Origin of the sequence: Streptomyces sp. SID8374 (genome assembly GCF_009865135.1) — a bacterium.
Lineage (GTDB): Bacteria > Actinomycetota > Actinomycetes > Streptomycetales > Streptomycetaceae > Streptomyces.
Map to the genome: position 1 here is coordinate 1,606,768 of NZ_WWGH01000002.1, position 115,343 is coordinate 1,722,110.

The 115,343-nt window shown below is 72.1% G+C and carries 99 protein-coding genes, 1 tRNA gene and 2 pseudogenes (2 of these 102 only partly in view); 68 read left to right on the top strand and 34 right to left on the bottom strand.

What is annotated here, in order from left to right:
- The 4 genes in view from GTY67_RS30465 to GTY67_RS30480 are tightly spaced (at most 56 nt apart) and all read left to right on the top strand, a layout consistent with a single transcriptional unit that may run on beyond the window.
- A protein-coding gene (locus GTY67_RS30465) for a TatD family hydrolase (protein WP_161281158.1) crosses the window boundary here: on the top strand, positions 1–93 show its 3' end. The gene continues 756 nt to the left of window position 1, outside the view; the window shows 93 of its 849 coding nt (coding positions 757–849); its start codon lies off the left edge, out of view; the stop codon is at positions 91–93.
- 4 nt (positions 94–97) lie between these two features.
- The gene (gene eboE / locus GTY67_RS30470) at positions 98–1,273 is read left to right on the top strand and encodes a metabolite traffic protein EboE (RefSeq protein WP_161281159.1); all 1,176 of its coding nucleotides are present in this window, start codon (positions 98–100) and stop codon (positions 1,271–1,273) included.
- Positions 1,270–2,691, top strand: a complete 1,422-nt coding sequence (locus GTY67_RS30475; protein WP_161281160.1) for a nucleotide pyrophosphatase/phosphodiesterase family protein — start codon at positions 1,270–1,272, stop codon at positions 2,689–2,691. The genes eboE and GTY67_RS30475 overlap by 4 nt, the downstream gene beginning before the upstream one ends.
- 56 nt (positions 2,692–2,747) lie before the next feature.
- Positions 2,748–3,824 carry a sugar phosphate isomerase/epimerase gene (locus GTY67_RS30480; RefSeq protein WP_093693759.1) on the top strand — a complete coding sequence of 359 codons (1,077 nt, stop codon included), beginning with the start codon at positions 2,748–2,750 and terminating at the stop codon, positions 3,822–3,824.
- Positions 3,825–3,889: 65 nt separating this feature from the next.
- Here GTY67_RS30480 and GTY67_RS30485 read toward each other — a convergent pair whose 3' ends face one another.
- On the bottom strand, positions 3,890–5,194 hold the full coding sequence (locus GTY67_RS30485) for a DUF2254 domain-containing protein (RefSeq protein WP_161281161.1): 1,305 nt from the start codon (positions 5,192–5,194) through the stop codon (positions 3,890–3,892).
- 110 nt (positions 5,195–5,304) lie between these two features.
- Between GTY67_RS30485 and GTY67_RS30490 the strand changes: the two genes are divergently transcribed.
- Positions 5,305–5,389: transfer RNA gene (locus GTY67_RS30490), tRNA-Leu, on the top strand.
- 126 nt (positions 5,390–5,515) lie between these two features.
- Here GTY67_RS30490 and GTY67_RS35600 read toward each other — a convergent pair.
- Positions 5,516–9,469 (bottom strand): AAA domain-containing protein, encoded by a 3,954-nt coding sequence (locus tag GTY67_RS35600; RefSeq protein ID WP_161281162.1) that lies wholly within the window; start codon positions 9,467–9,469, stop codon positions 5,516–5,518.
- 311 nt (positions 9,470–9,780) lie between these two features.
- On the opposite strand from GTY67_RS35600, the gene GTY67_RS30500 reads away from it, so the two are divergent.
- From GTY67_RS30500 to GTY67_RS30530, 7 genes are all read left to right on the top strand, one after another.
- A complete protein-coding gene (locus GTY67_RS30500) occupies positions 9,781–10,797 on the top strand; it encodes a LacI family DNA-binding transcriptional regulator (protein ID WP_093693762.1) in 1,017 nt (338 codons plus the stop codon).
- The gene (locus tag GTY67_RS30505) at positions 10,794–12,362 is read left to right on the top strand and encodes a sugar ABC transporter ATP-binding protein (RefSeq protein WP_161281163.1); all 1,569 of its coding nucleotides are present in this window, start codon (positions 10,794–10,796) and stop codon (positions 12,360–12,362) included. The genes GTY67_RS30500 and GTY67_RS30505 overlap by 4 nt, the downstream gene beginning before the upstream one ends.
- Positions 12,352–14,307 carry a substrate-binding domain-containing protein gene (locus GTY67_RS30510; protein WP_161281164.1) on the top strand — a complete coding sequence of 652 codons (1,956 nt, stop codon included), beginning with the start codon at positions 12,352–12,354 and terminating at the stop codon, positions 14,305–14,307. Before GTY67_RS30505 ends, GTY67_RS30510 begins: the two co-directional genes overlap by 11 nt.
- A gap of 46 nt (positions 14,308–14,353) precedes the next feature.
- Positions 14,354–15,283, top strand: a complete 930-nt coding sequence (locus GTY67_RS30515; protein WP_161281165.1) for a ribokinase — start codon at positions 14,354–14,356, stop codon at positions 15,281–15,283.
- On the top strand, positions 15,280–15,669 hold the full coding sequence (gene rbsD / locus GTY67_RS30520; RefSeq protein ID WP_161281166.1) for a D-ribose pyranase: 390 nt from the start codon (positions 15,280–15,282) through the stop codon (positions 15,667–15,669). Before GTY67_RS30515 ends, rbsD begins: the two co-directional genes overlap by 4 nt.
- Before the next feature lie 152 nt (positions 15,670–15,821).
- Complete coding sequence (locus GTY67_RS30525) at positions 15,822–16,808, top strand: hypothetical protein (protein WP_237502958.1); 987 nt, start codon at positions 15,822–15,824, stop codon at positions 16,806–16,808.
- Positions 16,805–18,052, top strand: a complete 1,248-nt coding sequence (locus tag GTY67_RS30530; RefSeq protein ID WP_161281167.1) for a VWA-like domain-containing protein — start codon at positions 16,805–16,807, stop codon at positions 18,050–18,052. The genes GTY67_RS30525 and GTY67_RS30530 overlap by 4 nt, the downstream gene beginning before the upstream one ends.
- Before the next feature lie 25 nt (positions 18,053–18,077).
- Here the strand turns inward: GTY67_RS30530 and GTY67_RS30535 are convergent, their stop codons facing one another.
- From GTY67_RS30535 to GTY67_RS30560, 6 genes are all read right to left on the bottom strand, one after another.
- Positions 18,078–18,872 carry an N-formylglutamate amidohydrolase gene (locus GTY67_RS30535; protein WP_161281168.1) on the bottom strand — a complete coding sequence of 265 codons (795 nt, stop codon included), beginning with the start codon at positions 18,870–18,872 and terminating at the stop codon, positions 18,078–18,080.
- Between the two features lie 56 nt (positions 18,873–18,928).
- On the bottom strand, positions 18,929–19,918 hold the full coding sequence (gene sph / locus GTY67_RS30540; RefSeq protein WP_161281169.1) for a sphingomyelin phosphodiesterase: 990 nt from the start codon (positions 19,916–19,918) through the stop codon (positions 18,929–18,931).
- A 152-nt stretch (positions 19,919–20,070) separates the two neighbouring features.
- Positions 20,071–20,700 carry a class F sortase gene (locus GTY67_RS30545; protein ID WP_161281170.1) on the bottom strand — a complete coding sequence of 210 codons (630 nt, stop codon included), beginning with the start codon at positions 20,698–20,700 and terminating at the stop codon, positions 20,071–20,073.
- 89 nt (positions 20,701–20,789) lie between these two features.
- The gene (locus GTY67_RS30550) at positions 20,790–21,215 is read right to left on the bottom strand and encodes a hypothetical protein (RefSeq protein WP_343238815.1); all 426 of its coding nucleotides are present in this window, start codon (positions 21,213–21,215) and stop codon (positions 20,790–20,792) included.
- A gap of 182 nt (positions 21,216–21,397) precedes the next feature.
- Positions 21,398–23,371, bottom strand: a complete 1,974-nt coding sequence (locus GTY67_RS30555) for a HAMP domain-containing sensor histidine kinase (protein ID WP_161281172.1) — start codon at positions 23,369–23,371, stop codon at positions 21,398–21,400.
- Positions 23,364–24,077 carry a response regulator transcription factor gene (locus GTY67_RS30560; RefSeq protein ID WP_343238792.1) on the bottom strand — a complete coding sequence of 238 codons (714 nt, stop codon included), beginning with the start codon at positions 24,075–24,077 and terminating at the stop codon, positions 23,364–23,366. The genes GTY67_RS30555 and GTY67_RS30560 overlap by 8 nt, the downstream gene beginning before the upstream one ends.
- Positions 24,078–24,198: 121 nt before the next feature.
- Between GTY67_RS30560 and GTY67_RS30565 the strand changes: the two genes are divergently transcribed.
- The 9 genes from GTY67_RS30565 to GTY67_RS30605 all read left to right on the top strand — a co-directional run bounded on the left by GTY67_RS30565 (position 24,199) and on the right by GTY67_RS30605 (position 38,618).
- Positions 24,199–26,391, top strand: a complete 2,193-nt coding sequence (locus GTY67_RS30565; RefSeq protein ID WP_202462400.1) for a regulator — start codon at positions 24,199–24,201, stop codon at positions 26,389–26,391.
- Positions 26,392–26,442: 51 nt separating this feature from the next.
- Positions 26,443–28,239: a hypothetical protein gene (locus GTY67_RS30570; RefSeq protein ID WP_161281174.1), complete on the top strand. Its 1,797-nt coding sequence runs from the start codon at positions 26,443–26,445 to the stop codon at positions 28,237–28,239.
- A 206-nt stretch (positions 28,240–28,445) separates the two neighbouring features.
- A complete protein-coding gene (locus GTY67_RS30575; protein WP_093691695.1) occupies positions 28,446–29,747 on the top strand; it encodes a cytochrome P450 in 1,302 nt (433 codons plus the stop codon).
- Positions 29,744–30,997: a cytochrome P450 gene (locus tag GTY67_RS30580; RefSeq protein WP_161281175.1), complete on the top strand. Its 1,254-nt coding sequence runs from the start codon at positions 29,744–29,746 to the stop codon at positions 30,995–30,997. The genes GTY67_RS30575 and GTY67_RS30580 overlap by 4 nt, the downstream gene beginning before the upstream one ends.
- A gap of 326 nt (positions 30,998–31,323) precedes the next feature.
- Positions 31,324–32,826, top strand: a complete 1,503-nt coding sequence (locus tag GTY67_RS30585) for an aldehyde dehydrogenase family protein (protein WP_161281176.1) — start codon at positions 31,324–31,326, stop codon at positions 32,824–32,826.
- A gap of 96 nt (positions 32,827–32,922) precedes the next feature.
- Entirely contained in the window at positions 32,923–34,536 is a 1,614-nt protein-coding gene (locus GTY67_RS30590; protein WP_161281177.1) for a GMC oxidoreductase, read from the top strand.
- The gene (locus tag GTY67_RS30595) at positions 34,533–35,657 is read left to right on the top strand and encodes a glycine betaine/L-proline ABC transporter ATP-binding protein (protein WP_161281178.1); all 1,125 of its coding nucleotides are present in this window, start codon (positions 34,533–34,535) and stop codon (positions 35,655–35,657) included. Before GTY67_RS30590 ends, GTY67_RS30595 begins: the two co-directional genes overlap by 4 nt.
- Entirely contained in the window at positions 35,657–37,642 is a 1,986-nt protein-coding gene (locus tag GTY67_RS30600; protein WP_161281179.1) for an ABC transporter permease subunit, read from the top strand. The genes GTY67_RS30595 and GTY67_RS30600 overlap by 1 nt, the downstream gene beginning before the upstream one ends.
- Before the next feature lies 1 nt (position 37,643).
- A complete protein-coding gene (locus GTY67_RS30605; RefSeq protein ID WP_161281180.1) occupies positions 37,644–38,618 on the top strand; it encodes an ABC transporter substrate-binding protein in 975 nt (324 codons plus the stop codon).
- A gap of 46 nt (positions 38,619–38,664) precedes the next feature.
- Here the strand turns inward: GTY67_RS30605 and GTY67_RS30610 are convergent, their stop codons facing one another.
- Complete coding sequence (locus tag GTY67_RS30610) at positions 38,665–40,032, bottom strand: cytochrome P450 (RefSeq protein WP_161281181.1); 1,368 nt, start codon at positions 40,030–40,032, stop codon at positions 38,665–38,667.
- A 472-nt stretch (positions 40,033–40,504) separates the two neighbouring features.
- Here GTY67_RS30610 and GTY67_RS30615 point away from each other — a divergent pair, with 472 nt between their 5' ends.
- Positions 40,505–40,720 carry a DUF6243 family protein gene (locus tag GTY67_RS30615; RefSeq protein ID WP_093691711.1) on the top strand — a complete coding sequence of 72 codons (216 nt, stop codon included), beginning with the start codon at positions 40,505–40,507 and terminating at the stop codon, positions 40,718–40,720.
- An 81-nt stretch (positions 40,721–40,801) separates the two neighbouring features.
- Here GTY67_RS30615 and GTY67_RS35230 read toward each other — a convergent pair whose 3' ends face one another.
- The 4 genes from GTY67_RS35230 to xylB all read right to left on the bottom strand — a co-directional run bounded on the left by GTY67_RS35230 (position 40,802) and on the right by xylB (position 46,128).
- Entirely contained in the window at positions 40,802–42,382 is a 1,581-nt protein-coding gene (locus GTY67_RS35230) for a TrkA C-terminal domain-containing protein (RefSeq protein WP_161281182.1), read from the bottom strand.
- Positions 42,383–42,462: 80 nt separating this feature from the next.
- On the bottom strand, positions 42,463–43,296 hold the full coding sequence (locus tag GTY67_RS30625) for a hypothetical protein (RefSeq protein WP_161281183.1): 834 nt from the start codon (positions 43,294–43,296) through the stop codon (positions 42,463–42,465).
- Entirely contained in the window at positions 43,296–44,576 is a 1,281-nt protein-coding gene (locus GTY67_RS30630; RefSeq protein WP_093691717.1) for a VWA domain-containing protein, read from the bottom strand. The genes GTY67_RS30625 and GTY67_RS30630 overlap by 1 nt, the downstream gene beginning before the upstream one ends.
- A gap of 70 nt (positions 44,577–44,646) precedes the next feature.
- Positions 44,647–46,128 (bottom strand): xylulokinase, encoded by a 1,482-nt coding sequence (gene xylB / locus GTY67_RS30635; protein WP_161281184.1) that lies wholly within the window; start codon positions 46,126–46,128, stop codon positions 44,647–44,649.
- A 241-nt stretch (positions 46,129–46,369) separates the two neighbouring features.
- On the opposite strand from xylB, the gene xylA reads away from it, so the two are divergent.
- Positions 46,370–47,536 (top strand): xylose isomerase, encoded by a 1,167-nt coding sequence (gene xylA / locus GTY67_RS30640; protein WP_161281185.1) that lies wholly within the window; start codon positions 46,370–46,372, stop codon positions 47,534–47,536.
- Between the two features lie 157 nt (positions 47,537–47,693).
- Here xylA and GTY67_RS30645 read toward each other — a convergent pair whose 3' ends face one another.
- The 4 genes from GTY67_RS30645 to GTY67_RS30660 all read right to left on the bottom strand — a co-directional run bounded on the left by GTY67_RS30645 (position 47,694) and on the right by GTY67_RS30660 (position 50,901).
- Positions 47,694–48,941 carry an ROK family protein gene (locus GTY67_RS30645; protein WP_161281186.1) on the bottom strand — a complete coding sequence of 416 codons (1,248 nt, stop codon included), beginning with the start codon at positions 48,939–48,941 and terminating at the stop codon, positions 47,694–47,696.
- A 91-nt stretch (positions 48,942–49,032) separates the two neighbouring features.
- Entirely contained in the window at positions 49,033–49,689 is a 657-nt protein-coding gene (locus GTY67_RS30650) for a DUF305 domain-containing protein (protein WP_343238793.1), read from the bottom strand.
- Positions 49,686–50,336, bottom strand: coding sequence for a DUF3105 domain-containing protein (locus GTY67_RS30655; protein WP_161281187.1), 651 nt, complete (start codon positions 50,334–50,336; stop codon positions 49,686–49,688). Before GTY67_RS30655 ends, GTY67_RS30650 begins: the two co-directional genes overlap by 4 nt.
- 130 nt (positions 50,337–50,466) lie before the next feature.
- Positions 50,467–50,901, bottom strand: coding sequence for a hypothetical protein (locus tag GTY67_RS30660; protein ID WP_161281188.1), 435 nt, complete (start codon positions 50,899–50,901; stop codon positions 50,467–50,469).
- 73 nt (positions 50,902–50,974) lie between these two features.
- On the opposite strand from GTY67_RS30660, the gene GTY67_RS30665 reads away from it, so the two are divergent.
- The 3 genes from GTY67_RS30665 to GTY67_RS30675 all read left to right on the top strand — a co-directional run bounded on the left by GTY67_RS30665 (position 50,975) and on the right by GTY67_RS30675 (position 54,158).
- The gene (locus GTY67_RS30665) at positions 50,975–51,811 is read left to right on the top strand and encodes a phospholipid scramblase-related protein (protein WP_161281189.1); all 837 of its coding nucleotides are present in this window, start codon (positions 50,975–50,977) and stop codon (positions 51,809–51,811) included.
- 116 nt (positions 51,812–51,927) lie between these two features.
- On the top strand, positions 51,928–53,655 hold the full coding sequence (locus GTY67_RS30670; RefSeq protein ID WP_161281190.1) for an FUSC family protein: 1,728 nt from the start codon (positions 51,928–51,930) through the stop codon (positions 53,653–53,655).
- Positions 53,652–54,158: a MarR family transcriptional regulator gene (locus GTY67_RS30675; protein WP_093691731.1), complete on the top strand. Its 507-nt coding sequence runs from the start codon at positions 53,652–53,654 to the stop codon at positions 54,156–54,158. Before GTY67_RS30670 ends, GTY67_RS30675 begins: the two co-directional genes overlap by 4 nt.
- A gap of 124 nt (positions 54,159–54,282) precedes the next feature.
- Here GTY67_RS30675 and GTY67_RS30680 read toward each other — a convergent pair whose 3' ends face one another.
- Positions 54,283–55,047: an IclR family transcriptional regulator gene (locus GTY67_RS30680; RefSeq protein WP_161281191.1), complete on the bottom strand. Its 765-nt coding sequence runs from the start codon at positions 55,045–55,047 to the stop codon at positions 54,283–54,285.
- A gap of 566 nt (positions 55,048–55,613) precedes the next feature.
- On the opposite strand from GTY67_RS30680, the gene GTY67_RS30685 reads away from it, so the two are divergent.
- The 6 genes from GTY67_RS30685 to GTY67_RS30710 all read left to right on the top strand — a co-directional run bounded on the left by GTY67_RS30685 (position 55,614) and on the right by GTY67_RS30710 (position 61,861).
- Positions 55,614–57,284, top strand: a complete 1,671-nt coding sequence (locus GTY67_RS30685; RefSeq protein ID WP_161281192.1) for a sensor histidine kinase — start codon at positions 55,614–55,616, stop codon at positions 57,282–57,284.
- Positions 57,281–57,688 (top strand): roadblock/LC7 domain-containing protein, encoded by a 408-nt coding sequence (locus tag GTY67_RS30690; protein ID WP_006128841.1) that lies wholly within the window; start codon positions 57,281–57,283, stop codon positions 57,686–57,688. Before GTY67_RS30685 ends, GTY67_RS30690 begins: the two co-directional genes overlap by 4 nt.
- A complete protein-coding gene (locus GTY67_RS30695) occupies positions 57,685–58,056 on the top strand; it encodes a DUF742 domain-containing protein (RefSeq protein WP_026241710.1) in 372 nt (123 codons plus the stop codon). The genes GTY67_RS30690 and GTY67_RS30695 overlap by 4 nt, the downstream gene beginning before the upstream one ends.
- A complete protein-coding gene (locus GTY67_RS30700) occupies positions 58,037–58,651 on the top strand; it encodes an ATP/GTP-binding protein (RefSeq protein ID WP_093691737.1) in 615 nt (204 codons plus the stop codon). Before GTY67_RS30695 ends, GTY67_RS30700 begins: the two co-directional genes overlap by 20 nt.
- A gap of 210 nt (positions 58,652–58,861) precedes the next feature.
- Positions 58,862–60,427 carry a cytochrome P450 gene (locus tag GTY67_RS30705; protein WP_161281193.1) on the top strand — a complete coding sequence of 522 codons (1,566 nt, stop codon included), beginning with the start codon at positions 58,862–58,864 and terminating at the stop codon, positions 60,425–60,427.
- 87 nt (positions 60,428–60,514) lie between these two features.
- Entirely contained in the window at positions 60,515–61,861 is a 1,347-nt protein-coding gene (locus GTY67_RS30710; RefSeq protein WP_161281194.1) for a 6-phospho-beta-glucosidase, read from the top strand.
- Between the two features lie 15 nt (positions 61,862–61,876).
- Here the strand turns inward: GTY67_RS30710 and GTY67_RS30715 are convergent, their stop codons facing one another.
- On the bottom strand, positions 61,877–62,302 hold the full coding sequence (locus tag GTY67_RS30715; protein WP_161281195.1) for a hypothetical protein: 426 nt from the start codon (positions 62,300–62,302) through the stop codon (positions 61,877–61,879).
- Positions 62,296–62,754 carry an ATP-binding protein gene (locus GTY67_RS30720; RefSeq protein ID WP_161281196.1) on the bottom strand — a complete coding sequence of 153 codons (459 nt, stop codon included), beginning with the start codon at positions 62,752–62,754 and terminating at the stop codon, positions 62,296–62,298. Before GTY67_RS30720 ends, GTY67_RS30715 begins: the two co-directional genes overlap by 7 nt.
- Positions 62,755–62,961: 207 nt before the next feature.
- Between GTY67_RS30720 and GTY67_RS30725 the strand changes: the two genes are divergently transcribed.
- The 3 genes from GTY67_RS30725 to GTY67_RS30735 all read left to right on the top strand — a co-directional run bounded on the left by GTY67_RS30725 (position 62,962) and on the right by GTY67_RS30735 (position 64,995).
- The gene (locus GTY67_RS30725) at positions 62,962–63,822 is read left to right on the top strand and encodes a helix-turn-helix transcriptional regulator (RefSeq protein ID WP_093689804.1); all 861 of its coding nucleotides are present in this window, start codon (positions 62,962–62,964) and stop codon (positions 63,820–63,822) included.
- Positions 63,822–64,058, top strand: coding sequence for a DUF397 domain-containing protein (locus GTY67_RS30730; RefSeq protein ID WP_093689802.1), 237 nt, complete (start codon positions 63,822–63,824; stop codon positions 64,056–64,058). Before GTY67_RS30725 ends, GTY67_RS30730 begins: the two co-directional genes overlap by 1 nt.
- A gap of 127 nt (positions 64,059–64,185) precedes the next feature.
- Positions 64,186–64,995 (top strand): SAM-dependent methyltransferase, encoded by an 810-nt coding sequence (locus GTY67_RS30735; protein ID WP_093689800.1) that lies wholly within the window; start codon positions 64,186–64,188, stop codon positions 64,993–64,995.
- Between the two features lie 14 nt (positions 64,996–65,009).
- Here GTY67_RS30735 and GTY67_RS30740 read toward each other — a convergent pair whose 3' ends face one another.
- On the bottom strand, positions 65,010–65,438 hold the full coding sequence (locus GTY67_RS30740; RefSeq protein ID WP_161281197.1) for a cupin domain-containing protein: 429 nt from the start codon (positions 65,436–65,438) through the stop codon (positions 65,010–65,012).
- Positions 65,439–65,490: 52 nt separating this feature from the next.
- On the opposite strand from GTY67_RS30740, the gene GTY67_RS30745 reads away from it, so the two are divergent.
- The gene (locus GTY67_RS30745) at positions 65,491–66,456 is read left to right on the top strand and encodes a helix-turn-helix domain-containing protein (RefSeq protein WP_161281198.1); all 966 of its coding nucleotides are present in this window, start codon (positions 65,491–65,493) and stop codon (positions 66,454–66,456) included.
- Between the two features lie 74 nt (positions 66,457–66,530).
- A complete protein-coding gene (locus GTY67_RS30750) occupies positions 66,531–66,974 on the top strand; it encodes a YchJ family metal-binding protein (RefSeq protein WP_093689794.1) in 444 nt (147 codons plus the stop codon).
- 126 nt (positions 66,975–67,100) lie between these two features.
- Here GTY67_RS30750 and GTY67_RS30755 read toward each other — a convergent pair whose 3' ends face one another.
- Positions 67,101–69,194, bottom strand: a complete 2,094-nt coding sequence (locus GTY67_RS30755; protein ID WP_093689792.1) for an MDR family MFS transporter — start codon at positions 69,192–69,194, stop codon at positions 67,101–67,103.
- A gap of 57 nt (positions 69,195–69,251) precedes the next feature.
- Positions 69,252–70,100 carry a hypothetical protein gene (locus tag GTY67_RS30760; protein WP_161281199.1) on the bottom strand — a complete coding sequence of 283 codons (849 nt, stop codon included), beginning with the start codon at positions 70,098–70,100 and terminating at the stop codon, positions 69,252–69,254.
- Positions 70,101–70,361: 261 nt separating this feature from the next.
- On the opposite strand from GTY67_RS30760, the gene GTY67_RS30765 reads away from it, so the two are divergent.
- A complete protein-coding gene (locus tag GTY67_RS30765; protein WP_237502959.1) occupies positions 70,362–70,667 on the top strand; it encodes a hypothetical protein in 306 nt (101 codons plus the stop codon).
- Here GTY67_RS30765 and GTY67_RS30770 read toward each other — a convergent pair.
- The 4 genes from GTY67_RS30770 to GTY67_RS30785 all read right to left on the bottom strand — a co-directional run bounded on the left by GTY67_RS30770 (position 70,589) and on the right by GTY67_RS30785 (position 74,084).
- Positions 70,589–71,803: an acyl-CoA dehydrogenase family protein gene (locus GTY67_RS30770; RefSeq protein WP_161281200.1), complete on the bottom strand. Its 1,215-nt coding sequence runs from the start codon at positions 71,801–71,803 to the stop codon at positions 70,589–70,591. The genes GTY67_RS30765 and GTY67_RS30770 overlap by 79 nt on opposite strands.
- A gap of 4 nt (positions 71,804–71,807) precedes the next feature.
- Positions 71,808–72,272, bottom strand: a complete 465-nt coding sequence (locus GTY67_RS30775; protein ID WP_093689822.1) for an SCP2 sterol-binding domain-containing protein — start codon at positions 72,270–72,272, stop codon at positions 71,808–71,810.
- 132 nt (positions 72,273–72,404) lie between these two features.
- Entirely contained in the window at positions 72,405–72,668 is a 264-nt protein-coding gene (locus GTY67_RS30780) for a hypothetical protein (protein ID WP_093689786.1), read from the bottom strand.
- A gap of 201 nt (positions 72,669–72,869) precedes the next feature.
- Positions 72,870–74,084, bottom strand: a complete 1,215-nt coding sequence (locus GTY67_RS30785; protein WP_093689784.1) for a helix-turn-helix domain-containing protein — start codon at positions 74,082–74,084, stop codon at positions 72,870–72,872.
- Positions 74,085–74,798: 714 nt separating this feature from the next.
- Here GTY67_RS30785 and GTY67_RS30790 point away from each other — a divergent pair.
- The 20 genes and pseudogenes from GTY67_RS30790 to GTY67_RS30885 all read left to right on the top strand — a co-directional run bounded on the left by GTY67_RS30790 (position 74,799) and on the right by GTY67_RS30885 (position 95,323).
- Entirely contained in the window at positions 74,799–75,731 is a 933-nt protein-coding gene (locus GTY67_RS30790) for a hypothetical protein (RefSeq protein WP_093689782.1), read from the top strand.
- Positions 75,732–75,933: 202 nt separating this feature from the next.
- The gene (locus GTY67_RS30795) at positions 75,934–76,590 is read left to right on the top strand and encodes a hypothetical protein (RefSeq protein WP_093689780.1); all 657 of its coding nucleotides are present in this window, start codon (positions 75,934–75,936) and stop codon (positions 76,588–76,590) included.
- Between the two features lie 313 nt (positions 76,591–76,903).
- Positions 76,904–78,415 carry a DUF6801 domain-containing protein gene (locus GTY67_RS30800; protein WP_161281201.1) on the top strand — a complete coding sequence of 504 codons (1,512 nt, stop codon included), beginning with the start codon at positions 76,904–76,906 and terminating at the stop codon, positions 78,413–78,415.
- Between the two features lie 111 nt (positions 78,416–78,526).
- Positions 78,527–79,522: an ATP-binding cassette domain-containing protein gene (locus GTY67_RS30805; RefSeq protein WP_093689776.1), complete on the top strand. Its 996-nt coding sequence runs from the start codon at positions 78,527–78,529 to the stop codon at positions 79,520–79,522.
- Positions 79,519–80,373 (top strand): ABC transporter permease, encoded by an 855-nt coding sequence (locus tag GTY67_RS30810; RefSeq protein WP_093689774.1) that lies wholly within the window; start codon positions 79,519–79,521, stop codon positions 80,371–80,373. Before GTY67_RS30805 ends, GTY67_RS30810 begins: the two co-directional genes overlap by 4 nt.
- 5 nt (positions 80,374–80,378) lie before the next feature.
- Positions 80,379–81,182, top strand: a complete 804-nt coding sequence (locus tag GTY67_RS30815; RefSeq protein ID WP_093689772.1) for an ABC transporter permease — start codon at positions 80,379–80,381, stop codon at positions 81,180–81,182.
- Entirely contained in the window at positions 81,182–82,465 is a 1,284-nt protein-coding gene (locus tag GTY67_RS30820) for an MCE family protein (protein ID WP_161281202.1), read from the top strand. The genes GTY67_RS30815 and GTY67_RS30820 overlap by 1 nt, the downstream gene beginning before the upstream one ends.
- Positions 82,462–83,493, top strand: a complete 1,032-nt coding sequence (locus tag GTY67_RS30825) for an MCE family protein (protein ID WP_161281203.1) — start codon at positions 82,462–82,464, stop codon at positions 83,491–83,493. Before GTY67_RS30820 ends, GTY67_RS30825 begins: the two co-directional genes overlap by 4 nt.
- Entirely contained in the window at positions 83,490–84,506 is a 1,017-nt protein-coding gene (locus GTY67_RS30830; protein WP_161281204.1) for an MCE family protein, read from the top strand. Before GTY67_RS30825 ends, GTY67_RS30830 begins: the two co-directional genes overlap by 4 nt.
- Before the next feature lies 1 nt (position 84,507).
- Complete coding sequence (locus GTY67_RS30835; RefSeq protein WP_161281205.1) at positions 84,508–85,650, top strand: MCE family protein; 1,143 nt, start codon at positions 84,508–84,510, stop codon at positions 85,648–85,650.
- Positions 85,647–86,906 carry an MCE family protein gene (locus GTY67_RS30840; protein WP_237502960.1) on the top strand — a complete coding sequence of 420 codons (1,260 nt, stop codon included), beginning with the start codon at positions 85,647–85,649 and terminating at the stop codon, positions 86,904–86,906. The genes GTY67_RS30835 and GTY67_RS30840 overlap by 4 nt, the downstream gene beginning before the upstream one ends.
- Positions 86,903–88,174 carry an MlaD family protein gene (locus GTY67_RS30845; RefSeq protein WP_161281206.1) on the top strand — a complete coding sequence of 424 codons (1,272 nt, stop codon included), beginning with the start codon at positions 86,903–86,905 and terminating at the stop codon, positions 88,172–88,174. Before GTY67_RS30840 ends, GTY67_RS30845 begins: the two co-directional genes overlap by 4 nt.
- Entirely contained in the window at positions 88,171–88,692 is a 522-nt protein-coding gene (locus tag GTY67_RS30850; protein WP_093689760.1) for a hypothetical protein, read from the top strand. Before GTY67_RS30845 ends, GTY67_RS30850 begins: the two co-directional genes overlap by 4 nt.
- Positions 88,689–89,282: a hypothetical protein gene (locus tag GTY67_RS30855; RefSeq protein WP_176727457.1), complete on the top strand. Its 594-nt coding sequence runs from the start codon at positions 88,689–88,691 to the stop codon at positions 89,280–89,282. Before GTY67_RS30850 ends, GTY67_RS30855 begins: the two co-directional genes overlap by 4 nt.
- A 20-nt stretch (positions 89,283–89,302) precedes the next feature.
- A complete protein-coding gene (locus tag GTY67_RS30860) occupies positions 89,303–89,830 on the top strand; it encodes a hypothetical protein (protein ID WP_093689757.1) in 528 nt (175 codons plus the stop codon).
- Positions 89,831–89,894: 64 nt separating this feature from the next.
- A complete protein-coding gene (locus GTY67_RS30865; RefSeq protein WP_161281207.1) occupies positions 89,895–90,617 on the top strand; it encodes a hypothetical protein in 723 nt (240 codons plus the stop codon).
- A 37-nt stretch (positions 90,618–90,654) separates the two neighbouring features.
- A complete protein-coding gene (locus GTY67_RS30870; protein ID WP_161281208.1) occupies positions 90,655–91,995 on the top strand; it encodes a lytic transglycosylase domain-containing protein in 1,341 nt (446 codons plus the stop codon).
- Positions 91,996–92,173: 178 nt separating this feature from the next.
- Positions 92,174–93,835, top strand: coding sequence for a PP2C family protein-serine/threonine phosphatase (locus tag GTY67_RS30875; RefSeq protein WP_161281209.1), 1,662 nt, complete (start codon positions 92,174–92,176; stop codon positions 93,833–93,835).
- A pseudogene (locus GTY67_RS30880) lies at positions 93,832–94,922 on the top strand (cobalamin B12-binding domain-containing protein). Before GTY67_RS30875 ends, GTY67_RS30880 begins: the two are co-directional and overlap by 4 nt.
- Positions 94,919–95,323 carry an STAS domain-containing protein gene (locus GTY67_RS30885; RefSeq protein WP_161281210.1) on the top strand — a complete coding sequence of 135 codons (405 nt, stop codon included), beginning with the start codon at positions 94,919–94,921 and terminating at the stop codon, positions 95,321–95,323. Before GTY67_RS30880 ends, GTY67_RS30885 begins: the two are co-directional and overlap by 4 nt.
- Positions 95,324–95,358: 35 nt before the next feature.
- Here GTY67_RS30885 and GTY67_RS30890 read toward each other — a convergent pair whose 3' ends face one another.
- The 3 genes and pseudogenes from GTY67_RS30890 to GTY67_RS30900 form a co-directional block, all read right to left on the bottom strand.
- Entirely contained in the window at positions 95,359–95,778 is a 420-nt protein-coding gene (locus GTY67_RS30890; protein ID WP_161281211.1) for an ATP-binding protein, read from the bottom strand.
- Positions 95,779–95,894: 116 nt separating this feature from the next.
- Positions 95,895–96,861, bottom strand: a pseudogene (gene ppk2, locus GTY67_RS30895) (polyphosphate kinase 2).
- Between the two features lie 91 nt (positions 96,862–96,952).
- A complete protein-coding gene (locus GTY67_RS30900; protein WP_093689818.1) occupies positions 96,953–98,014 on the bottom strand; it encodes an ATP-dependent DNA ligase in 1,062 nt (353 codons plus the stop codon).
- 76 nt (positions 98,015–98,090) lie between these two features.
- Here GTY67_RS30900 and ligD point away from each other — a divergent pair, with 76 nt between their 5' ends.
- Both ligD and GTY67_RS30910 read left to right on the top strand, forming a co-directional pair.
- The gene (gene ligD / locus GTY67_RS30905) at positions 98,091–99,116 is read left to right on the top strand and encodes a non-homologous end-joining DNA ligase (protein WP_202462403.1); all 1,026 of its coding nucleotides are present in this window, start codon (positions 98,091–98,093) and stop codon (positions 99,114–99,116) included.
- Positions 99,113–100,231: an ABC transporter permease gene (locus tag GTY67_RS30910; RefSeq protein WP_161281212.1), complete on the top strand. Its 1,119-nt coding sequence runs from the start codon at positions 99,113–99,115 to the stop codon at positions 100,229–100,231. The genes ligD and GTY67_RS30910 overlap by 4 nt, the downstream gene beginning before the upstream one ends.
- 17 nt (positions 100,232–100,248) lie before the next feature.
- Here the strand turns inward: GTY67_RS30910 and GTY67_RS30915 are convergent, their stop codons facing one another.
- Positions 100,249–102,492, bottom strand: coding sequence for a family 16 glycoside hydrolase (locus GTY67_RS30915; RefSeq protein ID WP_161281213.1), 2,244 nt, complete (start codon positions 102,490–102,492; stop codon positions 100,249–100,251).
- Positions 102,489–104,939: a ThuA domain-containing protein gene (locus GTY67_RS30920; RefSeq protein ID WP_161281654.1), complete on the bottom strand. Its 2,451-nt coding sequence runs from the start codon at positions 104,937–104,939 to the stop codon at positions 102,489–102,491. Before GTY67_RS30920 ends, GTY67_RS30915 begins: the two co-directional genes overlap by 4 nt.
- Positions 104,940–105,256: 317 nt before the next feature.
- On the opposite strand from GTY67_RS30920, the gene GTY67_RS30925 reads away from it, so the two are divergent.
- Positions 105,257–106,258 carry a multicopper oxidase domain-containing protein gene (locus GTY67_RS30925; protein WP_093689735.1) on the top strand — a complete coding sequence of 334 codons (1,002 nt, stop codon included), beginning with the start codon at positions 105,257–105,259 and terminating at the stop codon, positions 106,256–106,258.
- A gap of 7 nt (positions 106,259–106,265) precedes the next feature.
- Here GTY67_RS30925 and GTY67_RS30930 read toward each other — a convergent pair whose 3' ends face one another.
- Entirely contained in the window at positions 106,266–108,443 is a 2,178-nt protein-coding gene (locus tag GTY67_RS30930) for a DEAD/DEAH box helicase (protein WP_161281214.1), read from the bottom strand.
- 151 nt (positions 108,444–108,594) lie between these two features.
- Positions 108,595–109,377: an IclR family transcriptional regulator gene (locus GTY67_RS30935; RefSeq protein ID WP_161281215.1), complete on the bottom strand. Its 783-nt coding sequence runs from the start codon at positions 109,375–109,377 to the stop codon at positions 108,595–108,597.
- 200 nt (positions 109,378–109,577) lie between these two features.
- On the opposite strand from GTY67_RS30935, the gene GTY67_RS35605 reads away from it, so the two are divergent.
- From GTY67_RS35605 to GTY67_RS30965, 7 genes are all read left to right on the top strand, one after another.
- The gene (locus GTY67_RS35605) at positions 109,578–109,694 is read left to right on the top strand and encodes a putative leader peptide (protein ID WP_342636777.1); all 117 of its coding nucleotides are present in this window, start codon (positions 109,578–109,580) and stop codon (positions 109,692–109,694) included.
- A gap of 212 nt (positions 109,695–109,906) precedes the next feature.
- Entirely contained in the window at positions 109,907–110,932 is a 1,026-nt protein-coding gene (locus GTY67_RS30940; RefSeq protein ID WP_161281216.1) for an ABC transporter substrate-binding protein, read from the top strand.
- Between the two features lie 17 nt (positions 110,933–110,949).
- Positions 110,950–111,978 carry an NrtA/SsuA/CpmA family ABC transporter substrate-binding protein gene (locus GTY67_RS30945; protein WP_161281217.1) on the top strand — a complete coding sequence of 343 codons (1,029 nt, stop codon included), beginning with the start codon at positions 110,950–110,952 and terminating at the stop codon, positions 111,976–111,978.
- Positions 111,975–112,832, top strand: coding sequence for an ABC transporter permease (locus tag GTY67_RS30950; RefSeq protein ID WP_161281218.1), 858 nt, complete (start codon positions 111,975–111,977; stop codon positions 112,830–112,832). Before GTY67_RS30945 ends, GTY67_RS30950 begins: the two co-directional genes overlap by 4 nt.
- A complete protein-coding gene (locus GTY67_RS30955; RefSeq protein ID WP_161281219.1) occupies positions 112,829–113,587 on the top strand; it encodes an ABC transporter ATP-binding protein in 759 nt (252 codons plus the stop codon). The genes GTY67_RS30950 and GTY67_RS30955 overlap by 4 nt, the downstream gene beginning before the upstream one ends.
- Positions 113,588–114,493 (top strand): ABC transporter substrate-binding protein, encoded by a 906-nt coding sequence (locus GTY67_RS30960; protein ID WP_161281220.1) that lies wholly within the window; start codon positions 113,588–113,590, stop codon positions 114,491–114,493. It abuts the gene before it with no gap.
- A gap of 6 nt (positions 114,494–114,499) precedes the next feature.
- A protein-coding gene (locus GTY67_RS30965) for an LLM class flavin-dependent oxidoreductase (RefSeq protein ID WP_161281221.1) crosses the window boundary here: on the top strand, positions 114,500–115,343 show its 5' portion. 230 nt of this gene lie beyond the right edge of the window; only the first 844 of its 1,074 coding nucleotides appear in the window; it begins with the start codon at positions 114,500–114,502; its stop codon lies off the right edge, out of view.

A 115,343-nucleotide genomic window follows, 5' to 3' on the forward strand; every position in this document is an offset into this window, starting at 1 on the left:
GCCTTCTACGGCCAGAGCGGCCGCCTCCAACTGGACACCCCCGCCCCCGACACGCTCCACGAGGGCAACTCCATCCTGCGCGGCGGGGAGTGAGGCCATGCGCTTCCGCCACCCGGACGGAACCGTCGTCCACCTCGCGTACTGCACCAACGTCCACCCCGCCGAGACCCTGGACGGCGTCCGCGCCCAGCTCCGCGACCACTGCGAACCCGTACGCCGCCGCCTCGGCCGGGACCGGCTCGGCATCGGCCTCTGGCTCGCCCGGGAAGCCGCCCGCACCCTGATCAACGACCCCGCCGAACTCCGCGCGCTCCGCGCCGAACTCGACAGCCGGGGCCTCGAAGTGGTCACCCTCAACGGCTTCCCGTACGAGGGGTTCGGCGCCGACGAGGTCAAGTACCGGGTCTACCGGCCGGACTGGACCGAACCCGACCGCCTCGCCCACACCACCGACCTCGCCCGCCTCCTGGCCGCCCTCCTCCCCGACGACGTCACCGAGGGCACCATCTCCACGCTCCCGCTGGCCTGGCGCACCCCCTACGACGCCGACCCCGGGGCCGCCCGCACCGCGCGCGCCGCCCTCACCACGCTCGCCCAGCGCCTGGACGCCCTCGCCGAACTCACCGGCAAGTCGATCCGGATCGGCCTCGAACCGGAGCCGGGCTGCACCGTGGAGACCACCGCCGACGCCATCGCCCCGCTCACCGACGTCGGCCACGAACGCATCGGCATCTGCGTCGACACCTGCCACCTGGCGACCTCCTTCGAGGAGCCGGACACCGCACTCGACGCCCTGGCCGCAGCGGGCATCCCGGTCGTCAAGTCCCAGCTCTCCGCCGCCCTGCACGCCGAACACCCCCACCTGCCCGAGGTCCGCACCGCGCTCACCGCCTTCGCCGAACCGCGCTTCCTGCACCAGACCCGCACCCGGACGGCAGCCGGCCTGCGCGGCACCGACGACCTGGACGAGGCCGTCACCGGCCGGGCGCTCCCGGACTCCACCCCCTGGCGCGCCCACTTCCACGTACCGCTGCACGCCCCGCCCGCGCCCCCGCTCACCTCCACGCTGCCCGTGCTCCGCACCACGCTGGCCCGGCTCGTCGGGGGACCGGTGCCGCTGACCCGGCACCTGGAGGTGGAGACGTACACCTGGCAGGCCCTGCCCACCGAACTGCGGCCCCGCACCCGTACCCAACTCGCCGACGGCATCGCCGCCGAACTGACCCTCGCCCGCGACCTCCTGGTCGACCTCGGCCTCAAGGAGCTGCCATGAGCAACGACGCCCCCGGAACGACCACGGGCACGGCAGACCGCAAGGGCCCCACCCCCCTCCTCGTCCTCGACGTCGTAGGCCTCACCCCGCAACTCCTCTCCCACATGCCGAACCTCACGGCGCTCGGGAAGCAGGGCGCGCGAGCCCCCCTCTCCACCGTGCTGCCCGCCGTCACCTGCGCCGCCCAGTCCACCTTCCTCACCGGCACGATGCCCGCCGAACACGGCATCGTCGCCAACGGCTGGTACTTCCGAGAGCTCGGCGACGTCCTGCTCTGGCGCCAGCACAACGGGCTCGTCGAGGGCGACAAGCTCTGGGACGCGGCCCGCCGCGCCCACCCCGGCTACACCGTCGCCAACATCTGCTGGTGGTACGCGATGGGCGCCGACACCGACTGGACCGTCACCCCGCGCCCCGTCTACTACGCCGACGGCCGCAAGGAACCCGACTGCTACACCCGGCCCCCCGCCCTGCACGACGAACTGACCGGGAAACTCGGCACGTTCCCCCTCTTCCACTTCTGGGGCCCCGGCGCCGACCTGGTCTCCTCGCAGTGGATCATCGACGCCACCCGCCACATCATCACCACCCGCACCCCCGATCTCGCGCTCTGCTATCTGCCGCACCTGGACTACGACCTCCAGCGGTACGGCCCCGACGACCCCCGCTCTCACCGGGCCGCCGCCGACCTCGACCGGGCCATCGCCCCGCTGCTGGACGACGCCCGCGCCGAAGGCCGTACGGTCGTCGCGCTCTCCGAGTACGGCATCACCCGCGTCAGCCGTCCCGTCGACATCAACCGGGCGCTGCGCCGGGCGGGGCTGCTGGAGGTGCACACGCAGGACGGCATGGAGTACCTCGACCCGATGGCCTCCCGTGCCTTCGCCGTCGCCGACCACCAGCTCGCCCACATCTACGTACGCCGCCCCGAGGACCTGGAGGCGGTCCGGGAGGCGCTCGCGGACCTGCCCGGCATCGACCAGCTCCTGGACGACGAGGGCAAGAAGGCGCACCACCTGGACCACCCCCGCTCCGGAGAGCTGGTCGCCGTGGCGGAGAAGGACGCCTGGTTCACGTACTACTACTGGCTGGACGACGCCCGCGCCCCCGACTTCGCCCAGCTCGTCGAGATCCACCGGAAGCCCGGCTACGACCCCGTCGAGCTGTTCATGGACCCCGAGGACCCCTACGTACGGCTCAAGGCCGTCTCGGCGGTCGCCCGCAAGAAGCTGGGCCTGCGCTACCGCATGGCGGTCGTCCCCCTGGACCCCTCACCTATTCGCGGCAGCCACGGCCGCCTCCCCGAGAGCGACGACGAAGGTCCGCTCATCCTCTGCTCCACCCCCCACGCGTTCACCGACCGGGTCAGGGCCACCGAGGTGAAGTCCCTGCTCCTCCAGCTTGCCGGACTGCACTGACAACGCCCCCGGCACCGCACTGCTCACCCCACGTCACCCAAGGGAGTCACGCGAACATGAGCCGCACCTCCAAGGACACCGAACTCGCCCGCAGACTGAGCCGCCGCAACATCCTCGGTGTCGCCGCCGGAGCCACCGCCGCCACGATCATCGGCACGGCGAGCGCCCAGGCCGCCGGCCGGGACCACGCCCAGGGCCCCGGCAAGGGCCACGGACACGACCACGGCCACGGCAAGGGCAAGCCCGTCCTGCCCCCAGGCCGCCTCGGCATCCAGCTCTACAGCCTCCGCGACCAGGTCTCCACGCTCGGCTTCGGCCCCGTCTTCAGCGAGCTGGAGAAGTACGGCTACGACGAGATCGAGTTCGCGGGCTACACCCAGGGCTCGGCCGGACCCATCACCCTCGCCCAGCTGAAGCGGCTGGCCAAGGACCACGGCCTCAACCCGATCGGCAGCCACGTCGGCTACTACGACGACAACAACCCCGGCGCCTACACCTTCGCCCAGAACCTGGAGAAGGTCCTGGACGACGCCCAGGCCCTCGGCCTCAAGCACATCGGCACGGCCTCCGGACCGTTCCGCTACGGCTCCACGGTGGACGGCTGGAAGCGGGCGGCCGACGACTTCAACAAGTACGGGGCCGCCGCCCGCAAGCGCGGGATGAAGTTCTACCAGCACAACCACGCCGAGGAGTTCTCCTTCGCCACCGACCAGCCGAAGGTGCGCCTCTACGACGTCCTGCTCGCCGAGACCGACCCGGACCTGGTCTATCTGGAGCTGGACATCTACTGGGCGTACTGCGCCCAGTTCCGCTTCTCGAAGCGGGTGGACGGCACGAAGGCCCCCTTGGACCCGCTGAAGTACGTCCTGAAGCACCCCGACCGCTACCCCCTCTTCCACGTCAAGGACGGCGTCCGCGACGACACGACGCGCGACGGCTACCGCATGTCGGACGTGGGCGACGGGGACATCGACTACAAGACGTTCCTGTCGAAGGTGACCAAGCGAACCCACCACGGCCGGACCTACCACCACTGGCAGGCCGAGCACGACAACCCGGTGGACTCGCTCGCCTTCGCCCGGAAGTCCAGTGAGCACCTGCACTCCCTGCGCGAGGGCCGCTGCGGCGACTGACGCACACGAGGCAGCCCGGCCCGCCGGAACCTCTCCGGCGGGCCGGACACGGCGTCGCCGCGCGCCTACCCGATGCCCTGCCGGTCCGGAAGCAGCGCGAACTCCCGGTCGGCGGCCACCGGAACGGTGCGCTCCACGGTCTGGACGAGCAGCTCCCGGTGCCGTACCAACGGCTGCTTCCGCTCCTCCGGCGCGAGCAGCAGCAGATCGTCCAGCCCCGCCAGCAGCCGCCGCGACACCTGAGGGCTTCCCGCCACGCACCACCGGATCTCCTCGAAGGCGAGATCCACCAGGTCGTCCCAGGTCGGCCCCTCCTGCACCAGCCGCACCTCTCCCGACCGGTCCCGGTGGTGGACGGTCCCGAGCGGCAGACGGACCAGGGTGGCGAGGAACTGCACGATCCGGTCCAGGCACTGGACGGCGGTGGTCGGATCGTTCACGGAGGTCGACAGGGCCCGCAGCGCGATGTCCGAAAGCTGACGCAACCCGAAGGCCAGATCCTGGTGCAGGGTGCGCTCCACCCCGACGGAGACGGTGTACCGCAGCTGATGACGCGGCGGTACGGCGCCGCCGTGGACCGCGAGCACCGGCGTCCCCGGCACCACGAAGTCCCCGATCCGGGGGATCAGCCGCAGCGCCACACCCTGCCGCCGCGCGGCCCGGACCAGCCGCGCGGTGTTCACGTCCCGCAGCACCCCGGCCCGCCCCTCGTGCACCACCCGCCCGGTCTCCGGCCCCAGCCCTTCGGGTCCGCCCGGCCCGCGGGGCATCCGGCCGAGCACCCGGAACGAGTCGCGCGCGATCCTGTCGACGACCGGCCCGACCTGCATGAGCCGCAGCGTCGCGCTGACGTAGACGACGAACAGCAGCAGGCTCAGCCCGACGAGCACCAGGGTGAGCATGCTTTGCAGCAGTGGAACCGAGACCACCAGGCGCGGGTCCGCCTCGCTCTCGTACGAGGTCAGGACCAGCAGCGAGAACAGGAACGTCGCGAGGAACACCGTCAGCGTGAGCTTGCTGATCCGGCTCCGGACGAAGATCCGCACCACCCGGGGCGTGAGCTGCCCACTGGCCATCTGCACCGCGACCAGCGAGATGCTGAACACCACACCGATGAAGGTCATCATCGCCGAGCTGATCGTGGTGACGATCGTCTTCGCGTCCTGGGCGAAGGAGATCAGGCTCCCGAGCTCGTCGTAGGCCTCCTCCCGCTGGAGAAGCCCGACGATCTGCTCGTCGGCCTCGGAAGCGACCAGCCACAGCACGAACACACAGACGAACCCCATGGTCGGGGCGAACCAGAACGTGTCACGCAGATGCTCGCGCAGGGGAGACAGCGGACGGGGCCGGCGGTAGCCGCGATCACTCATGGACGCGAAGGTAGCCCTGACCACCGGATATGCAGGTGAAAGGCGCGTCGAACCCCTGGTATTGTTTTCCATGTCGCAGCGGGGAACACACCGCGAACGACAGACACCTTGTCCGGGTGGCGGAATGGCAGACGCGCTAGCTTGAGGTGCTAGTGCCCTTTATCGGGCGTGGGGGTTCAAGTCCCCCCTCGGACACCGAGGTCGAACGACCGAACAGAGCCGGTCAGAGCGCGAGAATGCTGCTCTGACCGGCTCTGTTGTCCGTGGTGAACATGGTCCGGCCCCCTGCGAACCGCAGGGGGCCGGATGTGTCCGTGCCGGTCATGCGCCGTCCGGCGGCCAGGTCGTACGGTCGCCGACGTGGTCGAATTCCGCCAGCTCGTCGGCGAGGACGTCGAAGTGGGGGAGCGGGGCCCACAGGCCGCGCTCACCGATGACGTAGATGCGGCGCTTGGCGCGGCTCGCGGCGACATTGAGCAGATGCGGGGTGCGGGCCGCCCACTCGCGGGCTCCGGGACGGCCGCCGCCGAGCACGAGGATGACGACGTCGGCCTCCTTGCCCTGCGCCCGGTGGACGGTGGCGCAGCGTTCCTCCAGGAGCTCGGCGGTCCAGCCGTCGCGGCCGCGGCAGACCTTCTTGCACTCGGCGACCAGGGCCCGGAACGGAGCGATGACGCGGATGCGCTCGACGCCCACGCCGTGCCGGTCCAGAAGGTCGAGGACGAACTCGAAGGCACGGCGGTCGCGCTCGCCCCACGGGGCGTCGGCCGGGCGGGCGGGGTCGTCCGTGTTGAGCCAGCGGCTGGGCAGCAGCCCGTCCCGCTCCTCGTCGGGGAATGCCTTGGGGGCGGTGCCGTAGACCATGAGGCCGTCGTAGGCGACCTCGTTGCTGACGGTGAACATCGGTTCCTCGCAGCGGCGGTGCACACGCAGCGGTGAACCCACCCAGACATGCTCGTCGTCCCCGCCCGGGGCCGGCAGGTAGGTGCCGTAGCGGTTGGTCCGGTCGGCCACGGCCTGCGCCGAGGTGGCCGAGGGCAGCCACCGCTCGTCGACGCCGTAGGCGCGCAGCAGCCTGCGTTGCAGAGCGGCGGGCATGGTGACGACGGGTTCGAGCTGGAGAGGATCGCCGACCAGCACGGCACGGCGGGCGCGCCACAGCGCCCCCACGGCGGCCTGCGGGGTGGCCTGCCCGGCCTCGTCGACGAGCAGCCAGCCGATCGACTCCCGGCCCAGGCGCGCGAACATGCTGCCGACCGAGGAGAACGTGGTGGAGACGACGGGCACCACGAGGAAGAGGGTCTGCCAGGCGTGCTCGACCTCTTCGTCGGGCAGCGGCCCGCCGGTTCCCGCCATCAGCTCCATGAGCACCTGGAGATTGCCCCGGACCTTTTTCGCGGCCCCGGCCATGAAGGCGCGGTGCAGGTCGAGAGCGCGCAGGAACAGGTCGCTACGCGCGGTGGACCACGCCTCGTCGGACCAGGGGGCGCCGAGTTCCTGGGCGGCTTCGTCGAGAGCCGGCCAGCCGAGCGGCAGCGAGGGCAGTGTCCGGGCCGCCTGCCGCAGCTTCTGGTGGCGGCGGTCGAGTGCTGCGATGGCGGCCCGCAGATCGTGGCGGGCCGTGTCGGCGGCCTCCCGAGCCCTCCGCAGGGCGGTCTCCGCTTCGGCCTGCCGGGCGCGCGTGCTCTGTTCGTGGGCGCGGGCGGCGGTGAGGGCGGCGGCGGCCTCACCGACGGCGGTGGCGGACCGGGAGTTCCGGCCCGCGGCCAGGGCCTCGGCGCGAACGGCTGCGGCGACCTGCGCCATGGAGTCGTCGAGGGCGGCGCGCTGCTGGACGAGCAACTGCGCGATCTCGGCCTGGGTACGCTCCTGCTGCCACTGGGCGGCCTGCCGGTCGGCGGAGCTCTGCAACAGGCGCCGCAGCCCGCCGCGCAGACCCCGCTCGACGACAGGCGGTGCGTCCTGGCGGGCCGTGAGCGCGGTGACGTGGTCGCGGTGGTGCGCGGCCATCTCCCGAGCGGCCGAGAGGTCCGCACGGGCGGTGTCCAGCTCCTGCCGGGCCCGCGGCACGTGCTCGGCGGCCGCCCGGTGCCGGCCCTCGGCCGCCGCGGTGGCGTTCCGGGCTTCGTCGGTGGCGGCGGTGGCCCGTTCCAGGGCGGCCGTCGCGGCGGTGACGCGCCGGTCCGCGAGGGGCACGGCGGCTTCCAGGTCCGCGATCCGCTCCCCGGCCGACGGGGATTCGACGGCCGCCAGTGCCGAGGCCAGCCGGGCGCGTTCGGCACGCAGGCGCTCGACCTCCGCCCGGGCGGTGCGGAACGCGGCGACGGCGTCGGTCCACGACGGCACGGGCTCGGCGGGCCCGGCCGCCGGTTCACGGTCCGCCGGGGCGGCGGCGCGGCGGCCACCGGGCGGAGTCCTCGGCGGGATCCAGTCGCTCAGGACGGCCTGCATGCCGCGCAGCGGCGGCAGTTCCTTCGCCGCCCGGGCATCGGCCTCCTTCTCGGGCAGCCTGCCCCACCAGAACCGGTCGCCGAACTCCTTGCGGTTGGTCTTGTTCCCGAGCACCGCCGCGACCAGCCCCCACGCGGGGCTGCCGAGGAGGGCCGAGGCGAGGTCGGAGAAGTGGTCGGCGCTGTCACGCCAGTGCTCACCGAGCGCGCCGACGCCGGGCAGTTCGGCGGTGATGTTCTCGACCGCACCGTTGTTGGAGGAGGCGACGACGATCTCGAACCCGGTCAGCCGGGGGTCGAGACGCGACACGAACCGCGGATGCTTGCCCTGCCGGTCCTTGCCCCGCCACGCCGGGCCGGTGAAGGCCTGTCCGGGCCGGTCGAACGTCGCCAGCACCTCCGCCCGCTCGACCACCAGCGCGGCGACGAGGTCGCGCAGCATCGTCGTCTTCCCCGTGCCGGGCGGGCCGTTCACGGAGAACATTCCGCCCTCGGTGCCCGCGCGGTCGGCGAGCATCCGGTCGACCGCGAACTGCTGGCTCAGCGCGAGCGGGAACCGCGCCGGTGCGGGCCACCGCCCCGACGGGACCAGCCCCGGATCCACCCCGGCCAGGACGACTTCGCGCTCCCGGCGCACATCCGTCCGCCTCCTCGCGGAAACGGCATCGTGCTCGGTCAGATACGCGTCCAGAGCCGGGCCGATCCCCTTTCCGGCCGTTCCGGCCACCCGGGCCAGATCGGGAGGGAGCAGGCTGTTGAGGAAAGGGGCCGCGGCGGCGACCTTCGTCTTCGGGTCCCGGGGCCGGTGGACCAGCCTGCTGCGCACCCGGATCACCTGGGGCCGCAGGTGGTCCTGCACCCCGCACAGGTCGGCGATCTGCGCTGTCAGGGCGACCAGGTCGGCGAGGGCGAGCGCGCGGGGACCGGAGCCTGCCTGGTACGCCTCCGACGAGTCGCCCGGTGCCCGCTCGGGGGCACCCCTTCCGCCCTCCGGATTCCCGGGTTCCTCTTCGTCCCCGGCGGCCCGGCGGGCCGCCGCCCAGCCGGCGGCGCGACGCACCAGGGGTTCGGCCGCGCCCTGCACGGCGGCGCCGGCGACCTCGCCGAACAGGGCCTGCACCGCGCCGACGGCGGCGCCGCCCAGGATCTCGCCGAGCAGTCCCTGCCAGTTCGCGCGGTCGGCCCGGGCCCCGGCTCCCGGTCCACGGCCGGGCCGCTGCCCGTACGTCGGGTCAGGGGACGGGGCGGCGGAGCCGTAGGGAATCGTGGTGGCCGTCAGTTCGTCGACGGCCGTGGCGAACGCCTCGTCGAGGTCCTCGAAGCCGTCCAGCCAGTCCGGTGCGGAGGGGCCCGGGTCGAAGAGGCGGCCGGTCGCCCAGGCACAGGCGGAGATCACGGATGTGTCCTCGACCGGTCGTCCCTCATCGTCCAGGACCAGGGCGAACATCGCGCTCTGGCCCGCCAGCCTCAGCTCGGACTGCGGCACACCGGGGTCCGGATCGGTCCCCGGGGGCAGCACCGAGATCATCGCCTGACGGAGCAGCTCCAGATCGAAGATCCCGCAGTAGATCTCGTGCCGCCACATCCGGCCGTACGGCGCCCGGCGCGCGCCCGTCTCCGGATGGCCGGTGTCCCACGGCAAGCGCGGCGGTTCCTGTCCCGGTTGCGGCGTCAGGTCGACGACGTACTCGTCCCTCGGCCCGGACCGTGCGGCGGAGCGTCGTCGGGGCAGCGCCGGGATGCCCGGCGGACCGAACAGCTCGATGGCGCGCCAGCACTCCAGCAGCGCTTTCCGGCGGCGGTCCTGCCCCTGCCCCCTCCGCACCCCCTGCCCCCCCGTCACACCTGCGGCGCGCGGCCGCTCCTCTTCGCCGATCAACTGCCAGCCGAATCTACCGGACCCCGACCGGCCGGGTCCCGGCAAGCCGGATGTGCGGTGTGGGACGCCCGGGCACCCCGCGCCTCTCCCGCACCCTCACCCCCTCCTGTCACGATCCGGTCTCGGACGCGGAGAGGGGTCTTGTTTTCAGCCATGTAATCGATTCCAATCATCCCTGTAATCGATTCCACGGCGTCGCGCGAGCGGTCCGCTCCTGGTTTCGAGGTGTACGGAAACCACAAGGAGGTGGTCCGGACATGGCGAGCATCAAAGATGTCGCGGCCCAGGCGGGGGTCTCCGTCGCCACGGTCTCGCGGGTGCTGAACAGCCATCCGTCCGTCAGTGCGGAGGCGCGCGCACGCGTTCTCGCCGCCGTCGACGGCCTCGGCTACCGGCCCAATGCCGTGGCCCGCTCGCTGCGCACCGCGCAGACCCGCACCCTCGGCCTGGTCATCAGTGACGTACTCAATCCGTACTTCACCGAGCTGGCCCGCTTCGTCGAGGAGGAGGCCCGCGCGCTCGGCTACAGCGTCATCATCGGCAACGCCGACGAGCGGCCCGAGCTCCAGGACCACCACATCCGCACGCTCATCGACCGCAGGATCGACGGGCTGCTCGTCTCGCCGGCCGACGGAGGCTCCCCGCTGATGCGGGAGGTCGCCGTGAGCGGTACGCCGATGGTCTTCGTGGACCGCTGGATTCCGGGTATCGACGTGCCCGTCGTCCGGGCCGACGGTACGGGGGCGGTCAAGGACCTCGTCGCGCACCTGCACGGGCTCGGCCACCGCAGGCTCGCGATCATCGCCGGGCCCGCGGCCACCACCACCGGCAACGAGCGCGTCGAGGCCTTCCGGGACGCGATGGGTGAGCTCGGGCTCGCCCTGCCCGACGCCTACATCGGGCAGGGCGACTTCCAGGCCGCCAGCGGACGGCGGGCCACCGAGGGGTTCCTCGCGCTGGCCGAGCCGCCCGAGGTCGTGTTCGCCGCCGACAACCTGATGGCGCTCGGCGCGCTGGACGCGATCCGGGCCCGGGGGCTGCGGGTCCCCGACGACATCGCGCTCGCCGCCTTCGACGACATCCCGTGGTTCGTCCACACGGATCCGCCGATCACCGCCATCGCCCAGCCGACCGCGGACCTGGCCCGCGCCGCCGTACGGGCGCTGGCCGACCTGATCGAAGGGCGGACCCCGCAGTCCGTCACCCTGCCCGCCCGTCTCGTCGTACGCCGCTCGTGCGGACAGGACGCGACCGACCAGAGGAGCGACCGGTGACCGCACCGGAGAAGCAACTGGTGGAACATGCCGATGAGTTGCTGCGTATCGAAGGCCTGCGCAAGACCTTTCCCGGCGTGGTGGCACTCGACAACGTCGACTTCGACCTGCGCAGAGGCGAGGTCCATGTCCTGCTCGGCGAGAACGGCGCCGGGAAGAGCACCCTCATCAAGATGCTCTCCGGTGCCTACCGCCCCGACCGCGGCCGGATCCTCGCGGAGGGCCGCGAGGTCCGCATCAACAACGCGCAGGACGCCGAAGGGCTCGGCATCGCCACCATCTACCAGGAGTTCAACCTGGTGCCCGACCTGACGGTGGCCGAGAACATCTTCCTCGGCCGCCAGCCGCGCCGCTTCGGCCTCATCGACCACCGGCGCATGCGGGCGGACGCGGAGAAGCTGCTCCGCCGCGTCGGTGTGGATGTGCGTCCCGATGCCAAGGTCCGTGAACTGGGCATCGCCCGGCTCCAGATGGTCGAGATCGCCAAGGCGCTCAGCCTGGAAGCACGCGTTCTCATCATGGACGAACCGACCGCCGTGCTCACCTCGGAAGAGGTCGACAAACTCTTCGCGATCGTCCGGCAGTTGCGTGCGGACGGCGTCGGGATCGTCTTCATCACCCACCACTTGGAGGAGATCGCCGCACTCGGTGACCGCGTCACCGTTCTACGCGACGGCCGCAGCATCGACCAGGTGCCCGCCTCCACACCCGAGGACGAGCTCGTCCAGCTCATGGTCGGCCGCAGCATCGACCAGCAGTATCCTCGCGAACGCCCGGACACGGGCGAGGTGTTGCTGTCCGTCCAGGGGCTCACCCGGGACGGGGTCTTCCACGACATCAGCTTCGACGTGCACGCCGGTGAGGTCGTCGGCCTCGCCGGACTCGTCGGCGCCGGCCGTACGGAGGTGGCGCGCGCGGTGTTCGGCGCGGACCCGTACGACGCGGGCACCGTCGACGTACGCGGAGAGCGCCTCGCCCGCCACGACGTGCCCGCCGCGATGGGCGCGGGGATAGGCCTCGTACCGGAGGACCGCAAGGGCCAGGGGCTGGTCCTCGACGCCTCCGTGCAGGAGAACCTCGGCCTGGTCACCCTGCGTTCCGCGACCCGCTCCGGACTCGTGGACCTGAAGGGGCAGCGTACGGCGGCCGCCCGCATCGCCAAGCAGCTCGGCGTCCGCATGTCCGGCCTCGGCCAGCACGTCCGCACCCTCTCCGGCGGCAACCAGCAGAAGGTCGTCATCGGCAAGTGGCTGCTGGCCGACACCCGGGTGCTGATCCTCGACGAACCCACCCGGGGCATCGACGTCGGCGCCAAGGTCGAGATCTACCAGCTCATCAACGAGCTCACCGCCTCCGGCCACGCCGTCCTGATGATCTCCAGCGACCTGCCCGAGGTCCTCGGCATGAGCGACCGGGTGCTGGTCATGGCCCAGGGCCGGATCGCCGGTGAACTCCACGCCGACGAGGCCACCCAGGACGCCGTCATGGCCCTCGCGGTCTCCACCGCCGGCACCCACGAACACCCCGCACCGAAGAACGTAGAGGAGGGCCCCCGTGGCCACTGAGACACTCAAGAGTGACACGGGCGCAGGTGGCACTTCCGTGATACGCCGCGTCCTGCTCGACAACGGCGCGCTCAGCGCCCTGGTCGTCCTGGTGGTGGCGATGTCGCTGCTCTCCGGCGACTTCCTGACCACCCAGAACCTGCTGAACGTCGGCGTGCAGGCGGCCGTCACCGCGATCCTCGCGTTCGGCGTCACCTTCGTCATCGTCTCGGCGGGCATCGACCTGTCCGTCGGTTCGGTCGCCGCTCTGTCCGCGACCGTCCTGGCGTGGTCGGCGACGTCCGCCGGGGTCCCGGTCGTCCTCGCCGTCGTGCTCGCGATCGTCACCGGTATCGCCTGCGGCTTCGTGAACGGCGCCCTCATCTCGTACGGCAAACTCCCGCCGTTCATCGCGACGTTGGCCATGCTCTCGATCGCCCGCGGCCTCTCGCTCGTCATCTCGCAGGGCAGCCCGATCGCGTTCCCCGACTCCGTCTCGCGGCTCGGCGACACACTCGGCGGCTGGCTCCCCGTACCGGTCCTCGTGATGATCGCGATGGGTCTGATCACCGCGCTGATCCTCGGGCGCACCTTCATCGGCCGCTCCATGTACGCGATCGGCGGCAACGAGGAAGCGGCCCGGCTCTCCGGTCTCCGCGTCAAGCGCCAGAAGATCGTCATCTACGCGCTCTCCGGCCTCTTCGCCGCCGTCGCGGGCATCGTCCTGGCCTCGCGCCTCGTCTCCGCCCAGCCGCAGGCCGCCCAGGGGTACGAACTCGACGCCATCGCCGCCGTCGTCATCGGCGGCGCCAGCCTGGCCGGCGGCGTCGGCAAGGCATCCGGCACCCTGATCGGCGCGCTCATCCTCGCCGTACTCCGCAACGGCCTCAACCTCCTCTCGGTCTCCGCGTTCTGGCAGCAGGTCGTCATCGGCGTCGTCATCGCGCTCGCCGTCCTCCTCGACACGCTGCGCCGCAAGGCCGGTTCGGGTGCGGCCTCCTCGGCCGGGGCCGCCCCCGGCGCACCGGGGTCCGGGCGCAGGGGAGCGCTCAAGTTCGCCGGAGCGGCCCTCGCCGTGGCGGTCGTCGTCGGCGGGGTGTCCTACTTCAACTCCGGTTCTTCCGGGGGAACGACGAAGGTCGGCATGTCCCTCTCGACGCTCAACAACCCCTTCTTCGTGCAGATGAAGGACGGCGCACAGGCCGAGGCCAAGAAGGCGGGCATCGACCTCACCGTCACCGACGCCCAGAACGACGCCTCGCAGCAGGCCAACCAGCTCCAGAACTTCACCAGTTCGGGAGTCTCGTCCATCATCGTCAACCCGGTGGACTCGGACGCCGTCGGGCCGGGCGTCCGCAGCGCCAACAAGGCCGACATCCCCGTGATCGCCGCCGACCGCGGGGTGAACAAGGCCGACACCGCGACCCTCGTCGCCTCCGACAACGTGGCGGGCGGCAAGCTCGCCGCCGACGCGCTCGCCGACAAGCTGGGCGGCAAGGGCAGCATCGTCATCCTCCAGGGCACGGCGGGCACCTCCGCCAGCCGCGAGCGCGGCGCGGGCTTCGCCGAAGGGCTCAAGGCATACCCGGACATCAAGGTGGTCGCCAAGCAGCCCGCGGACTTCGACCGCACCAAGGGCCTGGACGTCATGACCAATCTGATCCAGTCCCACCCGGGCATCACCGGTGTCTTCGCCGAGAACGACGAGATGGCGCTCGGTGCGGTCAAGGCGCTCGGCAGCAAGGCGGGCAAGTCCGTGTCGGTCGTCGGCTTCGACGGCACCCCGGACGGCCTGAAGGCGGTCGAGGCCGGGACGCTGTACGCCTCGGTGGCCCAGCAGCCCAGCGAACTCGGCCGGATCGCGGTGCAGAACGCCGTCAAGGCGGCCGAGGGCGACAAGGTGGAGAAGACGGTGAAGGTGCCGGTCAAGGTGGTCACCCGCGAGAACGTCGCCGACTTCTCCTGACGCCGAGCACCGCCCCGGCCCCACCGAAGAAAGCAGGAAGCAGAAAATGCACGACAACGCCGCAGCCGACGACGGCCGTTACGACCTTTTGGTCGTCGGCTCGGCCAACGCCGACCTGGTGATCGGCGTCGAACGCCGCCCCGCCCCCGGCGAGACGGTGCTCGGCTCCGACCTGGCCGTCCACCCGGGCGGCAAGGGCGCCAACCAGGCAGTGGCCGCAGCCCGGTTGGGAGCCCGTACGGCGCTGCTCGCCCGGGTCGGCGACGACGACCACGGACGGCTGCTGCTGGAGAGCCAGCGCGCGGCGGGCGTGGACACCGAAGGCGTCCTGGTCGGCGGGGCCCCGACCGGCGTCGCGCTGATCACCGTGGACCCCTCGGGCGACAACAGCATCGTGGTGTCCCCGGGCGCCAACGGCCGCCTCACCCCCGAGGACGTACGAGCGGCGGAACCGCTGCTGGCCGCCGCGCGGGTGGTCTCCGTACAGCTGGAGATCCCCCTGGACACGGTCGCGGAGACAGCGCGCCACCTGGGCCCCGGGGCCCGCCTCGTCCTCAACCCGTCCCCGCCCGCCCCGCTGCCCGACGAGGTGCTGGCCGCCTGCGACCCGCTGGTGGTCAACGAGCACGAGGCGCGCTACATCCTCGGCGGGACGGCGGGGGAGACCCCGCACGACTGGGCCCCGGCCCTCCTCGCGCTCGGCCCGCGCTCGGTCGTCATCACCCTGGGCGCGGCGGGCGCACTGGTGGCCGACAGCCGCACGGGCTCCCTGGACCACCTGGTCAGCCCGAAGGTGGAGGCCGTCGACACGACGGGGGCCGGGGACGCGTTCACCGCCGCCCTGGCCTGGCGCCTGGGCCGGGGCGACGACCTGCGCGAGGCGGCGGCCTTCGCGGTACGGGTGGGGGCGGCGGCCGTCACGTCGAGGGGCGCGCAGGCGTCCTTCCCGACGCTGGAGGAGGTCGACGCGCTGTGAAGAAGTCGGGCATCCTCAACCGCCACCTGGCCGGTGCCATCGCCGAACTCGGCCACGGCGACACCGTGTTGGTCTGCGACGCGGGCATGCCGATCCCACCCGGCCCCCGCGTGGTCGACCTCGCCTTCCGCGCCGGAACCCCGCCGTTCGCCGAGGTGCTGGACGGCCTGCTGGACGAGCTGGAGGTGGAAGGGGCGACGGCGGCCCTGGAGGTACGCGAAGCCAACCCGGAGGCCACGGCGCTCCTGGCCGGTCACTTCCCCCGGCTGGAGCTGATCCCGCACGACGAGCTCAAGGCGCGTACCGCGTCGGCGCGCCTGGTCGTACGGACGGGGGAGGCCCGGCCGTACGCGAACGTGCTGCTGCGGTGCGGGGTGTTCTTCTGAGCGAGTGGGACGGTGGCGGGCCGCACCCCGACAAGGGGTGCGGCCCGCCCCGGCGAAAAGATCTGGCCGATCGCGGTGATCGCAGCTACGCTTCCCGCGATGAATCACTCCGAGAACAGATCGGGGGACCCGTCCGCGCAAGGTGAGTGCTGATGCTCACCCACGCCGCACATCGGGATTCCCACCCTTCCTTCTGGCCGCGCGTGCGCGAGTTCGCCGTGCCGGCCTCCATGATCGAGAACGCGACCGCCCGCCGCGAGGCCGGGGACTGGGCAGGTGCCTGCGCCGCAGTGGGCATCGACCAGGCCGCGCTGCTCCGACTCGTACTCGAACGGCGGATCGGCGCACTGCAACTCCCGCCCGGCGTACGGATCGTGGCCGCCGCCAACCCGCGCTCCTCGGCGGCCGACGGGTGGGAGCTGAGCCCGCCGCTCGCGAACCGGTTCGTCCATCTCCAGTGGGCCCACGACCACGAGGTCGTCGTCCGGGGCCTCGCCGGGACCTGGCCGCGTGCGACGCTGCCCCGGCTGGACCCCGAAAGGCTGCCCGAGGCCGTCGACTTCGCCCGGCGCGCGGTCTGCGGGCTGCTCTCCGCCCGTCCCACGCTCGTCCACCGGCTGCCCACCACGGAGACGCGCCGGGGCGGACCCTGGCCCTCGCCGCGCAGCTGGGACATGGCGCTGACGCTCGTCGCCTTCGCCACCGCCGCCGGGTCCTCCCGGGACGTGCTGTCCCTGCTGGTCCGGGGCACGGCGGGGGACGGGCCGGGGCTGGAGCTGCTGGCGAGCCTGGACCGGATGGACCTTCCGGACCCCGAGGATCTGCTCGCCGACCCGGCGGGCGCCGTCCTGCCCGAGCGCGGCGATCTCCGCCAGGCCGCACTGGACGGTGTGGTCGCGGCGGTCCGTACCCGCCCGGAACGGGGCCGTTGGGACGCCGCGTGGGCGCTGCTCGTCCGGGCGCTGGAGACCGGGGCCCCGGACCTGGTGGTCGTCCCCGCGACCACCCTCGCCACACTGCGGCAGGAGGACTGGGATGTCCCGGCGGCCGTCGAAGACCTTGCCGGGGTCATCTCCCTGTCCCGGCGGGCCGACCGGGCGGCGGAACGTGTCGCTGCGACGGGGAAGTCGGGCCGATGACGGCGACGGACGCGCCCAGCGCACTCGACCCGGACAAGCTCTTCGCCGCCCGGCTGCAAGCCGCCCGGGCCCGCCCCTATCTGGCCACGGCCCTCTTCGCCCTGCACACCGTGGAGTCGTGGCGGGTGCCGACCATGGGCGTCGACCGGTACTGGCGGTGCTATGTCTCCCCGGCCTATGTGGCACGTACTCCGGTGGAGGAGCTGGCCGGGGTCTGGGTACACGAGGTGTCGCACCTGCTCCGCGACCACCACGGCCGCAGCGACCGGGTCGCCCGGCAGCGCGGGCTGACCGGGCCGGGGGAGCGGCTGCGGATGAACATCGCCGCCGACTGCGAGATCAACGACGACGTGTACGGCGACGGCCTGGCCCGCCCGAAGGGCATCGTGTACCCGTCGACCCTCCAACTGCCGTCCGGCGAACTCATGGAGGACTACCTGCGCCGGTTCCGGCTCGGCCCGCGCACCCAGAACCTCGCCTGGCTGGACTGCGGCAGCGGCGCCGACGGTCTGGACAGGGACTGGGAGTTGGGGCCCGAAGGCGCGCACGGGCTGAGCGACCAGGAGCAGGACGCGGTCCGCTTCCGGGTGGCGCAGGGCATCACCGGCCGGCCGGGCAACGCCTCGAAGGGGTGGAAGCGGTGGGCGGAGGAGGCGTTCCATCCACCGCAGCCCTGGCGGGAGTTGCTGGGCGCGGCGGTCCGCTCGGCCGCCTCGGGATCGGGTGCGGGCGAGGACTACACGTACGGCCGGCCGTCCCGGCGCTCCGCCGGACTCCCCGGCGTCGTCCTGCCGAGCCTGCGCCGCAGACCGCCCCGGGTCTCCGTCGTCATCGACACCTCCGGCTCGGTCAGCGACGCCGAACTGGGCAGCGCCCTCCTGGAAGTCGCCGCCATCGTCCGGGCCGTCGGCGGCCGCCGCGACCTGGTCACCGTCCTCGCCTGCGACGCGGCCACCCGGGTCGTGCACCCGCTGTGCCGCGCCGAGGGCATCCCGCTGCTGGGCGGTGGCGGCACCGATCTGCGTACGGGCTTTGCCAAGGCGCTCCGGGCCCAGCCGCGCCCCGACGCCGTCGTGGTCCTGACCGACGGGCAGACGCCGTGGCCCACCGCCCGACCGGCCTGCCGGACGGTCGTCGGCCTCTTCCCGAGGGAGCGCGGGCGCCGCTCCTGGAACGAGGACGATCCCGAGTACGTCCCGCCCGGGCCGCCGGATTGGGCGCGGGTGGTGGAGATCGGTCAGTAGCCCCGGCCGGGCGTTGCGTACCGCGTCAGCATGCCCCCACCAGCTCTGCCAGCGCCTCCGCCAGCGCGTCCAGTCCCGGCCCCGCCGGGCCGCCCGGCTCGGTCATGTACGTGTCGCGGCGGATCTCGATCATCAGGGCCGTGACCCGGCGGTCGGTGCCGTAGTGCTTCAGCGGGACGTACGTACCGGCGAACGGGCTGTCGACCCCCGTCCCGCCGAACCCCGCGAACGCCTCCTCCGTCAGGGAGCGCAGCTCGGGCGGGGTGTGGAACGGGTCGGTGCCCAGGCAGATCGGCGGCCGGGGGCCCGTGCCGTGGAGTTCGTACGGGAGGGGCTCGCTCGGGTACGAGTGGACGTCGACGATCACCGCGCGGCCCGTGGCGGCGATCCGGGCGTCGACCGCCTCCGTCATCGCCTGCGCGTACGGGTGGAAGTAGCTGTCCAGCAGGGGGCGTTGGTCGAGGTCCGGCGCGCGCAGGCGTTCACGGTGGGTGGTGTGCGTGTAGACCGCGCCCATGCCCACGGCGCGCATCTCCTCGCGGTCGTCCGGGAAGCGTTCGGGGTCGACGACCAGGCGGGAGAGGGCGTTGACGTGGCGCCAGGGCCGGGTGGGGCAGGCCTCGGCCGCCCGGGCCGCCAGTTCGGCGGTGTGGGAGTCGGTGATGTGGTCGAGTTCCCGCTCCAGAGCCCCGTCGCCCAGCAGGATTCCGCCGCGTACCTCCTCCGGAATCGTCCGCGACCCGTGCGGTACGTGCAGCAGCACCGGGGAATCGGCGCTTCCGGGGAGGAGGTGGAACGACGGCTGGGCGGCGGGGCTCATGGAGCGGGTCCTTCACGGGTGGGGCAAGGAGGGCCCCGATTGTCCCACCCGTGCCGTCAGTTGGCCGAGCCGATCACCGGGTAGTGGTCGGAGAGGTTCGTGTACGTGTAGTTCTTGCCCCAGCTGGAGACCGTCCAGGGCGCGCTCTGCTCCTTGATCACATCGTTCTTCCAGTCGGCGGGCTTCACGTGGCCGGCGCGGTGGAGGACGTGGTCCAGGTCCTCGCGGGGGTCGTTCGGGTAGCGCTCGGAGGCGATCGAGTTGTCGCGGGTGTCGAAGGAGTACGTGTGGCCGGTCTTGGTGTCGGCCGGGACCAGGTCCGCGTCCTTGAGGAAGGAGGCGTACTCGGCGGAGTGCCCGTCCACGTTGAAGTCGCCCGCCACGATGACCTGTTCGGAGGCCGGGATCTTCTTGGCGTCCAGGAAGGCGTCCATCGCCTTGAACTGGAGACTGCGCATCCGGGCGGCCTCGCCCGCCGAACAGCCGGGGTCGGTCGACTGGGCGTGCGTGCCGACGACATGGACGCGGGTGCCGTTGACGTTCAACACCGTATAGGCGAAGCCCTTGTTGGACCACCAGTCGCCGCCGCAGGCGTCCTTGAAGACGTACTGCTCCTTGCGGATGATCGGCCACTTGCTCAGGATCGTGACACCGCCGTCCTCCGGAGTCGTCGCCGAGTACGAGCCGCTGGTGGCGTCCCAGCCGCTCTTGCTCCGGCCGACCACCGGCGTCTGGTACGGGTACTGGGCGGCGGAGTTCCGCAGCAGCGCGTCGGAGGCCCCGTTGTCGAAGGCCTCCTGGATCACGACCACGTCGTTGCCCCGGAAGAACGACGTCTTCGGGATCTCCGCCGCCCGGTGGTCCTGGCCCCAGTTGGGGTACAGGGTCTTGCTGAAGATGAACGTGTTGTACGAGAGCACCCGCAGCGACGGGGTGTCGGCGGTGGTGGCCGCCGTGGCCTGGGGTGCGTTCATGGCCAGCGGGACGGCGGCGAGCGCGGCGGAGAGGGCCACGCCGGAAAGGCGGCGGAACGTGGAGTGCGGCACGAGGTCTCCTGCTGAATGAGTGGGGGCGTACCGGGTGGCACCCATCAAAGCAGCGGGAGTTACCCACGGGTAGACATCGGATGCCGTGAGTCTGTCCTGGCGAATGCCATCAGGATTCGGCCAAAGATCAACTCGGTACGACGCGGGTCCGGTCAGCCCGGCTCGGCGTAGACGATGAGGTTGTCGACCGGATGCCCCTCCGCGTCGAACGCGCCGTCGCAGGTGACCAGCCGCAACGTACTGCCCTTGGTGGCACCGTAGACCCGCTCGGTGGGGAACGCCTGCTTGCTGACCGTCTCCTTGCCCGTCACGGTGAAGCGCAGCGACTTTCCGTCGCCGCCACGGACGAGCACCTCGGCACCCTTGCGGATGTCCTTGAGATCGTGGAAGACGGCCCGGCCGAAGCGGGTGTCGTTGTGGCCGATCAGGACGGCCGGCCCCGGTGCGCCGGGCGCGGACCCGCCGCTGTACCAGCCTGCCGTCATGGCCTTCTCCGCGGGCGGGACCTCGACCGTGCCGTCCGCGTTGAGCCCCAGGCGCATGAGGGAGCTGCGGATCTTGAGGGAGGGAATGGTGACCTCGGTGGGGGCCGAGGCGGGCGGCTCGTCCGTCGCGGTGGGGGCCGGTGCCGAGGAGGCCGGAGCGGACGCGGCCGGCGGGGAGGTGGCCGATGACGGTTCCGGTCCCGCGCAGGCCGTCAGGGCCGCGCAGGTCACCAGTGCGGCCAGGAGGGCGGCCGGGCGGGAGCGGTGGGGGCGATGGGAGAACGTGCGGACGTGCATGGGGGCTCCAGGAGTGACCACCGGGCGTGGCGCCGCCCCGGTGCGGGACGGCGCCACGATCGGTCTCAGTGGTGAAGGATGATGAGAGGTCAGCCGTTGCGGCGGCGGAGCACGAGGGTGCCCGCGCCCGCCAGCAGGGCGGCCCCGGCCACCGAACCGGCGAGGGCCGTGGTGCCGGGTCCTTCGGTGCCGGCCGGGCGCTCACCGGCCGCCACACCGCCGCGCGGTGCGACCGCCGGGGCGGGGGTGGCCTCGCGGGGCGCCACGGGTGCCGGACGGTCGCCCGCCGCGACGCCGCCACGGGGGGCGGCGGAGGGGCGGGCCTCCTTCGGCGCGGCCTGCTGCGGCGCGGCCTCGGCGGCCTTCGCCCGCTCCGGCGACACCTCCGGGGCGCTCTCGGCGGGTGCCGACGGCCTCGGGGTCGCGTCGGCGAAGGCGGCGGTGGTCGGGAGCAGCACCGCGCCGGCCGCGACGGCGGCGAACACGGCGGTGCGCAGGGAGAGGCGAGCGGTCAAAGCGGTCATACGGATGGCTCCATTCGTACGTCGCCCCGTGACGGGCCCGGCGCCGTTGTGCACCGGGTACGGGGCAGGGAGCCAGGCTGACCGGAAGTTATGAGGAAGCTGTCAGGACGCTGTGGTCATCCCATCAGCGCACTCATCGGCGCACTCATCAGCGCACCCGGCAGATGCGCCTGTCAGGGCGCCGGGTCCGCCGTCGGCAGCCGGAGCGTGAAGACCGAGCCCTCGCCCTCCGTGCTGGTCGCGCTCGCCGTCCCGCCGTGGGCCTCGGCCAGTTTCCGGACGATGGCGAGGCCGAGGCCGCTGCCTCCCGTACGGCGGCTGCGGGACTTCTCCGCACGCCAGAAGCGGTCGAAGACGTACGGGAGGTCCCCGGCCGGAATGCCGGTCCCGGTGTCCGCCACCTCGATCACCACCTCCCCGGAACCGGAACCGGAACCGGAACCGGCGTCGGGCTCGCCCCCACCCCCGTACGCGCTCAGCGTCACCCTCCCGCCCGCCGGAGTGTGGCGTACGGCGTTGGAGACCAGGTTCCCCACCGCCTGCCGCAGCCTGACCGGGTCCGCATGCAGAACCGGGTCCGCCCCCGCCACCACCGTCAGCGTCACCCCCGCCGTCTCCGCGCGGGCCTGATGGGCGGCGGCGACCTGGCTCAACAGCTCCCCGATCCGGACCGGTTCGGGGTGCAGCCGCAGCACCCCGGCGTCGGCGGCGGCCAGGTCCTGGAGGTCGTCGATGATGTGCTGGAGCTGCACCGCCTCCTCAAGGAGCGAGGAGACGAACGCCGGATCGGGGTCGGCCAGACCGTCCTGGGCCGCCTCCAGCCAGCCCCGGATGTTGCTCAGCGGGGTCCGCAGCTCATGGGCCACATCGCTGACCATCGCCTTGCGCTGCTCCTCCAGCCGCGCCCGGTGCGCGGACATGTCGTTGAACGCGGCGGCCAGCCGGCCGATCTCGTCGTCCCCCGACACCGGCACGGAAGCGTGCTCCTCCCCGTCCCGCATCCGCTGTGCGGCCCCCGTCAGCGCGTGCAGCGGGCGGACCAGCCGGGCGCCCGCGAGCACCGAGGCGCCCACGGTCAGCGCCAGGACGAGGGCCGCCGCCCCGGCGATCTTCGCGGTGTTGGCGGGGGAGAGGTCGAAGCCCGGCACCGTCGCGCCGCCCTCGTCGCCGATGAACAGGAGCGCGGGCGAGGCCACGTACGAGCTGAGCTGTTCGCTGCGCGCCGTCCCCACGCACGAGGCGATGGCCCGGTCGCCCTCCCCGGTCAGCTCCCGGGGCGGCACCACCTCCGGGGCCGGGGCCGCCTGACGCGCGTCGCTCGGCCGGGGATCAGGGAGGGGGGCCGGCACGGGTACGGCGACCTCGTCGCCCCACGACAGGTCCCGGTTCAGCCGCACACCGGCGCGGTCCTGGCGCTTCAGGCAGGCGTCGGCCAGCTCGTTGAGCGCGGTGAGCGCCTTCTTCTCCGTACGGGTCGGCGCGTCCAGGTCCGCCGGATCGCACCGGGTCCCCAGCGCCCGTTCGGGGTCGTTGCCCACCATCTGCACCCGGGGCCGGCCGCTCGGCCCGACGACCACGTCCGCGGCGATCCCCACCCGGTTGAGGCACTCCGCGTTCCGGTCGGCGGTCCGCCGCAGCGCCGCCCGTTCGGCCGCCGGCAGCAGGAACGGCCCGACCGCCCGCGGGTCGATCCGGTCCGCCGCTCTGCCCTGCCCCTCGGTGGACCGGGCGGCCAGGACGGTGTCCACGGACAACGGGTCGACCACCGCCGAGGCCTCCGGCGGCAGCGCGGGCGGGGTCGCGGCGGTGGCGGAGTCGGCGAGCAGCTGCCTGTTCTGCGTGGTGAGCGCGAGGCGGCGGCCCGACTGCTCGGCCAGCTCCCGTACGGTCGCGTCCACGCCGTCCCAGGCCGAATGGCGGGCGGCGTAGCCGAGGAGGGTGTCGTAGATCCGGGCGTCGGCGGTGAGGTTCTGGCCCTGCTCCTGCTTGATCGCACCCGAGGTGGTCTGCACGGCGAGCCAGGCGGTGGCCGCCACCGAACACGCGGCGACCAGCGCCGACACGCCCAGCAGCCGCCCCAGCAGACTCCGCCGCAGCGGGACCCGGGAGCGGGCCCGGCCCCCTTCGCCACCCCGGTCCCTACGCACGCCGCGCGGCCTTCGCCGGGTCGGTCAGCTTGTAGCCGACGCCGAAGACGGTGAGCAGGCGCACCGGCCGCCGCGGAGCGGGTTCGATCTTCTTGCGGAGGTTCATGACGTGCACGTCGACCGTCCGGTCGCTGATGTAGCGGTCGAAGCCGTGCAGCTCCTCCAGCAGCCGCTGACGGCTGAACACCCGGTCGGGACCGGCCGCCAGCGCGGCCAGGATGCGGAACTCGCCCCGCGTGCACTCCACCGGCTCGCCGTCCACCGTCACCTCGTGGCGCTCCGGATCGACCACGAGGCCGCCCACCCGCAGGACGTGGTCCTCCGCCGCCCCGGCCGGCCGCCGGGTGCGGCGCAGCAGCGTACGGACGCGGGCCATCAGCTCGCGCGGACTGTACGGCTTGGCCATGTAGTCGTCCGCGCCGAGGTCGAGACCGAGCAGCAGATCGTCCTCGGTGGTGCGGGCGGTCAGCATCAGCACGGGCAGCTCCCGGGCCTCGGCCCGCAGCACGCGCACCACGTCCAGCCCGTCCGCCCGAGGCATCATCACATCGAGAACGAGCAGGTCGGGTTCCTTGTGCCGGACGGCGTCGAGTGCGGCGAGCCCGTCGCCCACGATCCGTACGGCGTGTCCTTCCCGTTCCAGATAGCGGCGTACGAGCTCGGCCTGCTTCTCGTCGTCCTCGGCAACTATGACGTCTGCGCACACGCCCCCGATCGTAGAGCGCGGCTACAGTGCGAGGCCGGGGCGGGTTCCGGAACACGGAAGCCGGGAAGGGAACCGGCGCGTTCACCTCGGCGAGGTGGGCGCACCGGCGGAAGGAGACGGGTTGAACAGCCTCGGTACGGGCGGCGGCGGGAGCACGCACAACACGGTGTCGGGGGACGCCGTCGTCGTCGGGCCCCTGTTGATGGCGCAGCACATCGAGGGCATCCAGCTGCCGCCCGCTCCGCCTGCCGTCCCGCCGTGTCAAGGGCCCCCGCCCACGCGGGTGTTCGTCAACCGGACGCGGGAGCTGGCCGGTCTGCGCGATGCCGCCCTGGCCCTGGCCGCCGATCCGGAGCCGGGTGTCGTGATGGTGGTCGGGGTCGGCGGGGTCGGCAAGACCCAGCTCGTCGCCCAGGCCGTCCACCGCGAACTGACGGGGCTCTTCCCGGACGGCCAGCTCTACGTCGACCTGGAGGACCACCGCCGGGACGGGGCGGCCGATCTCGCCGCGGTCCTCGGCGGGTTCCTGCGGGCCCTCGGGGTCCACAAGGACTACGTCCCGGGCACATTCGCCGAACGCACGGCCCTCTTCCGCAGCGTCGCCGCCCGGCTCCGGCTTCTGGTGAAGGTGGACAACGTCCAGCACGCCCCGGAGGCGCGGGCACTGGTACCGCCGCAGGGGCTGCTCGTGGTGACCGCCCGCCGGGCCCTGCCGTCGCTGCTGATGGACGGGGCGGTGCTGATCGACGTCGCCCCGCTGGACGACAGGGCGGGGACCGAGCTCGTACGCCGCTGGTACGCCGACGCGGACGAGGACACGGCCACCGATGTCGTACGGCTCTGCGCGGGGCACCCCTTGGCGCTGCGGGCCGCCGTGGAGTGGCTGGCGGCCCGGCCCCGGCTGACCCTCGACGATGTGGTGCGGGAGCTGACGGTGGGACGGTACGGAACGGGCGACGGCGGAGCACACGAGGCGATGGGAGCGGCCATGGGTACGGGCGGGGAAGCCGGGGAGGGCGGCGTGGGCGAGGCCGTCGACGCGGTGCTGGACTCGGTCGTGGCCGGGGTCTCCGAGCACACGCGGTACGTCTACGACCTCCTAGGGGTCCTGCCCGGCACGACGGCGACGGCCGACCTGCTGACGGCGGCCGGTGCCGCCCGGGTCGACGAGAGCCTCGGCGAGCTGCTCTCCTCCCGGCTCGCGGTCCTGGTGGAGTCCCCGGACGGCCCCCGCCACTACCGGCTGCACGATGTGGTGCGGGCCCATGCCCGGCTGCACGCACGGGCGTTGCCCGAGGAGCGGCGGCGCTCCCTCCTGCGGCTCGTCGTGGACTTCTACGCCGACGCGGCGGCCCACGGGGACGCGCTGGTGCTGGGCGACCGGTTCAGGATCCAGCCGCCGCCCGTCCGCCCGCTCACCGAACTCGGCTCGTACGGAGGTCCGTTCACGGGCCGGCCCGACGCGCTGGAGTGGCTGGACGCGGAGCGCGACAACTTCCAGGCCACCATCCGGGCCGCCGCCGACGAGGGGTGGCACCAGGAGGTGTGGCGGCTCTGCGAGTCGCTGTGGGCGCTATACCACAGCCGTAAACACCTCGCCGACTGCGTCGAGTCGGGCCTCCTGGGCATCGAGGCGGCCCAGCACGAGGCGCGCCCCGACGTCGAGATCCGGATGCGGAACCAGGTGGCCCGGGCCGCCTACGAGCTGGGTGACCTGGACCGTGCGGAGTCCCAACTCGACGCCGCGAGCGGCCTTCTGGAGCTGGCGGGCGACCCGCGGCTGAGCGGCGTCGTCTGGGAGAGCCGCGGGCTGATCGCGCTGGCGCGCGGCCGGTCGGAGGAGTCGTCCCGCGCCGTGGGTGAACGGGCCGAGGAGGCGCGGCAGTTGTTCGAGCGCGCGCTGGCGGCCAACCGCGCCGTACCCGACCCGCACGGTGTCGTCGTACAGAGCTACAACGTCGCCCAGGCGCTGGTGGCGGGGGAGCGGTGGACCGACGCACTCGGCGTACTGGACGAGGCGGCCGAGGTCGCCAGAGTCTCCGGTGACGCGCCCATGCTGCTCCGGATCGACCTCGTACGGGCCCGGGCCTTCGTCGGGCTCGGCTCCCTGGACCGTGCGGTCGCCGCGACGGTGGCGGCGGCCGACCGGGCGGCGGAGCTCAAGCAGTTCACGAAGCTGGAACAGGCGCTCGAACTGCTCGCCGCACTCGCCGACCGGGCCGAGGACCGGCCCCTGAGGGACGCCTGCCAGGAGAAGCTCGGCACGCTGCGGCGGACCATGGGACTGAGGCCACCGGCCGCACCCCCGGCCTGATCCTCCGCCTACCCTTTGGCCTGTCCCCTCACCTCTCCCCGGAGCCACGCGTTGTCCTCGGTGCCGTCGCTGCTCAGCCGTCCGTACGCCCGGTTCCGCCGTGGAGCCCGGCCCGGCCTCGACCGGTGGAACACCTGGAACGCACCGAAGGCGGCCGTGCTCGGGGTGGCGCGGACGCTCACCTCGGCCACCCGGCTGGTGGACGTCATGCACCTGCTGCGTCCCGAGGACGGGATCGACAAGTTCTTCACCGTCAACCCCGGATCGGCGTTCGCCGACGGGCTGGACTCCTATCTCGCCGGACTCGACGTCCAGGTGCTGAGCTGGAAGGAGGCCACCCGGCGCCGCTTCGACCTGGCGGTCAGCTGCTCGGTGCACCCGACGATGCGCCGACTGGACGCCCCGCTGATGGTGCTGCCGCACGGCGCCGGGTACAACCGGCTCGTCACCGAGTCGACGGGTGACGCGCAGTCCCCGGCGGGGCTGTCCCGGCAGGAGCTGATGTGGCGGGGGAAGGTCGTCCCCGAGGCGATCGGCGTCTCGCACCAGGCCCAGATCGACCGGCTCGCCGAGACCTGCCCCGAGGCCGCCCCGCACGCCCTGGTCGTCGGAGACTGGTGCTTCCAGCGGATCACCGTGAGCATGTCCCACCGGGACCGCTACCGCTCGTGCCTCGGCGCGGTCGACGGGCGGCGGCTGGTGGTCATCCACTCCACCTGGAGCAGCTACTCGTTGCTCGGCCGCCATCCGGAGCTGCCCCTGCGGCTGGTGACCTCGCTCCCGGCGGACGAGTTCGCCGTGGCGGCCGTCTTCCACCCCAACGTGTGGGCCCGGCACACCCGCCCCGGCGTCCTGGAGCGGTTCGGTGCCGCGATGGACGCGGGACTCATGATCATTCCGCCGGAGGAGGGGTGGCGGGCCGCCGTGGTGGCCAGCGACTGGGTGGTCGGCGACCACGGCAGTACGACCTTCTACTCGGCCGCCGCCGACCGCGTCACCCTGCTCGCCGCCACCGGCCTGGACGAGCTGGACCCGGCCTCGCCCGCCGCCGCGTTCGGGCGCGGCGCCCCGCGGCTGGATCCCGACGGTGATGTGTACGCGCAGTTGCTGGCGGCCGCCCGCATCCACGACCCGGCGGGGCTGCGGCCCGTCGTGGACCGCCAGCTCGCCTCGGTCGACACCTCCGGCGAGGTGACCCGGGCCCGGATGTACGGGTTCCTCGCGAAGCGCGGGGTCGGGGTGCCGGACGTGGCCCCGAGGCCGCTGCCCGTACCGGACCCCGAGCCCGTACGCCGTACGGCCGCGACGGCGTACGACGTGACCGGTGTCCATGGCGCCGGAGGAACCGTCGACCTCCAGCGCCGGCCCCTGGTGGCCGGGCACCACACCGAGGCCCTCGGCTTCTACGCCGTCACGGCGGAGGAGAACCATCCCCACTGGCCGCACGCGGCCGAGGTGCTGGCCCGGACGGTCGCGGACGCGGAGGTGGCGGCCCTGGACTGGGTGGCCGACGCGGCGGTGCGGTACGAGAACCTCAACGTCCTGGTGGCGCGGCTGGACGAGAGCCGCTGCCTCGTCCAGCTGCGTGGCGGGCGCCAGTTGGAGGCCCGCACGGAACGCTCCTGGGGCGAGCGGCGGCCCGTCCTCGATCCGGTCCTGCTCGGGTCGGCCGTCAACCTCTGGATGACCGGCGCGCAACGGGCGAAGGACCTCACGGACGGCCTGACCCTGCGCACGGGCCGGTGGCAGGTCCGGGTGGCGTTCACCGAGCCTTCGGACGGCCCGGGCGGCGGAGTCCGAAACGGCTCCGCCAGCGGACGCCGAAGCGGCTCCGCCAGGCGGCCCTGAAGCGGAGCCGGCGCGTCCGTGTCGATCTTGTGATCAAACCTGCGCAGATGTCGTACGAGAACGGTCGCCACGGAGAGTCGATGCGGCCAGGAGCGAGCAGAAAAGGGCGCGATTCAACCCCGTCGGTTCACTGAACCTCCTTATAGTGGTGCCGCGTTGATCGTATGGTCGCAACGCGCGAAGCCGTCGCCACTGGAGTCCGTACGATGACGAACCCCTCGTCCGCCACGCCCGCGCCCCCGGCCGGTGGAGGCGGCGGTTGCCCCATGGGCCACGGCACGGGAGCCGTTCCCCTCAGCGGGCCCGGCTTCCACACCGAACCCCAGGTGCTCTACCGCTCCATGCGGCGCGACCACGGCCCCGTCGTCCCGGTCGAACTGCCCGGCGGCTTCCCCGCCTGGCTCGTGATCGGCTACCGGGAACTCCACCAGGTCACCAGCGACGGGGAGTTGTACCCCCGCGACGTCTCCCTGTGGAACCAGTGGGAGAACATCCCCGCCGACTGGCCGCTGCTGCCCATGGTGGGCACGCCCATGCCGTCCATCTACTTCACCGCGGGGGCCGAGCACCGCCGCCACGCCGAGATGGTCGTGCCCGCCCTCGAAGCGGCCGACCCCTTCGAAATCCGGCAGCACTGCGAGCAGTTGGCGGACCGGCTCATCGACGCCGTGTGCAGCAGGGGCACCGCCGACCTCGTCGCCGAATTCGCCGACCCGCTCCCCGTCCTCGTCCTCGCCCGGCTCGTCGGCTTCCCCGACGAGGAGGGCGCCGACATCGCCCAGGTGCTCAAGGACCTGGCCGACGGCGGACCCGGCGCCCAGAAGGCCCACCTGCGCTTCGGCGAGCACATGCACCGGCTCGTCGCGGCCAAGCGGGCGAACCCCGGCGACGACGTGACCTCGCGGATGCTCGCCCACCCCGAGCCGTTCACCGACGAGGAGTACGCCCTCGACCTCATGGCCGTCACGGCCGCCGGGCACCTGCCCACCGCCGACTGGATCAGCAACTCGACCCGGCTGATGCTCACCGAGGACCAGTTCGCCGACGCCCTCTCCGGCGGCCGGCACAGCGTCGCCGAGGCCATGAACGAGGTGCTCTGGGAGGACGCCCCGACCCAGATCCTGGCCGGCCGGTGGGCCTCGCGGGACGCCCGGCTCGGCGGGCAGAACATCGCCCGCGGCGACATGCTGCTCCTGGGCCTCGGCGCCGCCAACGGCGACCCCCACATCCGCCAGCAGGTCACGGACCTGGTCGTCCGCTCCGGGCAGGGCGGCAACAACGCCCACATGGCGTTCAGCCACGGCGAGTACCGCTGCCCCTTCCCCGCCCAGGAGATCGCCGAGATCATCGCCCGTACCGGCATCGAAGTCCTCCTCGACCGGCTCCCCGACCTCGAACTGGCCGTCCCCGCGACGGAGTTGGTGCGCAGGCCCTCCGCCTTCCTGCGCGGGACGACCGCGCTGCCCGTCCGCTTCACCCCCGTACGCACGACAGGAGACGCGTTGTGACATGCCCGCACGCTGGAGCCGCCCAGGCCGACCGGGGCGCCGGGGCCATCACCATCGACCCCATGGTCCAGGACCTCGACGGGGAGACCGCGCGGCTGCGCGACGCCGGTGTGCTCGCCCGCATCGAACTGCTCGGCGTCCCCGCCTGGACGGTCACCCGGCACGCCGAGGCCCGCCAATTCCTCGTCGATCCCCGGCTGGTGAAGGACATCGACGCCTGGGGCCTGTGGCAGAGCGGAGTGGTGACACGTGACTGGCCGCTGATCGGCATGATCGACGCAGGACGCTCCATGTTCACCGTGGACGGCGCCGAGCACCGGCGGCTGCGCACCAAGACCTCCCAGGCGCTCACCCCGCGCCGGCTCGAAGCGGTCCGCCCGGCCATCGAGAAGTTCACCGATGAGCTGCTGGACAACCTCGACGCGGCGCGCGGTGAGGACGGCGTCGTCGACCTGAAGGCGGTCTTCGCCCAGCCGCTGCCGATGAAGGTGGTCGGCATGCTGATGGGCGTCGACGAGTCCCAGCACGCGATGCTGACCCGGCAGTACAAGGCGTTCTTCTCCATGCTCACCCCGCAGGACGAACGCCTCGCGCTCCTCGCCGACCTGGACGTCTTCTACACCGACCTCGTACGGGAGAAGACCGCCCATCCGACCGACGACCTCACCAGTGCCCTGATCCTGGCCGAGGAGGGCGGTGAGCCGCTCACCGAGGAGGAGGTGGTGGGCAACCTGAAGGCGATGGTCGCCGCCGGGCACGAGACGACGATCGGGCTCATCCTCAACGCCGTACGCGCACTGCTCTCGCACCCCGACCAGCTGGCGAAGGTGCTCTCCGGCGAGGTCGGCTGGGACGCGGTGATCGAGGAGACGCTGCGCTGGGACACCCCCACCACCCACCTCCTGATGCGGTTCGCCACCGAGGACATCACCGTCGGCGACACCGTGATCAAGGAAGGCGAGGGGGTCGTCATCTCCTACCGCGCCATCGGCCGCGACATCGAACAGCACGGCGGCGACGCCGACGCCTTCGACATCACCCGCGCCACCCGCAACCGCCACATGACCTTCGGCCACGGCCCGCACATCTGCCCCGGCGCCGCGCTCTCCCGCGTGGAGGCGGGCGTCGCCCTGCCGGCGCTCTTCGCCCGCTTCCCCGGACTGCGGCTCGCGGTCCCCGACGCGGAGATCACCAAGCTGCCGGTGATGACGCAGAACGACATGGCCGCCTTCCCGGTGCTCCTGGGCTGAGACCCGGCCACCCGAGGCGTATGGAGGTCCCGAGCGGGCCTCCGCCGTGCTCACGTGCACCACCAGCGGGCGGCCCGCGCTTCGGCGCGGGCCGCCCGTTCGGCGTGGCGTTCCTGGCGGTCCGCCGCGCCCCCTGAAGGGGCCCGGCGCCCCCCATACACGCCCCCCGAGTGAGGTGCATCACGCAGAGTGAAATTCTTGGCATACATTCCGCCAAACCGGGGAGGGGCCCCGACCGCTGGTGCGGCCGTACCCCGGTCCACCGCGCAGGACGCCCCCGGCCGAACCGAACGGGGGCATTTCGGGTACGGAAGGCGAAAAACGACATGTCGGCGCTCAGCACCATCCACATCGACGGCACCTGGCGGGCCGCCGGATCAGGCGCGACGCGCGAGATCCTCGACCCCGCCGACGCCACTGTCCTGGCCGTCGTCGCCGAGGGCGGCGTCGAGGACACCGATGCGGCGATCGCGGCGGCGCGGCGCGCCTTCGACGACGGCCCCTGGCCGCACAAGCCCGTCGCCGAGCGGGCCGGACTGCTGCGCCGGGTCGCCGACCTGCTCCAGCGGGACCGCGAGGAGATCGCGATCACCGAGAGCCGCGACACCGGCAAGACCCTCGAAGAGGGCCGGGTCGACGTCGACGACGTCACCAACGCCTTCCGCTACTTCGCCGACCTCGTGATGAACGAGAGCGGCGGCCGGGTCGTCGACGCGGGCGACCCCGACGTCCACAGCATCGTCGTGCACGAGCCCGTCGGCGTCTGCGCCCTGATCGCCCCCTGGAACTACCCCCTCCTCCAGGCCAGCTGGAAAATCGCCCCCGCCCTCGCCGCAGGCAACACCTTCGTGCTCAAGCCCAGCGAGGTCACCCCGCTCTCCACCGTCCACCTGATCAAGCTCCTCGCCGAGGCCGGACTGCCCGACGGCGCCGCCAACCTCGTCACCGGCGCGGGCGACCCGGTGGGCGCCCGGCTCTCCGAGCACCCGGACGTCGACCTGGTCTCCTTCACCGGCGGCCTCGCCAGCGGTACGAAGGTGGCCCAGGCCGCCGCGCCCACCGTGAAGAAGGTCGCCCTGGAGCTGGGCGGCAAGAACCCCAACGTGGTCTTCGCCGACGCCTGCGCCACCGAGGAGGGCTTCGACACCGCCGTCGACCAGGCCCTGAACGCCGCCTTCTTCCACAGCGGCCAGGTCTGCTCCGCCGGGGCCCGCCTGATCATCCAGGAGAGCATCAGCGAGCAGTTCATCACCGAGCTGGCCCGCCGCGCCGACGCCATCCGCCTCGGCCGGGGCACCCTGGACGGCGTGGAGTGCGGCCCGCTCGTCTCCGCCCAGCAGCTCGCCAAGGTCGAGGCGTACGTCGCCTCCGCCCGTGAGGAGGGCGCGGTCGTCCGGGCCGGCGGCGCGCGCCCCGAGCCCAGCGACGTACGCCCCGAAGGCGGCTACTTCTACCGGCCGACCGTCCTGGACGGCTGCCACCGGGAGATGAAGGTGGTCCGCGAGGAGACCTTCGGCCCGATCCTCACCGTCGAGACCTTCCGTACCGAGGAAGAAGCCATCACGCTGGCCAACGACACCGACTACGGCCTCGCCGGCGCCGTCTGGACCACGGACGCGGGCCGGGCCCGCCGGGTCGCCGGACGGCTGCGCCACGGCACCGTCTGGATCAACGACTACCACCCCTACCTCCCGCAGGCCGAGTGGGGCGGCTTCGGGAAGTCCGGTACGGGGCGCGAGCTCGGCCCGACGGGGCTCGCCGAGTACCGCGAGTCCAAGCACATCTACCAGAACCTCAACCCGCGCCCCCAGCGCTGGTTCGCCGGCTGACATCTGCGGGGGCCCGGGCCGATCAACGCCCGGGTCCCGCCCGGCTGTTCGCAGCACCACGCACACGCACGAACCTTGCAGAAGGAGCAGTGACCGATGCCTCCCACCCCCCGCAGCACCGCAGTCCCCGACCCCGACGGCCCCGTGGCCGACTACGTGATCGTCGGCGGCGGCACCGCCGGATCGGTCATCGCCTCCCGGCTCACCGAGGACCCCGGCACCACCGTCACGGTCATCGAGGGCGGCCCCACCGACATCGACCGCGACGACGTGCTCACGCTGCGCCGCTGGCTCGGCCTGCTCGGCGGCGACCTCGACTACGACTACCCCACCACCGAGCAGCCGCGCGGCAACTCCCACATCCGGCACAGCCGGGCCCGGGTCCTCGGCGGCTGCTCCTCGCACAACACCCTCATCAGCTTCAAGCCGCTGCCCGGCGACTGGGACGAGTGGGCCGAGGCGGGCGCCGAGGGCTGGGACGCGGCCGCGATGGACCCGTACTTCGCCAAGCTGCGCAACAAGATCGTCCCGGTCGACGAGAAGGACCGCAACGCCATCGCCCGCGACTTCGTCGACGCCGCCCAGGCGGCGGCCGGGGTCCCGCGCGTGGACAGCTTCAACAGCAAGCCGTTCCACGAGGGCGTCGGCTTCTTCGACCTGGCCTACCACCCGGAGAACAACAAGCGCTCCTCCGCCTCGGTCGCCTACCTCCACCCGCACATCGAGGCCGGTGACCGCCCCAACCTCACGATCCTGCTGGAGACCTGGGCGTACCGCCTGGAGTTCGACGGCACCCGCGCCACCGGCGTACACGTCCGTACGAAGGACGGCGAGGAGATCCTCCTGCGCGCCGCCCGCGAGGTCATCGTCTGCGCGGGCGCGGTGGACACCCCCCGCCTGCTGCTGCACTCCGGGATCGGTCCGCGCGAGGACCTGGAGGCGCTGGGCATCGAGGTGCGCCACGACCTTCCGGGCGTCGGCGAGAACCTGCTGGACCACCCCGAGTCCGTCATCGTCTGGGAGACCGACGGGCCCATCCCGGAGAACTCCGCGATGGACTCCGACGCGGGACTCTTCGTCCGCCGCGACCCCGGATCCCGGGGCCCGGACCTGATGTTCCACTTCTACCAGATCCCGTTCACCGACAACCCGGAGCGGCTCGGCTACCAGAAGCCCGAGCACGGGGTGTCGATGACGCCGAACATCCCCAAGCCGCGCAGCCGGGGCCGCCTCTACCTCACGAGCGCCGACCCCGAGACCAAGCCGGCCCTGGACTTCCGCTACTTCACCGACGAGGACGACCACGACGGCCGCACCCTGGTCGACGGCATCAAGCTCGCCCGCGAGATCGCCGCCACCGAACCGCTGGCCCACTGGCTGAAGCGCGAGGTCTGCCCCGGCCCCGAGATCACCTCGGACGAGGAGATCAGCGAGTACGCCCGCAAGGTCGCCCACACCGTCTACCACCCGGCCGGCACCTGCAAGATGGGCGCCGCCGACGACCAGGAGGCCGTCGTGGACCCGCAGTTGCGCATCCGCGGCCTCCAGTCCATCCGGATCGCCGACGCGTCCGTCTTCCCGACCATGCCCGCGGTCAACCCGATGATCGGAGTCCTCATGGTCGGCGAGAAGTGCGCCGAACTCCTCGGCGACCAGGCGCGTGACGCCGTGCCGGTCACCGGTACCAGCACCGGAGGTGATGTCCGATGACCGCGACCAAGGCCGCCGAGGCCGCAGTTGAGGCCACCGACAAGAACGCCGTGTTCTCCGTACGCAACCTCTGGAAGGTCTTCGGACCCAAGGCCGACCGCATCCCCGGCAGCGAGCACGCCTCCCTCCCGCCCGCCGAACTGCGCGAGGCCACCGGCTGCACCGCCGCCGTACGCGATGTCTCCTTCGACGTCCGCAAGGGCGAGGTCTTCGTCGTCATGGGCCTCTCCGGCTCCGGCAAGTCGACCCTCGTACGCTGTCTGACCCGGCTGATCGAGCCCACCAGCGGCACCCTCGCCATCGACGGCGAGGACGTCCTCGCGATGGACCGCGCCCGGCTGCGCGAACTGCGCCGCCACCGTGCCGCGATGGTCTTCCAGCACTTCGGGCTGCTGCCGCACCGCACGGTGCTGGACAACGTCGCCTACGGCCTGGAGATCCAGGGCCTCAGCAAGGCCGAACGCCGCGCCAAGGCGGCCGAGCTGGTCGAGAAGGTCGGCCTCGCCGGTCTGGAGGACCGCCGCCCCTCCCAGCTCTCCGGCGGCCAGCAGCAGCGCGTCGGCCTCGCCCGCGCCCTCGCCGTCGACCCCTCCGTCCTCCTCTTCGACGAGCCGTTCAGCGCGCTGGACCCGCTGATCCGCCGCGAGATGCAGGACGAGGTGGTCCGGCTGCACCGCGAGGAGGGCCGCACCATGGTCTTCATCACCCACGACCTCAGCGAGGCCCTGCGGCTGGGCACCCGGATCGCGCTCATGCGCGACGGCGGCATCGTCCAGCTCGGCACGCCCGAGGAGATCGTGGGCTCGCCCGCCGACGACTACGTACGCGAGTTCGTCCGTGACGTGCCGCGCGAGCAGGTCCTCACCGTCGCCACCGCGATGCGCCCCGCGCTCGCCGGGGAGAGCGAGAGCGGCCCGGCCGTGCGCCCCGACGCCACCGTGTACGAGGCCATCGAGGCGGTCTCCCGCTCCGGCGACCCCGCCGCCCGGGTCATGGACGGCGGCCGGCTCGTCGGCGTCGTCGACCACGCGTGCCTGCTGGACGTCGTCGCCGGGACGGCCGGGCCCGACGAGGCGAGCGCCCCCGACGCACCGGACGGCCCCCGCGAGGTGACCGTCTGATGGCCACCGCCCAGGCCACCCCGGTCCGCCCCGCGCGAGCGGGCGCACGCCGGGGACCACTGGCCGCCCTCCGCGAACGCCCGGCGGCCGGGAAGCTGCTGCTCCTCGCGCTCGCCGCCGTGATCCTCGTCCCCCTCGTGCACAGCCGCTGGGGCGGCGGCATCTGGCCGGACGCGCTGACCGCCGACCTCTCGGCGCCGCTCGGCGAGGTCACCGACTGGATCGTCTCCAACCGGGACAACCACCCGCTCTTCCTCTACTTCTTCGGCCACATCAGCAACGCCGTCGTGCTCTCCGTCCGCGGTGTCTACCTGGTCCTCCTGGCCGTCGGCTGGGCCGGTGTCACCGTGCTCGCCGCCGCCGTCGCCTGGCGGGTCGCGGGCATCCGGCTCGCGCTCACCGCCGCCGTGTCGTTCCTGGTCTGCGGGCTGCTCGGCATGTGGGTGCCGACCATGCAGACGCTCGCCCTGATGGTCGTGGCCGTCCTCGCCTCCGTCGTACTCGGACTGCTCCTCGGCCTCGCCGCCGGGCTCTCCGACCGCACGTTCCGGGTGCTGCGCCCGGTGCTGGACACCATGCAGGTGCTGCCCGCCTTCGCGTATCTGCTCCCCGTGGTGCTGATCTTCGGCATCGGCGTGCCCGGAGCCGTCCTCGCCACCGTCGTCTACGCGGCTCCGCCGATGGCGCGGCTCACCGCGCTCGGGCTGCGCGGCGCGGACGGCGGCGTCATGGAGGCCGTCGCCTCGCTCGGCGCGACCGGACGGCAGCGGCTGCTCACGGCCCGGCTGCCGCTGGCCCGCAAGGAGCTGCTCCTCGGCCTCAACCAGACCATCATGATGGCGCTCTCCATGGCCGTCATCGCCTCGGTGATCGGCGCCGGAGGCCTCGGTGACCGGGTCTACCAGGCGCTGTCCTCCGTCGACGTGGGCGCCGCCCTCGCCGCCGGCATCCCGATCGTCCTGCTGGCCGTCGTCCTGGACCGTACGACGGAGGCCGCGGGCCGCCGCATCGGCGCCGAGCCCACCGGCCCGGCCCTCCTGCGCGGCTGGCGCGGCTGGACCCTGGCCGCCGTGGTCACGGCCGCCGTCGCCTTCGTCGGACGGCTCACCGACGGCCGGGTCTGGCCCGAGGACGTCACCGTGGCGATCGCCGGACCGGTGAACACCGCCAAGGACTGGATGGTCGACCACCTCTACACCGGGGTCCCCGTCGTCGGCGGCACCGCCGACCTGGCCTCCCACTTCACCAGCGGCGTCCTGAACCCGCTGCGCAGCGGACTCACCGGGCTGCCCTGGTGGTCGGTGCTGCTCATCGTCGCCGCCCTCGCCTGGACCATCGGCACCTGGCGCACCGCCGCCACCGCCGTCCTCGCCATGGCCGCGATCGGCGTCCTCGGCGTGTGGGAGCCGTCGATGGACACCCTCAGCCAGGTCCTCGCCGCCGTGGCGGTCACCCTGGTCCTGGGCTTCGGCATCGCGATCGGCGCGGCGCGCAGCGAACGCCTGGAACGGCTGCTGCGACCGGTCCTGGACGTCTTCCAGACCATGCCGCAGTTCGTCTACCTGATCCCCGTCGTCGCCCTCTTCGGCGTCGGCCGCGCCCCCGCCGCGGCGGCTGCCGTCGTCTACGCGCTGCCCGCCGTCGTCCGCATCACCACCCAGGGCCTGCGGGGCGTCGACCCGGCCGCGATGGAGTGCGCCCGCTCGCTCGGCGCCACCCCCGGCCAGCAGCTGCGCCAGGTCCAGATCCCGCTGGCCCGGCCCTCCCTGCTGCTCGCGGTCAACCAGGCGGTCGTGCTGGTCCTCGCCGTCGTCATCATCGGCGGACTCGTCGGCTCCGGCGCGCTGGGTTACGACGTCGTCTTCGGCCTCGCCCAGGGAGACCTGGCCACCGGGCTGGTCGCCGGAGCCGCGATCGTCTGCCTCGGCCTGATGCTCGACCGGGTCACCCAGCCCACCACCCGCCGCCAGCGACAGGAGAGCTGAGATGAACCGCTCCCGAACCCGCCTGCTCGTGGCGCTCGCCTCGGCCACCGCCCTGCTCACCACGGCGGGCTGCGGCGCCGCCGACATGACCAAGCAGGCCTCCCCGTTCGCGGCCCCCGCCGGGGTCAAGACGGTCACGCTCTCCGTCCAGTCCTGGGTCGGCGCCCAGGCGAACGTCGCCGTGGCCGAACAGCTCCTCAAGGACGAGCTGGGCTACCGCGTCGACCTCGTGCAGACGGACGAGGTCCCCGCCTGGGACGCCCTCAGCCAGGGCCGCGTCGACGCGATCCTGGAGGACTGGGGCCACCCGGACCAGGAGAAGCTGTACGTCGACGAGAAGAAGACCATCGTCCGCGGCGGCGACCTCGGGGTCACCGGCCACATCGGCTGGTACGTCCCGAAATACTGGGCCGACAAGCACCCCGACGTCACCGACTGGAAGAACCTCAACAAGTACGCCGACGAGCTGAAGACCGCCGAGAGCGGCGGCAAGGGCCAGCTCATGGACGGCTCGCCCTCCTACGTCACCAACGACGTGGCCCTGGTGAAGAACCTGGACCTGGACTACAAGGTGGTCTTCGCCGGCTCCGAGGCGGCCCAGATCACCCAGATCCAGCAGTTCGCCAAGGAGAAGAAGCCCTTCCTGAGCTACTGGTACCAGCCGCAGTGGCTGTTCAACGAGGTGCCGATGGTCGAGGTGAAGCTCCCGGAGTACACCGACGAGTGCGCGGCCAAGGACCCCGAGGACATCGACTGCGCCTACCCGACCACGCCGTTGCAGAAGTTCCTCAACGCCGACTTCGTGGAGCGCGGCGGCGACGCGGCCTCGTTCCTGAAGAAGTTCCAGTGGTCGGAGAAGGACCAGAACGAGGTCTCCGAGATGATCGCCCAGCAGCGGCTCACCCCCGAGGAGGCGGCCAAGCGCTGGATCGACCGCCACCCGGGCGTCTGGAAGAAGTGGCTGGACGAGGAGTGACGGGCCGGACGCCGCCCCGCGTGCGGGGCGGCGTCCGCTCTTCCGGCTACCGCGCCCGCACGGTGGCCAGCACATCCCGGTCCGGCTGAAGGGTCAGACTCGGTACGGGGTCGATGACGCCGGGCTCCACGTCCAGCTCGAAGCGCCGGGCCAGCACGGCCAGGATGAGCACCGACTCGACCATCGCGAACCGGGTCCCCAGGCAGACCCGGGGCCCGCCGCCGAACGGGAACCACGCGTACTCGGCGATCTCGTCACCGCTCTCCGCGTCCCAGCGCTCCGGGCGGAACTCCTCCGGCTCGGGGAACCATCGCGCGTCACGGTGCGTGGACCACTGGCTGGACCACACCCGGGTCCCCTCCTCGATCGGCAGACCGCCGATCCGCGCCCCTTCCTTCGCCACCCCCGTGATCAGCCAGATCGTCGGATACAGCCGCAGGGTCTCCTTCACCACGGCCTGGGTGTAGGAGAGTTGGGCGTAGTCGTCGAAGCCCGGCTCCCGGTCGCCGAGCACCCGGTCCAGCTCCTCGGAGAGTGCGGCCCGCACCCGCGGGTTGCGGGAGAGCAGGTACCACGCCCACACCAGGGTCGAACTCGTCGTCTCATGGCCCCCGATGTAGAGGGTGACCGTCTCGTCGCGGATCTCCTCGTCGCTGAGCCGCTCACCGCTCTCGTCGACCGCCGTGAGCAACCGGCTGAGCAGATCCGGGCGTTCGGTCTCACCGTCGCGGTGCCGGGCCACCACCCGACCCACCTCGGAGTCGATCACGGCGGCGGCCTTCCGGATCCGCGCCCGGCCGGGCGTCGGCACCCAGTCGGGCAGCAGCGCCCCGATCCCCGCGAACTCCTTGCCGATCTCCAGCTGGGCGACATCCATCGCCCGGCCCATTGCCTCCGAGTCGGCCGGGGTGTCCACGCCGAAGATGGTGCGCACCGCGATCTTCTGCGTCAGGGCCGCCATCTCCCGCTTGACGTCGACGCGTTCACCGTCCGCCCAGGCGTCGGCCAGCTCCACCGCGGAGGACGCCATGGTGGCCGCGTACGACTTGACCTGCTTGGGCCGCACCGAGGGCTGCACCAGCGAGCGTTTACGCCGCCAGTCCCGGCCCCGCGCCACGATGATCCCGTTGCCCATCACCGCCCGGAAGGCGACGCCGAGCTGGGGCTGGTCGAAGGTGCGCTCCGTCTCGGTGAGCAGCTCACCTATGCACTCCGGGTCGGAGATGAACACACACCGGTTGCGCCCGAACCGCCAGCGCACCATGTCCCCGTGCCCCCGTAGGAGTTCGAAGAAGGCAAGAGGGTTCTTCCCGAACTGCGGCAGGTTCCCGAGCAGCGGCAGCCCCTTGGGGCCCGGTACGAACTCATGGCCGCGGGACGGGGTGTCGACTGCCGGGCCGGTCTGCGTGGACATCGAAAGGACTCCGCTCCCTGGGGTGCGCCACGGCGGCGCGCAACGTTCGAACCTCATCGAACGGGATGAGGGCGGTACTCCGCCAGGGCGTCGGACCGGGGTGGCCGGAATCCGTCAGCAGCCTTGTGGAGTACGCGAGTTGTCGAGGGTAGTCGCACCGGCCGTCGGATTCGAACAGGGTGCGGCCGTGGAATTTCCGCCCTCTGTGACAATCCCGTCATGCCGCCCTCGGTGGGATCAGCCGATGGACGCCTCCGGCGGCGGGCCCGGCCGCCCGCCTCCCCTCGGGTGGCGGCGGCGGAGGGGGTGGTCCGCAGGGCCGACGGGACCGGGTAACGTCTTTGTCATGTTCTTCCAGGAGCCGATTGACGAGTGAGAGCGTGATGGGCCCCTGCTGACGCCCTTCGGCGTCGCCGCCCGTCCTCCACCGATGAATCCGTAGACCGCTCCACCATCACCACCGGGAGAACCCATGACCGTGAGCAAGAACATCAACAACCCCGTCGGCCAGGGCGGCGGCCAGCGCAAGAGGCAGTCCCGCGCCGAACGGCAGAACAACGGCCCGCACCGCAACCTCGACCGTCGGAGCGCGGCCGACAAGAAGGCGGAGCTGGTGCGCAAGATGCGCGAGAAGGCGGGCACGCCCGACGGTCCCGGCCGGACGGGCGACGACACCGCACAGAGCTGAGCTGAGCGCAGGGTCGATCACAGAGCTGAGCACAGAGCCCTGCGCGGGGCTGAGCCTTCTGCGCGGTGACCACCGGCCCGGTCAGAGCCCCACGATCAGCTGGATGCAGACGATCTTGACCAGGATGGCCGGCGCGAACAGCGTCGAGTAGCCGTTGTTGATGCGGCTGTCGCTCGCCCGGCTGTTGGCGTACGCCACGATCGCCGGGTTGCCCACATAGCCCGAGAGCAGCCCCATCGTGCGCTCCCGGCTCTGGCCCAGCCCCTTGGCGACCAGCACCATGAGCGAGTAGCTGACCACCGCGCCGATCGCCAGCACGGCCACCAGCTTCAGCCCGAAGAGCGAGAAGGCGTTCTCGCGGAACGAGTAGCCCGACGTGAGCCCCACCACGGCGAGGAAGAGCAGCAGGCCGATCTGGCGCAGGGTGAGGTTGGCCCGGGTCGGCAGGGTCCAGACGAGGGGGCCCGTGCGGCGGCGCCAGCCCAGGATCATGCCCATCACCAGCGGGCCGGCGCCCGTGCCCAGGGCCAGGGCCGTGGAGCCGAGGGTGAGGGAGGGGATGCCGATCAGGAAGCCCAGGGCGAGGCCGAGACCCAGACTGACCGCGCTCACCTCGCTCACCTTGGCCTCCGTGTCGCCCAGGTACGTGGTGACCTCGCCCGTCCGTTCGCGCGGCATCACCACCCGTACCCGGTCGTCGAGTTGGAGCAGCAGGTCGTCGTGGGCGAGCATGTCGAAGTCGCCGCGCCGGACCCGGCTGACCACGGCCCCGTACTTCTCGCCCAGGCCCAGCTCCGCGACCGTGCGTCCGGCCAGGTCCGGGTTGGTGAGCAGGATCCGCCGGTAGTCCACCGCGGAGCGGTCGTCCAGCAGGTGGCGCGGGGCGAGCGCTCCGAGCGCCTCCGTCGCCGCCCGTACGTCGTCCTCGCCGCCCACCAGGACGACCTGGTCGCCGGGGGAGAGGCGGTCCAGGCCCCGGGCGACCCGGGCGGTGGCTCCGGCGGGGCGGTACTCACTGGCCAGCACCCGGTGTGCCGCCACCCCGGGGACGTCGGCCCAGCGGGTTGCGCGGGCCACCTCGACCGTACGGGTGATGAGCGTGGCGGGGAGGCCCGAGTTCGGGTCCCGGCGTGCGGCCCAGTGGCGGCGGGCCGCGATCGCCGAGACGAACATGATCGTGATCACCACGGCGGTCGGGTAGCCGATGGCGTACCCGACCGCCGGCTGTGCCGGGTCGGCCGAGGCGTCCTGGGCGGCGGCCAGGCCCGGGGTCGTCGTCCCGATGCCCGCGTACCCGCCCGCGAGGAACGGGCCGCTGATCCCGAACCAGGTGTGTCCGACGAGGCCGACCACCCCGGCGGTGACCGCCAGGGCCACGACCGCCCCCGCCATCACCGCCAGCTGGCCGCGCAGTTCACGGAAGAACGCGGGGCCCGACTCCAGGCCGACCGTGTACACGTACAGGGCCAGGCCCAGCGCCGAGACCCCGGCGGGTACGGCGGCGGCGATGTCCTCGTCCAGCGCCCCCACGAGGAGGCCGACGAAGAGGACACCCGCCGCCCCCAGCCGTACCGGGCCGAAGCGCACCATGCCGAGCAGCGCGCCGAGCGTGATCACCGCGAACACGGTCACCCACGGGTTGTCCGCGAAGAACTGCCACACCGGCCGTGCCTCCCCGTCTCGAAGCGGTCCTGCTCAGGATCTTCGAGGGACGGGGAGGCTGCCACCCGGCCGTGGGGCCCTCAGACCCCGTGCGGCACGTGCGCGGGGCGGCCCCGGCCCCGCGTCAGCGAGTAGCCGAACACGGCCGCGAGCGCGGCGAGCACGCCGCCGCCGACCGTCCACAGCCAGCGGGTCGTCCACCAGCCCGAGGCCCAGCCGTCCTCCGGCTCACCGGCCGACGCCTTGGGCGCGTTCGACGCACCGGTCACCGAGATCCCCGGCACCAGCGGCTCCGCGAGCGTGCCGTCCACGTGGTGGGCGCCGCCCTGGTCCACCGAGTCGGCCCGCAGCTCGGCCTCGAACGGCAGCCCGAGGTCGTTGGCCGGGAGGTTCACCACGGTCAGCCGCACGTAGTAGCTGCCGGGCAGCGGGTCGTTCGCCCACGGCTCGGACCAGGACCGCACGGTGCGCAGCACACAGGAGAGCTCCACCGACGACGCGTCGGCCGCCGCCTTCCTGGTCTGGTGCCCGTACTGGCACGCCTGGCGGCGGCGCAGCCCGTCGTACACGTCGATCTGCCAGGTGGAGCCCGACCGCTTCGCCTCGCCCGCCGGGAACTTCACCGTCGCCCTGACCGTGGGGCGCTGTCCGATGTCGGCGGGGAACACCCAGTACAGGTAGTCGCCCGCCGACGCCTGCGCGGTGCCGCTCTGCCCCTGCTGGAGCGCGGTCGCCGTACGGAAGGTGGTGCCGGCCTCGGTGGGGCCCGAGCCCTCGTCGGAGGGGCTCGCGCTCGCCGACGGGTCGTCGGCCGCGGCCGCGCCCGCCGAGGTGAACAGGGTCAGCCCGGCGAGCAGTGCCCCGGCGAACGCGCGCCGCGCGCCACGGGTGCGGCGGGATGTCGTCGTCACCATCAGTTGGTCCTCCATACGGCGATGCGCCAGCGCGTGATCCAGCCGGTCAGCAGGCCCGCCACCAGTCCGGTGAGGACGAGGACGCCGAGCAGCCACCAGCCGCGGCCGAGGCCGAAGGCCGCCACGTCGGACGCCTGGTCGGGTCCGTCCACCAGGTCCACGGTCAGCTCCACCGGCAGGCCGGGCGTCCGCTTCACCGAGGCGGGCGCGGAGAAGGCGTGGGAGAGCTGGAGGCAGACCGCCTCGGCGGCGGGCTTGCCGCTGCCGTTGTCGCCGTCCTCGATCCCGGCCTTCGGGTAGCGCAGGCCGGACGAGATCACATCCGTACGTCCGGTGCCGGACTCCGAGCCCCGGACGATCTCGCGGCCGGCCTCCGTCACCGCGCGCAGCAGCACGCCGTAGTCGTTGTCGACGGCACGGTCCGCCGCCACGCTCACCGAGGCGCGCAGCTCCTGGCCGGGCAGCACATCGACCCGGTACCAGCGGTGTTCGCCGATCTCCTGGCGGTCGGTGTAGAGGCCCGGCTCCAGCTCGGGCGCGGCGGAGCAGCTGTCGGCCCCCTCGGTGGCGACCGGGGTGACGACCGGCTCGGCCGCCCGGTCCACCAGCTGCTTCACCCGGCGGGAGAGGTCGTCCTTGTGCTGGACGGCGGTGTACGTGCCGCCGGTGGCCTCCGCGATGCAGGTGAGCTGCTGGCGGATCTTGGCGTTGGGCACCAGGCCGAGGGTGTCGATGACCAGATGGGTGCCGCGCGCGGCGATCTCGCGGGCCACCTCGCACGGGTCGAGGGGGCCGCAGGTGTCCTCGCCGTCGGTGATGAGGACGATCCTGCGGGTGGCCTCGCCGCCTTCGAGGTCGTCGGCCGCGCCGAGCAGCGCGGGGCCGATCGGGGTCCAGCCGGTGGGGGCGAGGGTGGCGACGGCGGTCTTGGCCTCGGTGCGGTCCAGCGGGCCGACCGGGTAGAGCTGCTTGGTGTCCTTGCAGCCGACCTTGCGGTCGTCGCCCGGATAGTCGGCGCCCAGGGTGCGGATGCCGAGGTGCACCCCTTCGGGCACCGCGTCCAGGACATCGTTGAACGCCTGCTTGGCGGCGGTCATCCGGGACTGGCCGTCGATGTCGCGGGTGCGCATGGAGCCGCTGACGTCGAGGACGAGTTCGACCTTGGGGGCGGGGACGGCGGGTGGTTCGTCGGCGGCTGCGGGGAGCACGGAGCCGAGTCCGGCGGCCAGGGTGGCCAGCGCTATGCACACCCCGGCCGTCAGCCGATTTCTTGTGATCATCGCCGGATCTTATGGAAAATCAGTTCGTATTCCCAACCGGGGTCGTCGGCGACCGTCCCCGGCTCATCCGTCAGCCGCCGAGCAGCGGCCCCGAGGCGCGGTCCAGCACCGAGGTGACCCGCTGCCAGGTCTCCATGTCCCGTTCCTGGGCGTCGAGTTGACTGCCCGTGTCCCCCGCACCCCAGGAGGTCGCCAGCGCCACCGGGTCCCCGCCGCCCGCCGCCGAGGCGGCGAGCGCGGCCGCGCCCAGGGCGACCAGCTCACCGCCCGCCGGGATGACGACCGGGCGGCCCGAGAGCCTGCGCACCGTCTCCACCCAGCTGCGCCCCTGCGCCCCGCCGCCGATCAGCCGCAGCGGGCGGGCGGCGACCTCGGGGGCGTCGGGATCCAGGCCGCAGGCCCGTAGCAGCGTGTCCAGGGCGCGCAGCACGGTGACGGCCGCGCCTTCGTAGGCGGCGCCGAGGAGTTGCTGCGGGGTGGTGTCGTGGCGCAGGCCGGTGAGGAGTCCGGATGCGAAGGGCAGGTCGGGGGTGCGTTCGCCGTCGAGATAGGGGAGGAGTACGGCTTCGCCACCGGGGGCGGTGTCCTCGCGGTGCAGGCCGAGCAGGGAAGCGACCTTGTCCACGGCGAGCGTGCAGTTGAGGGTGCAGGCCAGCGGGAGGTACGTACCGTCGGCGGCGGCGAACCCGGAGAGGGCCGGGTCGGTGGAGCGCGTACGGGAGGCGGCGAAGACCACGCCCGAGGTGCCGAGGGAGAGGACCGGGTGGTCCAGCAGCCCGGCGCCGCCGAGCCCGAGGCCCACGGCCGCGCTCATGTTGTCGCCGGTCCCCGCCGCGACCGCGATCCCGGCGGGCAGCCCCAGCGCTTCGGCCGCCGCGTCGGTGAGCGAGCCGACCCGGGTGGCCCCGGTGGGCGCGACCTCGGGGAGGAGGGCCGGGTCCAGGCCGAGGAGGTCCAGCAGCTCGGGGTCGTAGGCGCCGGTCGCGGTGGCGTACCAGCCGGTGCCGGAGGCGTCCCCGGGGTCGGTCGCCGCCACGCCCGCGAGGCGCTCGGTGAGGAAGTCGTGCGGCAGCCGTACGCCCACGGCGGCCTTCGCCGCGTCCGGGTCGTTCTCGCGCAGCCACTGCCACTTGGAGGCGGTGATCGAGGCGACCGGCACGGAACCGGTCCGCGCGGTCCAGGCGTCGGGCCCGCCGAGCTTCGCGGTGAGAGCCAGGGCCTGCGGGGCGGAGCGGGTGTCGTTCCACAGCAGGGCGGGCCGCAGCGGGCGGCCCGAGCGGTCCAGCACGACGAGCCCGTGCTGCTGTCCGGCGACCGCGATCCCGGTGACCGAGCGGGCGGTCAGGCCCGACTCCTTCAGCCCGGCCGCCACCGCGTCGCCCAGCGCCCGCCACCAGACCTCCGGGTCGCTCTCCCGGGCGCCGCCCTCCCCGGTGACGGTGTGCGGGGCGCGGCCCACGGCGAGCTGTTCGCCGGTCACGGCGTCGATCACGGCGGCCTTGGTGGACTGGGTGGAGCTGTCCACGCCGATGACGACGGTACGTGACGGCATGGGCGGCCTCTTTCGTGTGGCGGGTGGGGCTTGTGCGGTGCGGCGGGTGGGGCTCATTCGGCTGTACCGCGAACAAATTACGTGATCCACGGCCTGGGGAACAGGCCTCCGCCGGACTCGTCGCCGACCAGGGGGTTACGCCGGACGGAGACCGTGTGCATGATTAGTCATGACACTGAACAAATAGGGGTGCCGGGCTCCGGCCCGGCTCCCGACGGCAGGCGAAGGCGGTCGGACGACGATGACGGAACGCTTCACCCCCACCCCCGAGGACAAGTTCAGCTTCGGCCTGTGGACCGTGGGCTGGCAGGGCCGGGACCCCTTCGGCGACGCCACCCGCGCGGCCATCGACCCCGTCGAGTCCGTCCAGCGGCTCGCAGAGCTCGGCGCCTGGGGCGTGACCTTCCACGACGACGACCTGATCCCCTTCGGCTCCACGGACACCGAGCGCGAGGCGGTCGTCAAGCGGTTCCGGCAGGCGGTCGACTCCAGCGGTCTCGTCGTGCCCATGGTGACGACCAACCTCTTCACCCACCCGGTCTTCAAGGACGGCGGGTTCACCGCCAACGACCGCGACGTACGCCGTTACGCGCTCCGCAAGACCCTGCGCAACATCGACCTCGCCGTCGAACTCGGCGCCACCACCTTCGTCGCCTGGGGCGGCCGCGAGGGGGCGGAATCCGGCGGGGCCAAGGACGTCCGGCTCGCCCTGCACCGGATGAAGGAGGCCTTCGACCTGCTGGGCGACTACGTCACCGAGCAGGGGTACGACCTCCGCTTCGCCATCGAGCCCAAGCCGAACGAGCCGCGCGGCGACATCCTGCTGCCCACCATCGGCCACGCCCTCGCCTTCATCGAACGCCTGGAGCGCCCCGAACTGGTCGGCGTCAACCCCGAGACCGGGCACGAGCAGATGGCCGGGCTCAACTTCCCGCACGGCATCGCCCAGGCCATGTGGGCCGGCAAGCTCTTCCACATCGACCTCAACGGCCAGTCCGGCATCAAGTACGACCAGGACCTCCGCTTCGGCGCGGGCGACCTGCGCCAGGCGTTCTGGCTCGTCGACCTGCTGGAGAGCGGCTACGAGGGCCCGCGCCACTTCGACTTCAAGCCCCCGCGCACCGAGGACTACGACGGCGTCTGGGCCTCGGCCGCCGGGTGCATGCGCAACTACCTGATCCTCAAGGAGCGCGCGGCGGCCTTCCGCGCCGACCCCGAGGTGCGGGAAGCGCTCCGGGCCTCCCGCCTGGACGAACTGGCGCGCCCGACGGCGTCGGACGGCCTCGCGGGGCTGCTCGCCGACCGGACGGCGTACGAGGAGTTCGACGTGGACGCCGCCGCCGAGCGCGGCATGGCCTTCGAGGCCCTGGACCAGCTGGCGATGGACCACCTGCTCGCGGTGCGCTGACGGTACGGGGCGCCCGGGAGCCCACGGGCCCGCCGGGCTCGAAGCTCGCCGGGCCCAGCGGTTGATCCGTGGGGCCCGGCAGCCTCGCAGAGCCCCGGGCGCCCAGCGGCCTTCAGGGGCCCGGGCGCCCCTCGTCAGGCTCCCGGGCGCCCTCGTCTCAGACCCCCGCCGCCCCCGCGTACGCCACCGGGTCGTCCAGCACGTCCTGCACCACCAGCGCCGCCGCGCCCCGCGCCGCGTCCCCCGCCACCGACGACGCGCGGAGCCGGCCGCTGCCCGGGGACCAGAGGCCCGAGACCACCCGGGCGGTCAGCTCCTCGTCGGCGGGCGGCGACAGCCACGGCATCAGGCCCCGGTAGATCCCGCCGAGCACCACCGCGTCCGGGTCGACCAGGTTCACCGCGCCCGACACCACCCGGCCCAGCACCCGCCCCGCCTCGGCGACCGCCGCCACCGCCCGCGCGTCCCCGGCCCGCGCGCGCCGCTCCAGCTCCAGCACCCCGGCGCCGCCCCCGGCCCCCTCGACCCCGGCCGCCCGCAGGAGCGCGCTCTGCCCGGCGTACTGCTCCAGACAGCCCCGCGACCCGCACCGGCACTCCGGCCCGTCCGGGTCCACCACCACATGCCCGATCTCCCCGGCGAACCCGTGCGCCCCGCGCAGCAGTTCACCGTTGAGCACCAGCGCGCCGCCGACCCCGATCTCACCGGTCAGATACAGGAAGCTGCGTACGTCTCCGAGCCCGCCGAACCACAGCTCGGCCAGGGCCGCGAGATTGGCCTCGTTCTCCGAGGCGACCGGCAGCACCTGATGCCCGGGGCGCAGCGCGGCGAGCGCGTCGCCGAACAGATCCTGCGCCGGGACCTCGTTCCAGCCGAGGTTGGGGGCCTGCCGTACCGCTCCGCCGGAGACCAGACCGGGCAGCGCCAGCGCTGCACCCACCGGGCGCAGCTCCTGCTCGCGCGCCGAGTCCAGGGTCCGCGCGGCGATCGCTGCCGCCCGGGCGAGGACCTCCTCGGCGGGTGCGCCCCGGTTGTCGAGGTGTTCGGTCTGCCGGACCCGGCCGGTGCCCGCGAGGTCGACGACGCAGACCGAGACGTAATCGATGTTGATCTCCACACCGAGCCCGGCCGGGCCGGTGCGGGCCACCTTGAGCGCGGTGCCGGGGCGCCCGGCCTGCCCGCTGAACGTCTTGCCCGACTCGGTGAGGAACCCGCTGTCCATCAGCTGCTCCACGAGCGAGGAGACCGCGGCCCGGGTCAGCCCGACCCGCGCGGCCACCCCGGCGCGGGTCGCCTCACCGCTCTCGCCCTCGTCCCGCACGGCGCGCAGTACCAGGCTCAGATTGTGCCGTCGCACGGTGTCCTTGTCGGCCTTGGGCCCCAGCGGAGTGAGGATGCTCTTCATATCGTCGCCGAGCCTATGCGATGGCGGGCACGGCGGGCAGCACGACGGAGGCGGCCCCCTCCGCGAACTCCGGAGGGGGCCGCCCGCGGTGTCAGGGCTTCGCGCCCCGGGCCTTCAGCATGTCCGCCATCAGCCCGATCTCGGACTGCTGGCCGCGGACCATGCCCTGCGCCAGATTCCGGATGACGTCCGTCCCCGCCGCTTCCGCCCCGGCCCGCGCCATGTCCACACCGGCGCGGTGGTGCACGGTCATCAGCCGCAGGAACAGCACCTCGGCCGCCTTGCCGTCGGCCGCCTTCAGGGCCGCCAGCTCGGCGTCGGTGGCCATGCCCGGCATCAGCGAACCGTCACCGGTCGGCTTGACGGTGTGCCCCATCCACGCCATCGGCGGCTTCGCCGAACTCTTGGGCAGGCCCCACTGGTCCAGCCAGCCCAGCATCATCCCGCGCTGGTTGGCCTGGGTGTTGATGATGTCGTACGCCAGCCGCCGCACGTCCTCGTCACCGGTGCGGTCACGCACGATGAACGACATCTCCACCGCCTGCTGATGGTGGATCGCCATGTCCCGGGCGAACCCCGCGTCCGCCGACTCCTCCGCCGGAGCGGACAGCGCCGCCTTCGCGGACGGGGACGCCGCGGACGGCCGTCCGACCATCAGCGCCACCAGCCCCACCGCGAGCAGCAGCACGGCGGCGCCCGCGAGCACCATCCGGCGGGTGGAGGAGAACGGGCTCGTCACGGAGGTCACTTGTCGAGCCCACCGGTGCAGGCGGCGCCCGGCTCAGGGGTCTGCGGGCCCTGCACGTACTTGCTGAAGAACTGGCCGACCCGGGAGTCGGAGGCGCTGTCCACCGTGACCTGCTTGCCCCACGCGCTGAGCATCAGCGGGTCCTTCTGGTCCTTGACCGGGCTCATCAGGGAGTACGGGGTGGCCTTGACCTTCTCCGTGAGCGCCTCGACGTCCGCGTCCGAGGCCTTCTCGCTGTAGGTGACCCAGACCGCGCCGTGCTCCAGCGAGTGCACGGCGTTCTCCTTCGGTATCTCCTCGGTGTAGACGTCCGCGTTGCAGTTCATCCAGACCTGGCTGTGGTCGCCGCCGACGGGCGGGTTCATCGGGTAGTCGACCTTCTTCTCCACGTGGTTCTGGGTCAGGTCCTTCCACGTGCGCTCACCGGAGACGGGGGAGTTCTTGGCCTGCTCCTCCTTCTTGTCCTTCTCGTTCGCCTGGTACACGAGGTAGCCGCCTCCGGCGACCAGCGCGAGGACCACGGCGACCGACGCCCCGATGGTGATGAGGCGGCCCCGGCGCTCACGGGCGCGCTCCTTGCGGCGGGCCTCCTCCAGCTTGGCGCGGCGGGCGTTGGCGGGGGAGTTCTGGTTCTTGGCGGAAGCCATGGAAGGTCCTCGTCGTTCAGCGGATGCGGGGAAGGCAGACGGTCGTGCAGGAAAGCAGAGGGATACAGGGCATACGGGCAGCCGCTCCCGGTCCGGCGCGAGGCACGGAGACGGGGGAGCGGACCCGGCTCTAGATCCGTTGAACCTGGAGACGCAGCTGATCGACGGAGTGGGCACCGTCGTGGGAGGGCCCGCGGATCGCGGCCGCCCCGGTCAGCGGGGCGACGGGCACGACGGCCACGGAGGAGGGGAGCGCCACGGGTGCGGACGGCACCGGCAGCACGATGGCCGCCGAGTGGGTCGATCCGCCGTGGCACGAGGTCCCGAGTCCCCGCTCGGCGGGGGTGGCCATGACCACCGGCTCGGCGGACAGCCCGGGCACGGGCGTCAGCGTCCGTACGGGGCCCGGGCCCGGAACCTCCGCCGCCACCGGCACAGGGGCGGCGGCCGAGGGGGCGACCGAGCAGCAGAAGAGCAGCGACAGCAGGGCGAACAGCCAGAGCGGCGAGGCGGGCACGCGTGAGCGGCACCGCTGCCGGTCGGTCCGAGCGCTCACCCTGGTCATGGCCCGTCATCGTAGTAGCTGTATGAAGATTCAAAGAATATGGGTCACCGATTCCGCGGGATAGTGTGCCCCAGTGACCACGCAATCGAACATAGCCGCGGGCTGGTTCCCGGATCCCCGCGGCGCACCCCAGCTGCTGCGCTACTGGGACGGCAGCCGGTGGACCGAGCACACGCATCCGGCCGGCGGGCAGCAGGCCCCGGCCGCCGGGGGGATCCCCGCCCAGCAGCAGCCCGTGGGACAGCAGCAGCCCGTCGGACAACAGCAGCCCGTCGGGCAGCAGCCTGTCGGTCAGCCGGCCGTCTCCGCCGGCTCGCTCTTCGACCAGCCGGTCCTGGTGGTGAACCAGAAGGCCAAGCTGATCGAGGTGACGAACGAGTACCGGGTGTTCGACCAGCATGGTGCGACCGTCGGCTCGGTCGTCCAGGTCGGCCAGAGCCCGCTGCGCAAGGTGCTCCGCTTCCTCACCAGCATCGACCAGTATCTGACGCACCGGCTGGAGATCCGCGACGCGCACGGCAGGCCGCAGCTGCTGCTGACCCGCCCGGCGAAGTTCATCAAGTCCCGCGTCATCGTCCAGCGCCCGGACGGGCAGCCGGTCGGCGAGATCGTCCAGCAGAACGCGATCGGCAAGATCAATTTCGCGATGACGGCCGGGGGTGTGCAGGTCGGCGCGATCAAGGCGGAGAACTGGCGCGCCTGGAACTTCGCCATCGTCGACCAGCACGGCACCGAGATCGCCCGGATCACCAAGACCTGGGAAGGCCTCGCGAAGACCATGTTCACGACGGCCGACAACTATGTGCTCCAGATCCACCAGCGGCTCCCCGAGCCGCTGCTGAGCCTCGTCGTGGCCACGGCCCTGACGGTGGACACCGCGCTCAAGCAGGACGCCCGCGGCCTCGGCTGACGCACGCGGACTGACGGACCGACCCGGCGCCGCCGCCCCTTCGGGGGTGGCGGCGCCGTGCTGTGCCGGACGGCCCGGAAACCGTTTACGGGTGTAATATCTGTTAACGTATATGGGTGAGTGATACATCCACCCGGCCCCGGCAGCCTCCCGGCCGGCCCAGGCCGCCCCTCGTCCGCAGCCTCCCGCTCGCCGCCCCGCTCCGGCTCGGCCGCCCGTCGGACACCTGGTTCAAGCCCGCGCTGAGCGTGGTCGTCGCCTCCGCCGTACCGCATCTGACGCTTCTGGCCATCGGCCGCCTCGACCTCGTCATCTACACGATGGCCGGTTCGCTCTGCGCGTTGTACGGCCACGGCCTGCCGTACGCCCGGCGGGCCCGCACCGTGGCGGGCGTCGTGCTCTCCATGGCCGCCGGGCTCGCCGCCGCACTGGTCACCGCCTCGCTCACGCACTCCACCGCCGTGCTGATCGCGGTCGGCGCGCTCCTCGCCGCCGTCCAGAAGGCGGGGTGCGACGCGACCCGGATCGGCCCGCCCGGCCATGTGATCCTCACCTTCGTCAGCTCCGCCGCCCTGTTCGCCCCGCAGCGCCTCGGCCAGGTCCCGGCCCACCTCGCCCTGACCCTGGCGGCGGGCGCGGTCGCCTGGCTCGTCTGTACGGGGCCCGCGCTGATCCGCCGTGAGGGGCCCGAGCGCCGGGCCGTCGCCCGCGCCCTCGATGCGGCCGCCGACTGCGCCGCCGCACCCGGCCCCCGTACCCGGCACGGAGCGGCCGCCGCCGTGCACGCCGCCTGGCAGTGCCTGCTCGCCTCCGGCCGCCCCACCCCCGTACGCCGCTCCCTGGAACGGCTGGTGGTGCACGCCGAGGCGGCCCTGACCTCCTCGCCCCCCGACCCGGACCGGCTGCGCGGATGGGCCGCCCTGACCCGCGCGCGGGGGCCCGTCCCCGAACCGCCGCCCGCGCCCGGCACGGCCGACGAGCTGTACGGCATCGACGCCGAACGCGCCGCGCGACGAGCCTCCGGCGGCCGCCGCTCCGCCCGCCGCGCCCTCCTCCGGAGCCTCGGCCCCGGCTCGCACCTGCTGCCCGTCGCCGCCCGTACGCTGATCGGCTGCGCGCTCGCCGGGTACCTCTGTGCGGCCCTCGGCGTCGGCCGCCCCTACTGGGCGATCGTCACCGCCGCCTCCCTCTACCAGGCCAACACCACCCTGACCTGGAACCGGACCCTCCAGCGCACTCTCGGCAACCTCCTGGGCGTCCTGGTCTTCGCCGCCGTCCTGCCGCTCTCCCGCACCGGCCCGCTCGCCCTCGTCCTGTGCTGCCTCTTCTTCAGCTTCGCCGCCGAGGCCCTGATCACCCGGAACTACTGGCTCGGCTCCGTCGCCGTCACGCCCATGGCCCTCCTGGTCCTGGAGTTCGGCTCCACCCACCCGCCCGGGGAGCTGATCGGGGACCGGGTCCTGGACACCGTCCTCGGGGCGCTCGCCGGGTTCCTCGCGGCGGCGCTCGTCACCAACCGGAGGGCGGCGGGCCGCGTCGACCGGGCCCTCGAAGCCACGGCGAAGGCCCGTACGGAAGTGGAACGGGCTCTGGGGCGTCCCCACGCCGAGCGGGCGCGGGCGCGCCGCGCGCTGACCGCGAGCCTCGTCGAACTCCGCGAGGCCGCCGACACCGCGGCGGGGGAGTGGTGGCAACGCGCCCTGCCCGAGCAGGAGCTTCTCGCTGCTGAGCAGGCCGGACACCGTACGCTCGCCGCGACAGCACAACGGCTGGGCCCGGCGGTCCGCGCCCCGGAGACGCGGCGCGACGGGGTGGCCCCTGCCCTGGAGAACGGAGCGGAGTGACCGACGACATCGTGGCCTCGGTGGTGCGGCAGTGGCAGACCGTCAACCCTGAACTCGACACCGGACCGATGGAGGTCATCGGCCGGATCAACCGCTGCGCCGCCCTGCTCCAGCAGGCGGAGGACGCCCCGCTGCGCTCCGCCGGACTGACCCGCGCCGAGTTCGACCTCCTCGGCGCCGTACGCCGTACCGACCGGGAACTCACCCCGGGCGAGCTCGCCCGGGAGACCTTCTCCTCCGGCGCCGCCGTCACCAAGCGGCTGCGGGCCCTCCAGGAACGCGGCCTGGTGGACCGGCGCGGCGACGAGCGCGACCGCCGGGTCGCCCACGTCCGCCTCACCGACGAGGGCCGTACGCTGGTGGACCGGCTGCTCCCCGAGCAACTCGCGTACGAGCGGGCGGTGCTCTCGGGTCTCGACGAGGAGAGCCGCGGCGAACTCAGCTCCCGGCTCAGCGAGTTGCTGGTGCAGCTGGAGGGACGGATCGGCGGAGCGCGCCGCTGAGCGAACCGTACGGGCACGCCCAGCCGCACGGCGCCGGGCGATCCGCATGTACGGAGTCAGGGCGCTGAGCGAACCGTCCGGGCACGCTCAGCCGCACGGCGCCGGGCGACCCGCATGTACGGAGTCAGGGCGGGGGTGCCGGTGCCAGCAGCGCCGCCGACTCCCGTAGCCGCTCCGTCCGTTCGGCCAGCGCCGTGTCACCCGACCGGTCCGCCGGGGCCGCGGCCACCAGCGCGAGCCGGTCCCGCCAGCTGGACCCGGCCAGCGAGACGGCGACCGTGGTCATGCCCGGCACGGACGCGCCCCGGCTGACCGCGTGGCCGGCCTCGCGGATCAGCGCCAGCTCGTCCAGCAGAGCCGTCCGCGAGGTGAGCGTGGCCGGGGTGACCGGCTCCAGCTCCTCGTACGGGTACAGCGCGCACACCTGGTCCGCCGTCATCCGGGAGAGCAGCAGCAGCCCGCCCGAGCCCGCGTGGGCCGGACCGGTGCGCCCCAACTCCAGCGCCACCCGCACCGGATGGGGCGACTCGCGGCCGTCGGTGACGATGACCTGGTCGCCGATGAGCGCCGCACTCCACACCGTCTCACCGGTCCGCCGGGCCGCGTCCGCCAGCACCGGCCCCAGCCGGTCACGGGCCGCGCGGCCGAAACCGGCGGGCCGCCCGAGCCGCACCAGCTCCGGGCCCGCCGCGTAGCCGCGCCCCGAGGTGTCCCGGATCGCGAACCCCCGGCTCTCCAGTGTGCTCAGCACCCGGTGCGCGGTGGACCGTCCGACACCGAGGCGCCCGGCGGCCTCGGTGACGGTGAGGGTGTCGTGGGTGAGGAAGAGCCGCATGGCGCGGAGCCCCGTATCCAGCGAAGCGATCGTGTAGTCACCTGTCGCCGTCATGGTTCCGCCCGCTCCCTCTCGTCACTCCGGGTGCCCGCCGACGCCGTCGCGCGGCGGCCTCGACCGCCATGATCCCCGCTGCGGCACCGCACGCGCGGGGCGCTCGGCGGGTGCGGGAAAACCGCGGCCGTATACGCGTCAGCGCAGCGATTTTCCGGTTCACCCTCCGAGTGTTCAGGAATCTGTTCCTTTCGATCCGGTTCGATCACCTGTGCCTCTGTCCTGTTATGCGGTACGAAATCGGGCCCGGTGAGGGTGTATTGACCGGTTACCTCCTCTTACGGGCTTCCTGCTGTCCCGATGGCCGGTACGCAGGGGCAGGCGCGCGGTCGAATTTCGGCCGCCGTCACTCCGCGCGCACGCTCCACAGCGGTGCGTGCGAAAACTGGCGAGTGTATTCCTCTTCGCGGGCTCCCGCAGGGGGTTGGGTGAATATGCCGATCCCCTGTTCTGATCTGGCTAAGCTCACGCGCAGTGAAGTCGAGTTGATGCGAATTCGAGCACTTGTTCATGAGTCTCCGCACACGTGCGTATACATCCCGGAATCAACCGCCAGAGGGTTTTAGATGGTCCGTGTTGAATCACCGCCGACCGACAGAGAAGTCCCCGTCGTCCGCGTAGTCCTGCCGCCCGTGGTCCTGCTGGCCGGCGCCACCGCCGCCGGCGTGGCCCTGGTGGTCCCGGCCGCGCGGATACCAGTCGCCGTGTGCGGCGCGATCACCACGCTCGTGGTCGCCGTGCTCACCGTGGCGCTGCACCGCCGCAGGCGCGCCATGGCCGCCCAGCGCGCGGAGTACGAACAGCGCATCGCCTACCTGGAACACCGCATCCTGAGCCATGACTCCGAGACCGTGCGGCTGACCAAGGAGGTCATGCCCGCCGCCATCCGGCGTCTGCGGGTGGGCAATTCGCCCGAGGAGGTCATGCGCGACATCGTCGACGCGGATGTGGCCAACCGGCATCTGCCCAAGGCGCTGCGCGAGCAGATCTACCAGGTCCTCGAAGTCATCGACAACGAGGAGGCCCGGCGTGACTCCGCCCAGCGCGCCTTCGTCAGTGTCGCCCGCCGCGTCCAGGCGATCGTGCACCGCCAGGCCAGTGAGCTGCGGGAGATGGAGGACCACTACGGGCGCAACCCCGAGGTCTTCGACGACCTGCTGCGCATCGACCACGGCACCGCGCTGATCGGCCGGCTCGCCGACTCCATCGCCGTACTCGGCGGGGCCCGCCCCAGCCGCCAGTGGCCCAAGCCCGTACCGCTGTTCAGCGTGTTGCGCGGCGCGATGTCCCGCATCCTGGAGTACCAGCGCGTCGATCTGCACTCGATCGCCAAGGTCGCCATCGTCGGCACCTCGGTGGAGCCGCTCATCCACGCCTGCGCCGAACTCCTCGACAACGCGACCCGCTACTCGCCTCCCCAGACCCGGGTGCACGTCACCGCGGTCGAGGTGCAGACCGGTATCGCCATCGAGATCGAGGACGGCGGCGTCAGCCTCAGCGAGGAGGCCCGCGCCCGGGCCGAGAACATGCTCGCCCAGGCCCAGGCCGGCATCAACATGAACGACCTCGGGGAGTCCCCGCGGCTCGGCATGGCCGTCGTCGGACGCCTCTCGCGCATGTACCAGCTCCAGGTGTCGCTGCGCCAGTCGGCGTACGGCGGTGTCCGCGCGGTCCTCATCGTGCCGCGCGACATGATCACCACGGGCCCCGCCCCGGGCATCGCCCACGGCATCGGCGCCACCTCGCGGCCCACCAGCTCGCTGGACATGTCGCAGCTCCAGCACGTGGTGCCGCCGCCCGGAAAGCGCAAGCCCAAGCCCGCCGCCACCGGCCCGGTGCCCTCCGTGGTCGCACCGGCACCCAGCGGTGCCCCCGCGGCCGCGGCCCGTCCGGCCGCGTCCGTACCGGCCATGGAGGACGACGTCCCGGTGGTCACCGAGTGGACCGAGAACGGACTGCCGCAGCGCCGCAGCCGGGGCCGCGCCCCGCTCGGCTCGCACAACCTGCCGCAGCAGCCCCCGCCGGCACCCGCTCCCGTCAACGGGGGGCTGCCCAGCAGAGGCGGGCACCCGGACGGCGGCGGACACGGCGGGCAGGGCGGTTCCGGCGGCTCCGGCGGCGAGAAGCCGCCCGGCCTCTGGCTGGAGGCCTTCACCAAGGCCGTCAACGGCGTACCGCAGGAACCGAAGCACGGCGAAGACTCCGATGACGCGTGGGACAAGGGAGACCTGAAGTGATCCAGCAGCGGGGAAACATGGACTGGATGCTCAAGGAGCTGGCCGACGACGTGCCGAGCATCCACCAGATCGTGGTGCTCTCCTCGGACGGGCTGCGCATCGCCATGCACGGCGGCGACCCCGATGTCGCCGACCGGCTGGCGGCCGCCTGCGCCGGGCTCCAGAGCCTGGCCGCCGCGGTGGCCACCGAAATCCCGTACAGCGACGGCCTGATGAAGCTCGTCGTCATCGAAGTCACCGGCGGCTTCTTCTACTTGATGGCGGCCGGTACCGGTGCCTATCTCGCCGTGCTCGCGGGCGAGACCGTGGACGCCGGTCTGGTCGGCGCCAGGATGCGGGACATGGTCGTGCGGATCGGTGCCCACCTGACCAGTCCGCCCCGCCACGGCGGGCAGTCCGGATGAGCGGACCCCGACGAGAACGCCGCAAGACCGATCCGGCGCTCAGCGATCCGGAACGGCTGTACGTGATCACCGGTGATCTCGACGACAGTGAACGGGCCGCACTCGACCTGGTCACGATGGTCGTCGCGCAGGCCGAGCCCTCGCCGACGTTCCAGCCGGAGCAGGCCGCGATCCTGCGGCTCTGTCAGGCGCCTTTATCGGTCGCCGAGATCTCCGCCTACCTCAGCCTGCCGTTCAGCGTGGTCACCTCGCTCCTGAGCGATCTCCTCGCGACCGAACTCATCGAGTCGCGTGCGCCGATCGTCCGCGCCACACTCCCCGACAGGTCCCTTCTCGAAGCGGTGATGCATGGACTTCAGAAGCTCTGACACGATCACCGGACCCCGCAGCGAGGACGTCCTTCCCACCACGGCCACCGCCGCGGTGAAGGTCGTGATCGTCGGCGGGTTCGGGGTCGGCAAGACGACCATGGTCGGCTCGGTCAGCGAGATCCGGCCCCTGACGACCGAAGAGACCATGACCCAGGCCGGCGTCGGCGTGGACGACAACGCCGGGGTGGAGACCAAGACCGCCACCACCGTCGCCATGGACTTCGGCCGGATCAGCCTCAGCGAGGAGCTGATCCTCTACCTGTTCGGCACCCCCGGCCAGGAACGCTTCTGGTTCCTGTGGAACGGCCTCTTCGAAGGGGCCCTCGGCGCCGTCGTCCTCATCGACACCCGGCGGCTGGAGGTCAGCTTCGACGTCATCGGGCGGCTGGAGGAGCGCGGGGTGCCGTTCGTGGTGGCCGTCAACACCTTCCCCGACGCACCGCACCACCCGGTCGAGGCCCTGCGCAGAGCCCTCGACCTGCCGGACGAGGTCCCGATGATCGACTGCGACGCCCGGCTGCGGACCTCCAGCCGCGATGTGCTGATGACCCTGATGCGCTATCTGCACAGCCTGGCCGTCCCGCTCGCCTGACGGGCCGTGGAACGGTTCCGGCCGTTCGCCCCGCCCCGTTCCGTGGGAGCGGTTCCGGCCGTTCCCGCCGCCCGGTGTTCCGTCGGCCCCGGGACGGTTCCCGGCCGTCCCGGCGCCGGGGGCGCGCGCCGTTCCCCCGGCGCGCACCCCCCTCGTACGCCCCTGCCCACCTGCGCTCGCCCCTTGGCCGTCCTGATCCCTGGAGCCACAGTGACAACCCCCTTCCACCACGAGCCCGGCGCCGTCCCGCCGCCCCTGTGCCCGGCCCACAACCTCGGCATCGGCCCCGGCGGCCTGCGCCGGCTCTACGGCCCCGAGGCGGAGAACGACCCCGCCGGCCTCTACGCCAAGCTCCGCGCCGAACACGGCACGGTCGCCCCGGTCCTGCTCCACGGCGACGTACCCGCCTGGCTGGTCCTCGGCCACAGCGAGAACCTCCACCTCACCCGGACCCCATCCCAGTTCTCCCGGGACTCCCGGCGCTGGCGGGCCCTCCAGGACGGCAGCGTCGCCCCGGACCACCCGCTCGCCCCGATCTTCACCTGGCAGCCCGTCTGCGTCTTCGCCGACGGCGCCAAGCACGAGCGGCAGCGCGGCGCGGTCACCGACAGCATGGAGCGCATCGACACCCGGGGGGTGCGCCGCCACATCAACCGCTTCAGTAACCGGCTGGTCAACGAGTTCTCCGAGAAGGGCAGCGCGGACCTGGTCAGCCAGTTCGCGGACCATCTGCCGATGATGGTGATGTGCGCGATCTTCGGCATGCCCGAGGAGTACGACGAGCGGCTCGTCCAGGCGGCCCGCGACATGACCCGCGGCACCGAGACCGCCGTGTCCAGCAACGCCTACATCGTCGGGGTGCTGACCCGCCTGGTGGAGCGCCGCCGCGCCGAACCGGCCCCCGACTTCGCCTCCTGGCTCGTCGAACACCCCGCCACGATGACCGACGTCGAGGTCGTGGAGCATCTGCGCCTCATCCTCATCGCGGCGTACGAGTCCACCGCCAACCTCATCGCCAACGTGCTGCGCATGGTCCTCACCGACCCGCGCTTCCGCGCCCGGCTCAGCGGCGGCCACATGACCGTGCCCGAGGCGGTGGAGCAGACCCTCTGGGACGAGCCGCCCTTCACCGCCGTCTTCGGCCGGTGGGCGGTCGGCGACACCGAGCTGGGCGGCCAGCAGATCAAGGCGGGCGACGCCCTGCTCGTCGGCATCGCCCCGGCCAACACCGACCCCACGGTCCGCCCCGACCTGACCGCCAACATGGAGGGCAACCGCGCCCACCTCGCGTTCAGCGGCGGCCCGCACGAGTGCCCCGGCCAGGACATCGGCCGGGCCATCGCGGACGTCGGCGTCGACGCCCTCCTGATGCGCCTGCCCGACCTGGAGCTGGGCGTCGACGAGAGCGAGCTGCGCTGGGTGGGCAACATCATGTCCCGCCACCTGGTGGAGCTGCCGGTGAAGTTCGCCCCCAGCCCGCAGCAGAAGCTGGACGCCGACCCGCTCTCGGTGATGGCCCGCGCCGCCCGCCCGAGCGGCGACTGGGAGATCTCCTCCCCGGCCCGTCCCGTCCCCGAGCCCGCGCACTCCCTCGCCGGGATGCAGCCCGCCCACGCCCCGGGCGCGGCCCCGCAGCCCCGCCCGGCCCCTTCGGACGCGCCCGCCGCGGCGCCCGGTGAGCCCGTCCCGGGGGCGGCCGTGGTCCCGCAGCAGCGCCGCCCGGCCGCGCCCGCCCGGCTCTGGCAGGCGGTCTCCCGCTGGTGGAACGGCTACTGACCTGCCCGGCGGCGGTGCCGGACCCGTACGCGGGGTCCGGTGCCGCCGCCGACATGTGCGGGGCGCACCCCCGTACCATCGATCAGCGTGAAGCTGACAATTCTTGGCGGTGGCGGATTCCGGGTGCCTCTCGTGTACGGGGCCCTGCTCGGCGATCATGCCGAGGGCCGCGTCTCCCGGGTCACCCTGTACGACACCGACGCCGACCGGCTCACCGCCGTCGCCCGCGTCCTGGAGGAACAGGCACGCGGCATCCCTGACGCGCCCGCCGTCATCGCCACCACGGAACTCGACGAGGCGCTGCGCGGCGCCGACTTCGTCTTCTCCGCGATCCGCGTCGGCGGACTGGCCGGCCGGGCCGCCGATGAACGCGTCGCCCTGGACCTCGGCGTGCTCGGCCAGGAGACGGTCGGCGCCGGAGGCATCGCCTACGGACTGCGCACCGTCCCCGTCGCCGTCGACCTGGCCCGGCGCATCGCCCGGCTCGCCCCGCACGCCTGGACCATCAACTTCACCAACCCCGCCGGACTGGTCACCGAGGCCATGTCCCGCCACCTCGGCGACCGGGTCATCGGCATCTGCGACTCACCGGTCGGGCTCGGCCGCCGTATCGCGCGGGCCCTGGGCGCCGACCCCGACCGGGCCTGGATCGACTACGCCGGGCTCAACCACCTCGGCTGGGTGCGCGGCCTGTACGTCGACGGGCGGGACGAACTGCCCCGGCTGCTCGCGGACCCGGCGCTGCTCGGCTCCTTCGAGGAGGGCCGGCTCTTCGGGGCGGAGCTGCTCCGGTCGCTGGGGGCGATCCCCAACGAGTACCTGCACTACTACTACTTCAACCGCGAGGCCGTCCGCTCCTACCAGGAGGCCGCGCAGACCCGGGGCGCCTTCCTCCGCGACCAGCAGGAGGGGTTCTACGCCCGGATGCGGGAGCCCGGCACCCCGGCCCTGGCCACCTGGGACCGCACCCGCGCCGAGCGCGAGGCCACATACATGGCGGAGAACCGGGACGTCGCCGGGGCGGGGGAGCGGGAGGAGAGCGACCTGGAGTCCGGCGGCTACGAGCAGGTGGCCCTCGCGCTGATGCGGGCCGTCGCCCGCGACGAACGCACCTCGCTGATCCTCAACGTCCGCAACCGGACGGCCCTTTCGGCCCTGGACGCGGATGCGGTGGTGGAGGTGCCGTGCCTGGTCGACGCCAACGGGGCCCACCCGGTGGCCGTTTCGCCGCTCCCGTACCACGCCGTCGGTCTCGTCACGGCGGTGAAGGCCGTGGAGCGTACGGTGCTGGAGGCGGCGGAGAGCGGGTCGCGGGCGGCGGCCGTGCAGGCGTTCGCGCTGCACCCGCTGGTCGACTCCGTCGCGGTGGCCCGGCAGTTGGTGGACGGATACACCGAGGCCCACCCGCAGCTCGCCTACCTCGGCAAGCCGTAGAGGCAGGCGCCCGGCTCAGGGGGCGGGGACGGCACTCCTGGCCCAGGTCGGGGCGACTCCCGCCACCTGGCAGACCATTAAGAAGAGCGGGATGGGCGGCGTGTACGGGGTGAGGCCGTCCGGCGAGTGGATCAGCCGGGGGCGCACGGCGGGGACGTCGGCGCCCCGGGCGTACATCACCTGCTCGGGCCAGTCCAGATCCAGGTCGGAGCCGGCCGGGACGATCCACCACCAGCGGTCCGCGTCGGCGAACACACAGCCGGTGCGCGGGAGATGGGACATCAGCCGGAAGCCGTGCCGCGCGGGCACACCGACCGCGTCGCACCCCAGGCTGGCCGACATCGAGGGCGGCAGCGACAACCGCACCCGCACGCTCCGGGGTTCCTCGGCCGTCCTCGGGCGCGGCGCACCGCGCAGCCGGGACAGCGCGTTCCTCAGCATGGCTGCTCCACGCCGTGCGGCAGCTCCGCCCACACGATGCGCCCGGAGTGGTCGCCCGCGTCATGGAAGCCCCACGAGCTGCTCATCGTGTCGACCAGCAGCAGCCCGCGCCCGTGCTCGTCGTCGGAACAGCGGCGCAGCCGAGGGCCGCCGGGCTGGTGCCCCTGGTCCTGGACGGCTATCCGCAGACGTCTGCCGAGACACCGCAGCTCGCACACCACACGGGTGCTGGCGGTGTGCACGACCGCGTTGGTGACCAGCTCGGACACGATGAGAACGGCCGCGTCGTACACATCGGCGCCCAGCTTCCAGCTCTCCAGCCGGGCCCGGGTCAGCTGCCGGGCACCGGCCACCGACTCGGGGTGCGCGGGCAGCGCGAAGCAGTAACGGAGCGCTTCCGTCCCGGGGCTGAGGTCCATGAGCCGGGGGATGAGCGCACTGCCAGGTGCCACGACCGATTCCTCACAGTGGGGGCTGCGTCACGCTTCGTTCCCCGGTGTGAGAGGAGCGGTCATGACTGAGCGAACTGGTTCGACTGCCAACTCTCCCCCTGCCGAGGACACTTGGCAAGGGGCACTCTGAAATTTTCAGAGTGGCTGTGTCGTTGGGGGCGCACGCGTGGCACACTGCTCGCAAAACAGCGCATGGGGAGGTCTGAAGTGAGCGAACCGCGGTCCGCCCCGACCGTGGGCCAGGTCGTGCTCGGCAAGCGCCTGCAGGATCTGCGGGAGCGCGTCGGCCTGACCCGTGACCAGGCGGCGAAGGTGCTCAGGGTCGCTCCCGCGACGATACGCAGGATGGAGACGGCCGAGGTCGGCCTCAAGATCCCCTATGTCCAGCTGCTGCTGAAGGCCTACGGCGTCGCCGACGACGAGGCCGAGGCCTTCGTCGAACTGGCCGAGGAGGCCAACAAGCCCGGCTGGTGGCAGCGGTTCCACGACGTCCTGCCCGACTGGTTCAGCATGTACGTCAGCCTGGAGGGCGCCGCCAGCCTGCTGCGCATGTACGAGCCGCACTTCGTCCCCGGGCTGCTCCAGACGGAGGACTACGCGCGCTCGGTGATGCGCACCGGGGCCGTCGGCCAGACCCGGCCCGAGGACATCGAACGCCATGTGGCCCTGCGGATGGAGCGCCAGTCCCTGCTCGCCAAGGACGACGCCCCCCGACTGTGGGTGATCATGGACGAGACCGTCCTGCGGCGGCCGGTGGGCAGCGCACAGGTGATGCGCGCCCAGATCGACAAGCTGCTCGAATCCACCGAGCTGCCCCATGTCACCGTGCAGATCGCGGAGTTCGCGAGCGGCCACCACCCGGGCACCTACGGGCCGTTCGTCCTCTTCCGGTTCGCCGTTCCCGAACTTCCGGACATGGTCTTCAGCGAGTACCTCACCGGTGCGGTCTACTTCGACGCCCGCCCCGAGGTGGCCTCGTACCTCGAAGTCATGGACCGCATGGCGGCTCAGGCCGCAACTGCACAACGCACGAAGGAAATCCTCCGGGACTTCCGCAAGGAGCTGTGATGAACCATATATACAACGGCATGCCGGCCGCCGACCTCGGCTCCGAAGGCTGGTACAAGCCCTGGAGCGGTGGCAACGGGGGCAACTGCATCGAGGCCATGAAGCTCGCGGACGGCCGGGTCGCGGTGCGCCAGTCCGCCGACCCGGAGGGCCCCGCGCTCATCTACTCCAACGGCGAGATCGCCGCGTTCATCCAGGGCGCCAAGGCGGGCCAGGCGGATTTCCTTCTCACCTGACGCACCACCACTTATCCTGTTCCCCGCACCGAAGGACCCGGCCTCTCGGAGCAGTTGGGCCCGTCCCGGCCCGTACCAGCGTTGTGTTCCCCACCCTGATCGCCGACCACCACCCATGGAGTGCGCCATGACCGGGCAAGACCCCCAGGCCATCGAGATCGACACGAGCAAGCCGCATCCCGCCCGGATGTACGACTGGTTCCTCGGCGGCAAGGACAACTACCCGGTCGACGAACAGATGGCGCGGCAACTCCTCAAGCTGGACGCCCGGGGCCGGGACATGGCCCGGGTCAACCGGGCGTTCATGCACCGCGCCACCCGCTGGCTCGCCGAGAACGGCGTACGCCAGTTCCTGGACATCGGCACCGGCATACCCACCGAGCCGAACCTCCACCAGATCGCCCAGCGGGCCGCCCCCGACGCGCGGATCGTCTACTGCGACAACGACCCGATCGTCCTCGCCCACGCGGCGGCCCTGCTGCGCTCCACCCCGGAGGGCGCCACCGAGTACATCCAGGCCGACGCCCGCAAGCCCGAGACGATCCTCGCCGAGGCCGGAAAGGTCCTGGACTTCGAGAAGCCGATCGCGCTCTCCCTGCTGGCCCTGCTGCACTTCATCGACGACGAGGACGGCGCGGCCGACCTGGTCGACAAGCTGGTGGAGCAGCTTCCGTCCGGCAGCTATCTGGTGCTCTCGCACACCACCGGCGACTTCAACCCGGAGGGCGCCGCGCAGGCGCGCGCCATGTACAAGGAGCGCGGGATGACTCTGCGCCCCCGTTCGCGCGCCGAGCTCACCGCCTTCTTCGACGGCCTGGAGCTCGTGGAGCCGGGCGTCTCGCTCTCCGCCGACTGGCGTCCGGAGCTCGGCGAGGTCATCGACGTACCGGGTGACGAGCCGATCCCGGGTTACGCGGGAGTGGCCCGCAAGCCCTGATCCGGCTGCCCCTCCTACCGGGTGAGCGCGTGGCCCGTCGTCGCGTCCACATGGTCCGGTACGGGGTCGTGGGCGTCGCCCACCGTCGACGTACCGGAAGGTTCGAAGAGCAGCAGCGAGGCACCGTCCGCCGAGTGCGGGCGGTGCCAGACGCCGCGCTCCACGACGAAGACCGCGCCGCGCGGGAGCGTCACGGTCCGCTCGTGCGACCCGTCGCCTTCCCGGAGGTCGATGTCCAGCACCCCCTCCACCACCAGGAAGAACTCGTCCGTGTCCTCGTGCACATGCCAGACGTGCTCGCCGAGGGCCTTGGCGACGCGTACGTCGTAGTCGTTGACGCGGGTCACGATGCGCGGGCTCCAGAGCGCGTCGAAGGAGCGCAGGGCGTCGGCGAGCGGAAGGGGTTCGGTGGTGGCGGGTCGCGCCAGGTCGTCCGTGGTCATGCACCCATGGTCGGCAGTGGACCACCGCGCCCGTGAGTGCTACGAATCGCATATGGCGAAAGAATCCTCGCACCGGGTCGTCATGATCGTCTCGGCCGGTTCCAACCCCTTCGAAATGGGCGTGGCGACCGAACTCTTCGGCCTGCGCCGCCCTGAGCTGCCCGTCGACTGGTACGACTTCACGCTCTGCTCACCCACCCCGACGGTCCGGATGCACGCGGGCTTCTTCCAGCTTTCCGATGTCTCCGGACTCGACGCCGTGGACCGCGCCGACACCGTCGTCGTGCCCAACCGGCCCGACCCGCTGGAGGACCCCGCCCCGGAGGTCCTGGCCGCGATCCGGCGGGCCGCGGAGCGCGGCGCCCGGCTGGTCAGCTTCTGCACGGGTACGTTCACGCTGGCCGCCGCGGGTGTCCTGGACGGCAGGCGCGCCACGACGCACTGGCGCTGGGCGGAGGCCTTCACCGCCCGCTTTCCGCAGGTCGACCTCCGGCCCGACGTGCTCTTCGTCGACGACGGGCAGGTGATCACCGCCGCGGGCAGTGCCGCCGCCCTGGACACCGGCCTCCACCTCATCCGCGCCGACCACGGGGCCGAGATCGCGGCGGCCGTCAGCCGGAGGCTGGTCCACCCGGCGCACCGGGACGGCGGCCAGCGCCAGTTCATCGAACACCCGCTGCCCGAGGTCGCCGACGCCTCGCTCGCCCCGCTCCTGGACTGGGCCGCCGAGCACCTGACCGAGGACCTGGACGTCTCCGCGCTCGCCGCTCGCGCGGCCGTCAGCCCCGCCACCCTCCACCGCCGCTTCCGGGCCCAGCTCGCCACCACCCCGCTGGCCTGGCTGACCGAGCAGCGCACCACCCTGGCCTGCCGCCTGATGGAGCGCGGCGAGGACCGCCTCGACGTGATCGCCCGGACCAGCGGCCTCGGTACGGCGACCAACCTGCGTACGCAACTGCGCCGCCGTACGGGGCTGACGCCCACGGAGTACCGCCGCCGGTTCGCGGCGGGGCGCTGAGCAGGGACGCCCGGCCCTGGCGACGGGACGTACACGGGACACCGGGCGCGCGTGCCCCGGGTGACAATGGACCCATGTCACGACGCACCTCCCGACCCCGGCAGCCCGCCGCCCCGCAGGCCCCGCGCATCACCCCCGCCTCGCCCTGCCCCTGCGGCCTGACCGCGACGTACGGGGAGTGCTGCGGCCGCTTCCACTCCGGCAGTGCGGCCGCCCCGACCTGCGAGGCCCTGATGCGCTCCCGGTACGCGGCCTTCGCCGTCCAGGACGCGCCGTACCTGCTGCGTACCTGGCACCCCGCGACCCGGCCGCCGGGCGTCGACTTCGACCCCGCGATGCGCTGGACGGGGCTGGAGATCCTGGACACCACCGAGGGCAGCGCGTTCCACTCCACGGGGACCGTCACCTTCCGCGCCCACTACACCGACGACGGGCGCCCCGACTCCCTCCACGAGCAGAGCCGCTTCGCCCGCCACGAGGGCGCCTGGGTCTACGCGGCAGCGGTCTTCGTCGACTGAGCCCGACCGAGGCCGGCTGCCTGCACCGGGGCCGGCGCCACGACAACGCGCTCCTCGGCCCGCTCCGCACGGAGTGGGAGGCGCAGACCCGCCCCCGCTCCTGGGACCACGTCCGACCCCGGCGGTTCAGGCCGGCGCCCCCACCCGCGTGGAGCCGCCCGGGTGTGGTGCCGGGGACAGCTCCTGGGCCAGGTCCTCCGCCAGCAGCCGTTTCGCGATCATGTCCACGGCGGTGCGGAGCTGGGCGTCGTCGGGCCGGGCCCCGTCCTCGGCGAGGCGTTCGTTGAGCCAGCGGCCCCAGGCGTCGGAGATCACGTTCGCCTCGCGCCGGCCCGCGGCCGTGTGGGAGAAGATCCGGCCGTCCCCGGTGAGATAGCCCTCCTCGATCATCCGGTCGAAGACGGGGACCAGCACCTCCGGGGGCAGCCGGTGCCGGGCCGCGATCAGCCGCAGCCCCGCATGGCCGACCAGCCGGGTGAAGAGGTCCACCTGCATCACCGCCCAGGCCCCCGCCATGTCCAGCCGGGTGTCGGACCCGGCGGTGATCCGCCGGGCCGTATCGGGACCCGCGCCGTGCAGGATCGAGGCCACCGCGATCTCCAGGAGCTTCTCGGAGTCGCCGCTGCCCGGCTGGGCGAAGCCGTCACCCATGTCCGTCGAGGCGAGCCGGGCCGAGTCCCGCAGCTTCACCTCCTTGAGGAACAGCGCGACGACGAAGCCGATCAGCGCCACCGGAACGGTCCAGAGGAACACGGTGTGCAGCGTCTGCGCGTACGCCTGTGCCAGCGGCTCCACCTGGGCGGCGGGCAGCGCGTGCAGGGCCTGCGGGCTCTCCGAGGCCCGGGCCAGCACCGCCGGATCGCCGCCCGCCGCCACCGCCTGGGCGACCCCGTCGGTGAGATTGGGCTTGAGCGCGTTGGCGTAGATCGTCCCGAACACGGCCGTGCCGAAGGCGCTGCCGAGCGTACGGAAGAACGTCACGCCCGAGGTCGCCGTACCCAGGTCCGCGTAGTCGACGGTGTTCTGCACGGCGATCGTCAGCACCTGCATGGCGAGCCCGATCCCGAGTCCCAGCACCACCATGTAGAGGGACTCCACCCACACCCCGCTGTCGGGCCCCATCCGGGAGAGGAGGAACAGCCCGGCCGCCATGATCAGCGTCCCGAAGACGGGGAAGAGGCGGTAGCGGCCGGTCTTGCTCACCACCGTGCCGCTGAAGATGGAGGCGACCAGCAGGGCGGCGACCAGGGGCAGGGTCCGCACGCCCGAGAGGGTCGCCGAGTCCCCGTCGACGTACTGGAGGTAGGTCGGCAGGAAGATCATCGACCCGAGCATCGCGAAGCCCACGATGAAGCTGAGGATGGAGCAGACGGTGAACACCGGGTTCCGGAACAGCCGCATCGGCAGCATCGGTTCCTTCGCCCGCGTCTCCACCAGGCAGAACAGCGTCAGGGCGATGATCCCGGCGACGAACAGCCCGATGATCATGGGGGAGCCCCAGGCGTACTCGTTCCCGCCCCAGCTCGTCGCGAGGATCAGCGCGCTCGCCCCGACGGCGACCAGCGCGATGCCGGAGTAGTCGATGACCGGCCGTCCGGCGGCCTTCACCGACGGGATGTTCCGGGCGGCGGCGATCACCACCACGATCGCGATCGGCACATTGACGTAGAACGCCCAGCGCCAGGTCAGATGGTCGGTGAAGAGTCCGCCGAGCAGCGGCCCGATCACCGTCGAGATGCCGAAGACCGCTCCGATCGCGCCCTGGTACTTGCCGCGCTCGCGCAGCGGGATCACATCCGCGATCAGCGCCATCGACGTGACCATGAGGCCGCCGGCGCCGATGCCCTGCATACCGCGCCAGATGATCAGCAGCAGCATGTCCGAGGCGAGGCCGCAGAGGAACGAGCCGGTGATGAAGACGATCGCCGAAACCTGGAAGACCAGCTTCCGCCCGAACAGGTCACCGAACTTGCCGACCAGCACGGTGGCGACCGTCTCGGCGAGCAGATACGCGGTGACCACCCACGACATGTGCTCGGCGCCGCCCAGGTCCGAGACGATCGTCGGCAGGGCCGTGCCCACGATGGTCTGGTCCAGCGCCGCCAGCAGCATGCCGAGCACGATCGTGGCGAAGACGATGTTGCGCCGCCGCCGGTCGAGGACGGGCGGCGGCGCGGCGGCACTCTGCGCGGCGGGGGCTTGCTCGCTGGCAGTGGTCACTTCTGCACCCTCACACCGGCCCCCGCCGCCCGCATGCGGGGACAGTCCGGACGGGGGTCAGCTTGCCAGCGCGGCCAGCGACCTCTTCAGCCGCGCGACGAACGCATCCCGGACGTCCTCGTCCACCCGGTCCAGCGAGAGATACGGATTGAGGTCCTCCAGCTCCACGAGCAGCAGATCGCCCTCGGCCGTACGGCAGGCGTCGACCCGCTGGATGCCGTGGTCGAGGGAGTTCCACGCGATGAAGCGCCGGGCGAACGCCAGATCCTCCGCACTCACGGCGTACGGCTCCAGCACCCACCGCCGCTCCGGGTCCGGCGCGTACAGCGCGTACTGGAAGTCGTGGTCGACGAAGTAGAAGGACACCTCGTAGCGGAAGTCGACCCGGGGCTGCACGAGCAGCACCCCCTCACCCTCCTTCTCCAGCTCACCCGCGACCTCCGCCGGGCCGACGAACCGCAGCCCCACCGAATCCGCCCCCAGCTTCGGCTTGACCACATAGGCCCCGGCCCCGGGCAGCAGCCCCAGATCCGCCGCCCGGTCCACCGTAGGGATCACCGGAAACCCGCCCCGGCTCAGCTCCACCAGATACCCCTTGCCCGCCATGTCCCCGCGCCCGTCCAACGGGTTGTACACCGGCACCCCCAGCTCCACCGCCCGCCCCCGGAACGCGTCGTACGCCTCCCGGTAGTGCAGGACGGGCCCGCTGTTACGTACGAGGGCGAGCTCGAACCGCCCCAGCAGCGCGGCCGCGTCCCGGGGATGGCAGAGGGCGACGTCGAACGCCTCGCGCAGCCGGGCGGCCAGAAAGATGTCCTCGTCGCAGTACCGCCGCCCCCGCGCCTGGTAGGCGAGGTCGGTGACGAGCAGGAGGGCGGGACGGCGGGGGCCGGCGGGGGCGGTCATGGCTTCTCCGGGGTGAGCACTGGGGCGGACGCTCACTATCCCTGACGGTCCGGGCGGGGACCCGGGTGGGGTCGTACGGCCTTGCACCTGCTGGGTGACGGCCTGGGGGGAACGCTGTTGTCGGCGGCGGGGGAGAGGTCCCGCCGGTGGTTCCGGAACCTCGCGGTCGCCGGTGTGACGTTTCCGGGTAGCGGAACCTCGGGCGCCCGGCTTGCCGGAAACAGGGTTGAGCGAGCCGAGCCGGATCGACATACTCCCCGGATGACCGGCGTCGGGGACAAGACCACTGGTCAGGGTTGGGAGGGATGCTGGTACCGCGTTCGCGCCGATCGGTTCGAGGCGTCATTCCTGCCCGGCGCCGACGAGGATCTGGATGCCGTCTGCGACGTCGACGTGGAGGTGCGGCTGGCAGCTGACGGCTCCCGCTGGAGCGCGACCGTGTTCACGCTCGCCGAGGTCGGGCGCCGCTCCGGTCAGGCGTCACGTCGTCAGCGGATCTGCCGGCCCGAGATCGCCCGGGCGATGACCAGCCGCTGGATCTCGCTGGTCCCTTCGAAGATGGTGTAGATCTTGGCGTCGCGGTACATCCGCTCCACCGGGTGTTCCCGGCTGTAGCCCGCGCCGCCGAGGATCTGGACCGCCTTCTCCGTTGCCGCGACCGCCAGTTCGCCCGCCCGGAGCTTGGACATGGAGCCCTGGCCCGCGTCGAAGGTGCGGTCGTTGCGGGCCATCCAGGCGGCCTGCCAGATCAGCAGGCGTACGGCTTCGATCTCGGTACGGAGGTCGGCCAGGGCGAAGGCGATGGACTGGTTCTCGATGATCGGCCTGCCGAAGGCCTCGCGCTCACCGGCGTACTCCAGGGCGTATTCGTATGCGGCGCGCGCGATGCCCAGTGCCTGGGCGGCGACGGTCGGGCGGCTCACCTCGAAGGTGGCCATCGCCGCCTGGCCCTTGGCGGTGGAGCCTTCGCGGGCGCGGGCGAGCCGGGTGTCCAGCTTCTCCTTTCCGCCGAGCAGGCAGTGGCCGGGGACGCGTACGTCGTCGAGGAAGAGGTCCGCCGTGTGCGAGGCGCGCAGGCCCAGCTTCTTGACCGTGCGGCCGGCCGTCAGGCCCTTCGTGCCGGGCGGGACGACGAACGCCGCCTGGCCGCGGGAGCCCAGTGCGGGGTCCACCGAGGCGACGACGACGTGGATCTCGGCGATGCCGCCGTTGGTGATCCACGCCTTCTGGCCGGAGATGACCCACTCGTCGGACGCTTCGTCGTAGCGGGCCCTGGTCGTCATCGCCGAGACGTCCGACCCGGCCTGCGGTTCCGAGACGCAGAAGGCGGCGACCTTCGGGTCGTCCTCGTCGCCGTAGCACTGCGGCACCCACTCGGCTAGCTGGTCGGGGGTGCCGGAGGCGAAGATTCCGGCCACCGCCAGCGAGGTGCCGAACAGGGCCATGCCGATGCCCGCGTCACCCCAGAACAGCTCCTCGTTGGCGATCTGGAGGGAGAGTCCTGTGGGGTCGCCGTAGAGATCGGCGAGCGATTCGAATCCGTACAGACCGATCCGGGCGGCCTCCTGGATGACGGGCCAGGGGGTCTCCTCCCGGGCGTCCCATTCGGCGGCCGCCGGGCGGACCACCTGGGCGGCGAAGCCGTGCACCCAGTTACGGAGGTCCTGCTGTTCCTCCGTCAGCGCCAGCGAGAAGAAGCTCATGGGCTCAGGCCTTCGGGATGTCGAAGTAGCGGGTCAGCCCCGAGGCCAGGCCGACGTCACCGGCCACCTTCAGCTTGCGCGTCATGAACATCGTGACGGGGTTGCCGTTGCCCGAGACGAGCTTCAGGAACTCCGCGTCGCCCATGACGAGGGTGGTGCGCGGCTCGCCCTCCGAGCGGCCCCGGGTGACCTCGCAGGTGCCGTCGGCTATCGCGGTCTCGTAGACCTCCTCGCTCTCGCCGGTGATCTTCCAGCGGATGAGGGCGGTGAGAGCGCCGGCCGCCTCGGGCCGGAACTGCTGCCGCATCCGGCCGAAGACCTCGCCCAGCACCCGGGTCCGCAGGTCGCCGTGCATGACCTCGCCGAGCTGCCGGGCGGACAGGCCCTTGACGATCCGGGCGAACTCCTCGGGCGAGACGGCCGCGAAGTCGAGTGCGGAGAGATCGTTGGCGAGGTTCTCGCCGCTCACGCCGGCTGCCTTGCCCCTGGCGTCCGAGTTGTTTCCGTTCACGCCACTTCCTTACTCCAGAGTCAACTTACTTCGGAGTAAGGTAAGGGGAGCGGTGGCTCGCCGCAAGCGGTGCGGTGCGCCGGTGTCTCGTTACGAGAACGAGCCCGGCCCCACCGTCAGCCGGGGGTGGTGGGCGGCCAGGACCTTGTTGGCGCGGGCCAGTTCGGCGAGGGCCTGTTCGCGGTCGGCCTGGTCCTCGATGCCCAGGTGGGGGCCCCGGAACCGGCGGACCTCACGGGCCGCGCAGTCGGCCTCGAACTCCGCCTCCAGGATGTGCGGCGGGATGCACGAGCCGATCAGCGCGGCGACCCGGTCCGGGATCGGCACGGGGACGAGGAGGTGCGAGGCGGTCATGGGGTGTTCCCTCTCGGATGGTTGGCCAGGAGGCGGTACGCGAGTGCTGCCGCCGGATGAGCGGCAGGCTCCTCCTTGTCTACGGGACGCGGTTCCGCGTTTCTCGTCGGATACGTCTCCGTGTCGCAACCGTTTGGGACTGACCGTCTATTTCGCCTTACGCGCGGGTAAGTTGACCTTTCGCGCCGGACATGATCCGGATCAGGGGGATGTGCCGGCCGAGCGGGTGCGCAGCCGTAACGCGCGCAGCACGGCCTCCGTCGCGAAACGGCTTTCCGGGTCGACGAGTTGATCACCGAAGATGGTCTCCAGGCTGCGCATGCGGTAGCGCACGGTCTGCGGGTGTACATCGAGGAGTTCGCCCATCTGGGCCGCCGTGCCCCGGGTGTCCAGCCAGATCCGGAGCGTCTCGATCAGCCGTTCACGGCGGGTGGCGCTGATCCCCGCCACTGCGGCCAGCTCCCGGTGGGCGAGCTGGTCCAGCAGGGCGGGGTCGGAGAGCAGCCACAGGGTGATGAGGTGGTCCTCGCAGCGGATCAGCGGGGCGTCGTCGATCACGCCGGAGTCGACGAGCTCCAGCACCCGGCGGGCCCAGCGGATCGAGTCGCAGGCCAGGGCGGTCGGCACGGTCAGCCCGATCGCCGCGTGGCCGGCCGGTAACGCCTGTTCCAGCATGGATCTTCGCGCGTCGGTCAGGGGCCCGGGGACGAGCAGGTGCGGCTGCGGGTCGCTGAGGTCGAGGAGGAGGTCCCGGTCGGCGCTGAGCCGGTCCAGCGCGGCCGGGGCGCGCACCGCGACCAGGGTCACCTCGTCGGGCAGGGCCCAGCCGGTCTGCTCGCACAGGTCGGCGATGGCGCTGCGCGGCGCGGGGCGCCCGGCGAGGATCAGATGGAGCAGGCGGCGGCGCAAGGCCTCGCTCTGCTCCCCGGACTGCGACTGGACCTCCAGGAAGCCCTCGCGGGAGAGCGATTCCAGCTCGTCGACGTAGGCGAAGAGCGCGTCGGCGAAGCTGAGCATCAGGGTGGGGGAGAGGTGGTAGCTCTGCCCCACCTTCTTGGCCCGTCGCAGCGCCACCCGCGCCCCGAGCCGGTAGGCGCCCTGGAGGGTGTCCATCGTCCGCCCCTCGTACGCCTCGAACCGCCCGAAGCGCCGGCACATGTCGTCCCGCAGCGTGGTGGGGGACGTGGGCTCGGCCACCAGGTCGACGAACGAGGCGAGGCTCTGCTCCACGCCCACCCGGATCGCCTGGCCGTTCGGGCCCTCCAGCAGCCGGGCGTATTCCGGATAGGCGCGGGTCACCTCGACACCGATTTCCTTGATGAGGCTGGGGAGTTCGGGCCGCATGATCGCGGCGAATTCCTGGGGGAGCGGCCCCAGGGGGTCATCGGTGTCCAACGGCTGTATGAGGTGTGCCATGCCATGTCCCCTCTGCTCTCGGCGCCCGGTGGTGGGGTGAGACGGTGGGGGAAAGCGCTCCCACGAACCGACAGATGCGTACCGAGTCCGCGACGAAGATAGACCAAGGAACAGGCACTGCACACCACTTGGACAAGATCGGGGTGCAGGGGGCACGCATCATGTCCGCGCGGTGGGACTTCCGTGCAGGTCGGGCGGTACTGCGCGCTTTCGGACAATGAATTTCGGCCGCATGCTCCGGCGGTGACAACTCCCGTGAGAAGGGCCGTGGCAAGTCCCTCGGGAAGGACCGTGACATGGGCCGTGACCTGTGCTCCGACATGGGTCGTCGCCTGGGCCGCGGCGTCGGCCGAGGGGGTGTTCCGTGCGGGCGCGGGTGGCCGGGTTCCGGCGGCCTGTCTGTATTCCGGCCCCCGGATGCGCATTCATTGATAAGGGGGTGACCCCCGGTTACTCATTTACGGATCAAAAACAGGGCCGTACAAAAATTCTTGGACGGACGGATTGTGTCGCTGTGTTTCCCGCGAGTAACATCACGCTTCGTTCAATTCGGGCATGAAATCTGCCCGAAATTTGACGCTCAGATCTTCCTCCCCCGGGTCCACCCCGCGGCTCCATCACCGCCGACGAATGCGTCGTGGTGCGGGCGCGCGCCGGAGAACCGGTCAACTTCGCGCACGAGGCCGCAACCCGGCGGCCGAAAGAGGGGACGACATGAGATCCGTTTCCAACCGCACCCGCATAGGGCTGCTCGCGGCATTCACCGCCTTCAGCGCCGTGCTCTCCACCGGTTCGGCCGCGGCGGCGACCGAACTCAACGGCGACTGGGCGCCGTTCGACCGCTGCCCGGTGGACGCGCCCGCCATGCTCGCGGCGGACGGCATCACCAATATCGCCACCTGTATCTCGTCGAGTTCGGTCACCGGCTCCATCACCCTCGGCAAGAGCAAGGTCCCCACCGGCAACAGCGACCTCCAGCTCGGTGTCATCCAGCACAGCGACGGCACCACCACCCTCGTGGCACCGCCCGAGGGGGCGCTCACCGCCGACCAGGCCGAGGTCCCCGGCGGGCTGCTCGGGCTGATGTGCCCCAGCGCCATCCCCTTCGTCTCCGCGATCTGCCGCCAGCTGACGGACAACACCCTCAACCGGATCACGGCCACCATCGAACCCGCGGGCGCGCCCCGGGACTTCAACATGGTGGCGGCCTTCTCCACCGGTGAGCCCATCCTCACCATCCCGGTCCGCATCCACCTCAGGAACCCGTTCCTCGGCGACAAGTGCTACATCGGCACCACCGCCAACCCCGTGCTGCTCAAGCCGCAGAACCTCAACGCGCCGACCCTCTCGCTCCAGCGGTTCGCGGCCGACGGAACCCGCGACGACGAGGGCGAGATGGGCCGCTACACCTTCGCCGGCGCCGACCAGGGCGATGCCACGTTCGCCGTACCGGGCGCGAGCGGCTGCGGAGCCGGGCTCCTGGACTGGGCGGTGAACCTCAAGACCGGTCTGCCGTCGGCCGGCGGGAAGAACAGCGTGAAGCTCAACGACACCTCGACCTATTTCGGCAGCCCCTACGACCCGGCCGCACTGGCGCCGGACGAGGGCCGGAAGCTGTCGGAATTCTGGCACTCCGCCAAGCGGTAGCGGCCGACGCCCTCCCTTGCCCCGAGGGCGGTGCGGAACCCGAAGAAGGAGGTGGTGCGACAGCCGCCCGACCGCTCCTGACAGAAGGCGCACCGCAAGGATTTCCGCGCCTTCTCCGGTCCAGTTCGAAGCGTGCCGCCCGGAATTCCCGGGTGCACGTCCACTCGTATCCCCAACGGGACAAGAAAAGGGAGTAATTTCCATGATCAAGCGATCCGGTGTACTGACCGCGATCGGTGCCGCCGTGGCATCCGTCGCCCTGGCCGTCCCCTCGGCCGTCGCCGCGCCGACCAGCTGGACCATCACGCCGACCGGCGCCTTCACCGGCAGCGCCGGGGTGACCGTCCTGACCGACAACAACGGCAACAAGATCCAGTGTGCCTCCTCCGCGGCGTCGGGCTCGGCCCCCACGTCCCCGGTGGCCGGCTCCCCGGCGCAGCTCGCGTCCATCTCGGCGATCTCGTTCAACTCGCCCTGCACCGGGCCGTTCAGCTCCACGTGGACCGTGGCCACCACGCCCCCGTGGCAGATCTGGGGCCTGGACTACGCGGCGGGAGCGGGCACCAACTCCACCGGCCAGGTGACCGGTGAGATCAGAGCCATCAAGGCGAAGGTGACCGGGAGCAGCCTGCTGGGCCCGTGCACCTTCGACGTCACCGGCAAGGTCGCGGCCAAGTACAACAACCCGAGCACCGGCGGGAGCAACGGCACGCTGAACACGGCGGGCGGCGGTCTCACGCTGACCATCACCAACAAGGTCGGCGGCGGCTGCGGCATCGTCGGCACCACCGCCAGCTTCCAGGGCCTCTACACCATCGTGAACACGGCCTCCGGCAAGTCCCCGGTCATCAGCGGCTGATCTCCACCGCCCCCGATGCTCAGGACCTGAGCGTGGTGCCCGGCCGTGCGCCCTCGGCGGCCGGGCACCTCCGCTCCTTTTCACTCACTCGCCGACAACTCCGCAGGGGCGGAATTGTCATCGCCTGCTAAAGAACTCGCTCCCCTGAAACGGCGGAATTCCCGGCTCTTCCCAGGCGCCCGATGGTGTGCGTAGCGTACCGGGCGGTAGGAGGATCATTCCGAGCCCGCCCGAAAGGCCGTTGCCGAGAAGTGGACCCATTTCGCAGCCATCGAACCGATGGGCCCGAGCGCGCCGGAAGGACACCATCCATATGACCGTCGATGCACGCGCCGCGGTGAGGCGACCGCTCCACCTGGCCGTGGGCGGGGCACTCGTCGTCGCCACCGCGCTCATTCCGAGCGCCGAATCGGTGGCGGCCGACCAGACGTCCGAAGTCACCCTTCCCTATACGTGCCAGTTCCCCTCCGGCACGGAGAAGGCCGACGTCGCGGTCCGGGCGGTGCTGCCTGTCTCGGCCCGGACGGGGGAGGAGATCCGCCCCGGTGACGTCTCCGTCGAGGTGGCGCTGGAACGGTCGGCGCTGGCGCAGTTCACGGCAGTGGAGGCGGCCACCCTCTCGGCCGTCGCCGAGCTGACCGTACGCAACACCGTCGGCGAACACACCGCCGACGCCTCATGGCAGCAGCTCGAAGCTCCGGCGGTCACCCTGCCGCCGGGGGGCGAGGAGGGTGTGGTGCTCGCCGCCACCGGCGACGTACCCACCGTCACGTTCTCCACCCCCGGCCGCGCCATCATCGCCCCGGCCGCGCTCAGCCTCACCTTCGCCTCCTTCACCCAGGACGGCACCCCGACCTCGCCCCCGGAGCTCGCCGTCGCCTGCGAACCCGCCGACGACGAGGAGCGCCCGCTCGCCCGCATCACCGTCCGCGACAGCGCCGGTCCGACGGCCCCGTCGCCGGGCCCGGACGACCCGGCGCCCGGAAAGGACCCGGCCGAGAAGCCCGGCAAGCCGTCCCGTCCGGCCCCCGGACTCGACCCGGACGCCCACCGGAAGATCGACGACCTCACCGAGGCGCGCCTCGAAGCCCTCGACGACGAGGACCCCGGCAGCTGCCCGATCGAGATCCCGCCCGAGTGGGTGATGACCACGGCGGAGACGTACGCGGCCGGGTACGCCAACGCCGTGAAGCTGGACGGAGCGGCAGCGCTGGGTCCGGCCTTCATGAAGGTGGTCCTCAACAAGCGGTACATCAACGACTCCTGCGCCTCGACCGTCGACGTCACCTCCGAGGTGGAGTTCGCGTACGAGGGCAAGCGGCAGCTCCCGCCGACGAAGGCCACCTTCCTCAGCTACGGGTTCATGCCGACCACCGCCACGATGGTGCTGGAACAGGTGGGGCCGCCGGCCGTCGTCCAGACCCACACGGTCACCAACACCCCGACCTACCCCGAGGAATCCACGGTCACCGCCCAGCTCTCCATGCGCCTGTACGACGTGAAGGTGAACGGTGTTCCGCTGGACGTCGGCCCGAACTGCCGCACGGAACGGCCCTTCGAGCAGGTCCTGAAGGGATACGGCCAGAGCTATCCGCCGGCCGGTTATCTCGTGGCGTACGGCGGAAATCTGACCGGCTACGCGCATATCCCGCCGTTCAAGGGGTGCGGGGTCGGCGAGAATCTCGACCCGCTCTTCACCTCCGCCATCTCCAGCGTCGGCAAGAAGGCCGACAACTACACCAAGATGACGCAGGCCCCGCTCTGTGTGGCGACCAACCCGGACGGGCCGGACTGCCCGCCGAAGGTGCCGAAGCCCGAGCGGTGACCGTGTCCGGCACCGGTCGACCAGCACAGGGCGAACACCACCTCCCACCTATTTCCGACAGCCGGAGCGCCGACAGATGACTTGGGTCACCACCACTTCGAAGGAGGGCCGATGGGAATCGAAGTAGTCGTCGAGGGCCTGACCAAATCCTTCGGCAAGCAGAACATCTGGCAGGACGTCAGCCTCACGCTGCCCGCCGGTGAAGTGAGTGTCATGCTCGGCCCTTCCGGCACCGGAAAGACCGTGTTCCTGAAATCCATCATCGGACTGCTCAAGCCCGAACAGGGTCGCGTCCTCATCAACGGCGTCGACATGGTGAACAGCTCCGAGCGCGACATCATGGAGACGCGGAAGCTCTTCGGCCTCATGTTCCAGGACGGGGCCCTCTTCGGCTCCATGTCCCTCTTCGACAACATAGCCTTCCCGCTGCGCGAGCACACCCGCAAGAAGGAATCCGAGATCCGCCGCATCGTCATGGAGCGGATCGACATCGTCGGACTGCTGGGCGCCGAGGGGAAGCTCCCGGGCGAGATATCCGGCGGCATGCGCAAACGCGCCGGCCTCGCCCGGGCCCTCGTCCTGGACCCGCAGATCATCCTCTGCGACGAACCGGACTCCGGACTCGACCCGGTCCGCACCGCGTACCTCTCGCAGCTCCTCATCGACCTCAACGCGCAGATCGACGCGACGATGCTGATCGTCACCCACAACCTCGACATCGCGGCGACCGTCCCGGACAACATGGGGATGCTGTTCTGCCGCAACCTCGTCACCTTCGGGCCGCGCGAGGTGCTCCTCACCAGCGACACCCCGGTCGTCTCGCAGTTCCTCGCCGGACGCCGTGAGGGCCCCATCGGGATGTCCGAGGAGAAGGACGCCGCCACGCTCGCCGCCGAGCAGCAACGTAACGACTCCCTCGGCGGCACGGCCACGATCGCCGCTCCCCGGACCGTCGTCCCGCAGCTGGAGCCCTCGCCCGGGATGCCGGTACGCCAAGGGGCGCTGCGCCGCCGGGAGCGGGTCATGGCGATGATGGGCCAGCTGCCGGAGGCCGCCCGTACGGCCATCCTCAACAGCTACGCCCCGGCGGGGGGTGCGAGAGCGTGACCGCCCCGCTGCCGGTGCGGCCGCCCGAGCCGCCCGAGAAGCCCCCGCCGGCCCTCTCCGAGGCCCCCGAGCAGCGGCGCCCCAGCCGACTGCTCGCCCCGCTCCGGGAGACCGGCAAGCTGTTCGCGCTCGGCATCGCCGTGGGCCGGGCCATCTTCCGCAGACCCTTCCAATTACGCGAGTTCATCGAGCAGTTCTGGTTCGTCGCCAGCGTCACGATCCTGCCCGCCGCCCTCGTCTCCATCCCGTTCGGTGCGGTCATCGCCCTCCAGGTCGGCTCGCTCACCCAGCAGCTCGGCGCCCAGTCCTTCACCGGCGGTGCCAGCGTCCTCGCGGTGATCCAGCAGGCCAGCCCGATCATCGTGGCGCTGCTCATCTCCGGCGCCGCCGGTTCCGCGATCTGCGCCGACCTCGGCTCCCGCAAGATCCGCGAGGAGCTGGACGCGATGGAGGTCATGGGCGTCTCGCCCATCCAGCGCCTCGTCGTCCCGCGTGTCCTGGCCACCATGCTCGTCGCCGTCCTGCTCAACGGCCTGATCTCCGTGGTCGGCACGCTCGGCGGCTACTTCTTCAACGTGATCATGCAGGACGGCACCCCGGGCGCCTACCTCGCCAGCTTCTCCGCCCTCGCCCAACTGCCCGACCTGTACGTCAGCGAGTTCAAGGCCCTCATCTTCGGCTTCATCGCGGGCATCGTCGCCGCCCACCGGGGCCTGAACCCGCGCGGCGGCCCCAAGGGCGTCGGTGACGCGGTCAACCAGTCCGTCGTCATCACCTTCATGCTGCTGTTCTTCGTGAACATGGTCATCACGGCGATCTACCTCCAGATCGTCCCCGCGAAGGGCGGCTGAGACAGATGGCGATGCTCAGCCGGCTGGACCGGTCCGGCGACCAACTCACCTTCTACGTACGGGCCCTGGTCTGGATCCCGCGCACCCTGCGCCGCTACCTCAAGGAGGTGCAGCGGCTGCTCGCCGAGGTCGCCTTCGGCAGCGGCGGCCTCGGTGTCATCGGCGGCACCATCGGCGTGATGGTCGCGATGACCCTCTTCACCGGCACGGTCGTCGGCCTCCAGGGGTACGCGGCCCTCGACCAGATCGGCACCTCGGCGTTCACCGGGTTCATCTCCGCCTACTTCAACACCCGCGAGATCGCCCCCCTGGTCGCCGGACTCGCCCTCTCCGCCACCGTCGGCGCGGGCTTCACCGCCCAGCTCGGCGCGATGCGGATCAACGAGGAGGTCGACGCGCTCGAAGCGATGGGCGTGCGGTCGATGCCGTACCTCGTCACCACCCGGATCATCGCCGGGGTCGTCGCGATCATCCCGCTGTACGCGATCGGGCTGCTCTCCTCGTACCTCGCCTCCCGCTACATCACCATCCTCTTCAACGGGCAGTCGGCGGGCACCTACGACCACTATTTCAATCTCTTCCTCTCCCCGGACGACGTGCTGCTGTCGGTGCTCAAAGTGCTGATCTTCAGCGTGCTGGTGATCCTCGCCCACTGCTACTACGGCTTCCACGCCACCGGCGGCCCCGCCGGGGTGGGGGTTGCCGTGGGCCGGTCGGTGCGCAACGCGATCGTGCTCATCAGCGTCACCGACTTCTTCCTCTCGCTCGCCATCTGGGGCGCCACGACGACGGTGAAGGTGGCCGGCTGATGAGCCCACGTTCCACGCGGACCGTCCGCCGCCGAGTTGCCGGAGTCGCCTTCCTGCTGGTCCCCGCCGTCCTGGTGTGGGTCTCGGTCTCGGTGTACGACAAGGACTTCCAGGACGACGCCACCGTCACCGTACGGACCGGCCCGGTCGGCAACGAGATGCACGACAACGCCGATGTGAAGCTGCGCGGGGTCGTCATCGGGCAGGTCAGGTCCATCGCCACCGACGGGGAGGGCGCCCGCCTCACCCTGGCCATCGATCCGGACAAGCTGGACCGCATCCCCGCCGACGTCACCGCGCAGATGCTGCCCACCACCCTCTTCGGCCAGCGGTTCGTCGCCCTCGTCCCGCCCCGCACCCCCTCCACCCGCACCCTGAGCGCGGGCGCGGTGATCCCGCAGGACCGCTCCAGCAACGCCATCGAACTCGAAGAGGTGCTGGACAACGTCCTGCCGCTGCTCACCGCCGTAAAGCCGGAGAAGCTCTCCGCCACCCTCAGCGCCGTCTCCCAGGCGCTCGAAGGGCGCGGCGAGAAGCTCGGCGAGACGCTGACCACGCTGGACGCCCACCTGAAGAAGTTCAACCCCCAACTCCCCACGCTCAACGAGGACATCAAACAGCTCGTCAAGGTCAGCACGCTCTACGCGGACACGGCCCCGGACATCCTCGACGCCCTCACCGACGCCACCACCACGAGCGGCACCATCGCCGAACAGGAGGAGCGGCTCGCCGCGTTGTACGGCACCACCACCGCCTCCGCACGCGATGTGGCCTCCTTCCTGCGGGAGAACAAGGAGAACCTCATCCGGCTCTCCTCCTCCGGCCGCCCCACGCTCGAACTCCTCGCCAAGTACGCCGACTCGTTCCCCTGCACCCTGCGTACGGTCGCCGGTTTCGTGCCCGCCATGGACAAGGCGCTCGGCAAGGGCACGGACCAGCCGGGGCTGCACGTGAGCGTCAAGTCCGTTCCCTCCCAGGGGAAGTACGTCCCCGGCAAGGACACCCCGGTCTACAACTCCACCGGCGGTCCGCGCTGTTACTCGGTGCCGTACGTCGGCAAGGGCGGCGCCCCGACCGCCGACACCCGCCGGGCGGCCGACGTCACCGCTCCGCCCCCCGCCGCCCGGGACACCGCCCTCGGCCTGCCCAACTCACCCCAGGAGTCCCGGCTCGTCAACGAGTTGGTGGCCCCCTCACTGAAAGTCCAGCCGCAGACCCTGCCCGACTGGAGCAGCGTGCTCATCGGTCCGGCCTTCCGCGGTGCGGAGGTGAAGCTCAAGTGAAACGCCGCTCCCTCGCGGGACCGCTCACCAAGTCCCTCGTCTTCGTCCTGGTGACCGTCCTCGCCACCACCGTCCTCGGGCTCTCCATCGCCAACACGGGCGTGGGCGACACCACGACGTACAAGGCGCGCTTCACCGACGCCACCGGGCTCATCCCCGGCGACAGTGTCCGCATCGCCGGGGTGAAGGTCGGCCAGGTCGAGTCCGTACGGGTGGCCGACCGCCGGGTCGCCGAGGTCACCTTCGGCGTACGCAAGGGCCGTACGCTCCCCGCCTCGGTGACGGCCTCCATCAAGTACCTCAACATGGTCGGCCAGCGCTATGTCGCCCTGGACCGGGGCGCCGGACCGGTCGGCCGGACCTTCGCCGCCGGGGCCACCATCCCGCTCTCCCGCACCACCCCGGCCCTCGACCTCACCCAGCTCTTCAACGGTTTCCAGCCCCTCTTCGAGGGGTTGTCCCCGCCGGACGTCAACCAGCTGGCGAACTCCATCGTCCAGGTCCTCCAGGGCGAGGGCGGCACCGTCGACTCCATCCTGCGCCACGTCGGCTCGCTCACCACCACCGTCGCCGCCAAGGACAAGGTGATCGGCGAGGTGATCAGGAACCTCAACACGGTCCTCAAGACGGTCAACGACCGGGAGGCCGGGTTCGACGACCTCGTCGTCACCCTGGAGAAGCTGGTCTCCGGCTTCTCCGGCGACCGCGAACCGCTCGGCGAGGCCGTCACCGCGATGGGCGCCCTGACCACGGTCACCGCGGACCTCTTCCAGGACGGCCGGAAGCCGCTCAAGGACGACATCCGCCAACTGGGTCGGCTCAGCGACCAGTTGGACAAGGGGACACCCCAGATCGAGAACTTCCTCGACAGGACCCCGGCCAAGATGGAGGCCATCAGCCGCCTCACCTCCTACGGCTCCTGGCTCAACCTCTACCTCTGCGAGGCCAAGGTCGGCGGGGTGGCCACCGACGACGGCTCCACGCCCCCCACCGGCATCGCCATCACCCAGCCGAGGTGCCTGGCATGACCCTCACCCCCGTCCGGGAACGCAACCCGGTCGCCGTCGCCCTCGTCGGACTCCTCGTCCTCACCCTCCTCGGCCTCGCCGCCTGGCGGGCCGACTCCCTCCCCTTCATCGGCGGCGGTACGACGTACAGCGCCGACTTCACCGAATCCGCCGGGCTCTCCGACGGCGACGAGGTACGGATCGCCGGAGTGAAGGTCGGCAAGGTCACCGGGGTCTCGCTCGACGGGCCCCGCGTGAAGGTCGACTTCAAGGTCGAGGACGCCTGGATCGGCAACGCCTCCACCGTGGGCATCGCCGTCAAGACCCTCCTCGGCGAGAAGTACCTCGCCGTCGATCCGCTCGGCAACGCCCCGCAGGACCCCGGCTCCCGCATCGCCGCGAGCCGCACGACCTCCCCGTACGACGTCACCCAGGCGTTCAACGGGCTCGGCGAGACCATCGAGGAGATCGACACCGACCAGCTCGCCAAGAGCTTCGAGACGATCTCCGCCACCTTCAAGGACTCCCCGCCCCATGTCCGCAGCGCGGCGGAAGGGCTCTCCGCCCTCTCCCGTACGGTCTCCCAGCGCGACGCCCAGCTGGCCACCCTGCTCCGGAGCAGCAAACGCCTCACGAAGACCCTCGCGGGCAAGAACAGCAGCTTCGAGACCCTCCTGGAGGACGGGAACCTGCTGCTCGGCGAGATCCAGGCCCGCCGCGACGCCATCCACCTGCTGCTCACCGGCACCCGCAGCCTCGGCGTCCAGCTCACCGGACTCGTCGAGGACAACGACAAGCAGCTCGGTCCGACCCTCGCCTCCCTCGGCCGGGTCACCGCCGTCCTCGCGAAGAACCGCAAGAGCCTGGACAAGGTCCTCGCCATGACCGGCTCGTACAGCCGGCTCGTCGGCAACACCCTGGGCAACGGGCGGTGGTTCGACACATACGCCTGTGGAGTCGTCCCCCGGAACTACCTTCCCGCCGGCACACCCCCGGCGACCGGATGCATGCCACCGAAGCAAGGCGGCCGCTGACATGAGACGTACACGCATCATCGGCATCGGCGCCGGACTCGCGGTCGTCGCCGTGGCCGCCACCACCGGGGTGAGCGCCCTCCAGGAGGACTCCAGGACCACCGTCACCGCCTACTTCGAACAGGCGACGGGCGTCTACGCCGGGTCCGACCTGCGCATCCTCGGGGTCCGGGTCGGCACGGTCGAGTCCGTCACCCCCGAGGGCAAGGAGGTCAGGGTCGTCCTCCGCCTGGACGAGGGCATCAAGGTGCCCGAGGACGCCCACGCGGTCGTCGTCGCCCCCAGCCTCGTCGCCGACCGGTACATCCAGCTCGCCCCCGCCTACGACGGCGGACCGCTCCTCGCGGACGGCGCCGAACTCCCCGCCGCCCGCAACGCCACCCCCGTGGAGGTCGACCAGCTGTACGCCTCCATCACCGAGATCACCACGGCGCTCGGCCCGAACGGCGCCAACGCCGACGGCGCGCTGGCCAGGCTCCTGGAGACCGGGGCGAAGAACCTGGACGGCAACGGCAAGGCCATCGGGGACTCCGTCGAACAGTTCGGCAAGGCCGCCAAGACCCTCGACAGGAGCAGCGGCGACCTGTTCGACACCCTGGCCTACCTCCAGTCCTTCACCACCATGCTCAAGGAGAACGACAGCGAGGTCCGGGCCGCCGAGCAGCAGCTCAACTCGGTCACCTCGTTCCTCGCGGACGACAAGAAGAACCTCAGCGCGGCACTCAAGGAGCTGGGCGCCGCGCTCGGCCAGGTGAAGACGTTCATCGCGAAGAACCGGGGCGCGCTGAAGAAGAACGTCGACGCCCTGGTCCCCATCACCCAGGCCCTGGTCGACCAACGTGCCTCGCTGGCCGAGGCGATGGACACGCTGCCGCTGGCGGCGGGCAACGTCCTGAACGCGTACGACCCGGCCAACCGGACCCTCAACGGCCGAGCCAACCTCAACGAACTCTCCATGGGCGGCCCCCTGGTCGACCCGGACGCGGCCGCCGGCCCGCCGCCCGGGCTCGCACCCGTCGACGCGAACCGGCGAAAGGCCCTGCCCGTCCTGCCGCTGCCGGAGGTCGGGACGGTCTTCGGGACGCCGGAGAAACAGCCGGCGGAGAAGAGACCGGACCGGCAGAAGGAGGGAGCGGAACGATGAGCGGTTCCCCGCACACCACGAGCGGCTCCCCGGACGCCACGACCGAGCCCCCGCAGACCACCGGCGCCCGCACCGGCGCCCGGCTGGCCGTCGGAGCCGTCGCCCTGCTGGCCACCGGAGCGCTGATCGCCCTGGTCGCCGTCCGCACCGACGGCCCCGTCTTCACGGGCATCGAACAGATCCCCCTGCCCGGCGGCGCCGACCTCGGCGACCGGCCGTACGAGATCACCGCCGAGTTCGGCGACGTCCTCAGCCTGGCACCGCAGTCCTCGGTCAAGGTCAACGACGTGTCCGTCGGCCGTGTCACCAGGATCGACCTGGCCGCCGACGGCTGGAGCGCCCGGGTCACCATGCGGGTCAACGGAGACATCGACCTCCCCGCCAACGCCTACGCCCGCCTCGAACAGTCCAGCCTCCTCGGCGAGAAGTTCATCCAGCTCACCCCGCCCGCCGAAGGCACCGCCCGCGGCTCCCTGGCGGAGACCGGCCGCATCCCGCTCACCCGCACGAACCGCAACCCCGAGGTCGAAGAGGTCTTCGGCGCCCTCTCCCTGCTCCTCAACGGCGGCGGGATCAACCAGCTCAAGACCATCACCACCGAGCTGAACAAGGCGCTCACCGGCCAGGAGCCGCAGATCCGCTCCCTGCTCAACCGGGTCGACACCCTCGTCACCAACCTGGACAGCAACAAGGGCGACATCACCCGGGCCCTCGACGGCGTCAACCGGCTCTCCGCAACCCTCGCCACCCGCAAACAGGACCTCGGAACGGTCCTCACCGGGCTCAGCCCCGGGCTGAAGGTCCTGGAGAAACAGCGCGGCTCGCTGCTGACCATGCTGCGCACCCTCGACACGCTCTCCACGGTGGCCGTCGACACGATCAACAGGAGCAAGGCGGACATGATCGCCGACCTGAAGGCGCTCGCCCCGACCCTGAAGGCGCTCGCCGACTCCGGCAAGGACCTCCCCGACGCGCTCCAGGCCTCGCTGACCTACCCCTTCACGGACGAGGTGCTGCGCGGGGTGAAGGGCGACTACCTGAACGTCTACCTGGACGTCACGGCCGCGCCCGGCACCCGGATCATCCCGGCGCTCACCCCGGACGACCCGACCCTGCCGCCCCCGCCGCACGAACCCGGCGCGGAGGGTGCGGCGGCCGCCCGCAGCGCGCTGCCGCTCCCGCTGCCGGCCGTCTCGCGTACGTCGGGGGCCGAGGCTTCCGGCGCACCGGCGCCGGAGCAGGGAGGCACCCCGTGATCACTCCCGCCATCCGGCTCAAGAACATCGCCTTCCTCGTCATCGCCGTGCTCGTCCTGGGCTACCTCGGGGTGCGGTACGCCGGCCTCGGCCACTACGTCGGGCTGCGCAGCTACTACACGGTCACGGTCCAACTCCCGCAGACGGGCGGCCTCTACACCCACTCCAACGTCACCTACCGGGGCGTCTCGGTGGGCCGGGTCGGCCCCATCGAACTGACCGACGAGGGGGTGGAGGCCGAGCTGCGGATCGAGAAGGACGCCCCGCCCATCCCGGACAGCCTGAAGGCCGTCGTCGCCAACCTCTCGGCGGTCGGCGAGCAGTACGTCGACCTGCGCCCGACCCGGTCCGACGGCCCCTACCTGGGCAACGGCTCGGTGATCGACGCGGCCGACACCACCCTCCCCGCGCCGCCCACCGAGGTGCTCACCAGCGTCAACGACTTCGCGCGCTCGGTCGACCTGGAGCATCTGCGCACGGTCGTCGAGGAGTTCGGCGCCGCCTTCGAAGGGCGCGGCGACGACCTCCAGGTGCTGCTGGACAGCGGCGGCGAGTTCATCGACGCGGCCGACCGGGCCCTGCCGACGACCACCCGGCTGATGGCCGACGGCGAGACCGTGCTGCGCACCCAGGCCGAACAGGGCGCGGCGCTCAAGGGGTTCGCCTCCGGCGCCGAGGAACTCGCCGCCGAACTCAAGGGCTCCGACAGCGACCTGCGGCGGCTGATCGCGACCACGCCCGACGCCGCCGTACAGATCAGCGGGCTGCTGCGCGACCTCGACCCGGCCTTCGGCGTCGTCGTCGCCAACCTGCTCACCACCTCGGAGGTCGCCGTCACCCGCCAACGAGGCCTGGAGGAACTGCTGGTGAAGCTGCCCGCGGTGGTGGCGGCCGGAGCGAGCGCGGTCGACGAGGACGGCGCCCGGTTCGGTATGTCGGTCACCTTCTTCGAACCGCTGCCCTGCACCTCCGGATACGGCGCCACGACGTACCGCAACGGACTCGACACCTCACCCGCGCCCGCCCTGAACTCCGCTGCCCGGTGCGCCTCTTCACCCGGTACGGGCATCAACGTCCGGGGCAGCGCCAACGCGCCGAAGGGCGGCCCGGTCCCGTCACCCGCCAAGCCCGGCTCCATGCTGCTGGGGGAGGGGGCCGACGCCGACGCGAAGGGCCGGCTCCCCGGCGCGCTCGGCACCACCCCCCGTACCGCTCCGCCCGCCCCCGGCATGGCCGGACTGCTGGGCCTTGGAGGCGGTGGCTCATGACGCTCCGCACCCGGCACCTCGGCGGCTGGGCCGTCCTGCTGGCCGCCGCCCTCGTCTGCGGGCTGGGCGCCTGGTCGTACGCCCAGGCGCGCGGCGACCGCACCCTCGCCTACGCCAAGGCCCGCGACACGGCCCTGGCCCAGGGCAAGCGCCACCTCGCCACGCTGAACAGCCTGGACGGCAAGGACGCCACCAGCGTCTCCGCCGGGCTGCGGGCCTGGCGGGACTCCTCCACCGGTCCGCTCCACGACCAGCTGAAGCGGACTTCGGCGGCCGACGCGAAGACGCTCACGACGGCGGGTGACACCGCCGACGGCAAGGTGACCTCGGCGGCGCTCACCGCCCTGGACGACCGCACCGGCACGGCCGAGCTGATCGCGACCGTGGACGTCGAGGTCACCCCGCGCACGGGCAGCCCCGGCACCCAGCGCAAACGCTTCACGGCCACGCTCGCCCGCACAGGCGACGGCTGGAAGGTCAAGGCGCTCACGGCGACGGCGGCAGGAGACGGCGGATGAGCGAGCGAACTGTGTTGGCCAGCAAGGCAGTGGAGGACGGGGAACACGTCGACGACGCCGAGCCGGACAGCGTCGATGAGCCCGGTAGCCGCCCCTGGTGGCCCCGCATCCTCGGCGCCCTCCTGGCCGTCGTCCTGCTCGCGACCGGCGGGCTCCTCTTCGCCGAAGGGCGCGAACTGCGCGACACCCCGGCCACCGGCAACCTCGCCCTCACGGACGCCGAGGCGACCACCCGGGTCACCGGCGACGTCAGCAACGCGCTCGGCAGGATCTTCTCGTACGGCCCCGACGCCACCGCCCTCACCAAGGACGCGGCACAAGAGGTGCTGGCGGACAAGGCCCTCCAGCAGTACGCGGCGCTGTTCGGCCAGGTCGAGAAGCAGGCCGCCGACCAGAAGCTGACGCTCACCACCCATGTCGTACGGGCCGGGGTCACCCGGCTGACCGCCACCGGCGCCCACCTCCTGGTCTTCCTCGACCAGGTCTACGAACGCCGTGGCCGGCCCGCCACCACCGCATCCGCCCAGCTGTCCGTCACCGCCGAACTGCGGGACGACCACTGGTGGATCGTCGAGATCAGCTCCGTATGAAGGCAGGGGAGAGGCATCACATGGCACGGGCGACGACGAGGAACCCCCTGGTGATCGCGGCGACGGCGCTCGCGGTCGTGGCGGCCGGGGCGGCTGGGTGGGGCGGCTGGCAGCGCTACGACGCCGCCCACGACGACGCGGCCTCCTACGCGCAGGCGCGGGACGACGCGCTGGCGGCAGGGGAGCAGGCGGTCCAGAACATGAACACCCTCGACCACCGCGCGCTGGAGAAGGGCCTCGACAGCTGGGAGGAGTCCACCACCGGCGATCTGCACCGCCAACTCGTCGAAGGGCGGGACGCGTTCGCCGAGCAGATCGTGGCGGCGAAGACGGTCAGCACGGCGAAGGTGCTCTCCGGCGCGGTGACCGAACTCGACGAACGGGCGGGCCGAGCAGGGGTGATGGTGGCGCTGCGGGTCACCGTCACCGCGCCCAAGGGCGACCCGGCGGTGAAGGAGAGCCGGATGCTCGGCACCCTCACCCGGACCTCCGAGGGGTGGAAGCTCAGCGCGCTCGGCCAGGCCCCCGTCGGCTCCACGGCCGGCTGAACCCGCGCCCGTATCCGCTCCCGCCCGCGCTGCCCCGACGCCGTATCCGAGAGGACCCCCTCCCATGTCGACGACCCGCCACCTGGTCAACCGCCGCCGCAGACTGGCCACTTCACCGTCACGCACGGCAGTGGCCCCGGCCTCGGACGAGGAGCTCAGGGAGAGGACCACGGAACCACCAGACCTGCGAGTGCCGGAGCCGGAGCTCGAACACGAGCCCGAGGCGGAGGCTGAGCCCGTCACCGCCCCTGCTCCCGACGCCGTAACCACATCCCCACGGCGGCGCCTCCCCGCCCTCCTCTGCGTCCTCACCGTCCTCCTCGGGGCCTTCGCCGCCTGGGCGTTCACCTCGGCGGCCGGCCTGCGCGACGAGCCCGCGCGGCAGAACACCGCGCTCACCGACATCGCCCGCACCAGCGAGGTGAAGGGCCGGATCACCGAGGCGGTCGGTGCCGTGTTCTCGTACGACTACGCCTCGCCCGCCCGCTCGGACCGCGCGGCGAAGACCCATCTGACCGGCCGGGCGGTGCAGCAGCACAAGGACATGCTCGCGGAGGTACGGGAGCAGGGGCCGCGGCAGAAGCTCGTCCTCACCACCACCGTCACCGGAAGCGGCGTGGAGTACCTGGACGGCGACCGAGCCCGGCTGCTGATCTTCGCCGACCAGAGCAACACCCGTACCGGCAAGGACGAGGAGACCACCTACGCGGCGGCCATGTTCGCCGTCGACGCCGTCCGCCGTGGGGACACCTGGCGGATCGCCGCCATCGACACGTTCACCCGCTGAACCGTGGGCCCGGGCAGCCGGGGAGAGAGGAGCAGCTATGAGGTTCAACGGCACGGTGCGCCGTCAGCTCACCGGTACGGTCACGGCGGTCGCCGCGATGGCCGCGCTCACCGCGTCCCAGGCGCCCGGCTTCGGGGAGGCCGTGGCGGCGTCGCACGAGGAGCGGACCTCGTCGGGCACGGACGACGTGGTGTGGAGCGAGGTGGAGGGCGACGACTCGTACCACACCGAGCTGCCACCACTGGAGAGCCCGCAGCCGCCCGCGCCGCTGAAGCCGCCCGGGGCCGGGGTGCAACCGCCGGTTCCGCTGCTGGCCCGCGCCCGGTCCGAGGCGGGCATCCCGGCGACCGTGCTCGCCGCGTACCGGAGCGCCGAGCGGTCCTTGCGCCGCAGCGACCCCGGCTGCCGGCTGCCGTGGCAGCTGCTCGCGGCGATCGGCAAGGTGGAGTCGGGGCAGGCCGCGGGCGGCAGGGTCGACGGGCGGGGGACGACGCTCACCCCGATCCTGGGGCCCGCCCTCGACGGGGTGGGCTTCGCGCTGATCCGGGACACCGACAACGGGGTGTACGACGGCGACCGTACGTACGACCGGGCCGTCGGGCCGATGCAGTTCATCCCGTCCACCTGGGTGAACTGGGCCAAGGACGGCAACGGCGACGGCCGCAAGGACCCGAACAACATCTACGACGCCGCCCTCGCGGCCGGGCACTACCTCTGCGCCAATGGCCGTGACCTGGGCGCCCGGGCCGACCTGGACCGGGCGGTCCTCAGCTACAACCGGTCCGACCTCTATCTCCGTACGGTGCTGTCCTGGCTGGCGTTCTACCGCAACGGCACCCACCCGGTCGCCGACGGCCAGGGGGTCCTCCCCACCAGCCCCGGTCCGGGCGGAGCCGACCGCTCCAAGGCACCGGTCGGCTCCGGAACCCCTGGCGGGCCGGGCCAGGGAGGCGGCGGCATCGTCATCGGCCCGCAGCCCACGCGCCCGCCCGGCACCAAGCCCACGCCCGGCCCCACCAAACCTGGCTCGCCAAGCCCGAGCCCCTCCGACCCCGGCTCCCCGAGCCCGACCCCGACCGACCCCAGCCCCACCGACCCGGGCCCCACGGACCCCGGCCCCAGCCCCGACCCCTCCGACCCCGGTCCTACCGACCCCGGTCCTACCGACCCCGGCCCCACCGACCCCGCCCCGACCCCGACCCCCGGCCCCACGGACCCGGACCCCGGTCCGAGCCCCGACCCCGGCCCCGGAACCACCGACCCCGGCTGCCCGAGCGGCGCCCCCACCCCGCCGGCCGCCTCCGCCGCCACCGGGAGCCGGTCAGGAGAGGGCGGGGACGGCGAGCCGTGCGCACCGGAGACCGGGGCCGCCGCCTGAGCCCACGATGTGAAGGCCTCGAAAGAGTGACGTGACCGTCCTGTGCCACAGGGGCCCCGCACGGTGGACGAGCCCGGGATCGGGTTGATATTTCGGGCACCCTTCGAGATCTTTGCCCGAGGGAAACAGTTCGTCCAACCGGAAGGTGGTGCGACTCGCCACAGGCGGGTCCCCCCTCATGGGTTCACCCAAGGCAGAGACCGGCACGCCCACGAAGGAGCGGTTCGCCCCGGCCGACTGGGGCCGGCCGCCGTACGCAGTGATCGTCGTCGACCGGGCCGGAACGGCCGTACGCACCGAAGGGGAGACGAGCCTGCTCCCGGGCGTGGAACAGGGCGTTCCGCTGCCGGACGGCCTCTCCTGGCTGGCCGGGGCCACCGCAGCCGTGGCCGAGGACGCCGTCCACCAGGGCGGCTCGCCGAGGCCCGCCGTCGCGGGGGAGTTCGAGGGGCGCCGCTTCGAGGCCCATCCGACCCGGCGTGCGGACGGCGAGGTCGTGTGGTGGCTGGTCGACCACACGGCCCGGTACGCCGCCGAGGAGGCCCTGACCGCCGAGCGCGAGCGCACCAGGTTCCTCGCCGAGGCGTCCAACGTCCTGCTCTCCTCGCTGAACTCCGAGCGGTGCATGGACTCCACGGCCCGGCTGGCCGCCGGGTTCCTGGCCGACGCGGCCGTCGTGGTGGCCCCGGCGCCGGGCCGTCGGCTGCCCGTGACCCGTGCCGTGCGGGGCCAGGGCGTCACACAGGACATGATCGCGGCCGACCCCTCCGACGTACCGGGTCTCGCCGAGGCGCTGAGGGGCTTCCCGCCTGTGCCGTCACGGTGGATCGACCCGGTGTCCCTGCCCGACTGGCTGGTACCCGACGGCCTCGGTACGCCGGTCGGTTCGGTCGTCGTCACCCCGCTGCCCGGGCACGGTGTTCCGGCCGGGGCGCTGATCCTGCTCCGCGCGGACACCCGCAGCGGGTTCAGCGAGACCGAGGAGACCTTCGCCCGGCTGTTCGCGGCCCGCGCCGGAGCCGCCCTGTCCGCGGCCCGCCTGTACGCGGAACAGCACAGCATCACCCGGACCCTGATGCGCGATCTGCTGCCGCCCCGTCTCCACCGGGTGCACGGGGTGGAGTTCGCCGGGGGCTACCGCCCCTCCAGCTCCCACGAGCGGGTCGGCGGCGACTTCTACGACGTCCACCCCGGCCCGACGCCACGCGACCCGTCCCTGGTGGTGCTCGGGGACGTCTGCGGCAAGGGGCTGGACGCGGCCGTCCTCACCGGCAAGATCCGCAACACCCTCCAGGCCCTGATGCCGATGGCCGACGACCACGAGCGGGTGCTGCAACTCCTCAACGGTGCCCTGCTGAACGCCGACAACACGAGGTTCGCGACCCTGGTCCTGGCGTCCGTCCTGCGCACGGAGAACCAGGTCCGCCTGCGGCTCACCTCGGCGGGCCACCCGGCGCCCCTGGTGGTGCGCGACGACGGCCGGGTGGAGGAGATCCCCACCCACGGCACCCTGGTAGGGGCCCTGGACCAGGTGTCGGCCCGGACCGTCGAGACCGCCCTGCTGCCCGGTGACACCTGCCTGCTCTACACCGACGGGATCACCGAGGCGCGCGGCGGCCCGCTCGGCGGTGAACTCTTCGGCGACGAACGGCTGAAGCGGGCCCTGGCCGAGTGCGGCGGCATGCCCGGCGAGGCGGTGGTGGAGCACATCCGGATGCTCACCTCGCAGTGGCTCGGCGACGGCGGCCACGACGATCTCGCGGTGGTCGCCATCACCGCACCGCGGACCACCCATCTGAGTGCGGTGGACGGGCACACACGGGGCAGGTACACCGCATGACCACCACTGTCGACGCTCTTGGTCCCGACACGCTGCGCAGCGACCTGTGGGCCGCGGTGACCGGCCGGGACGAGTACCGGGCCGCGGACATCGTGCTCAGGGCCCTGGACGCCGGGACGCCCGCCGAGTCCGTCCTCCTCGATGTGATCGCCCCGTCCAGGCCCGGGTCGGCCACGCCTGGCAGGCCGGCCGGCTGACCGTCGCCCAGGAGCACGCCGCGACCGCGATCGCCGAGCGGGTGATCGCCGCGCTCGCCCACCACCCCGCGCACCGGCCCGCCCCCTACGGCGGCCGGATCACCGTCGCCTGCGTGGACCAGGAGTGGCACGCCCTGCCGGCCCGGCTGCTCGCCGAGGTCCTCACCCTGCGGGGCTGGCGGGTCGACTTCCTCGGCGCGCAGGTGCCCACCCCGCACCTCGTGACCCATCTGCACAACACCGGGGCCGACGCGGTGGCCCTCTCCTCGTCCATCGCCACACGGCTGCCCACCGCCCACACCGCGATCACCGCGTGCCAGGCCGTGGGCGTGCCCGTGCTGGCGGGCGGTGCCGCGTTCGGCCCGGACGGCCGCTACGCCCGGCTGCTCGGCGCCGACGCCTGGGCCCCCGACGCGCGCGCCGCGGCCCGGCGGCTGGCCGAAGGCATCCCGTCCCCGGACCTGGCGGCGGGCCGCCCGGTCGAGGAGGGGCTGGCGCACCTCACCGACCAGGAGTACACCCTCGTCGTACGGGCCAGAGCCCGGCTCGTCCGGGTGGTGCTGGCGGACCTGGAGCGGAACTTCCCGGCGATGGCCGCCTACTCCGCCGCACAGCGCGAGCGCACCGCCGAGGACATCGCGCACATCGTGGAGTTCCTCGGTGTCGCCCTCTACACCGACAGCGACGACCTCTTCACCGACTTCATCCGGTGGACCGCCGCCGTCCTGACGGCCCGCAAGGTCCCCGCCGCGTCCCTGCGCCCAGCGCTGGACGCCCTGGGCGCCGAACTCAAGGACTTCCCGCGCGCCACCCGCATGCTCGGCCTTGCCCGCCTCCCTCTGGACGAGGCCGTGCCCACCACCGACCAGCAACCCGGAGCCTCCGCATGACCGCCCTGCCCACTCCGCTCCTGACCGTCACCGCCGAGGAGGGCCGGGGCTGGGTCCGGCTCCGCCTCGCCGGTGATCTGGACTACGACACCAGCCACGAGCTGGTGGTTCGGGCGGGGGACTGGCTGGCCGTCCGGCCGGAGCTGCGTGAACTCCGCCTGGGCTGCGCCGAGCTGGGGCTGTGCGACTCGATGGGCGTCTCCGCCCTGCTCCAGATCCACCGGGACGCGGCGGCTCAGGGCGCGTCCCTGCATGTGGAGGACGCGCCGCCCTTCCTGGACCGGATCATGCGGATCACCGGAATCCACCACCTCTTCGCCCGCCAGGAGGACCGGAGGCCCGCCCGGGGCGCCGGTGAGGCTCCACCGCCCACCGAGCAGCGCCCCTCGCCCTCGCCCTGAGCCGCCGTCACCGGGCCGGGGCGCCCGGGCGCGTATCAGACCAGGGACACCACGGCGACGATGCGCTTGCCGCCCTCGTGCGGTGTGACGGAGAGCTGCTTGGTGAGCCGGTGGACCAGCGACCAGCCGTAACCGCCCTCGCCGACCGACCCGGGAGGCGGATCCTGTACGACAGGGTGCCGGGGGTCGGCGTCGTCGACGACGAGGCGGAGCCCCGCGTCGGTGATCCGGGCCGAGAAGCCGGTGAGGCCCCCGCCGTGGCGCAGGGCGTTGGTCACGATCTCCGAGGTCACCAGCAGGGCGTCCGCCACGACCACGTTCGAGAGGATCTCGTCCGACAGCTCGCTGAACTCCGCCGCCAGCAGCCGTGTCACGATATCGCGCGCCTCACCTGCGGTCCGCGGCATTTCCGCGGACGCGCCGTCCGCATGACGTACGGGAGGAGTGCTGTACACGCCCGTACCTCCTTCCGTGCCGTCGGTGATTTCTGTTCCCGTCGAAACCACCGCATTCCCCCTGGCGCCACCTCCATACCTGACTCACCCCCGTGGCTCACCCGGCCGCCCCGCCGTCAGGCCTGCTCCGGATGGTCGCCCGGCCCGTGGGCCCGGGTAGCCAGCGGGGTGGGGGAGAGGTCCGACCGTTCCTCACCCGGTTCCAGCAGCGTGTCCGCGGGGCCGATGATCAGCGGGTCCGGGGTGCCGACCGCCTTGTCGTCCTTGCTGTCGTAGTCGAACCGCCACAGCAGACTGCGCATCGCCTCCAGGCGGCCGCGCTTCTTGTCGTTGCTCTTCACCACGGTCCACGGCGCGTGTTCGGTGTCGGTGGCCCGGAACATGTCGACCTTCGCCGAGGTGTAGTCGTCCCAGAGGTCGAGCGAGGCCAGGTCGGTGGGCGACAGCTTCCACTGGCGTACCGGGTCGACCTGCCGGATCGCGAACCGGGTGCGCTGTTCGTTGCGGGAGACCGGAGAACCAGAACTTCACCAGCAGGACGCCGTCGTCGACGAGCATCCGCTCGAACTGCGGCGCCTGCTTCAGGAAATGCGCGTGCTGCTCCGGTGTGCAGAACTCCATCACCCGCTCCACCCCGGCCCGGTTGTACCAGGAGCGGTCGAAGAAGACGATCTCGCCGGCGGTCGGCAGGTGGGACACGTACCGCTGGAAGTACCACTGCCCGCTCTCACGCTCGGTCGGCTTCTCCAGGGCGACCACACGCGCCCCACGCGGGTTGAGACGCTCCGTCAACCGCTGGATCGTCCCGCCCTTGCCCGCGGCGTCGCGGCCCTCGCACAGGACCACCAGCCGCTGCCCGCTCTCCCGGACCCAGCGCTGGAGCTTCAGCAGCTCGATCTGGAGGATGCGCTTCTCCTTCTCGTACTCCCTGCGCCGCATCCGCCGTTCGTACGGGTAGTTCTCCCGCCAGGTCTCCAGCGGGCGGCCGTGCTCGTCCAGCAGCACCGGCTGTTCGGGCCGCCGTCCGTCGACGGTCAGCCCTTTCAGCAGCTCCGCCGGGTCGGTCTCCGGGCCATCGGCCATCTTTCGTTCCCCGTTCTCCTCGCTACACCCCCGCCCGCAGCCGGGTTCCCCCGTCGCCGCCGCTCATGTACGCGGAAGCCCCCCGGCCGGGTCAGCCGCCCGCGAGCACCTCGGCCAGGTCGTAGGAGACGACCTCCTCCAGCTGCGCGTACGTGCAGCCGGCCGGTGTACGGTCCGGGCGCCACCGCCGGAACTGCGTCGTATGGCGGAACCGGTCGCCCTCCATATGGTCGTACGCCACCTCACACACCCGCTCCGGCCGCAGCGGCACCCACGACTGGTCCTTCTTCCCCGACCAGCGGTTCTGCGTCCCCGGCAGCCGGGATGCCTCGTGTGCCGCAGCCTCCGCCCACGCCCCCCACGGATGGTCCGTGAACTCGGTGCGCAGCGGGGCGAGTTCCTCGGCCAGCTCGGCGCGCCGCTTCATGGGGAAGGCCGCGCAGACCCCGACGTGCTGGAGCACGCCCCCGGTGTCGTACAGGCCGAGCAGGAGCGAGCCGACGACCGGGCCGCTCTTGTGCTCGCGGTACCCCGCCACCACGACATCGGCGGTCCGCTCGTGCTTGATCTTGTACATCACCCGGGTGTCGGGCCGGTACGGCAGATCCAGCGGCTTGGCCACGATCCCGTCCAGGCCCGCGCCCTCGTAGCGGTCGAACCACTCCCGGGCGAGTTCGATGTCCGTGGTGGAAGGAGCGAGGAGTACGGGCGCGGAGGCGCCGGAGAGCGCGGCCGTCAGCACCGCCCGCCGGTCCGCCTGCGGGGTGCTCAGGAGCGAGGTGTCGTCGACCGCGAGGATGTCGAAGGCGATCAGGCTCGCCGGGGTCCGCTCGGCCAGCATCCGCACCCGGGAGTCCGCCGGATGGATGCGCTCGCTGAGCCGGTCGAAGTCGAGGCGCCCCTCGTGGGCGATGACGATCTCCCCGTCGATCACACAGCGCGGCGGAAGGTTCTCCCGTACGGCGTCGACCAGGTCGGGGAAGTAGCGGGTCAGCGACTTGCCGGTGCGGCTGCCGATCTCCACCTCGTCGCCGTCCCGGTGGACGATCGCCCGGAAGCCGTCCCACTTCGCCTCGTAGCTCATGCCCGGCGGGATCTTGGCCACCGACTTGGCGAGCATCGGCTTCACGGGCGGCATCACCGGCAGGTCCATGGCCCGATTCTGGACCGGCTCCCCGCCCATGTCTCCCGATGTGCGGCATATGTGCGACCGGCCTACGGTGGCCGTCATGGGAGCTGCGGTGGAGCTGGACGCGGGCGGACGAGCGGTGAGGCTGTCCAACCCGGACAAGGTGTACTTCCCGGAGAAGGGCTACACCAAGAGGGATGTGGCGGAGTATTTCCTGGCCGTGGGGCCGGGGATCACCCGTGCGCTGAACCACCGGCCGACCACGCTCCAGCGCTTCGTGGACGGGGTGGAGGGCGACTTCTTCTACCAGAAGCGCGCCCCGAAGAACCTTCCCGAGTGGATCCCCACCGCCCGTATCGCCTTCCCCAGCGGCCGCCCCGCCGACGAGCTCTGCCCCACCGAGCTGGCCGCCGTGATCTGGGCCGCCAACCTCGGCACCCTCACCTTCCACCCCTGGCCGGTCCGGGCCGGGGACACCGACCACCCCGACGAGCTCCGCATCGACCTGGACCCGCAGCCGGGCACGGACTACGCCGACGCGGTCGCCGCCGCCCACGAGCTGCGCTCGGTCCTGGAGGACCACGGCGTACGCGGCTGGCCCAAGACCTCCGGCGGGCGCGGGATGCACGTGTTCGTGCCCATCGAACCGGCCTGGACCTTCACCGAGGTGCGGCGGGCCGCCATCACCGCCGGGCGCGAGCTGGAGCGGCGGATGCCCGAGCGTGTGACGACGGCCTGGTGGAAGGAGGAGCGCGGCCGGCGGATCTTCGTCGACTTCAACCAGACCGCCCGCGACCGCACGATCGCCTCCGCCTACTCCGTACGCCCCTTCCCGCACGCCCCGGTCTCCGCGCCGCTGCGCTGGGAGGAGATCGACGACGCCGAACCGCGCGACTTCGACATCGTCACGCTGCCGGTGCGGTACGCCGAACTCGGTGACGTGCACGCCGACATGGACCAGGAGGCGTTCCGGCTGGACGGGCTGCTGGAGCTGGCGGACCGGGACGAGAAGGAGCGCGGGCTCGGCGACATGCCCTACCCGCCGGAGTACCCGAAGATGCCCGGCGAACCGAAGCGGGTCCAGCCCAGCCGCGCCCGGCACGACGACGACGGCGAGATGGCGTGAGCGGGAGCGGCGAGGCGGGCGGCGGCACCGGAGAGAGCGGGAGCGGCGAGGGCGGGAGCAGTCAGAGGCACGGCGCCCACGGCCGCCCGCTCACTCTCCGGGAGCGCTGGGAGGCGTACAAGCACAGCCCGTTCCTCCCCGCGACCGTCCTCGTCCTCATCGTCGCCGCCGCGGCCGGCCTCTTCGCGGGCTCCTACACCTATGCGATGGCCAACCCCACCCCGCACCGCATCCCCGCCGCGCTGGTCACCCAGCCGGAGGTGGAGCGCGGGGAGGCGTTCGTCACCGGGATGGAGAAGGCCCTCGACGCCTCGCTCGAACTGCGCGACTACCCGGATGTCCCCGATGCCCGCCGCGCCCTGGACGAGCAGAAGGTCTTCGCCATCATCCGCGCCTCCGGCGGCGGGGTGGCGCTGGACGTGGCCGGGGCCTCGGGGGCGTCCGTGGCCGAGCTGCTCGGCAAGGCGGGTCTTGAGGTCGGCGACGCCACCGGGGTGGAGGTCGCCGTCCGGGACGTCAAGCCCCTCCAGAAGGGGGACCCGCGCGGGCTCGCCCTGTTCTACATCTCGCTGGCCGCCGTCATCATGGGCTTCCTCGGCGCGATCCAGCTGAGCGTGCACGCCCACGGCCTCAATCCGGCGGAGCGCATCGCGTTCACCGCCGCGTACGCCCTGCTCGGCGGGTTCGCCATCGCGGCGGCCGTCGACTGGTGGCTCGGGGCGGTGAACCTGCCGTTCGTCCAGTCCTGGCTGATCCTGGCGTTCACGATGTTCACCTCGGGCATGGTCTTCACCATGTTCAACACCCTGATGGGCCGCTGGGCGATGATCCCGACCTGGGGCGTCATGGTGCTGCTCGGCAACCCGTCGTCCGGCGGCGCGGTCTCCTGGCCGCTGCTGCCCTCCGCCCTCGGCCACATCGGCCGCTGGCTGCCGCCGGGCGCCTCCGTCAACGCCCAGCACACGGCCGTCTACTACCAGGGCCACCAGTTCCTCTTCCCGTACCTGGTCCTGGCCGCCTGGGCGCTGGTCTCCTGCACGGTCTTCTGGGTGTGGCGCCACCGGCACCCAGGAGGCCGCGCCCGCACGCCCGAGCACGCGGCCACGGCCTCCTGAGCCCTTCTCCCTACGGCTTACAGCTCCTTGATCCGGATGTCGCGGTACGAGATGACGTCCGTGACCCCGTGGACCTGGAGGCCGATGTAACCGGAGGCGAACCGCCGGCCGTCGGTGCCCGGGTCGTCACCGCGCGGCGGCTCGAAGAGCTGGCCGCCGGTGTTGTCGAACTCGTTGATCAGGACACCGTTGCGGTAGATCTCGTAGTGCTGGTCGACCACCTTGATCTCGTAGTCGTTCCAGGTGCCCTTGGGTGTGACCCCGGCGCCGCCGAGACCCACCCGGTCGAAGCCGTACACGGAACCGGTCTTGTACATGTCGCCGTCCGGCCGGTCGTTGACCTGGATCTCATGGCCGTACTTGATGGCGACCCACTCCGGCCGTGACTCCTCCGGGTGGTCGTGGACCTTCGGGAAGCGGACGAAGACCCCGCCGTTGGCGTTGCCGGAGCCCGGGGCGTCGTCCCGCCACTGGAGCTTCAGCGAGAAGTCACCGTACGCACGGGCCGGGAACCAGAGCATGCCCATGCCGTCCACCGTGGTGGAGCTGGTGATGGAGCCCTCCTCCTCGTTCAGCCCGAACTTGCCGCCGCCCACGTGCTGCCACTTGGCGAGCGAGGCCGCGGTGCCGTCGAAGAGCTTGGTGTACCCCTCGGACTGGCCCGGCTGCCCGATGCCCGACTGCTTGGCGGCCTGGTTGATCGCCTTGCGCTCGCGCTGGTCGATGACGCCGTCGGTCTTCAGCTGGTCGAGGACGGCCGTCACGTGCTTGAGGAAGAGCGCGTGGGAGGACCAGTCCTTCTCGTCCTCGATCAGCTCGTTGATCGTGCAGCGGTTACGGGTGATCCGGTTGGGGACGCCCGTGTCGATCGTGCCGACGAAGACGGTGTGCCGCTCGTCGAACTCCGCGCAGTTCGGCGCCGGGACCCCGCCGCCCTGGGCGACGGTGAACGACACCCTCTTCGCCTCGGAGGTGTTGCCCGCCTTGTCCGTGGCCCGGTGGGCGACCGTGTGGTGGCCGACCCGGTCGACGATCACGGGGGTGGTGTAGGCGAGGTAGGGGCCGCCGTCCAGGGAATACTCCACCTTGTCCACGCCCGAGTCGTCGTCGGTCGCGGTGATCGTGGCCCTGGCGCTGGTGATGAACGCGCCGTCGGAGTTCTTGCTCCCTTCCAGCTTCACCGAGGTCTCCGGAGCCGTCTTGTCCTGCGACGGCGGCTCCACCACGGTGAACTCGACGGTCTTCTCGGCCGCGACGTTCCCCGACCGGTCGGTGGCCCGGTAGCGGACCGTGTGCTCGCCCACCTCGTGGACCATCACCGGTGCGGTGTACGGCTGCCACGCGCCGTCCGCGCCGAGCGCGTACTCGATGGAGTTGACGCCGGACCCGGTGTCGGACGCGGTCACGGTGACCGTGGCCATGCCCAAGTAGGCACCGTCGGCGTCCTGTTCACCCGAGACGGTCGCCGAGGTCTCCGGCGGTGTCTCGTCGTCGTCCGGCGGCGCGACGACCGCGAACTCGACGGATTTCTCCGCCGCCGCGTTGCCCGCCTTGTCGGTGGCCCGGTAGCGGACCGTGTGGTCGCCGACCTCGTTCACCACGACGGGCGCGGTGTACGGCTGCCACTCGCCGTCGGCCCCCACCGCGTACTCGACGGTGTCGACGCCGGAGCCCTCGTCGGTCGCCTCGACGGTGACCGTGGCCTGGCCGATGTACGCGCCGTCGCCGTTCTGGTCGCCGTCGACCTTCGCCGAGGTCACGGGGGCCTCGGTGTCCTCACCGCCGCCGCCCTCGGTGACGGTCAGGATGCCCTGCATCTGGCCGTGGCCCGGGATCGTGCAGTGGTAGAAGTACCGGCCGGGCGTCAGCGTGACCTCCACGCTGTGCTTGCCGCCCTCGGAGTCACCGGGGTTGGCCAGGATGTTCAGCTGGACGTCGTTGTTGAACTCCGGGTCCGAGACGCTGAACGTCAGCGTGTGCGGCATGCTCGTCGTGTTGCCGGTGGCCGTGCTGTTCTCGAAGACGATGGTCGCCTTGCCGGCCACCGCCGTCGTCGGCGCGGTCAGATAGCGGTCGATCGGGTCGCCCGCGGTCCAGGTCAGCACCTGGTCGGCGGCCTTCGCCCCGGGGGCGTCACCGCCACCCTTGCCGTACGCGGCCGTCGAGGTCAGCCCGAGGACCATGAGCAGGGAGGCCAGCAGGGCCACCCAGAAGCTGGGCGGCCGATGCCGCCGCCGGGCGAGGTACGTGGGGTGTCTCACTGCGCTGCCGCCTTTCCAACCAGGTCCTTGACGGCCGGAGTTGCCCCGCCGCCCTTGTAGGTCACGCGCCACAGCGCGGACTTGGAGTCGGAGGTGAAGAAGCCGCGCCCGTAGTCCAGGACGTAGAGCGAGCCGTCCGGGGCGAACTTCCAGTCCATGAGGTTGCGGATGCCGTCCGCGCCGACCGGGATGATCTTCCTCAACGACTCGGCGTGCGTGGGCAGTCCGCCCTTCCCGACCGTCTTCGGGTCGGTGATCACCGCGTGGCGCGGCTGGGTGTCGTCGTAGAAGTCACCGACGAACCACTTGCCGTCCCAGTACGCCGGCCACTTGGCGGCCGAGTCGCTCTGCGCGTCGTAGCGGTAGACCGGGCCGTTCATGGTCGCCTGGCCGCCGCCCTTCAGCCAGGGCAGCAGCTCCTTCTGCTCCTCGGCCTTGTAGCTGGGGACACCGTTGGCGTCGCGCGGGTAGTCGACCCCGCCGCCCTGCGGCGAGTACCAGATGGTGTTCGGCGTCACCGGCGGCAGCTTGACCAGGCCGTCGTTGTTCGGCGACTCGTTCTTCGGGGCGTTGCAGTCGTACCAGCCCAGCGGCTTGGACGGGTCGGGCAGATTGCGGTCCCGGTAGGGCTGGTTGTTGCCCATGCAGAACGGCCAGCCGTGGTTGCCCGCCTTGGTGATCGCGGCGAACGTGTCGTACTTCGCCGGGCCCCAGGTCGTGGAGGCCGAGCCCGCGTCGGGGCCGACCCAGCCCGCGTACAGCGTGTCCGTGGACGGGTCGATGGAGATCCGGGCCGGGTTGCGCACGCCCATCACATAGATCTCGCCCCGGGTCTTCCCGCCGCCCTCGTCCGGCTCCTTTCCGGTGAAGAGGTTGCCGGAGGGCAGGGTGTAGGTGCCGTCGTCCTCGGGGTGGATCCGCAGGATCTTGCCGTTGAGGTTGTTGGTGTTGCCCGAGGTGCGCCGGGCGTCGGCGAAGGAGACGCCCTTGAAGTTCGGCTGCGGGTTGTTGCCGGAGTAACCGTCGCTGAAACCGGAGGAGTTGTTGTCACCGGTCGCGATGTACAGGTTGCCCTTGGAGTCCCATGCCATGCCGCCGCCCGCGTGGCAGCAGCTGTGGATCTGCACCGGCCAGTCGAGAAGCACCTTCTCCGACGCCAGGTCCAGCTTGTTCGTCGCCGGGTCGAAGGTGAAGCGGGAGACCTGACGGACCGCCATGTGCTTGTCGCGGTCGATCTTCGCGTGCGGGGTGTAGTGCAGATAGACCCAGCCGTTGGAGGCGAAGTCCGGGTCCAACTCGATGCCGAGCAGCCCCTCCTCCACCTTCACCAGCTCGTCGCCGCCGCCCTTGTTCCCGAAGACGTCCAGCGCACCGGCGAGGGTGACCTTCTTCGTCTTCGGGTCGTAGACGTGGATCTCGCCCTTGCCCTTGCCGATGTTCGGGTTGTTCCAGTCCGTGACGACCGGGACGCTGCTGTCGGCGCCGCCGCGTCCGATGTAGAAGACCCTGCCGTCCGGAGCGGTGACGAGCCCGTGCGGTTCACCGATCTGGTCGTTCTGGCCCGGCTGGTTGGGCTGGGTCAGCCGCTCGGCCGTGTAGTTGGCGTCGATCGTCGCCTTGCAGTCGGCCTGCGAGGTGCGGTTGGTCCAGGCGAGCGCGCCGCGCAGATGGTCGCGGAAGTCGGTCTCGGCGAAGCTGTCCGCCGTACCGCCCATCGCCGTGTAGAAGGAGCGCCCGCCGTCGTAGTCACGGCACCAGGAGACCGGGTGGTCCCAGCCGTTGGCGCTCGCGCCCGGCGTGTACGTCAACTCCCTCACGCGCGCCACCGTGTGCACATCACCGGACGGGTTCTTCGTCCAGTTCAGCCACTTGTCGGGGCGCTTCCACTCCAGCGGCAGGTTCTTGGTCGCCGGGTGGACCCGGTCGCCGATCTCAACGGTGGCCCGCTGCACGGCGGTCGGGCTGTTGGCCGCCGGGCGGGCGCCCACCAGACCGGTGAACCAGTCCGAGTACGGCTCGGTGCGCGCCGCGTCATGGATGCCGAGGAAACCGCCGCCCGCCTCCATGTACGCCTCCAGGCCCGCCTCCTGCTCCGGGTCCAGGACGTCACCGCCGCCGGTCAGGAAGACGACCGCGTGGAAGGAGCCGAGCCGCTTGCCGTTGGTGAAGACGTTCGGGTTGGCGGTGGCCACGGTGGTGAACCGCCCGGCCTCCGGGCCCGTCTGCCCGATCTTCTCGATCGCCGCGATCCCGGCCTCCGCGTACGGCGCCTCGTCGCCCGCCGACGCGTGGAACACCAGCACCTTCACCTGGTTCGCGGCGCCCGGCGGGGACGGCAGGGACAACGTTGTCGCCATTCTCTCGACCAGGTCCCGGTCCGGCGACGTGCCCGCGTTGGCCGGACCGCCCGCACTCAGCAAGGACACGGTCAGTGCGCCGGCCGCCACGGCCGCCGCGAGGCCGCGTCGTGATCTGGACCGGTGATGTGATGCGCGCTGCATGTGGTCACCCACCCCTTCGTGGTCACTGCACCTCTCGGTGACTGTGGGTCGCTAACTCTTCTGCCTTACCTCTGTGTCGACTGCGACAGCGCACGAAGCTAGACCTCTTTTCATGGTCCGCCAATAGCTATGGCAGTAATCGCACGAACTTTGTCCTGGGTGTGGATAAACGGTCGGCCCCCGGCTACGGTGTGGCCCGTTCCGAGGTGCATCCAGACCCCTCGCGCCTCCGCCAGTCCCGTTATCGCAGTGGGGAGTTCGACATGGACCGAAGGACCTTCAGCCGGCGGATGCTGGTCGGCGGCGCAGCCGCGGCGGCGACCGGCGTGACATCGTTGTCGCTGGGGGCGGTGGAGGCCAGCTCGGCGGAGAACCCGCCGCGCACGGCCCCGGCCGGGGGAGTGGTGCGCCGACTCAAGATGTACGCCGAGAAGCTGCCGAACGGCCAGCTCGGCTACGGCTTCGAGAAGGGCAAGGCCTCGATCCCCGGCCCGCTCATCGAGCTCAACGAGGGCGACACGGTCCACATCGAGTTCGAGAACCTCACCGACGTGGACGCCAGCCTCCATGTGCACGGCGTGGACTACGACATCGCCAACGACGGCACCCGGATGAACAAGAGCCATGTGGAGCCCGGCGGCACCCGCACGTACACCTGGCGCACCCACGCCCCGGGCCGCCGCAAGGACGGCACCTGGGAGCCGGGCAGCGCGGGCTACTGGCACTACCACGACCACGTCGTCGGCACGGACCACGGCACCGGCGGCATCCGCAAGGGGCTCTACGGGCCGGTCGTCGTGCGCCGCAAGGGCGACATCCTGCCCGACAAGACGTTCACGATCGTCTTCAACGACATGACGATCAACAACAAGCCCGAGCACAACAGCACCAACTTCGAGGCCACGGTGGGCGACCGGCTCGAAATCGTGATGATCACGCACGGCGAGTATTACCACACCTTCCACATCCACGGTCACCGCTGGGCCGACAACCGGACGGGGATACTGACCGGCCCCGACGACCCCAGCCGGGTCATCGACAACAAGATCTGCGGGCCCGCCGACTCCTTCGGCCTCCAGTTCATCGCGGGCGAACGCGTGGGCGCCGGAGCCTGGATGTACCACTGCCATGTGCAGAGCCACTCCGACATGGGGATGGCCGGACTGCTGCTCATCAAGAAGCCGGACGGCACGATCCCGGGCTACGAACCCCACCATGTGGCGGGCGGGGAGACGAAGAAGGGCGCGGCGGAGCACCAGCACTGACCGCCCGTCACTCCGGGCGGGCCAGCCGCTGCTGCTCCTCCTCCACGATCCGCCGGGCCAGCTCACCGTCGGACACGTCGACGGCGTCCGGCGCGGCCTCCGCGAGGTCGCTGCGCCGGGCGTACGCGTCGAAGAGCCGGTCCTTGCGGGCCAGCAGCTCCACCATGCGCTGGTCGACGCTGTCCGCCGCCAGCAGCCGGTGCACCTGGACCGTGCGCACCTGCCCCATCCGGTGGGCGCGGGCGACGGCCTGGTGCTCCAGCGTCGGCTTGATCTGCGGCTCGCACAGGATGACCACCGACGCCGCCTGCATGTTCAGCCCGGTGCCTCCGGCCTGGATCTGGCTCAGCAGCACCGCGTGCCCGTCGGCGGCGGAGAAGGCGTCGACCAGCTCCTGCCGGCGGGCGGCCGGCAGGCTCCCCGAGATCGGCCCGAACGCGTCCGGTCCCAACGCCTCGCCGACCGTGGCCAGCACCTCGCGGAAGTAGGAGAAGACGACGACCTTCAGCCCGTTGTCCCGTGCCTCGTCGACCAGTTCACGCAGCCGCTCCAGCTTGGCGGAGGTCGCGGGCACGGCGTACGCGGCCCGCCGCATCCGCATGAACTGCCCCGACGCCACCGCCTCCCGGTAGGCCACCAGGTCCTCGGCGCCGAACTCCTCCCACTCGTCCACATGGACCAGCGCCGGGAGTTCGGCGAGCACGTCCACCTGGTTGCGGCGCAGATAGGCGGGGGCGACCGCCCGGCGGAAGGCCTGCGAACCGGCGGCCCCGTGCGTGGACGACACCACATCGGCCAGATCCGGGCGGAGTTGGCGGACAAGGCTGCGGAACTCCTCCACCCGGTTCTCCATCGGCGTCCCGGTGAGGAACAGGACGTGCTCCGCGCGCTCCGCCCACGCGGCGACGGCCTGGGCCCGCCGGGTGGCGGGGTTCTTCACGAAGTGCGCCTCGTCGACGACCAGCATCGACAGGGAGAGGCTCTCCTCGGGCAGGGTGCGCAGCGCGTCGAACGTGGTGAGGGCGACCCCGCCGCCCGCCACCCACTCCGCGTACGCCTCCAGCCGCTCCGGCCCGTGCAGCGGCAGGGCGCGCAGCGTGGAGCGGGCCCGGAGCTCCCGGCTCCAGTTGATCAGCACGCTCGCCGGGCACACCACCAGGAAGTGGCTCCCGCCCCGCGCCGCGAGATGGGCGAGGGCGGCGATGGCCTGCACGGTCTTGCCGAGCCCCATCTCGTCCCCGATGACGACCCGCTTCTGCGCCAGGGCGAAGCGCGCGCCGAACGACTGGTAGCCGCGCAGCGAGACCCGTAGCCGCGAGTCGTCGAGGCGCAGCGCCCGCACCCGGTCCGCGATCCCGGCGGGCAGGAACCCCTCGGCGGCGTCCCGGTCCGGGCCGCTGCCCGACAGCTCGGCGAGCAGGCTGTAGAACTCGGCGGACCGCAGCTCGAAGTCCACCCACGCCCCGGGCGCCGACTCGGGCGCCCGCAGCAGGTCGACCGAGACCTGCCCGAAGAGCATCGGCAGTTCCTGGTCGTCCGCCTCCGTGAGCGCCGTACGCAGGCCGATCACGGCGTCCAGCACCCGGCCCCGCGTCTCCTTGCCGCTGAACAGCATCCGCAGCCGGCTCCCGGCCGGTGCGGCGGCGGTCACCAGCGGGCCGAGCCGCTCGTCCAGCCGCTGCGCCGCCTCCACCGCCCGCCGTGCGTCCGGCCCGGCCTCGACCAGCCGGTGCAGGGCGATGACCAGCGCGGTCGTCGCCTCGTCCGGGGCGTCCATGTCGATCCGTACGGAGACGGTCTCGCGCACCGCGTCGGCGATCTGCCCGGCCGCCGCCAGCGCCTGATCGGCGGTGTGCGCCCCGACGCCGGGGATCAGCCGCAGCTCGTAGCGGGCCGTGCCGTGGACCTGGCCGACGCTCGTGAACCCGGCCTGTTCGAGAGCGCCGAGGCGCAGCCGGCCCTCCGTGACGTCCTTCAGCCGGGCCACCGGGATGGCGGCCAGCTCCCGGTCGACCAGGGCGGCCAGGAGCGGGTCGAGGACGGCCCGTACGACGTCGACGGCACGGGCATGGTCCTCCCGCACGGCGCGGGCCCGGCCCAGCAGGGCCTCCGCCTCGGCCAGCAGCTCCCGGGCGGCGCGGCCCGTGGTCGCCGGGCGGGCGGTCCTGGCCCCGGTGTCGGTCATCGTCGCTCTCTCCGCCGTGCGCCGTGACCGGCAGGTGGTGGTCCGTTCGCTGTACGCAGCCATCGTCCCACGGCCCACCGACAGCCCTCCGCGCTCCAACAGCCCCGGCCCACCGACAGCCCTCTTGGCGCACCGGCGACCCCCGGCCCCGCTACCGCGCGGGCGGACGCCGTTCCGCCGGGGACAGCAGCAGCACCTCCAAGGCCCGCGCGCAGGACCGGGCCTCGGTGAGCAGCCACTCGGTGCGCTCGGCGGTGATCAGGGACGGGGTCGCCCGTACGGCGAGGGCGAAGCGCGCGTACCCCGCACCGTCCAGGACCGGCACGGCCAGCGTCCGCACCCCGTGCGCCGACTCCCCGTCGTTGAGCGCGTAGGCCTCGGCCCGTACCCGTACCAACTCCGCCTCCAGCGCGGCCGGTTCGACGATCGTCCGGTCGGTGAACGCGGGCAGCGGCGGCAGCGAATCGGGGCCGCCCTCGCCGGGACGGGCCCAGGCGAGGAGCACCTTGCCCAGCGCGGTGGAGTGCAGCGGCCGGCGCAGCCCCACCTTCGGCGTCACCGAACCGCCCGCCACGATCACCGCGTGCGGCCCGCTGCGCAGAGCCAGGTCCGCCGTCGCGCCCGTCCGCTCGGCCAGGTCCGCCAGCTCCGGCGCGGCCAGGTGCAGCCCGCGCTGGTGGTAGGAGAGCCGGCCCAGCTCGGTCACGGCGGGGCCCAGGCGGTAGCGGGCGGTACGCGGATCCTGCTCCAGGAACCCCGCGCCGAGCAGCGTGCGTGCCAGCCGGTGCGCCGTGGACACCGAGAGTTCCAGACGCCGGGCGAGGTCGGAGGCGCTGAGGTCGGGCCCGTTGTCGTGGAAGCAGTGCAGGACGTCCAGCGCGCGCCGGACGGCCTGGGCGCCGCCCGGTGCGCGTGCTGTCACGGCCTCGGTCATGTCGGGTCACTCTCCGCTCGTCGAAGGGGCCTGGGGGCTGTGTTCGCTTGCCACATTACGGGAGTTCGGCAAGGGCTCCATCCTGCTGAGAAACACTCTGTTCACACCTGATCCCACATCATGGGAAGAGAGTTGTCGCACCCGGGACGGTCGTGGCAGGCTGCGGATCACCACCGACGAGCGGGAAGGAGCAGCGAGCCATGGCCCGACGTACCGCCGTGCACGCCCCCTCCGCCCCGGGCGCCCCCGTGCCGCTCGCCCTCACCGTGCGCCGCCACATCGACCTGGTGCGGGTCTCCAGCGCAGCCTGTCGCTGACCTTTCGCGGTACCCCCTCCCGTACCTCTCCGGCCGCCCCTCGCGCCGCCGTGGACCCGCTCCGCCACCGCTGAACTCCGGGCGGGGCATGGGGGCCGCGCCCTGTTCCCCGTACGCCGCCGTACGCGCCAGGGGTCTCCGGGCCACCCGCGCCACCCCGCGTACCCCCGGCACCCCACGCGCCCCACCGACCCCTGTGGAGACACACCCCCATGACGTCTGCCCCCGCCCTGCCCGCGACGCTCTGGTTCACCCGCTGTCCCGTGCCCACCGCCACCGGGATCGCGGCCGACCGGCAGTGGCTCACCGACGAGTTCGCCCCGGACGGCATCACGGTCCGCTCCCTCCAGGACGCCGGACCGGACGCGGACCGGGAGGCCCACTTCACCCACGCCCTTCCCGGGCTCTTCCGGGAAGGCGGCAACGTGCCCGCCCTGTGGGCCCGTTCGCGCGGTGAGCGGACCCGGCTGATCGGCCTGACCTGGATCGAGGAGCGCCAGGTCGTCCTGGTCGCCCCCGGCTCCGGCATCCGGTCCGCCGGTGACCTGCGGGGGCGGCGGATCGCCCTGCCGGTGCACCCCATCGCCATCGACTTCTGGCGGGCCATGGCGCTGCGCGGCTTCGAGGGCGCCCTCGCATCGGCGGGCCTCCCCCTGGCGGACACCGCCCCGGTCGACGTACCGGCGGACGGGCACGCCGGGCAATGGGCTGCCGAACTGGCCGCACTGCGCCGGGGCGACGTCGACGCGGTGTACGTCAAGGGCGCCCTCGCGGTCGAAGCGGCCCGCAGGTCCGGGGCCCAGGTCGCGGTGGAGCTGGACGACCTGCCGGACCGCCGCTTCCGGATCAACAACGGGACCCCCCGCCCCATCACCGTCCACCAGGACCTCCTGGACGAACACCCCGCGCTCGTCGACCGCTTCCTCGCCGTGCTGCTCCGGGCCGCCGACTGGGCGGCGGAGAGCCCGGGGGAGGTCGCCCGGATACTCGGCGCCGAGACCGGGGCCGGAGCCGAAGGGGTCGCGGGCGCCTACCGCCCCGGCACCCACCTCACCCTCCATCCCGACCTCTCCGCGGAGCGCCTCGCCCTGCTCGCCGAGCAGGAGAGCGCCCTGCGTGCCCACGGCTTCCTGCCCGAGCCCGTCTCCGTCTCCGCGTGGGCCGACCCCGAACCGCTGCGCCGCGCCGCCGCCTTGAACACCGCACGCCCGGCATCCGCCCTGCCCGCCGCCCCTTGAGCCCGAGGACCACCACCATGAACGTCACCCGACCACGTCTGCGTACGACCGTCCCGACCGCCCTCCTCGCGGCCGCCGCCCTCCTCGCCCTGTCCGCCTGCTCCACCTCCGACGACGGCAACGACAGTGCCCCCGCAGGAAGTTCGGGCAGGACCGTCGACGTCCGTATCCCCGACCCCGGCAACTCCGGTGTCCTCGCCCTCGCCAAGAAGGACGGCAGCCTCGACAAGGCGCTCGGCAAGGTCGGCGCCAGGGTGAAGTGGACCGGCAGCGCGGGCCCGTTCGCCCCGGCCGCCCAGGCGATGAACGCCGACCAACTCGACATCGCCACCGGCTCCATCACCTCCGGCATCACCTCGCTCTCACAGCGCCCCGGCTTCAAGTTCTTCACCGCCGTCGACCCCGACGCCAAGGGTGAGGGCATCCTCGTCCGCGACGGCTCCGGCATCGAATCCGTCGCCGACCTGGTGGGGAGGAAGGTCGCCGTCAACCAGGGCGGCACCGGTGAGTACCTCCTGCTCAAGGCGCTGGCCAAGGAGAAGATCCCGGCCGACAAGGTGGAGCGGGTCTATCTCCGCCCGGACCAGACCGCCGCCGTCTTCAACGCCGGGCAGGTCGACGCCTGGGCCGTCTGGGCCACCTACGCGGTCGCGGAGATCGGCAGCGGCAAGGCCCACTTCCTCGCCGACGGAGGGGCGATCGGCTCGGACAACTACAGCCTCAACGCCGTCCGTACGGGCTTCGCCGAGCAGCACCCGGCCGTCGTCAAGGCCCTCTACGACTACCTCCACGCGGCCAGCGTCAAGGAGAAGAAGGACCCGGCCGCCTATCTCAACGTCTTCACCGACGTCGGCCCGACCGCCGTCACCGGCAAGGCCAAGGAGGTCCAGACCGAGATCACCGCGGCCTCCGGCACCGTGGACCCGATCGGCCCCGAGGACATCGCCCGCTTCGAGTCCGTCGCCGCCTTCTACGCCGAGCAGAAGGTCACCAAGGAGAAGGTGGACGTCGCCGCACACCTCCTCGACGTCGAGAAGCTGACATGAGCGACACCCGCGCGGCCGTCACGGCGACCACCGGCCCACCGCCCCCGGGGCTCGTCACCCCGCGCCCCCAGCTCCGTGAACCCCGCAGCCGCCCCTACGCCCTGACCGTCCGCGCACTCGGCCCGTTCGTCCTGCTCGGCCTGTGGTGGGCCGCGTCCGCCACCGGCCTGCTCACCCCGGACGTCCTCGCCTCCCCCGCAGAAGTCCTCAAGGCGGTAGGGGAGTTGTGGGGGGACGGGCAGCTGCCCGACGCGCTCACCACCTCCCTGACCCGCTCCGGGCTCGGGCTGCTCATCGGCCTCGCCGCCGGACTGACCCTCGGCATCACCACCGGGTTCACCCGGCTCGGCGACGAGCTCCTCGACTCCTCCCTCCAGACCCTGCGCACCATCCCGTTCCTCTCCCTGGTCCCGCTGTTCATGGTCTGGTTCGGCATCAACGAGACCGCGAAGATCCTCCTCATCGCGGTCGCCACCACCTTCCCCATGTACGTCTCCACCTCCAGCGGCGTCCGCAACACCGACCCCAAACTCGTCGAGGCCATGCGCTCCTTCGGCATGAGCCGCCTCGCCATCGTCCGCGAGGTCGTCCTGCCCGGCGCACTGCCCTCGCTGCTCGCCGGGCTGCGGCTCTCGATGACCCTCAGCGTCATCGCCCTCATCGCCGCCGAGGAGATCAACGCCACCGCGGGCATCGGCTACCTGATGTCCCAGGCCCAGAGCTACGCCCGCACCGACATCCTCGCCGTCTGCATCCTCGTCTACGGGCTCCTCGGCCTCACCGCCGACGTCCTCGTACGGCTCCTGGAACGCTTCCTGATGCCGTGGCGCACCCCGCAGGGAGCCCGCCGATGACCGAGAACGCCCACCGCCAGGCAGCTGTACGGGTACGGGGCCTGCGCCGGGTCTTCGGCGCCCGGGCCGTCCTCGACGGCCTCGAACTGGACATCGCGCGCGGCGAGTTCGTCGCTCTGCTCGGCGCGAGCGGCAGCGGCAAGACCACCCTGCTGCGGATCCTCGGCGCACTCGACGGCGCCGACGCGGGAGAGGTGCTCGTCCCCGAGGCCCGCACCATCGTCTTCCAGGAGCCCCGCCTCGTACCGTCCAAGAAGGTGCTCGCCAACGTCACCGTCGCCCTGCCGCGCGGCCGGCGGGACGACGGGCTGCGGGCGCTCGCCGAGGTGGGCCTGGAACGGCACGCCGAAGCCTGGCCCGCCACCCTCTCCGGCGGTGAGGCCCAGCGGGTGGCCCTCGCCCGGGCGCTCGTACGGGAGCCCGAACTCCTCCTGCTGGACGAACCGTTCGCCGCCCTCGACGCCCTGACCCGGCTGAAGATGCAGGACCTGGTGGACGAGCTGTGCCGCAAGCACCGGCCCGCCGTCCTGCTGGTGACCCATGACGTCGAGGAGGCCGTACGTCTCGCCGACCGGGTGGCCGTCCTGCGTGACGGGCGGCTCGTGACCGACGAGAAGGTCACCGTCGCCCGCCCCCGCGACCCCGGCGACCCCGCCTTCGCCGCCCTGCGCCGCCGCCTCCTCGAAGACCTCGGCGTCCCGGCCGCTTCCCACCCCGTGAAAACCCCCGAACTCGACCGTGTCGGAGTGATCTGAATGACCATCACCATCGGTGTCCACGCCAGCAATCCGTCCCTCTTCCACCTCTACCACCTGACCCGGCTCGGCTTCGCCCAGCAGGAGCTGGAACCCCTCGGCGAGAGCGTCGCCTTCCACCCGTACAGCAACGGCGTCCGCACCGGCGAACTCCTCACCCAGGGCGTCATCGACTTCGGCGGCACCGGCTCCACCCCGCCCGTCACCGCCCAGTCCGCGGGCCACGACCTCGTCTACACCGCCGTCTCCGCCCCGCGCCCCGAGCACGGGGCCCTGCTCGTCCCCGAGGACAGCCCGGTCCGTACCGTCGCCGACCTCAAGGGCGCCACCGTCCACCTGGCGATCGGCTCCTGGCAGACCCACCTCGTCGCCAAGGCCCTCGACGACGCGGGCCTCTCCTACGCCGACGACATCACCGCCGTACGCCCCACCGAGGAGAGCGAGCAGCTCCTGCGCACCGGGGCCGTCGCCGCCTGGGTCGCCCAGGGACCCCAGCTCGCCGCAGCCCGCCGCACCGGCGGGCTGCGCACCCTGATCCCCACCGGCGACGTCATCAGCGACCGGTCGGTGTTCTTCACCCGCCGCGAACTCGCCGAGCAGCGGCCCGAGATCGTCGAAGCACTGACCCGCGCCCTGCGCCGCGCCGACGACTGGGCCGCCGCCCACCCCCGCGAGGCCGCCCACCTGGCCGCCGCCGACCTCGGCGGCGATGTGGACGACTGGGAGGCAGCCCTCACCGCCCTGCCTTGGCGGATCGAGGCGGTGAGCGAGGAGTTCCTCGCCGAGCAGCAGGAGGCGGCCGACATCTTCCACCGCACGGGCTTCATCGAACACCCGGTCACCGTGGCCCGAGCCGTCGCCCGCACCTCCGCGACCGCCCCGGCGGCCGCCCCGAAGGCGGTCTGAGCAGCCATGGCCACCGAAGTCCTCTGGTACATCATCCCGCGCGAGGGCGCCTACCCGTGGGAGCCGGCCGGCCGCCGCCCCACCGACCTCGGCTACCTCACCCGGCTCGCCGGAACGGTCGAACAGCTCGGCTACAGCGGGGCGTTGCTCGCCACCGACCTGCACGACGTCTGGCCGCTGGGCAGCGCGCTGTCCGCCGCCACCAGCACCCGGTTCAAGCCGCTGCTCGCCGTCCACCCCGGACTGATCTCGCCGACCCTGCTGGCGAAGATGGCCCTCACCTTCGACAACCTCTTCGGCGGACGGCTGCGCTTCAACGTCGTCAACGGCTCCACCAAGTCCCTCCAGGAGTACGGGCTCCATGTGGAGCACGACGAGCGGTACGAGCTGAGCGCCGAATACTGGTCCCTCGTCAAACGGCTCACCGCCGGTGAGGTCTTCGACCACCAGGGCCGGTTCTACGACCTGAAGAACGCGGGCGCCTCGTTCCGCGAGCTGAAGCCCGTCCAGGACCCGCACATCCCGCTCTGGTTCGGCGGCTCCTCCGCCCCCGGCATCGAGATGGCCGCCCAGCACGTCGACGTCTTCCTCACCTGGGGCGAGCCCCCGCACCTGCTGAAGGAAAAGCTGGAACAGGTCCGCGCCCGGGCCGCCGCCCACGGGCGCACCCTGCGCATCGGGCTCCGCCTCCACCTCATCGTCCGCGACACCGAGGACGAGGCGTGGGCGGCGGCCGACCGGCTGCTGGACGTCACCAGCGAGGCGACGTACGCCCGGCAGCTCGGGGACCGGGCGGGGGAGGACGGCGTCGGCTGGCAGCGCCAGTTCCGCCAGCACGGCGGAAGGGTGC

What these genes read in the sequence shown, in the direction of transcription:
- GTY67_RS30750 (WP_093689794.1), top strand. Translation starts at nt 66,531, where the DNA reads ATGTCACGACGCACCTCCCGACCCCGGCAGCCCGCCGCCCCGCAGGCC.
- GTY67_RS30660 (WP_161281188.1), bottom strand. Translation starts at nt 50,901, where the DNA reads ATGACCAGGGTGAGCGCTCGGACCGACCGGCAGCGGTGCCGCTCACGC.
- GTY67_RS30615 (WP_093691711.1), top strand. Translation starts at nt 40,505, where the DNA reads ATGACCGTGAGCAAGAACATCAACAACCCCGTCGGCCAGGGCGGCGGC.
- GTY67_RS30475 (WP_161281160.1), top strand. Translation starts at nt 1,270, where the DNA reads ATGAGCAACGACGCCCCCGGAACGACCACGGGCACGGCAGACCGCAAG.
- GTY67_RS30900 (WP_093689818.1), bottom strand. Translation starts at nt 98,014, where the DNA reads ATGGACCTGCCGGTGATGCCGCCCGTGAAGCCGATGCTCGCCAAGTCG.
- GTY67_RS30605 (WP_161281180.1), top strand. Translation starts at nt 37,644, where the DNA reads ATGAACCGCTCCCGAACCCGCCTGCTCGTGGCGCTCGCCTCGGCCACC.
- GTY67_RS35605 (WP_342636777.1), top strand. Translation starts at nt 109,578, where the DNA reads ATGGCCCGACGTACCGCCGTGCACGCCCCCTCCGCCCCGGGCGCCCCC.
- GTY67_RS30740 (WP_161281197.1), bottom strand. Translation starts at nt 65,438, where the DNA reads ATGACCACGGACGACCTGGCGCGACCCGCCACCACCGAACCCCTTCCG.
- GTY67_RS30625 (WP_161281183.1), bottom strand. Translation starts at nt 43,296, where the DNA reads ATGGTGACGACGACATCCCGCCGCACCCGTGGCGCGCGGCGCGCGTTC.
- GTY67_RS30530 (WP_161281167.1), top strand. Translation starts at nt 16,805, where the DNA reads ATGACGGCGACGGACGCGCCCAGCGCACTCGACCCGGACAAGCTCTTC.
- GTY67_RS30765 (WP_237502959.1), top strand. Translation starts at nt 70,362, where the DNA reads ATGACCGGCGTCGGGGACAAGACCACTGGTCAGGGTTGGGAGGGATGC.
- xylB (WP_161281184.1), bottom strand. Translation starts at nt 46,128, where the DNA reads ATGCCGTCACGTACCGTCGTCATCGGCGTGGACAGCTCCACCCAGTCC.
- ligD (WP_202462403.1), top strand. Translation starts at nt 98,091, where the DNA reads ATGGGAGCTGCGGTGGAGCTGGACGCGGGCGGACGAGCGGTGAGGCTG.
- GTY67_RS30805 (WP_093689776.1), top strand. Translation starts at nt 78,527, where the DNA reads ATGGGAATCGAAGTAGTCGTCGAGGGCCTGACCAAATCCTTCGGCAAG.
- GTY67_RS30870 (WP_161281208.1), top strand. Translation starts at nt 90,655, where the DNA reads ATGAGGTTCAACGGCACGGTGCGCCGTCAGCTCACCGGTACGGTCACG.
- GTY67_RS30865 (WP_161281207.1), top strand. Translation starts at nt 89,895, where the DNA reads ATGTCGACGACCCGCCACCTGGTCAACCGCCGCCGCAGACTGGCCACT.
- GTY67_RS30545 (WP_161281170.1), bottom strand. Translation starts at nt 20,700, where the DNA reads ATGCACGTCCGCACGTTCTCCCATCGCCCCCACCGCTCCCGCCCGGCC.
- GTY67_RS30855 (WP_176727457.1), top strand. Translation starts at nt 88,689, where the DNA reads ATGAGCGAGCGAACTGTGTTGGCCAGCAAGGCAGTGGAGGACGGGGAA.
- GTY67_RS30585 (WP_161281176.1), top strand. Translation starts at nt 31,324, where the DNA reads ATGTCGGCGCTCAGCACCATCCACATCGACGGCACCTGGCGGGCCGCC.
- GTY67_RS30790 (WP_093689782.1), top strand. Translation starts at nt 74,799, where the DNA reads ATGAGATCCGTTTCCAACCGCACCCGCATAGGGCTGCTCGCGGCATTC.
- GTY67_RS30930 (WP_161281214.1), bottom strand. Translation starts at nt 108,443, where the DNA reads ATGACCGACACCGGGGCCAGGACCGCCCGCCCGGCGACCACGGGCCGC.
- GTY67_RS30800 (WP_161281201.1), top strand. Translation starts at nt 76,904, where the DNA reads ATGACCGTCGATGCACGCGCCGCGGTGAGGCGACCGCTCCACCTGGCC.
- GTY67_RS30935 (WP_161281215.1), bottom strand. Translation starts at nt 109,377, where the DNA reads ATGACCGAGGCCGTGACAGCACGCGCACCGGGCGGCGCCCAGGCCGTC.
- GTY67_RS30925 (WP_093689735.1), top strand. Translation starts at nt 105,257, where the DNA reads ATGGACCGAAGGACCTTCAGCCGGCGGATGCTGGTCGGCGGCGCAGCC.
- GTY67_RS30940 (WP_161281216.1), top strand. Translation starts at nt 109,907, where the DNA reads ATGACGTCTGCCCCCGCCCTGCCCGCGACGCTCTGGTTCACCCGCTGT.
- GTY67_RS30695 (WP_026241710.1), top strand. Translation starts at nt 57,685, where the DNA reads ATGAGCGGACCCCGACGAGAACGCCGCAAGACCGATCCGGCGCTCAGC.
- GTY67_RS30820 (WP_161281202.1), top strand. Translation starts at nt 81,182, where the DNA reads ATGAGCCCACGTTCCACGCGGACCGTCCGCCGCCGAGTTGCCGGAGTC.
- GTY67_RS30535 (WP_161281168.1), bottom strand. Translation starts at nt 18,872, where the DNA reads ATGAGCCCCGCCGCCCAGCCGTCGTTCCACCTCCTCCCCGGAAGCGCC.
- GTY67_RS30500 (WP_093693762.1), top strand. Translation starts at nt 9,781, where the DNA reads ATGGCGAGCATCAAAGATGTCGCGGCCCAGGCGGGGGTCTCCGTCGCC.
- GTY67_RS30645 (WP_161281186.1), bottom strand. Translation starts at nt 48,941, where the DNA reads ATGAAGAGCATCCTCACTCCGCTGGGGCCCAAGGCCGACAAGGACACC.
- GTY67_RS30945 (WP_161281217.1), top strand. Translation starts at nt 110,950, where the DNA reads ATGAACGTCACCCGACCACGTCTGCGTACGACCGTCCCGACCGCCCTC.
- eboE (WP_161281159.1), top strand. Translation starts at nt 98, where the DNA reads ATGCGCTTCCGCCACCCGGACGGAACCGTCGTCCACCTCGCGTACTGC.
- GTY67_RS30610 (WP_161281181.1), bottom strand. Translation starts at nt 40,032, where the DNA reads ATGTCCACGCAGACCGGCCCGGCAGTCGACACCCCGTCCCGCGGCCAT.
- GTY67_RS30735 (WP_093689800.1), top strand. Translation starts at nt 64,186, where the DNA reads ATGACCGGGCAAGACCCCCAGGCCATCGAGATCGACACGAGCAAGCCG.
- GTY67_RS30960 (WP_161281220.1), top strand. Translation starts at nt 113,588, where the DNA reads ATGACCATCACCATCGGTGTCCACGCCAGCAATCCGTCCCTCTTCCAC.
- GTY67_RS30770 (WP_161281200.1), bottom strand. Translation starts at nt 71,803, where the DNA reads ATGAGCTTCTTCTCGCTGGCGCTGACGGAGGAACAGCAGGACCTCCGT.
- GTY67_RS30515 (WP_161281165.1), top strand. Translation starts at nt 14,354, where the DNA reads ATGCACGACAACGCCGCAGCCGACGACGGCCGTTACGACCTTTTGGTC.
- GTY67_RS30955 (WP_161281219.1), top strand. Translation starts at nt 112,829, where the DNA reads ATGACCGAGAACGCCCACCGCCAGGCAGCTGTACGGGTACGGGGCCTG.
- GTY67_RS30795 (WP_093689780.1), top strand. Translation starts at nt 75,934, where the DNA reads ATGATCAAGCGATCCGGTGTACTGACCGCGATCGGTGCCGCCGTGGCA.
- GTY67_RS30745 (WP_161281198.1), top strand. Translation starts at nt 65,491, where the DNA reads ATGGCGAAAGAATCCTCGCACCGGGTCGTCATGATCGTCTCGGCCGGT.
- GTY67_RS30700 (WP_093691737.1), top strand. Translation starts at nt 58,037, where the DNA reads ATGGACTTCAGAAGCTCTGACACGATCACCGGACCCCGCAGCGAGGAC.
- GTY67_RS30835 (WP_161281205.1), top strand. Translation starts at nt 84,508, where the DNA reads ATGAGACGTACACGCATCATCGGCATCGGCGCCGGACTCGCGGTCGTC.
- GTY67_RS30950 (WP_161281218.1), top strand. Translation starts at nt 111,975, where the DNA reads ATGAGCGACACCCGCGCGGCCGTCACGGCGACCACCGGCCCACCGCCC.
- GTY67_RS30785 (WP_093689784.1), bottom strand. Translation starts at nt 74,084, where the DNA reads ATGGCACACCTCATACAGCCGTTGGACACCGATGACCCCCTGGGGCCG.
- GTY67_RS30525 (WP_237502958.1), top strand. Translation starts at nt 15,822, where the DNA reads ATGCTCACCCACGCCGCACATCGGGATTCCCACCCTTCCTTCTGGCCG.
- GTY67_RS30685 (WP_161281192.1), top strand. Translation starts at nt 55,614, where the DNA reads ATGGTCCGTGTTGAATCACCGCCGACCGACAGAGAAGTCCCCGTCGTC.
- GTY67_RS30850 (WP_093689760.1), top strand. Translation starts at nt 88,171, where the DNA reads ATGACGCTCCGCACCCGGCACCTCGGCGGCTGGGCCGTCCTGCTGGCC.
- GTY67_RS30480 (WP_093693759.1), top strand. Translation starts at nt 2,748, where the DNA reads ATGAGCCGCACCTCCAAGGACACCGAACTCGCCCGCAGACTGAGCCGC.
- GTY67_RS30575 (WP_093691695.1), top strand. Translation starts at nt 28,446, where the DNA reads ATGACGAACCCCTCGTCCGCCACGCCCGCGCCCCCGGCCGGTGGAGGC.
- GTY67_RS30680 (WP_161281191.1), bottom strand. Translation starts at nt 55,047, where the DNA reads ATGACGGCGACAGGTGACTACACGATCGCTTCGCTGGATACGGGGCTC.
- GTY67_RS30840 (WP_237502960.1), top strand. Translation starts at nt 85,647, where the DNA reads ATGAGCGGTTCCCCGCACACCACGAGCGGCTCCCCGGACGCCACGACC.
- GTY67_RS30630 (WP_093691717.1), bottom strand. Translation starts at nt 44,576, where the DNA reads ATGATCACAAGAAATCGGCTGACGGCCGGGGTGTGCATAGCGCTGGCC.
- GTY67_RS30780 (WP_093689786.1), bottom strand. Translation starts at nt 72,668, where the DNA reads ATGACCGCCTCGCACCTCCTCGTCCCCGTGCCGATCCCGGACCGGGTC.
- GTY67_RS30860 (WP_093689757.1), top strand. Translation starts at nt 89,303, where the DNA reads ATGGCACGGGCGACGACGAGGAACCCCCTGGTGATCGCGGCGACGGCG.
- GTY67_RS30600 (WP_161281179.1), top strand. Translation starts at nt 35,657, where the DNA reads ATGGCCACCGCCCAGGCCACCCCGGTCCGCCCCGCGCGAGCGGGCGCA.
- GTY67_RS30715 (WP_161281195.1), bottom strand. Translation starts at nt 62,302, where the DNA reads ATGCTGAGGAACGCGCTGTCCCGGCTGCGCGGTGCGCCGCGCCCGAGG.
- GTY67_RS30815 (WP_093689772.1), top strand. Translation starts at nt 80,379, where the DNA reads ATGGCGATGCTCAGCCGGCTGGACCGGTCCGGCGACCAACTCACCTTC.
- GTY67_RS30485 (WP_161281161.1), bottom strand. Translation starts at nt 5,194, where the DNA reads ATGAGTGATCGCGGCTACCGCCGGCCCCGTCCGCTGTCTCCCCTGCGC.
- GTY67_RS30595 (WP_161281178.1), top strand. Translation starts at nt 34,533, where the DNA reads ATGACCGCGACCAAGGCCGCCGAGGCCGCAGTTGAGGCCACCGACAAG.
- GTY67_RS30590 (WP_161281177.1), top strand. Translation starts at nt 32,923, where the DNA reads ATGCCTCCCACCCCCCGCAGCACCGCAGTCCCCGACCCCGACGGCCCC.
- GTY67_RS30885 (WP_161281210.1), top strand. Translation starts at nt 94,919, where the DNA reads ATGACCGCCCTGCCCACTCCGCTCCTGACCGTCACCGCCGAGGAGGGC.
- GTY67_RS30730 (WP_093689802.1), top strand. Translation starts at nt 63,822, where the DNA reads ATGAACCATATATACAACGGCATGCCGGCCGCCGACCTCGGCTCCGAA.
- GTY67_RS30655 (WP_161281187.1), bottom strand. Translation starts at nt 50,336, where the DNA reads ATGGCTTCCGCCAAGAACCAGAACTCCCCCGCCAACGCCCGCCGCGCC.
- GTY67_RS30875 (WP_161281209.1), top strand. Translation starts at nt 92,174, where the DNA reads ATGGGTTCACCCAAGGCAGAGACCGGCACGCCCACGAAGGAGCGGTTC.
- xylA (WP_161281185.1), top strand. Translation starts at nt 46,370, where the DNA reads ATGACGGAACGCTTCACCCCCACCCCCGAGGACAAGTTCAGCTTCGGC.
- GTY67_RS30760 (WP_161281199.1), bottom strand. Translation starts at nt 70,100, where the DNA reads ATGACCGCCCCCGCCGGCCCCCGCCGTCCCGCCCTCCTGCTCGTCACC.
- GTY67_RS30830 (WP_161281204.1), top strand. Translation starts at nt 83,490, where the DNA reads ATGACCCTCACCCCCGTCCGGGAACGCAACCCGGTCGCCGTCGCCCTC.